117 protein-coding genes, 1 tRNA gene and 9 pseudogenes (1 of these 127 only partly in view) are annotated in these 112,239 nt (G+C 64.2%); 67 read left to right on the forward strand and 60 right to left on the reverse strand.

Annotated elements, in window-relative coordinates; genetic code table 11:
* Positions 1 to 68 precede the first annotated feature (68 nt).
* The 3 genes from phoU to JOF57_RS11410 all read right to left on the reverse strand — a co-directional run bounded on the left by phoU (position 69) and on the right by JOF57_RS11410 (position 1,831).
* A complete protein-coding gene (gene phoU, locus JOF57_RS11400; protein WP_209916517.1) occupies positions 69 to 713 on the reverse strand; it encodes a phosphate signaling complex protein PhoU in 645 nt (214 codons plus the stop codon).
* A 101-nt stretch (positions 714 to 814) separates the two neighbouring features.
* Entirely contained in the window at positions 815 to 1,213 is a 399-nt protein-coding gene (locus tag JOF57_RS11405) for a response regulator (RefSeq protein WP_307870003.1), read from the reverse strand.
* Between the two features lie 198 nt (positions 1,214 to 1,411).
* Positions 1,412 to 1,831, reverse strand: a complete 420-nt coding sequence (locus tag JOF57_RS11410) for a DUF5313 domain-containing protein (protein WP_209916522.1) — start codon at positions 1,829 to 1,831, stop codon at positions 1,412 to 1,414.
* Between the two features lie 73 nt (positions 1,832 to 1,904).
* Here JOF57_RS11410 and JOF57_RS11415 point away from each other — a divergent pair, with 73 nt between their 5' ends.
* The 13 genes and pseudogenes from JOF57_RS11415 to istB all read left to right on the forward strand — a co-directional run bounded on the left by JOF57_RS11415 (position 1,905) and on the right by istB (position 15,608).
* Positions 1,905 to 2,282, forward strand: coding sequence for an ArsR/SmtB family transcription factor (locus tag JOF57_RS11415; protein WP_209916524.1), 378 nt, complete (start codon positions 1,905 to 1,907; stop codon positions 2,280 to 2,282).
* Positions 2,279 to 3,940, forward strand: a complete 1,662-nt coding sequence (locus JOF57_RS11420) for a SulP family inorganic anion transporter (RefSeq protein WP_209916526.1) — start codon at positions 2,279 to 2,281, stop codon at positions 3,938 to 3,940. The genes JOF57_RS11415 and JOF57_RS11420 overlap by 4 nt, the downstream gene beginning before the upstream one ends.
* Before the next feature lie 64 nt (positions 3,941 to 4,004).
* Positions 4,005 to 4,445: an FHA domain-containing protein gene (locus tag JOF57_RS11425; RefSeq protein WP_209916528.1), complete on the forward strand. Its 441-nt coding sequence runs from the start codon at positions 4,005 to 4,007 to the stop codon at positions 4,443 to 4,445.
* Positions 4,446 to 5,272: 827 nt separating this feature from the next.
* Positions 5,273 to 6,424 carry an acetyl-CoA C-acetyltransferase gene (locus JOF57_RS11430; RefSeq protein ID WP_209923264.1) on the forward strand — a complete coding sequence of 384 codons (1,152 nt, stop codon included), beginning with the start codon at positions 5,273 to 5,275 and terminating at the stop codon, positions 6,422 to 6,424.
* A 68-nt stretch (positions 6,425 to 6,492) separates the two neighbouring features.
* Positions 6,493 to 6,615: pseudogene (locus JOF57_RS30910) on the forward strand (steroid 3-ketoacyl-CoA thiolase); the annotation flags it as partial.
* Between the two features lie 320 nt (positions 6,616 to 6,935).
* A pseudogene (locus JOF57_RS11435) lies at positions 6,936 to 7,351 on the forward strand (zinc ribbon domain-containing protein); the annotation flags it as partial.
* Positions 7,352 to 7,490: 139 nt separating this feature from the next.
* Positions 7,491 to 7,772, forward strand: a complete 282-nt coding sequence (locus JOF57_RS11440; protein WP_209916530.1) for an Rv0250c family protein — start codon at positions 7,491 to 7,493, stop codon at positions 7,770 to 7,772.
* 150 nt (positions 7,773 to 7,922) lie between these two features.
* Complete coding sequence (locus JOF57_RS11445) at positions 7,923 to 9,083, forward strand: thiolase family protein (protein WP_209916532.1); 1,161 nt, start codon at positions 7,923 to 7,925, stop codon at positions 9,081 to 9,083.
* Between the two features lie 608 nt (positions 9,084 to 9,691).
* The gene (locus JOF57_RS11450) at positions 9,692 to 10,303 is read left to right on the forward strand and encodes a hypothetical protein (protein WP_209916534.1); all 612 of its coding nucleotides are present in this window, start codon (positions 9,692 to 9,694) and stop codon (positions 10,301 to 10,303) included.
* 676 nt (positions 10,304 to 10,979) lie between these two features.
* On the forward strand, positions 10,980 to 11,582 hold the full coding sequence (locus tag JOF57_RS11455; protein WP_234938105.1) for an aminotransferase class III-fold pyridoxal phosphate-dependent enzyme: 603 nt from the start codon (positions 10,980 to 10,982) through the stop codon (positions 11,580 to 11,582).
* A gap of 44 nt (positions 11,583 to 11,626) precedes the next feature.
* A protein-coding gene (locus JOF57_RS11460) for an IS3 family transposase (RefSeq protein WP_209916535.1) occupies positions 11,627 to 12,786 on the forward strand; the annotation gives its coding sequence in 2 pieces (ribosomal slippage) (positions 11,627 to 11,918 and positions 11,918 to 12,786; 1,161 coding nt in all).
* Positions 12,787 to 13,183: 397 nt separating this feature from the next.
* Entirely contained in the window at positions 13,184 to 14,809 is a 1,626-nt protein-coding gene (gene istA / locus JOF57_RS11465; protein ID WP_209916536.1) for an IS21 family transposase, read from the forward strand.
* Between the two features lies 1 nt (position 14,810).
* Entirely contained in the window at positions 14,811 to 15,608 is a 798-nt protein-coding gene (istB, locus tag JOF57_RS11470) for an IS21-like element helper ATPase IstB (RefSeq protein WP_209916537.1), read from the forward strand.
* A 601-nt stretch (positions 15,609 to 16,209) separates the two neighbouring features.
* Here istB and JOF57_RS11475 read toward each other — a convergent pair.
* Positions 16,210 to 17,430, reverse strand: coding sequence for an NADP-dependent isocitrate dehydrogenase (locus JOF57_RS11475; RefSeq protein ID WP_209916538.1), 1,221 nt, complete (start codon positions 17,428 to 17,430; stop codon positions 16,210 to 16,212).
* A gap of 200 nt (positions 17,431 to 17,630) precedes the next feature.
* Positions 17,631 to 18,794 carry a steroid 3-ketoacyl-CoA thiolase gene (locus JOF57_RS11480; protein ID WP_209916539.1) on the reverse strand — a complete coding sequence of 388 codons (1,164 nt, stop codon included), beginning with the start codon at positions 18,792 to 18,794 and terminating at the stop codon, positions 17,631 to 17,633.
* A 320-nt stretch (positions 18,795 to 19,114) separates the two neighbouring features.
* Here JOF57_RS11480 and JOF57_RS11485 point away from each other — a divergent pair, with 320 nt between their 5' ends.
* From JOF57_RS11485 to JOF57_RS11530, 10 genes are all read left to right on the forward strand, one after another.
* On the forward strand, positions 19,115 to 19,585 hold the full coding sequence (locus JOF57_RS11485) for an NADH-quinone oxidoreductase subunit B family protein (RefSeq protein ID WP_407666629.1): 471 nt from the start codon (positions 19,115 to 19,117) through the stop codon (positions 19,583 to 19,585).
* Between the two features lie 23 nt (positions 19,586 to 19,608).
* Positions 19,609 to 21,558, forward strand: a complete 1,950-nt coding sequence (locus tag JOF57_RS11490) for a proton-conducting transporter transmembrane domain-containing protein (protein WP_209923267.1) — start codon at positions 19,609 to 19,611, stop codon at positions 21,556 to 21,558.
* 5 nt (positions 21,559 to 21,563) lie between these two features.
* Positions 21,564 to 22,508 carry a respiratory chain complex I subunit 1 family protein gene (locus tag JOF57_RS11495; protein ID WP_209923269.1) on the forward strand — a complete coding sequence of 315 codons (945 nt, stop codon included), beginning with the start codon at positions 21,564 to 21,566 and terminating at the stop codon, positions 22,506 to 22,508.
* 12 nt (positions 22,509 to 22,520) lie between these two features.
* Positions 22,521 to 23,183 (forward strand): hypothetical protein, encoded by a 663-nt coding sequence (locus JOF57_RS11500; RefSeq protein WP_209916542.1) that lies wholly within the window; start codon positions 22,521 to 22,523, stop codon positions 23,181 to 23,183.
* Positions 23,183 to 24,652, forward strand: coding sequence for a proton-conducting transporter transmembrane domain-containing protein (locus tag JOF57_RS11505; RefSeq protein WP_209916544.1), 1,470 nt, complete (start codon positions 23,183 to 23,185; stop codon positions 24,650 to 24,652). Before JOF57_RS11500 ends, JOF57_RS11505 begins: the two co-directional genes overlap by 1 nt.
* Positions 24,649 to 26,124: a hydrogenase large subunit gene (locus JOF57_RS11510; protein WP_209916546.1), complete on the forward strand. Its 1,476-nt coding sequence runs from the start codon at positions 24,649 to 24,651 to the stop codon at positions 26,122 to 26,124. Before JOF57_RS11505 ends, JOF57_RS11510 begins: the two co-directional genes overlap by 4 nt.
* 102 nt (positions 26,125 to 26,226) lie before the next feature.
* Entirely contained in the window at positions 26,227 to 26,541 is a 315-nt protein-coding gene (locus JOF57_RS11515) for an ArsR/SmtB family transcription factor (RefSeq protein WP_205868021.1), read from the forward strand.
* A gap of 94 nt (positions 26,542 to 26,635) precedes the next feature.
* Positions 26,636 to 27,478, forward strand: a complete 843-nt coding sequence (locus JOF57_RS11520; protein ID WP_209916548.1) for a hypothetical protein — start codon at positions 26,636 to 26,638, stop codon at positions 27,476 to 27,478.
* A gap of 59 nt (positions 27,479 to 27,537) precedes the next feature.
* Positions 27,538 to 29,364 carry a phosphoenolpyruvate carboxykinase (GTP) gene (locus JOF57_RS11525; RefSeq protein WP_209916550.1) on the forward strand — a complete coding sequence of 609 codons (1,827 nt, stop codon included), beginning with the start codon at positions 27,538 to 27,540 and terminating at the stop codon, positions 29,362 to 29,364.
* Positions 29,365 to 29,464: 100 nt separating this feature from the next.
* A complete protein-coding gene (locus JOF57_RS11530) occupies positions 29,465 to 30,082 on the forward strand; it encodes a PAS and ANTAR domain-containing protein (protein ID WP_307870004.1) in 618 nt (205 codons plus the stop codon).
* Positions 30,083 to 30,476: 394 nt separating this feature from the next.
* On the opposite strand, the gene JOF57_RS11535 is transcribed toward JOF57_RS11530, so the two are convergent.
* A complete protein-coding gene (locus tag JOF57_RS11535; RefSeq protein WP_209916554.1) occupies positions 30,477 to 30,725 on the reverse strand; it encodes a hypothetical protein in 249 nt (82 codons plus the stop codon).
* A gap of 1,087 nt (positions 30,726 to 31,812) precedes the next feature.
* Positions 31,813 to 32,529 carry a hypothetical protein gene (locus JOF57_RS11540; protein ID WP_209916556.1) on the reverse strand — a complete coding sequence of 239 codons (717 nt, stop codon included), beginning with the start codon at positions 32,527 to 32,529 and terminating at the stop codon, positions 31,813 to 31,815.
* 134 nt (positions 32,530 to 32,663) lie between these two features.
* Here JOF57_RS11540 and JOF57_RS11545 point away from each other — a divergent pair.
* The 6 genes and pseudogenes from JOF57_RS11545 to JOF57_RS11575 all read left to right on the forward strand — a co-directional run.
* Positions 32,664 to 33,541: pseudogene (locus tag JOF57_RS11545) on the forward strand (IS3 family transposase); the annotation flags it as partial.
* A 54-nt stretch (positions 33,542 to 33,595) separates the two neighbouring features.
* A pseudogene (locus JOF57_RS30915) lies at positions 33,596 to 34,548 on the forward strand (IS3 family transposase); the annotation flags it as partial.
* 122 nt (positions 34,549 to 34,670) lie between these two features.
* Complete coding sequence (locus JOF57_RS11560; protein WP_234713714.1) at positions 34,671 to 36,020, forward strand: IS30 family transposase; 1,350 nt, start codon at positions 34,671 to 34,673, stop codon at positions 36,018 to 36,020.
* A 4-nt stretch (positions 36,021 to 36,024) separates the two neighbouring features.
* Positions 36,025 to 36,348, forward strand: a pseudogene (locus tag JOF57_RS11565) (integrase core domain-containing protein); the annotation flags it as partial.
* A 24-nt stretch (positions 36,349 to 36,372) separates the two neighbouring features.
* A pseudogene (locus JOF57_RS11570) lies at positions 36,373 to 36,642 on the forward strand (integrase core domain-containing protein); the annotation flags it as partial.
* 316 nt (positions 36,643 to 36,958) lie between these two features.
* Positions 36,959 to 37,312: a hypothetical protein gene (locus JOF57_RS11575; RefSeq protein ID WP_209916558.1), complete on the forward strand. Its 354-nt coding sequence runs from the start codon at positions 36,959 to 36,961 to the stop codon at positions 37,310 to 37,312.
* Here JOF57_RS11575 and JOF57_RS11580 read toward each other — a convergent pair.
* From JOF57_RS11580 to JOF57_RS30920, 3 genes and pseudogenes are all read right to left on the reverse strand, one after another.
* Positions 37,275 to 37,598: pseudogene (locus JOF57_RS11580) on the reverse strand (integrase core domain-containing protein); the annotation flags it as partial. The gene JOF57_RS11575 and the pseudogene JOF57_RS11580 overlap by 38 nt on opposite strands.
* Positions 37,599 to 37,602: 4 nt before the next feature.
* Positions 37,603 to 38,952 carry an IS30 family transposase gene (locus tag JOF57_RS11585; protein WP_234713714.1) on the reverse strand — a complete coding sequence of 450 codons (1,350 nt, stop codon included), beginning with the start codon at positions 38,950 to 38,952 and terminating at the stop codon, positions 37,603 to 37,605.
* Between the two features lie 122 nt (positions 38,953 to 39,074).
* Positions 39,075 to 40,027, reverse strand: a pseudogene (locus JOF57_RS30920) (IS3 family transposase); the annotation flags it as partial.
* Positions 40,028 to 40,428: 401 nt separating this feature from the next.
* On the opposite strand from JOF57_RS30920, the gene JOF57_RS11600 reads away from it, so the two are divergent.
* The 6 genes from JOF57_RS11600 (at position 40,429) to JOF57_RS11625 (ending at position 46,145) form a co-directional block, all read left to right on the forward strand.
* Positions 40,429 to 41,175 carry an alpha/beta fold hydrolase gene (locus tag JOF57_RS11600; protein ID WP_209916560.1) on the forward strand — a complete coding sequence of 249 codons (747 nt, stop codon included), beginning with the start codon at positions 40,429 to 40,431 and terminating at the stop codon, positions 41,173 to 41,175.
* Positions 41,176 to 41,248: 73 nt separating this feature from the next.
* On the forward strand, positions 41,249 to 43,096 hold the full coding sequence (locus JOF57_RS11605; RefSeq protein ID WP_209916562.1) for a serine/threonine-protein kinase: 1,848 nt from the start codon (positions 41,249 to 41,251) through the stop codon (positions 43,094 to 43,096).
* Positions 43,097 to 43,629: 533 nt separating this feature from the next.
* The gene (locus tag JOF57_RS11610; RefSeq protein WP_209916564.1) at positions 43,630 to 43,809 is read left to right on the forward strand and encodes a DUF6131 family protein; all 180 of its coding nucleotides are present in this window, start codon (positions 43,630 to 43,632) and stop codon (positions 43,807 to 43,809) included.
* A gap of 151 nt (positions 43,810 to 43,960) precedes the next feature.
* A complete protein-coding gene (locus JOF57_RS11615) occupies positions 43,961 to 44,245 on the forward strand; it encodes a hypothetical protein (RefSeq protein ID WP_209916566.1) in 285 nt (94 codons plus the stop codon).
* A gap of 116 nt (positions 44,246 to 44,361) precedes the next feature.
* Entirely contained in the window at positions 44,362 to 45,483 is a 1,122-nt protein-coding gene (locus JOF57_RS11620; protein WP_209916568.1) for a carboxylate-amine ligase, read from the forward strand.
* Between the two features lie 104 nt (positions 45,484 to 45,587).
* A complete protein-coding gene (locus JOF57_RS11625) occupies positions 45,588 to 46,145 on the forward strand; it encodes a DUF5994 family protein (RefSeq protein WP_234938106.1) in 558 nt (185 codons plus the stop codon).
* A gap of 5 nt (positions 46,146 to 46,150) precedes the next feature.
* On the opposite strand, the gene JOF57_RS11630 is transcribed toward JOF57_RS11625, so the two are convergent.
* The 3 genes and pseudogenes from JOF57_RS11630 to JOF57_RS11635 form a co-directional block, all read right to left on the reverse strand.
* Positions 46,151 to 46,354, reverse strand: a complete 204-nt coding sequence (locus JOF57_RS11630) for a hypothetical protein (RefSeq protein ID WP_209916570.1) — start codon at positions 46,352 to 46,354, stop codon at positions 46,151 to 46,153.
* Between the two features lie 42 nt (positions 46,355 to 46,396).
* A complete protein-coding gene (locus JOF57_RS30925; RefSeq protein ID WP_234938107.1) occupies positions 46,397 to 46,948 on the reverse strand; it encodes a DUF5994 family protein in 552 nt (183 codons plus the stop codon).
* A 281-nt stretch (positions 46,949 to 47,229) separates the two neighbouring features.
* Positions 47,230 to 48,081: pseudogene (locus JOF57_RS11635) on the reverse strand (phytanoyl-CoA dioxygenase family protein); the annotation flags it as partial.
* A gap of 47 nt (positions 48,082 to 48,128) precedes the next feature.
* Between JOF57_RS11635 and JOF57_RS11640 the strand changes: the two are divergent.
* On the forward strand, positions 48,129 to 48,704 hold the full coding sequence (locus JOF57_RS11640) for a TetR/AcrR family transcriptional regulator (RefSeq protein WP_209916572.1): 576 nt from the start codon (positions 48,129 to 48,131) through the stop codon (positions 48,702 to 48,704).
* Positions 48,705 to 48,712: 8 nt separating this feature from the next.
* On the opposite strand, the gene JOF57_RS11645 is transcribed toward JOF57_RS11640, so the two are convergent.
* Entirely contained in the window at positions 48,713 to 49,099 is a 387-nt protein-coding gene (locus JOF57_RS11645; RefSeq protein ID WP_209916573.1) for a hypothetical protein, read from the reverse strand.
* Between the two features lie 74 nt (positions 49,100 to 49,173).
* Here JOF57_RS11645 and JOF57_RS11650 point away from each other — a divergent pair, with 74 nt between their 5' ends.
* Positions 49,174 to 50,256 carry an SDR family oxidoreductase gene (locus tag JOF57_RS11650; protein WP_209916574.1) on the forward strand — a complete coding sequence of 361 codons (1,083 nt, stop codon included), beginning with the start codon at positions 49,174 to 49,176 and terminating at the stop codon, positions 50,254 to 50,256.
* Here JOF57_RS11650 and JOF57_RS30930 read toward each other — a convergent pair.
* Positions 50,253 to 50,933 (reverse strand): TetR family transcriptional regulator, encoded by a 681-nt coding sequence (locus tag JOF57_RS30930; RefSeq protein WP_209916575.1) that lies wholly within the window; start codon positions 50,931 to 50,933, stop codon positions 50,253 to 50,255. The two genes, JOF57_RS11650 and JOF57_RS30930, sit on opposite strands and share 4 nt — an antisense overlap.
* A 104-nt stretch (positions 50,934 to 51,037) precedes the next feature.
* Between JOF57_RS30930 and JOF57_RS11660 the strand changes: the two genes are divergently transcribed.
* Together JOF57_RS11660 and JOF57_RS11665 are read left to right on the forward strand one after the other, a co-directional pair.
* A complete protein-coding gene (locus JOF57_RS11660; protein ID WP_209916576.1) occupies positions 51,038 to 52,063 on the forward strand; it encodes an NADP-dependent oxidoreductase in 1,026 nt (341 codons plus the stop codon).
* 4 nt (positions 52,064 to 52,067) lie between these two features.
* Complete coding sequence (locus JOF57_RS11665) at positions 52,068 to 53,186, forward strand: Rv3169 family protein (RefSeq protein ID WP_209916577.1); 1,119 nt, start codon at positions 52,068 to 52,070, stop codon at positions 53,184 to 53,186.
* Between the two features lie 15 nt (positions 53,187 to 53,201).
* Here the strand turns inward: JOF57_RS11665 and JOF57_RS11670 are convergent, their stop codons facing one another.
* Positions 53,202 to 53,795 carry a hypothetical protein gene (locus JOF57_RS11670; protein WP_209916578.1) on the reverse strand — a complete coding sequence of 198 codons (594 nt, stop codon included), beginning with the start codon at positions 53,793 to 53,795 and terminating at the stop codon, positions 53,202 to 53,204.
* Between the two features lie 176 nt (positions 53,796 to 53,971).
* Here JOF57_RS11670 and JOF57_RS11675 point away from each other — a divergent pair, with 176 nt between their 5' ends.
* Positions 53,972 to 54,421, forward strand: a complete 450-nt coding sequence (locus JOF57_RS11675; protein WP_234938108.1) for a hypothetical protein — start codon at positions 53,972 to 53,974, stop codon at positions 54,419 to 54,421.
* 25 nt (positions 54,422 to 54,446) lie between these two features.
* Here the strand turns inward: JOF57_RS11675 and JOF57_RS11680 are convergent, their stop codons facing one another.
* The 3 genes from JOF57_RS11680 to JOF57_RS11690 all read right to left on the reverse strand — a co-directional run bounded on the left by JOF57_RS11680 (position 54,447) and on the right by JOF57_RS11690 (position 58,152).
* Positions 54,447 to 55,982: a multicopper oxidase family protein gene (locus JOF57_RS11680; RefSeq protein WP_209916579.1), complete on the reverse strand. Its 1,536-nt coding sequence runs from the start codon at positions 55,980 to 55,982 to the stop codon at positions 54,447 to 54,449.
* 360 nt (positions 55,983 to 56,342) lie between these two features.
* Entirely contained in the window at positions 56,343 to 56,660 is a 318-nt protein-coding gene (locus tag JOF57_RS11685; RefSeq protein WP_209916580.1) for a hypothetical protein, read from the reverse strand.
* Positions 56,661 to 56,850: 190 nt separating this feature from the next.
* Positions 56,851 to 58,152, reverse strand: a complete 1,302-nt coding sequence (locus JOF57_RS11690; RefSeq protein ID WP_209916581.1) for a TrpB-like pyridoxal phosphate-dependent enzyme — start codon at positions 58,150 to 58,152, stop codon at positions 56,851 to 56,853.
* Positions 58,153 to 58,254: 102 nt separating this feature from the next.
* Between JOF57_RS11690 and JOF57_RS11695 the strand changes: the two genes are divergently transcribed.
* From JOF57_RS11695 to JOF57_RS11705, 3 genes are all read left to right on the forward strand, one after another.
* Positions 58,255 to 59,100, forward strand: coding sequence for an alpha/beta fold hydrolase (locus tag JOF57_RS11695; RefSeq protein WP_209916583.1), 846 nt, complete (start codon positions 58,255 to 58,257; stop codon positions 59,098 to 59,100).
* A 172-nt stretch (positions 59,101 to 59,272) separates the two neighbouring features.
* Positions 59,273 to 59,794: a nuclear transport factor 2-like protein gene (locus JOF57_RS11700; protein ID WP_209916585.1), complete on the forward strand. Its 522-nt coding sequence runs from the start codon at positions 59,273 to 59,275 to the stop codon at positions 59,792 to 59,794.
* Positions 59,795 to 59,984: 190 nt separating this feature from the next.
* On the forward strand, positions 59,985 to 60,287 hold the full coding sequence (locus JOF57_RS11705) for a hypothetical protein (protein WP_209916587.1): 303 nt from the start codon (positions 59,985 to 59,987) through the stop codon (positions 60,285 to 60,287).
* A 63-nt stretch (positions 60,288 to 60,350) separates the two neighbouring features.
* On the opposite strand, the gene JOF57_RS11710 is transcribed toward JOF57_RS11705, so the two are convergent.
* Positions 60,351 to 61,217 carry an ESX-1 system-associated protein gene (locus JOF57_RS11710; protein WP_209916588.1) on the reverse strand — a complete coding sequence of 289 codons (867 nt, stop codon included), beginning with the start codon at positions 61,215 to 61,217 and terminating at the stop codon, positions 60,351 to 60,353.
* A 428-nt stretch (positions 61,218 to 61,645) separates the two neighbouring features.
* Here JOF57_RS11710 and JOF57_RS11715 point away from each other — a divergent pair, with 428 nt between their 5' ends.
* The 8 genes from JOF57_RS11715 to JOF57_RS11750 all read left to right on the forward strand — a co-directional run bounded on the left by JOF57_RS11715 (position 61,646) and on the right by JOF57_RS11750 (position 70,589).
* A complete protein-coding gene (locus tag JOF57_RS11715; RefSeq protein ID WP_209916590.1) occupies positions 61,646 to 62,668 on the forward strand; it encodes a hypothetical protein in 1,023 nt (340 codons plus the stop codon).
* A 43-nt stretch (positions 62,669 to 62,711) separates the two neighbouring features.
* Positions 62,712 to 63,569, forward strand: a complete 858-nt coding sequence (locus JOF57_RS11720; RefSeq protein WP_209916592.1) for an alpha/beta fold hydrolase — start codon at positions 62,712 to 62,714, stop codon at positions 63,567 to 63,569.
* 15 nt (positions 63,570 to 63,584) lie between these two features.
* Complete coding sequence (locus tag JOF57_RS11725) at positions 63,585 to 64,646, forward strand: isocitrate/isopropylmalate dehydrogenase family protein (protein WP_209916594.1); 1,062 nt, start codon at positions 63,585 to 63,587, stop codon at positions 64,644 to 64,646.
* A gap of 76 nt (positions 64,647 to 64,722) precedes the next feature.
* Positions 64,723 to 66,189 carry an MFS transporter gene (locus JOF57_RS11730; protein WP_209916596.1) on the forward strand — a complete coding sequence of 489 codons (1,467 nt, stop codon included), beginning with the start codon at positions 64,723 to 64,725 and terminating at the stop codon, positions 66,187 to 66,189.
* Between the two features lie 284 nt (positions 66,190 to 66,473).
* Entirely contained in the window at positions 66,474 to 67,607 is a 1,134-nt protein-coding gene (locus JOF57_RS11735; protein ID WP_209923275.1) for an ABC transporter ATP-binding protein, read from the forward strand.
* Between the two features lie 62 nt (positions 67,608 to 67,669).
* A complete protein-coding gene (locus JOF57_RS11740) occupies positions 67,670 to 68,866 on the forward strand; it encodes a polyamine ABC transporter substrate-binding protein (RefSeq protein ID WP_209916598.1) in 1,197 nt (398 codons plus the stop codon).
* A gap of 5 nt (positions 68,867 to 68,871) precedes the next feature.
* Positions 68,872 to 69,747: an ABC transporter permease gene (locus JOF57_RS11745; protein ID WP_209916600.1), complete on the forward strand. Its 876-nt coding sequence runs from the start codon at positions 68,872 to 68,874 to the stop codon at positions 69,745 to 69,747.
* A complete protein-coding gene (locus tag JOF57_RS11750) occupies positions 69,744 to 70,589 on the forward strand; it encodes an ABC transporter permease (RefSeq protein ID WP_209916602.1) in 846 nt (281 codons plus the stop codon). The genes JOF57_RS11745 and JOF57_RS11750 overlap by 4 nt, the downstream gene beginning before the upstream one ends.
* Before the next feature lie 2 nt (positions 70,590 to 70,591).
* On the opposite strand, the gene JOF57_RS11755 is transcribed toward JOF57_RS11750, so the two are convergent.
* Together JOF57_RS11755 and JOF57_RS11760 are read right to left on the reverse strand one after the other, a co-directional pair.
* On the reverse strand, positions 70,592 to 70,948 hold the full coding sequence (locus JOF57_RS11755; protein WP_209916604.1) for a nitroreductase/quinone reductase family protein: 357 nt from the start codon (positions 70,946 to 70,948) through the stop codon (positions 70,592 to 70,594).
* A gap of 45 nt (positions 70,949 to 70,993) precedes the next feature.
* Entirely contained in the window at positions 70,994 to 71,611 is a 618-nt protein-coding gene (locus JOF57_RS11760; RefSeq protein ID WP_209916606.1) for a TetR/AcrR family transcriptional regulator, read from the reverse strand.
* A 210-nt stretch (positions 71,612 to 71,821) separates the two neighbouring features.
* On the opposite strand from JOF57_RS11760, the gene JOF57_RS11765 reads away from it, so the two are divergent.
* Both JOF57_RS11765 and JOF57_RS11770 read left to right on the forward strand, forming a co-directional pair.
* Complete coding sequence (locus JOF57_RS11765; RefSeq protein WP_209916608.1) at positions 71,822 to 73,174, forward strand: aromatic ring-hydroxylating oxygenase subunit alpha; 1,353 nt, start codon at positions 71,822 to 71,824, stop codon at positions 73,172 to 73,174.
* Positions 73,175 to 73,202: 28 nt separating this feature from the next.
* Entirely contained in the window at positions 73,203 to 73,667 is a 465-nt protein-coding gene (locus tag JOF57_RS11770; protein ID WP_209916610.1) for a hypothetical protein, read from the forward strand.
* Positions 73,668 to 73,705: 38 nt separating this feature from the next.
* On the opposite strand, the gene JOF57_RS11775 is transcribed toward JOF57_RS11770, so the two are convergent.
* On the reverse strand, positions 73,706 to 74,524 hold the full coding sequence (locus tag JOF57_RS11775; RefSeq protein ID WP_209916612.1) for an acyl-CoA thioesterase domain-containing protein: 819 nt from the start codon (positions 74,522 to 74,524) through the stop codon (positions 73,706 to 73,708).
* A gap of 44 nt (positions 74,525 to 74,568) precedes the next feature.
* Positions 74,569 to 75,267 (reverse strand): MBL fold metallo-hydrolase, encoded by a 699-nt coding sequence (locus JOF57_RS11780; protein WP_209916614.1) that lies wholly within the window; start codon positions 75,265 to 75,267, stop codon positions 74,569 to 74,571.
* Positions 75,268 to 75,406: 139 nt separating this feature from the next.
* Here JOF57_RS11780 and JOF57_RS11785 point away from each other — a divergent pair, with 139 nt between their 5' ends.
* Both JOF57_RS11785 and JOF57_RS11790 read left to right on the forward strand, forming a co-directional pair.
* Positions 75,407 to 76,183: a DoxX family membrane protein gene (locus JOF57_RS11785; protein WP_209916615.1), complete on the forward strand. Its 777-nt coding sequence runs from the start codon at positions 75,407 to 75,409 to the stop codon at positions 76,181 to 76,183.
* 9 nt (positions 76,184 to 76,192) lie between these two features.
* Complete coding sequence (locus JOF57_RS11790) at positions 76,193 to 76,687, forward strand: RDD family protein (protein WP_209916617.1); 495 nt, start codon at positions 76,193 to 76,195, stop codon at positions 76,685 to 76,687.
* Between the two features lie 15 nt (positions 76,688 to 76,702).
* Here the strand turns inward: JOF57_RS11790 and JOF57_RS11795 are convergent, their stop codons facing one another.
* Positions 76,703 to 78,115: a GntP family permease gene (locus JOF57_RS11795; protein ID WP_209916619.1), complete on the reverse strand. Its 1,413-nt coding sequence runs from the start codon at positions 78,113 to 78,115 to the stop codon at positions 76,703 to 76,705.
* On the reverse strand, positions 78,112 to 78,627 hold the full coding sequence (locus JOF57_RS11800; protein WP_209916621.1) for a gluconokinase: 516 nt from the start codon (positions 78,625 to 78,627) through the stop codon (positions 78,112 to 78,114). The genes JOF57_RS11795 and JOF57_RS11800 overlap by 4 nt, the downstream gene beginning before the upstream one ends.
* A gap of 122 nt (positions 78,628 to 78,749) precedes the next feature.
* Here JOF57_RS11800 and JOF57_RS11805 point away from each other — a divergent pair, with 122 nt between their 5' ends.
* Together JOF57_RS11805 and JOF57_RS11810 are read left to right on the forward strand one after the other, a co-directional pair.
* Positions 78,750 to 79,466, forward strand: coding sequence for a FadR/GntR family transcriptional regulator (locus JOF57_RS11805; RefSeq protein WP_307870005.1), 717 nt, complete (start codon positions 78,750 to 78,752; stop codon positions 79,464 to 79,466).
* Between the two features lie 8 nt (positions 79,467 to 79,474).
* Positions 79,475 to 80,362 carry an SCO6745 family protein gene (locus JOF57_RS11810; protein ID WP_209916623.1) on the forward strand — a complete coding sequence of 296 codons (888 nt, stop codon included), beginning with the start codon at positions 79,475 to 79,477 and terminating at the stop codon, positions 80,360 to 80,362.
* Between the two features lie 5 nt (positions 80,363 to 80,367).
* On the opposite strand, the gene JOF57_RS11815 is transcribed toward JOF57_RS11810, so the two are convergent.
* From JOF57_RS11815 to JOF57_RS11845, 7 genes are all read right to left on the reverse strand, one after another.
* The gene (locus JOF57_RS11815) at positions 80,368 to 80,694 is read right to left on the reverse strand and encodes a YnfA family protein (protein ID WP_209923279.1); all 327 of its coding nucleotides are present in this window, start codon (positions 80,692 to 80,694) and stop codon (positions 80,368 to 80,370) included.
* A gap of 87 nt (positions 80,695 to 80,781) precedes the next feature.
* Positions 80,782 to 81,528, reverse strand: coding sequence for an ABC transporter ATP-binding protein (locus JOF57_RS11820; protein WP_209916625.1), 747 nt, complete (start codon positions 81,526 to 81,528; stop codon positions 80,782 to 80,784).
* Positions 81,512 to 82,366 carry an ABC transporter ATP-binding protein gene (locus tag JOF57_RS11825; protein WP_209916627.1) on the reverse strand — a complete coding sequence of 285 codons (855 nt, stop codon included), beginning with the start codon at positions 82,364 to 82,366 and terminating at the stop codon, positions 81,512 to 81,514. The genes JOF57_RS11820 and JOF57_RS11825 overlap by 17 nt, the downstream gene beginning before the upstream one ends.
* Complete coding sequence (locus JOF57_RS11830) at positions 82,363 to 83,556, reverse strand: branched-chain amino acid ABC transporter permease (RefSeq protein WP_209916629.1); 1,194 nt, start codon at positions 83,554 to 83,556, stop codon at positions 82,363 to 82,365. Before JOF57_RS11830 ends, JOF57_RS11825 begins: the two co-directional genes overlap by 4 nt.
* Positions 83,553 to 84,590: a branched-chain amino acid ABC transporter permease gene (locus JOF57_RS11835; RefSeq protein ID WP_209916631.1), complete on the reverse strand. Its 1,038-nt coding sequence runs from the start codon at positions 84,588 to 84,590 to the stop codon at positions 83,553 to 83,555. Before JOF57_RS11835 ends, JOF57_RS11830 begins: the two co-directional genes overlap by 4 nt.
* An 83-nt stretch (positions 84,591 to 84,673) precedes the next feature.
* The gene (locus JOF57_RS11840; protein WP_209916633.1) at positions 84,674 to 85,885 is read right to left on the reverse strand and encodes a branched-chain amino acid ABC transporter substrate-binding protein; all 1,212 of its coding nucleotides are present in this window, start codon (positions 85,883 to 85,885) and stop codon (positions 84,674 to 84,676) included.
* A gap of 195 nt (positions 85,886 to 86,080) precedes the next feature.
* Entirely contained in the window at positions 86,081 to 86,707 is a 627-nt protein-coding gene (locus tag JOF57_RS11845) for a two-component system response regulator PdtaR (protein ID WP_209916635.1), read from the reverse strand.
* Positions 86,708 to 86,790: 83 nt separating this feature from the next.
* Between JOF57_RS11845 and JOF57_RS11850 the strand changes: the two genes are divergently transcribed.
* From JOF57_RS11850 to JOF57_RS11870, 5 genes are all read left to right on the forward strand, one after another.
* Positions 86,791 to 86,864, forward strand: a tRNA-Leu gene (locus JOF57_RS11850).
* 178 nt (positions 86,865 to 87,042) lie between these two features.
* Positions 87,043 to 87,360, forward strand: coding sequence for a hypothetical protein (locus JOF57_RS11855; protein ID WP_209916637.1), 318 nt, complete (start codon positions 87,043 to 87,045; stop codon positions 87,358 to 87,360).
* Positions 87,357 to 87,716: a hypothetical protein gene (locus tag JOF57_RS11860; protein WP_209916639.1), complete on the forward strand. Its 360-nt coding sequence runs from the start codon at positions 87,357 to 87,359 to the stop codon at positions 87,714 to 87,716. Before JOF57_RS11855 ends, JOF57_RS11860 begins: the two co-directional genes overlap by 4 nt.
* The gene (locus JOF57_RS11865; protein ID WP_209916641.1) at positions 87,713 to 87,946 is read left to right on the forward strand and encodes a hypothetical protein; all 234 of its coding nucleotides are present in this window, start codon (positions 87,713 to 87,715) and stop codon (positions 87,944 to 87,946) included. Before JOF57_RS11860 ends, JOF57_RS11865 begins: the two co-directional genes overlap by 4 nt.
* A 58-nt stretch (positions 87,947 to 88,004) precedes the next feature.
* Complete coding sequence (locus JOF57_RS11870) at positions 88,005 to 89,753, forward strand: DNA methyltransferase (protein WP_209916643.1); 1,749 nt, start codon at positions 88,005 to 88,007, stop codon at positions 89,751 to 89,753.
* 6 nt (positions 89,754 to 89,759) lie between these two features.
* On the opposite strand, the gene JOF57_RS11875 is transcribed toward JOF57_RS11870, so the two are convergent.
* From JOF57_RS11875 to JOF57_RS11920, 11 genes are all read right to left on the reverse strand, one after another.
* Positions 89,760 to 90,476, reverse strand: a complete 717-nt coding sequence (locus JOF57_RS11875; protein WP_234938111.1) for a neutral zinc metallopeptidase — start codon at positions 90,474 to 90,476, stop codon at positions 89,760 to 89,762.
* On the reverse strand, positions 90,473 to 90,841 hold the full coding sequence (locus tag JOF57_RS30935) for a hypothetical protein (RefSeq protein WP_234938112.1): 369 nt from the start codon (positions 90,839 to 90,841) through the stop codon (positions 90,473 to 90,475). The genes JOF57_RS11875 and JOF57_RS30935 overlap by 4 nt, the downstream gene beginning before the upstream one ends.
* The gene (locus tag JOF57_RS11880; protein ID WP_209916646.1) at positions 90,838 to 92,076 is read right to left on the reverse strand and encodes a hypothetical protein; all 1,239 of its coding nucleotides are present in this window, start codon (positions 92,074 to 92,076) and stop codon (positions 90,838 to 90,840) included. The genes JOF57_RS30935 and JOF57_RS11880 overlap by 4 nt, the downstream gene beginning before the upstream one ends.
* Positions 92,073 to 92,267, reverse strand: a complete 195-nt coding sequence (locus JOF57_RS11885; RefSeq protein ID WP_209916648.1) for a hypothetical protein — start codon at positions 92,265 to 92,267, stop codon at positions 92,073 to 92,075. The genes JOF57_RS11880 and JOF57_RS11885 overlap by 4 nt, the downstream gene beginning before the upstream one ends.
* Positions 92,264 to 92,566 carry a hypothetical protein gene (locus tag JOF57_RS11890; RefSeq protein ID WP_209916650.1) on the reverse strand — a complete coding sequence of 101 codons (303 nt, stop codon included), beginning with the start codon at positions 92,564 to 92,566 and terminating at the stop codon, positions 92,264 to 92,266. The genes JOF57_RS11885 and JOF57_RS11890 overlap by 4 nt, the downstream gene beginning before the upstream one ends.
* A gap of 94 nt (positions 92,567 to 92,660) precedes the next feature.
* Positions 92,661 to 93,878, reverse strand: coding sequence for a neutral zinc metallopeptidase (locus JOF57_RS11895; protein ID WP_209916651.1), 1,218 nt, complete (start codon positions 93,876 to 93,878; stop codon positions 92,661 to 92,663).
* Complete coding sequence (locus JOF57_RS11900; RefSeq protein WP_209916653.1) at positions 93,875 to 94,141, reverse strand: hypothetical protein; 267 nt, start codon at positions 94,139 to 94,141, stop codon at positions 93,875 to 93,877. The genes JOF57_RS11895 and JOF57_RS11900 overlap by 4 nt, the downstream gene beginning before the upstream one ends.
* Positions 94,138 to 94,974: a hypothetical protein gene (locus JOF57_RS11905; RefSeq protein ID WP_209916655.1), complete on the reverse strand. Its 837-nt coding sequence runs from the start codon at positions 94,972 to 94,974 to the stop codon at positions 94,138 to 94,140. The genes JOF57_RS11900 and JOF57_RS11905 overlap by 4 nt, the downstream gene beginning before the upstream one ends.
* Positions 94,974 to 97,190 carry an FtsK/SpoIIIE domain-containing protein gene (locus JOF57_RS11910; protein ID WP_209916657.1) on the reverse strand — a complete coding sequence of 739 codons (2,217 nt, stop codon included), beginning with the start codon at positions 97,188 to 97,190 and terminating at the stop codon, positions 94,974 to 94,976. Before JOF57_RS11910 ends, JOF57_RS11905 begins: the two co-directional genes overlap by 1 nt.
* Entirely contained in the window at positions 97,190 to 97,546 is a 357-nt protein-coding gene (locus JOF57_RS11915) for a hypothetical protein (RefSeq protein ID WP_209916659.1), read from the reverse strand. Before JOF57_RS11915 ends, JOF57_RS11910 begins: the two co-directional genes overlap by 1 nt.
* A 2-nt stretch (positions 97,547 to 97,548) precedes the next feature.
* The gene (locus tag JOF57_RS11920; protein ID WP_209916661.1) at positions 97,549 to 97,923 is read right to left on the reverse strand and encodes a hypothetical protein; all 375 of its coding nucleotides are present in this window, start codon (positions 97,921 to 97,923) and stop codon (positions 97,549 to 97,551) included.
* A gap of 22 nt (positions 97,924 to 97,945) precedes the next feature.
* Here JOF57_RS11920 and JOF57_RS11925 point away from each other — a divergent pair, with 22 nt between their 5' ends.
* Positions 97,946 to 98,131: a hypothetical protein gene (locus JOF57_RS11925; RefSeq protein WP_209916662.1), complete on the forward strand. Its 186-nt coding sequence runs from the start codon at positions 97,946 to 97,948 to the stop codon at positions 98,129 to 98,131.
* Here the strand turns inward: JOF57_RS11925 and JOF57_RS11930 are convergent.
* From JOF57_RS11930 to JOF57_RS11970, 9 genes are all read right to left on the reverse strand, one after another.
* Positions 98,112 to 98,459, reverse strand: coding sequence for a hypothetical protein (locus JOF57_RS11930; RefSeq protein ID WP_209916664.1), 348 nt, complete (start codon positions 98,457 to 98,459; stop codon positions 98,112 to 98,114). The genes JOF57_RS11925 and JOF57_RS11930 overlap by 20 nt on opposite strands.
* A 26-nt stretch (positions 98,460 to 98,485) precedes the next feature.
* Positions 98,486 to 99,202, reverse strand: a complete 717-nt coding sequence (locus JOF57_RS11935; RefSeq protein ID WP_209916666.1) for a hypothetical protein — start codon at positions 99,200 to 99,202, stop codon at positions 98,486 to 98,488.
* Positions 99,203 to 99,205: 3 nt separating this feature from the next.
* Complete coding sequence (locus JOF57_RS11940) at positions 99,206 to 99,655, reverse strand: hypothetical protein (protein WP_209916668.1); 450 nt, start codon at positions 99,653 to 99,655, stop codon at positions 99,206 to 99,208.
* A 539-nt stretch (positions 99,656 to 100,194) separates the two neighbouring features.
* Complete coding sequence (locus JOF57_RS11945; RefSeq protein ID WP_209916670.1) at positions 100,195 to 101,103, reverse strand: hypothetical protein; 909 nt, start codon at positions 101,101 to 101,103, stop codon at positions 100,195 to 100,197.
* A gap of 36 nt (positions 101,104 to 101,139) precedes the next feature.
* Positions 101,140 to 102,543, reverse strand: a complete 1,404-nt coding sequence (locus tag JOF57_RS11950) for a hypothetical protein (RefSeq protein WP_209923845.1) — start codon at positions 102,541 to 102,543, stop codon at positions 101,140 to 101,142.
* The gene (locus tag JOF57_RS11955; protein ID WP_209916672.1) at positions 102,540 to 102,845 is read right to left on the reverse strand and encodes a hypothetical protein; all 306 of its coding nucleotides are present in this window, start codon (positions 102,843 to 102,845) and stop codon (positions 102,540 to 102,542) included. The genes JOF57_RS11950 and JOF57_RS11955 overlap by 4 nt, the downstream gene beginning before the upstream one ends.
* The gene (locus JOF57_RS11960) at positions 102,842 to 103,396 is read right to left on the reverse strand and encodes an HAD family hydrolase (RefSeq protein ID WP_209916674.1); all 555 of its coding nucleotides are present in this window, start codon (positions 103,394 to 103,396) and stop codon (positions 102,842 to 102,844) included. The genes JOF57_RS11955 and JOF57_RS11960 overlap by 4 nt, the downstream gene beginning before the upstream one ends.
* A gap of 1 nt (position 103,397) precedes the next feature.
* Positions 103,398 to 104,936 (reverse strand): hypothetical protein, encoded by a 1,539-nt coding sequence (locus JOF57_RS11965; RefSeq protein WP_209916676.1) that lies wholly within the window; start codon positions 104,934 to 104,936, stop codon positions 103,398 to 103,400.
* Positions 104,937 to 105,098: 162 nt separating this feature from the next.
* Positions 105,099 to 105,425, reverse strand: a complete 327-nt coding sequence (locus JOF57_RS11970; RefSeq protein ID WP_209916678.1) for a helix-turn-helix domain-containing protein — start codon at positions 105,423 to 105,425, stop codon at positions 105,099 to 105,101.
* 1,290 nt (positions 105,426 to 106,715) lie between these two features.
* On the opposite strand from JOF57_RS11970, the gene JOF57_RS11975 reads away from it, so the two are divergent.
* Positions 106,716 to 107,126, forward strand: a complete 411-nt coding sequence (locus tag JOF57_RS11975; RefSeq protein ID WP_209916680.1) for a hypothetical protein — start codon at positions 106,716 to 106,718, stop codon at positions 107,124 to 107,126.
* A gap of 440 nt (positions 107,127 to 107,566) precedes the next feature.
* Here the strand turns inward: JOF57_RS11975 and JOF57_RS11980 are convergent, their stop codons facing one another.
* The 7 genes from JOF57_RS11980 to JOF57_RS12010 all read right to left on the reverse strand — a co-directional run bounded on the left by JOF57_RS11980 (position 107,567) and on the right by JOF57_RS12010 (position 109,923).
* Positions 107,567 to 107,707 (reverse strand): hypothetical protein, encoded by a 141-nt coding sequence (locus JOF57_RS11980; protein ID WP_209916682.1) that lies wholly within the window; start codon positions 107,705 to 107,707, stop codon positions 107,567 to 107,569.
* Entirely contained in the window at positions 107,704 to 107,916 is a 213-nt protein-coding gene (locus JOF57_RS11985) for a hypothetical protein (protein ID WP_209916684.1), read from the reverse strand. Before JOF57_RS11985 ends, JOF57_RS11980 begins: the two co-directional genes overlap by 4 nt.
* A gap of 67 nt (positions 107,917 to 107,983) precedes the next feature.
* Positions 107,984 to 108,184 carry a helix-turn-helix transcriptional regulator gene (locus tag JOF57_RS11990; RefSeq protein ID WP_209916686.1) on the reverse strand — a complete coding sequence of 67 codons (201 nt, stop codon included), beginning with the start codon at positions 108,182 to 108,184 and terminating at the stop codon, positions 107,984 to 107,986.
* A gap of 66 nt (positions 108,185 to 108,250) precedes the next feature.
* Positions 108,251 to 108,484, reverse strand: coding sequence for a hypothetical protein (locus tag JOF57_RS11995; protein ID WP_209916688.1), 234 nt, complete (start codon positions 108,482 to 108,484; stop codon positions 108,251 to 108,253).
* A 278-nt stretch (positions 108,485 to 108,762) separates the two neighbouring features.
* Positions 108,763 to 109,167, reverse strand: coding sequence for a hypothetical protein (locus JOF57_RS12000; RefSeq protein WP_209916691.1), 405 nt, complete (start codon positions 109,165 to 109,167; stop codon positions 108,763 to 108,765).
* A gap of 22 nt (positions 109,168 to 109,189) precedes the next feature.
* A complete protein-coding gene (locus tag JOF57_RS12005; RefSeq protein WP_209916693.1) occupies positions 109,190 to 109,669 on the reverse strand; it encodes a hypothetical protein in 480 nt (159 codons plus the stop codon).
* A complete protein-coding gene (locus tag JOF57_RS12010) occupies positions 109,666 to 109,923 on the reverse strand; it encodes a hypothetical protein (protein ID WP_234938113.1) in 258 nt (85 codons plus the stop codon). The genes JOF57_RS12005 and JOF57_RS12010 overlap by 4 nt, the downstream gene beginning before the upstream one ends.
* Before the next feature lie 92 nt (positions 109,924 to 110,015).
* Here JOF57_RS12010 and JOF57_RS12015 point away from each other — a divergent pair, with 92 nt between their 5' ends.
* The 3 genes from JOF57_RS12015 to JOF57_RS12025 form a co-directional block, all read left to right on the forward strand.
* Positions 110,016 to 110,456, forward strand: a complete 441-nt coding sequence (locus JOF57_RS12015) for a helix-turn-helix domain-containing protein (RefSeq protein ID WP_234938114.1) — start codon at positions 110,016 to 110,018, stop codon at positions 110,454 to 110,456.
* Between the two features lie 3 nt (positions 110,457 to 110,459).
* Positions 110,460 to 111,680: a site-specific integrase gene (locus tag JOF57_RS12020; RefSeq protein WP_209916695.1), complete on the forward strand. Its 1,221-nt coding sequence runs from the start codon at positions 110,460 to 110,462 to the stop codon at positions 111,678 to 111,680.
* A gap of 126 nt (positions 111,681 to 111,806) precedes the next feature.
* A protein-coding gene (locus tag JOF57_RS12025) for a tyrosine-type recombinase/integrase (RefSeq protein ID WP_209916697.1) crosses the window boundary here: on the forward strand, positions 111,807 to 112,239 show its beginning. The gene runs 899 nt beyond the window's last position; 433 of the gene's 1,332 nt are visible here — the first part of the coding sequence; the start codon lies at positions 111,807 to 111,809; its stop codon lies beyond the right edge, outside the window.

Raw genomic sequence — 112,239 nt, forward strand, 5'->3', positions numbered from 1 at the left:
GTTGATTTGATCGACAATGTTGACTGTTCCATCAATGTGCGCCGACACTCACCTCATTCGTGATCGAGTCAGGGCTGGCGTGTTCCGGTGGTTTGGTAGATGACGCGGTTGGCGACGTCGACGGCGTGGTCGGCGAACCGCTCGTAGTAGCGACTGAGCAGAGTGACGTCGACAGCGGCCGTGGTGCCGTGCGTCCATCGGTGGTCCAGGACTTTTGTGAACAGGTGCCGGTGCAGGTCGTCCATCGCTTCGTCGTCGGTGGCAAGTTGTGCGGCCCTGTCGGGATCACGTGAGAGCACAACGGTTTTCGTGTCCTGACTGATGCGTACGGCGAGGCGACCCATCTCTGTGAAGTATCCGGCAACCTCACTGGGTGCCGCGACCTCAGGGTGACGGCGGCGACTGATGCGGGCAACGTGGGTGGCCAGCGCTCCCATACGGGCAATATCGGCGACGTCGTTGAGGGAACTCACCACCGCCCGTAGATCACCAGCGACTGGGGCTTGGCGGGCCAGGATGGTGAACGCGTCGGTTTCCAGCCGGGTGCACTCACAGGTGATATCGCTGTAGTCGGCGATCACGGCTTCGGCGATCTGCAGGTCGGGTGCAAGTAATGCATCGGTGGCGCGGGCCATGGCCTCGCCAGTGCGGTCGCACAGCTCGGCCATGCGGGCGTTGAGATCGTCGAGCTGCCGGTGAAACACAGTGCGCATAGGCATTGAGAGTAAGGGGCGGCCCCGCAAGCCTCCAGAGGCCCCACGGCAAGTAGCAGGTAAACGCGCAGCGCCGCAACGCTGGACTTGGCTCGTATGTATCACGTCGGCCGGTGGTGGCGGGTCCAGGCACTAGACCCCTCAGCGCACAGCGACACCGCCTCGACGATCTCGGCGCGGGAGGCCTGTGTCGATAACCATTGGGCCACACCGTCATCGACCACCCCGTCGGTCAACGGACGGCGAGGATTCGCCGATACCACCAGGACCCGTGTCGGCAGGCCCTCGTCATGCACCGCCGTGGCGATCGCCGCACCCCGCAGACCGGGCAACTGCTCACCGACAAGTGCCACCTGAGGACGACGCGCCCGAATCAGCTCAAGCGCGGCCACCCCATCAGCAGTCTCTCCCAGCAGCCGCATCCCGCTGCCGCGCAGGATCTCGGACCACACCGCCCGCAATGGTGAATCATCACCTACCACAACCCGAATCAGGCCCACCGGCCACCGCCCTTACCGCTCATCGTCACAGCTGCGCGTTTGCCTGCGCAGTCAGTGCAAATGCCACAATGCTTTCGACCACAGGGTGCCCACCTGTTCCCTGCTCAGTGCAACTAATCCAGACTGGAAACGATCCATTAGCGGCGGTTCGTCGGCATGGTTGGCAGCGAGACGCAATTGAGGTGCACTGATCCGAGGTCAGATGTGACCGCTGCTGCTCGGGCCGGTGCGGGGGCCGTAGCGTTCGGCGTAGGCCTGGTGGATGTGCGCATTCTTCTTGCGTGACAGTTCGTCGATGAGCGCCGGGTTCAAACCGTGTTTGACGAGCATGTGACGGCGCCACACCTTGTTCAGTGCGTGGGAGAAATACACGAACGGAATGAAGATGGGCACGGTCATGCTGGCGTGCAGATAGAGCGACATCGGGATGAACCAGATCGGCGCCAGGACGAGGACCGCCGGAATCGCGACGCGAACCATCATCCGGACCGTGGCTCCGGGGCCCGCCAGGTCGTTGGCCACCCAGTCGCGCATCGAGTTGGGCAGCCGTTTGCCGTAGCAATACCCGATGTACTGCAGCGGACGTGGCTTCGTGCGTGGGGTTTGACCGGTGGGCATTGCTGTAGGGTAACCCGCACAAGCATGGATTGCTAATCTCCTCAATCCGTCAAACGCCAAAAGGGGTTCCGCGATGGTCGGCAATGTCTTAGACGGTCCCGAGAGGCCGCTGTATGAGGTCAAGGCCAACCTCTTCAAAGCGCTCGCGCATCCAGCGCGGATCCGGGTGCTCGAGATCCTGTCCGTCAACGATGAGCCGACCCCGGTCAGCGAGATCCTGGCCGCCAGCGAAATCGAACCGACCCTGCTCTCGCAGCACCTCGCGGTCCTCAAACGCCACCACGTGGTCAGCGGGCACCGCGTCGGTAACGCGGTGTACTACACGATCGCGCACCCCAAGGTCGCCGAGCTGCTGCTCATCGCCCGAACGTTCCTGGCCGACACCCTCACAGCCCAGCGAGATCAGCTCGATGTCATGAGCTCGCTGCCGCCGATTGGTATGGGTCGATGATTGGTGTTGCCCGTGACAGTGTTACCCGCCTGCTGCCGAAACGCGCGGATTACACCGACCTGAAGCGGTCGTGGCGGCGCGACGTGCTGGCCGGCCTGACGGTCGGGGTGGTGGCGTTGCCTTTGGCGCTGGCATTCGGGATCAGTTCGGGGGTGGGAGCTGCCGCCGGGCTGGTTACCGCCGTCGTGGCAGGGGTAGTGGCCGCGGTGTTCGGCGGCTCGCACGTGCAGGTCTCCGGGCCGACAGGCGCGATGGCCGTGGTGCTGGCACCCATCGTCACCCACTACGGGCTGGGCAGCGTGGCGCTAGTCACCGTGTTGGCAGGGGTCTTCGTCATCCTCGCCGGAATCACTGGTCTGGGACGGGCGGTAACCTTCATCCCTTGGCCGGTGATCGAAGGATTCACACTCGGCATCGCGATCATCATTTTTCTGCAGCAATTGCCGGCGGCGCTTGGGCAGACGGTCCCTGCCGGCCAAGCCCCACTCGCCGCCGCGGTCACCGTCGTTTCGCACGCCAACTGGGTCGCGGCGTGGCCCGCGCTGGCGGTGGTGGTCCTGGTGGTCGCGCTCATGATCGCGCTGCCGCGGCTACATCCCGCGGTGCCGGCATCCCTGCTGGCCGTTGTGGCAGCCACCGTCATGGTGGTGGGCCTGCGGGTGCCGGCGACCCGCATCGGTGCATTGCCCTCGCAGCTGCCCGTGCCGGTGTGGCCGCAGGCCGACCTGGAGGTGCTGCAAACCCTGGCCGGTGCGGCCTTGGCCATCGCCGCCTTGGCCGCGATCGAATCGCTGCTGTCGGCGCGCGTGGCCGCGACCATGTCCCCGTCCGGACCCTATGACCCCAACCGTGAACTGGTCGGTCAGGGCTTGGCGTCGGTGGCCTCCGGAGTGTTCGGCGGGATGCCGGCCACCGGGGCGATCGCACGCACCGCAGTCAATGTGCGGTCCGGAGCGCGGACTCGCGTGGCGGCGATCACCCACTCGGTGCTGCTGCTCGCAGTCGTATATCTGGTTAGCGGCCCGGTCGGGGCGATCCCGCTCGCGGCCCTGTCGGCGGTGCTGATGGTGACCGCGTGCCGGATGATCTCGGGCCACACGATGATGCGGATCCTGCGCTCCACTCGCTCGGCCGCGGTGACCTTTGTGCTCACCGCAGCGGTCACGGTGTGTTTCGATCTGATCCAGGCTGTCGAAATCGGCATCATCGCGACCGCGCTATTCGCATTGCGTACCCTGGCCCGGCGCAGCAGCGTCACCCGCGAGGAACTGCCCAGGCCGGCGGTACCTGGCGATGAGAAAATCGCGCTGCTGCGGCTTGACGGAGCAATGTTTTTCGGTGCCGCCGAACGGATCTCGTCGGCTATCATCGATGACCATCATCCCGATACGACGGTGGTGATTATCCGGCTGTCCCAGCTCGGCATGCTCGATGCAACCGGGGCCAACACTTTGGCCGAGATCGCTGAAGACCTCGAATCACGCGGAATCACCGTCATCATCAAAGGCGTCCAACCCGAGCACCGAAACCTGCTGACCAATATCGGCATTATCGACTCATTGCGGCACGAGAACCATCTCATTGATGCCCTCGATGAGGCCATTGCCCATGCCCGCAGCCACACAACACCAAGGCTCGCAGCACACCCACACCCGTAAGGCTGTCGAGCAGCTCCACATGACAGCCATTCCTGACAGCGCCAGGACAAAAAGGACCCCTTCAATGAATTCAACCGATCCCCACGTCGCAGAAGAAGCGAGCCTGCACACCGCAGCCGTACACCGCGCTCCCAACTCCGCCAGCGCCGCGCCAGTACCGCATTTACCGTTGGGAGGGCCGGGAACCATCGCGGGCTCAGGTGTGCTGGTGATCACCCGCGGACCGTCGGTGGGTGGGCGATTCCTGCTCACCAATCCGGTCACCTCCGCCGGTCGCCACCCCGACAGCCCGGTGTTTCTCGACGACATCACCGTCAGCCGCCGCCATGCCGAATTCCGCTGGCTCGACGACGAATACTGGATCATCGACTCCGGCAGCCTCAACGGCATTTACGTCAACCAAGTGCCAGTGCAGTCTCTGCCCTTGTCTAGCGGCGATGAAATCCAGATCGGCAAATTCCGGCTCACCTTCACCTGCCGACCGGAAACGGAACCACACCCGTAATATTGTGCTGCCCACAGTATTCGCCATACGCACTTCAACTTCGCTCAGCCGCTTCGGATCTGGCCGGATCTGGTCGAGCGAACTCGGGGCTGGCATTTACGGAGCATGGCGGCTCCGGCGCCCGTCAAACACCGCACATCCCAACCACATTCCCGGTCGCGCACTCAATCCTGAAAGCCGCCCGTCAGCCGCTCCACGCTATGGGTGCCGTGGCGTAACACAGGGCACCCAATCACGCAGTCGAGGGGCAGGCGGAACCGGTTGCGGGACCCTGACGAACGCCAGGCTGAAGCACCCGACTCACCTGATCCAGAACTGCCGTTCGGGATCGGGCACATCTTCGAGCGGCTGAGCAACTAGATGCCGAGAGTGACTTCTACGCAATGGAACTGGCGATGGATTGAACGAGTTAACGAAGCAACCCACGCACCTTCGCCGCATTGGGCACGCGCCCACATCCGCCGGGCCCGGACAGGCTAGGCTTGCCGGGGCGGCGTCGGGGCTGAACCATCGAATTGTCCTTGAGGCCCCGACGCCGCTCACCTTGGCGCGCCTGGCCCCAGAACCCGTATGGAAAGTTCGGTCTGAACTATTCGATAGCGGCCGACGACCACCCATCTGGCCCGCACCTGACAACAACCAACATGTCAGGTCACGAACCCAGATTGTTTGGCCTTGCCGAATTTCCGTGTAAGCCAAGTAAGATGGCGTGCGCGCAGCGCGAACCTTGTGGTGCTGGTCCGGATCATTTCGCCGGCTTAGCGGCCTTCTCCTGGCCGAAGACTCGGGCTCCCCAACCAAGCGATTGCTTGGTAGTATGGGCCCTCATGTCAGATGCATACATCGTGGACGCCGTACGGACACCAGTTGGTAAGCGGGGCGGAGGCTTGTCGCACGTCCATCCAGCGGATCTCGGAGCGTCGGCGTTGGACGCCTTAATGCGCCGTGCGGACCTCGACCCAGGCGCCGTCGAGGATGTCATCTTCGGCTGCGTCGATACGGTCGGCCCACAATCGGGTGATATTGCGCGCACCTGCTGGCTTGCTGCCGGTTTGCCCGATCACGTGCCTGGGACGACGGTGGATCGCCAGTGCGGTTCATCGCAACAGGCAGTGCATTTCGCCGCGCAGGCCGTCATGAGCGGCACCATGGACATCGTCGTGGCAGGCGGTGTGCAGAATATGAGCGCCGTACCGATCTCGTATGCGATGACCGCCGGGCAGTCGCTGGGATTCGACGATCCGTTCAGCGGGTCGACCGGGTGGCGTGCTCGGTATGGCACACAGGAAGTCTCGCAGTTTCGCGCGGCGGAGTTGATCGCGGAGAAGTGGGGATGCACCCGAGCTTCAATGGAAGCCTTCGCGGTCGGCAGCCACGAACGGGCGTTGGCTGCCCGTTCAGAAGGACGTTTCGATCGCGAGATCGCACCTGCATTTGGACTTGACACCGATGAAGGTCCCCGTCAACCAGACTGGCAGAAAATCCACTCGCTACCGACGCTGGTGGAGGGCGGGCAACACACCGCTGCCTGTGCCAGCCAGATCTCGGATGCCGCTGCGGCGCTGTTGATCTCCAATGAACGCGGCCTGAACACCCATAATCTCGTGGCGCGCGCCCGGATTCACCATCTGTCGGTCCGGGCCGCCGACCCGGTATGGATGCTCACCGCCCCGATACCCGCCACGGCGCACGCCCTGGCGAAAACCGGAATGTCTATTGACGACATAGACCTGTTCGAGGTGAATGAAGCCTTCGCGTCAGTGGTGCTGGCATGGCTGGCCGAAACGGGCGCCGATCCCGCGCGACTCAACGTCAACGGCGGCGGGATCGCGCTCGGCCATCCATTGGGCGCCACCGGCGCACGCGTCATGACCACACTTCTTCACGAACTGGAACGCACCGGTGGACGGTTCGGGATGCAGGTCATGTGTGAAGGCGGCGGGCAAGCCAACGTCACCATCATCGAACGTCTCGGATAACCATGAACCACGGTCTCTCATCGCCGCGATTGAAACGTGTTCTAACCTGACTTCTTGGTAACCCAGCCATCGTCGAAGCCACCGGCAGCCCCATCGGAAAGCGCAACAGCTGGTCGTCCGGCCCAGGCGCTGCCGAACTTCTCGGAGGCGTCCAGAAGGCCCTCATCGAGAAGGCCGGAAGCCGCCCCGGCAGCTTCCTTGTGATCGTGATCGCTTCATAGCAGGAGCCATTCGTCATCGATGGTCTGTTGGCCCCAAGTTCTGGGAGCACACGATGCGCCCCGGGCATACGTCCAGTCCCGTTGCATTCTGCTGCGATCCAAGCTGGACCGGTGAACTAAGCTGCCTGATACACGGTCGGACTTGTCGCGGGGTGCAGTGGCGAGCCCGACCGTGTCGACATGTTGTAGGCACAAGTATCCGGTACCGAAAAGGCCCGCCCCCTTCCCTCGGCCGCCCTCGCGGTGATCGCGAAGCGCATCTGCACCTACACCTGCGGCGGCGCAGTGGGGCGAGAACGCTGCGGCAAAAGGGCCCGTCCGGGGCGCGCGCCAGACGGCGCGGACTGTCCGACGCGGCACTGGGCACCCCGCGCCGGCATGTCCTACAAGACTGGCTGGTGCGGATGGAGTCTGGTAGTGGCCGACCGCTGGTTTTGCCTCGTTGAAAACCTGCCACGCCTGCCGGCATGTCCAAGACATCGACTGGGCCGAGTACTGGGCCTGTGATGCCACCGCTGGTGGTTGCGGTACCGTCCACCAGCGCGACGATTGCGCCGCCATCAACCTCGCACGCTACGACGAAACACCTAGTGTCGTCGGCCCAGTTGGGGCCGCCGTCAAGCGTGGAGCCGACCGTGAGACCTGGCCAAGCCGGGCAGGTGGCTGTGAAGCGCGGAAGGGACGGAGCCGCAACGCTGCCGAATAACCCCGAGACCGGGCGCGAGTCGCGTGACCACTAAAGATCGCTCACGTGCAACGGCTGTATCCCCTAACCACCCGCTCCCACGGCTACAGCCGAGTACGGTGATCTGCATCACCACTCAGCCTCCGAGGGAGGTCGACCATTGCCCACGACCCGTGAACTTCATGATCTCATCGGTGGACTCCAACGCTGCGTGGGTGCGCTAGCCGCCCGCTACGGCGAGAGCGCTGCGATGCGACGCGTTGAAAATGACGCCGAATGCCTACTGACCGACGTCGACCGTCTCGACATCGACTCCGACGAAATGGAATCGGGGCGCAAGCGCGCGGACCAACCCCAAGAAAAGATCGTCATCGCCGACACTGCCTACGACCCCACCTTCTGGCGTGGTGTCGACGATGAAGGACTCGGCGGCGCCCGCTAGCGCCAGCACCAGTTCGCTCTGTCTGGACTAGCGACCCGGTAATCCAGCGCGGCCGCGGCAAAGTTGACCTAGTTAACCAACTGCTTTATGTTCAGTCACATTGCCCTCCGTTCGGGGCGGCAACTGCCTCCCCATCCCGAAGGAGAAGTCATGGCTGAAGCCGTCATCGTCGAGGCTGTCCGCTCACCGATCGGAAAGCGCAACGGCGACCTGTGCGGTGTGCATCCGTCGGAGCTGTCGGCCCAGGTGCTCAACGGTCTGGTGCAGCGCGCCGGAATTGATCCCGCCCTCGTCGACGACGTCATCTGGGGCTGCGTCATGCAGGCCGGTGAGCAGGCCCTCGACATCGCCCGCACCGCCCTGCTGACCGCGGGTTGGCCCGAGACTGTCCCCGGTGTCACTGTCGACCGCCAGTGCGGTTCCAGCCAGCAGTCCCTGCACTTCGCCGTAGCCGGCGTCATCGCCGGGCACTACGACGTCGTCGTCGCCGGTGGCGTCGAGTCGATGTCACGCACCCCGATGGGATCCTCACTGGCCAGCGGCGGACACCCCTACCCGGAGGCGTTCCGGGAGCGCTACGACCACAAGACCCCCAACCAGGGGGTCGGCGCCGAGATGATCGCCGAGCAGTGGGGCCTGTCGCGCACCCAGCTCGACGAGTTCTCCCTGCGGTCGCATGAAAAGGCCGCAGCCGCACAGGATGCCGGTGCCTTCAAGGATCAGATCGTGGGGATCAAGGTAAAGGACGCCGACGGCAACGACAGCACAGTCTTGGAGGATGGCGGCATCCGCCGCGGCGGCACGGTCGAGTCCATGGCCGCCATCAAGCCGGCCTTCACCGAGGACGGCGTGATCCACGCCGGTAACTCCAGCCAGATCTGCGACGGTTCGGCCGCGCTGCTGGTGATGTCCGCGGAGAAGGCAAAAGACCTGGGGCTCAAGCCACTTGCCAAGGTGCACACCGCGGTGCTCGCCGGCGCCGACCCGGTCATCATGCTGACCGCGCCGATCCCGGCCACCCAGAAGGCGCTGGCCAAGTCCGGCCTGAGTGTCGACCAGATCGGTGCGTTCGAGGTCAACGAGGCGTTCGCCCCGGTGCCGATGGCCTGGCTCAAGGACATCGGCGCCGATGAGGAGCGGTTGAACCCCAACGGCGGTGCGATCGCGCTGGGCCACCCGCTCGGCGGCTCCGGCGCCCGTATCCTGACTACCCTGCTGTACCACATGCGGGACAACAACATTCAATACGGCCTGCAGACCATGTGCGAGGGTGGCGGCCAGGCCAACGCGACCATCCTGGAGCTTCTTTAGCCTCCACGCATCTTCCGGCCAGGCTGCCGCACGCGGGTGGTACGGCCTACCCCGAGTGTGACTCGCTGGCGCTATTGCTGTTGTGCCATTGGGGTCACCGTCGCTGTTGACGATGGCGCCAACGCGCTAGAGCCTGCGTAGCATTGTTGCGCAGGCTCTAGCCGCAGTAGACCAAGTCCATCTGGCTTTGATCGCATTGTTCCGCTCGATTACCGGGACGCTGAGATTTGAGGGCCTTCGATGACTGCAGATCGACGTGAGACGAGGGCGACCCCGCATCCGGTAGTTGCAGAGTTTCTAATATGCGTATCCTGTAAGGATACGATCGCGGAAACGAGATAACGATGGCGCACAACAGTCCCGGCGGCGCAGGTGGTACGACCGTCGAAACCGATCCCGATGACGACGGCATCGACATTGGCATCCTGGGTTCAGATAGATGTCGTAAGCCCACCGGCGCAACAGTTTTGGATCGCTCCGCGTGGGTGGCGATGGAAAACTATGCCGCTCTAGTGCGTGAACGGACTGCGATCCGCGCCGGGTGTCTACCCTTGGTTCAAGGTAGCGTCGACGCCATTGCGACGCGAATCGCAGGACTATCTGACTGCGTGTCGGCCGTCTTCGTCGTTGGGTTGGATCCGTCTGACTCGGCGTGCGTGCAACTCAAGGCGGCGAGCCTGCGAGGCCCGCTCGTCGTCAGTGAATCAGATCTGGTTGCCGCAGCATTGAGTGCTGCGGTAATCACCACACTGCGCCGTCACGGTATCGCGCGGCGATCCGAGCGGGTCGTGGTGACCAACCCTGAGACCCTGCCCCGGTTGTCGCGGCTATTGCGTAGCGCGGGGGTGGCGAAGCTGACGACCTGGAATGAGCCCGACTCAGCGGACCTACGGGCTCTCGTCGCCCAGCATGACGTCCTCGTCGACTTGGCCGGAACTGCGGCCGATACCACTGCGCCTGGGCGGACCCTGCGCCTGCCACGTGACCTGTTCGACTACGGCGGCCTTGTGCTGCCCGGGTTGCTAAGTGCCCTGCGCGATCACCCGGTTAAGAGCGTCACGATGGATGTACTGGCCGCCTGTGCGCAGGCGCTGACGGCGGTCACCCCGCTCGATCGCATACTTCCTGCGCTGACCGAACCACTACTGGTGCCTACCATCGGCACGGAAGTGGCCCGAACACTCGGACAGGGCTCGCAAACTGGACGCGACTCGTGCTAAAGGCCCTTCGGAGGCGGCCGCCGGCCCACACCCAGGCTGGGCCGATTGCTTAGAAAAACCGGTCCCCGGACGGTGCGTCCCGTTCTACCTCTCCCCCACCGAAATCGGGTACTTCAGCTGAGGCTGAAGGAAGTCTTCACCCGCCGCCGACACATCACCTCAACCAGCTCGTTGATGTCCGCTGACGGCAACTACGGACGCCGCGAAAGGTCTGGGTTCGTCGTGGTGCTACGCCGATATCGACGTCTTCGAGGGGCCCAACGCGGTCAGTTGTTGAACTCGTACCAAACCTGAACCAGGCGCGACCAAATACCGCGAACCAATTAGGTCGCTGCCAGCCCGCAACCCCCAAGCTGGTGAATGGGCGGCGCCGTCGCGGATGAATTGACATGCGACAATGCGGCGCAACCGGTTTGTTGAGGCCCTCTTGACGCGTGACCGGAGAGTGGTACGGTCATCTCAACCATTAATAACCAATTGGGTGTTAAATGGTTTCTGCACGTGTGGTTGGCCGATGACTGGGCTGGCGGCCCAACGCAACTCCAGGTTTGAAGGAGGTCCTCACAAATGATCGCGCCGCTTGACAGCATCAGCTGGGTGGAGTGTCGGCCCATGGGGCCCGACTTCTGACAGCTGCACGCTCATCTGAGGTGTCGTTCGCGCTCGTAACCGACATATGAACCCCAGCCACCAAGTCTGCGGAAGGAATTTCCGGATGCCCACACATCGCATCGACCAGCCTCAAAATCCAGTTGAAGTTATTGCGCTGAACTCGTTCTCATCCAAGGATCAGGTCGCTCTGGATGCGCAGACACGCAGCCTCATCGAGCGGAGACAACGGGTCATGGGACCCGCGTACCGGCTGTTCTACACAGTGCCGCTGCAGCCGGCCCGAGCGCAGGGCACCAAGATCGTCGATGTGTACGGCGACGAGTATTTGGATGCGTACAACAACGTCGCCAGCGTCGGGCACAATCATCCCCGGGTGGTCGAGGCTGTCGCTCGTCAGTTGCGGCTCATCAACACCAATACCCGGTATTTGCAACGGGACATCATCGAATATGCCGAGAGTTTGGTCTCGGCGCACGACGCGGATTTGGCCAACGTGATGTTCACCTGCACCGGCTCGGAGGCCAATGACCTAGCTGTGCGGATGGCCCGCCAGGTCACCGGCGGGACCGGCATCATTGTCACCGAATATGCCTACCACGGATGTACTCGCGACGTCGCCTCGTGGTCGCCCGCTTCCGGTGTAGGGGACTGCCCCCGGTTTGGTTGACTCCTGACCTGTGAGGATTCGTCCTTGCTGGAAGGATCAATCTCGTGCCGAAACCGTTCCCTGCTGAGTTCCGTGCTGACGTGATCGCCGTGGCCCGCAAGGGTGAGGCGCCGATGCGCCAGATCGCGAAGGACTTCGGGATCTCGGAGGCCTGCTTGCACCGCTGGCTCAAGATTGCTGATCGTGAGGACTGTGTCGACCGGCCCGCGTCTGCGGCAACCCCTGATGACGTAGCCGCCCAACTGCGTGAAGCGCACAAGCGAATCAAGCTCCTCGAGCAGGAAGCCGAAGTGATGCGCCGCGCGGTGGGCTACCTCTCCCGGGATGCCAACCCAAAATGATGTACCCGCTGGTCCTCGACCTTGCCGATGACGGTGTGCCCGTCACGGTGACCTGCCGGGTCCTTGGCTTCTCCACCCAGGCGTTCTACAAGTGGCGTAAAGCACCTCTGTCCCAGCGAGATTGGGATGACGCGCACCTGATCAACGCCGCGCGCGATATCCACGCCGATGACCCCGCCTTCGGGTACCGGTTCATCGCCGACGAACTGCCCGGTCGCGGGATTACCGCCGGCGAAAACCGGGTTGCACGGCTGTGCTCCCAGGAGCGCATCTGGTCAGTCTTCGCCAAGAAACGTGGACTGAACCGTCGATCCGGCCCGCCAGTTCATGACGACCTCGTAGAGCGTCTGTTCAGCGCCGAGGCCGCCAACCAGGTGTGGCTGACCGACATCACCGAGCACCACACCGATGAAGGCAAGCTCTACCTCTGCGCCATCAAAGACGTCTATTCCAACCGGATTGTGGGCTACTCGATCGACTCACGGATGAAGTCCTCCCTGGCGGTGGCAGCCCTGGAACATGCGGTGGCGCTGCGCTCACCTGTTGCGACGATCGTTCATTCCGACAGGGGCAGTCAATTCAGGTCACGAAAATTCGTTCAAGCGCTGTCGCATAACGGATTACATGGATCGATGGGCCGCGTCGGTGCATGCGGGGACAACGCCGCCATGGAGTCGTTTTTCGCCCTTCTGCAGCGCAACGTTCTTGACCGGCGACGCTGGGCTACCCGAGCCGAACTGCGCCTGGCGATCGTGGCTTGGATCGAGCGGACCTACCACCGACGCCGCCGCCAACGGGCCCTCGGCAGGCTCACCCCGATAGAGTTCGAACTGCTCCACACACCAGTCGCAACCGCGGCCTGAAATTCACACCCCCCGAGTCAACTGAACTCGAGGCAGTCCCAAATGCCTGATCCGCATACCGCGCAGATCTTCGTCAACAACCTGCGAGGGCGTAAAGTCATCACGAGCATGGCCGGTCAGTTTGGAAATGTTATCAAAGTCAGACCACCCCTGACTTTCGATCAATCTGACGTCGATCGATTTCTGACTGAATTCGATTACGTTGCACGCCAACTCGCTGCAGGCGACCGAGTCGGTGTGTCGCCTGCCAGGAGCATGGGACCAGCGTGAGCTGATTTTGCCAGGGTGATGGGACCACCTGGATTGCCAGTTATGGGACCACCGGCGCGTCGCGTCGGTGGTCTCTTCATCTGTTCGTTTGATCGCCGTGACGGTCCAAGTCACGGAGGCGGCGGGCATGGCTTTTCGGGAGGTCAGTGTGAACGAGATCAGGGAAGTGCTGCGGGTGTGGCTGGGGGTCGCCGGGTTACCGGCACCGGGTTACCGCACGATCGCCGCGCATTGCGGCGTGGACCGCAAAACGGTGCGTCGCTACGTCGAGGCCGCGCAAGCGGCTGGTTTGCGTCGTAGCGACAGCGTCGAGGGTGTCGATGACGGGTTGATCGGGGTGGTCGCCGACGCGGTGCGCCCAGTGCGACCGGATGGCCACGGCGCGGCGTGGGAACAGTTGGCGGGGTTCGAGGAGCAGATCACCGCGTGGGTGGCCGGCGACGGTGATCAGCGGCCGTTGACGATCACCAAGATCCACACCCTGCTGGCCCGCCAAGGCGTCATGGTTCCGTATCGGACGTTGAACCGATTCGCCGGTGAGCGTTGTGGTTTCGGCCGCAAGGACACCACGGTACGGGTCAGCGATGGGGATCCTGGGGTGGAATGCCAGATCGATTTCGGCTACCTCGGGATGCTCACCGATGCCGCCGATGGGCGGCGCCGCAAGGTGCACGCGTTGATCTTCACCGCCGTCTACTCCCGGCACGTGTTCGTGTGGTTGTCCTATTCGCAGACCTTAGCGGCGGTGATCGCCGGATGTCAGGCAGCGTGGGAGTTCTTCGGCGGCGTGTTCGCGGTGCTGATCCCGGACAACTTGACACCGGTGATCACCGCCGCGGATGCCATCAATCCTCGGTTCTCCCAGGGGTGGCTCGACTACGCCAGCCATGTCGGATTCCTCACCGACCCGGCCCGGGTGCGATCCCCCAAGGACAAACCGCGGGTGGAACGGGCGGTGCAGTACGTGCGCGGAAACTTCTGGGACGGTGAAACATTCACCAGCCTCGATCAGGCGCAGCAGGCCGCGACCGCATGGTGTGCGGGTACTGCCGGTACCCGCATTCACGGCAGCACCTGTGCACGTCCCCTGGAGGTGTTCACCTCCGCCGAGCAGGCCCTGCTGCTGCCGGTACCGGGTGCCTACGACGTGCCGGTGTTCAAGGCGGTCAAGGTGCACCGCGACTTCCACGCCGAAGTCGGCAAAGCGCTGTACTCGTTGCCCGAGCAATGGATCGGCATCACGTTGGACGTTCGTGCCGACAGTGAGCTGGTGAAGTTCTATCACCGCGGCAAGCTGGTGAAAGTCCATCCCCGCCAGCCGCCGGGCGGCCGCAGCACCGACCGAAATGACCTGCCCGAACACAAAGCCGTCTACGCGTTGCGGGACCTCGAGGCGTTGATCGCCACCTGCTCCGCACACGGCCCCAACATTGGGATCTACGCCGAACGCATCCTCGATGATCCGCTGCCCTGGACCCGGATGCGCACCGTCTACCGACTCCAAGGCCTCGTGCGCCGCTACGGCGCCGAGCGCGTCGAGCAAGCATGTTCGCTCTCGTTGGACCTCGATGTCGTCTCGGTCAACAAGATCGCCTCCATGCTGGAGCGCGGCACCGACGCCACCACCCCGGAACTGCCGCGAGCAGTCGGACACGATGCCACTCGGTTCACCCGCAGTCCAATCGAATTCAGAACCATCACAACATCATTGACCGTCGTCATCGACGAGCCGACAACCCCGGAGACCTGCTGACATGACCAACCATCGTGCACCTGCCGACCCCGTCGGCGCGGACCTGACCCGACTGCTCAAAGCGCTCAAGCTCGGCGCCCTTGCCGACACCCTGCCCGAACGGGCCGCGTTGGCCCGCCAGCACAAACTGAGCCACATCGGGTTCCTCGAAACACTGCTCGCCGACGAGGTGTCCCGACGCGAATCCCGTTCAGCCGGATTGCGATCATCCAAGGCCGGACTCGATCCGACGATGCGGTTCGACTCCTGGACTGCACAGGACGACCTACGCTATGACCGCACCCTGCTCGGCGACCTGACCTCGCTACGATTCCTTGACGCCGGACAGTCCGCGATCATCCTCGGGCCCGTCGGCGTGGGCAAGACACATCTAGCAACAGCACTGGGGCACATGGCGATTCGTCGCCGCCATAGCGTTCTGTTCGCCCGATCCGACAAACTGTTCACCCGGCTGCGCGCCGCCCGCCTGGACAACACCGTCGACGCCGAGATCCGCCGGCTGGCCACCATCGACGTCCTCATCATCGACGACTTCGCGCTGCGGCCCCTCGGCGCCACCGAAACCAGCGACTTCTACGAAATCGTCGTCGAACGCCACCGCGCCAAGACGACCATCGTGACTTCCAACCGTGAACCCTCCGAATGGCTGACCATGACCGCCGACACGCTGCTGGCCCAATCAGCGATCGACCGACTCACCGCCACCGCTCACACCCTCGTCATCGAAGGACCGTCCTACCGCCAACGCAACCGCCCCGGCCCGCTTGACCCAGACCAAGGTGACGAGCATCCTCAATGACGCGCCACGGTGGTCCCATCCTCCTGGCAATCAGGTGGCCCCATCACCCTGGCAAGCGACATCGGTGCAAGCTCAGCGCGGCGCGCGCCGGCCGTTGCATCGGCGATTCCTTCCACCCACGGTTATCAGCGCGAAGATCTGCGACGGATGGTCAAAGAGGAGCTGCGACAAGTGATCGAGAGCGGCAACCAGAACTGATCGGCACCATTCCGCTGCGGCTGCCCCGACTAATTTCGGTATCGTCACTGCCGACTGTAGGAGGGTACGCAGAGTTGAGGGTGGGTGCGCAACGCACCAGAGCAGGAAAACGGTGGCCGCGGCCCCCGCAGAAGGTGTTGGGATCTACGAGACCTTGCCTGCTGGTACCCGGATGATCTAACCGCCATTGCGCAGCGTGTCTGGTGCTGCCGTGAGCTAAACGGCTGGGCAAGTGCGCCGATTTGCGTTTAGCCGTACACCGATCAAAAGCACCCAACCCTGTATGCGCCCGTCCGGATTCTCAGGCCATCACCATGTGGTCGTTCGTGGCTAGATGGGTCTCTGTGCGCACCTACTTCGACCCCCCGATGTGGTGCTAGGTCGGCCGGGGCACGGCAACGAGTTAGCTCGCGAGCTTCTTTTTGAGGTTGTCGGCGATCGCAGTAAGAAACTGATCGCTGGTCAGCCACGGTGTATCGGGTCCGATCAATACCGCTAGATCCTTTGTCATTTGGCCAGTTTCGACGGTACTGATGACCGCCCCCTCCAGCGTTTCGGCGAACGCGATGACCTCCGGGGTGTTGTCGAGCTTTCCGCGATGCTGCAGGCCTCGGGTCCACGCGAAGATCGATGCGATTGGATTGGTAGAGACCTGTTTGCCCTGCTGATACTGGCGGTAGTGGCGGGTTACGGTGCCATGGGCGGCTTCGGCCTCCATGGTCTTGCCGTCTGGTGTCATCAATACAGACGTCATCAGGCCCAGCGAGCCATAGCCCTGGGCCACCGTGTCCGATTGGACGTCGCCGTCGTAGTTTTTGCATGCCCACACGTAGCCGCCCTCCCATTTCAGGCAGGAAGCCACCATGTCGTCGATCAGCCGGTGCTCATAGGTGAGCCCTTTGGCGTCGAACTGTTCGCGGTACTCGTCGGTGAAGATGCGCTCGAACTCGTCCTTGAACATCCCGTCGTAGCCTTTGAGGATGGTGTTCTTTGTCGACAGGAACACCGGATAGTTCTGCTGCAGAGCGTAGTTGAACGAGGAGCGCGCAAAGTCCTGGATGGACTTGCGGAAGTTGTACATGCCCATGATGACGCCGCCGTCTTCGGGGATCTTGACGACGTCGTGCACCTGCGGCTCGCTGCCGTCATCTGGAGTGAAGGTGACCGTGAAGGTGCCGGGCTTGTCGACCTTGGTGTTGAAGGCACGATACTGGTCGCCGAAGGCGTGGCGGCCGATGATGATCGGTTTGGTCCACCCGGGAACCAGTCGTGGCACATTATCGATCACAATGGGAGCACGGAAAATGGTGCCGCCCAGAATGTTTCGGATCGTGCCGTTGGGTGACAGCCACATCTGTTTGAGGTTGAACTCTTTGACGCGGGCCTCGTCGGGGGTGATGGTCGCGCACTTCACGCCGACCCCGTGGTGCTTGATGGCTTCGGCGGCGTCGATGGTGACTTGATCGTCGGTGGCGTCGCGGTGCTCGATGCCCAAGTCGTAGTAGTCCAGGTCGATGTCGAGATTCGGCAGGATCAGCTGCTCTTTGATCATCTTCCAGATGATTCGGGTCATCTCGTCGCCATCGAGCTCGGCGACCTTACCTACGACTTTGATCTTGGGCATGCGGGTGTGGATCCTCCTTGCAGTGAATGCCGTTTCCGGCGGGGCCGGCGGGCACCGGTTGGGCGTGTTGAGGACCTGACGGATTGACCACCTCATCGGGGCCGCCGCGGTCCGTGCGATCATCGCCCTCCTCGTCCGAGCAGGACGTGACATGGGGATGATCGGTAGCCCTCAGTCCAGTTGGGGGAGGTCGTCATTGGTTATACGCGCTCGATGATGGTGGCGGTGGCCAGGGCACCTCCGGCGCACATGGTGATCAGCGCAGTCGCGCTGTCGCGGCGTTCCAGTTCGTGAAGTGCGGTAGCGATGAGCCGGGAACCGGTGCTGCCCACCGGATGCCCCAGCGCGAGGCCCCCGCCGTTGACGTTGACCTTGTCCATGTCGGGTTGATGGACCTGGGCCCACGACAGGACAACCGAGGCGAAGGCCTCGTTGATTTCGAACAAGTCGAGGTCGCCGATTTTCATACCGGCCTTCTCCAGGACTTTCGTAGTCGCTTGAACAGGCCCGTCGAGATGAAATTCAGGTTCGGCACCCACGAGTACCTGCGAGACGATTCGGGCGCGCGGATACAGGCCCAGTGCGCGTGCCCGGTCGGCATCGGCGATCAGCACAGCTGCAGCACCGTCGGAGATCTGGGAAGCCGTCGCAGCGGTGTGGATGCCGCCCTCGACGATGGGCGCCAACGTGGCCAAAGTCTCTGCAGTGGTGTCGCGCAGGCCCTGATCGCGGCTGACCACCTTCGTTTGGCCGGTCACATCGCCCTGCTCGTCGACCACGGGCACCGAAATGGGCAGCACCTCACGGTGAAACCGTCCCTCGTCCCAGGCCTGCTTGGCCAGTGTCTGCGACCGGACACCGAGCACTTCGATATCGGCGCGAGAAAGGCCGCGACGCGCCGCGATACGTTCGGCGGCGTCGAACTGATTGGGCAGATCCACCGTCCACGACGCCGGTCGGCGCGCCCCCGCCTCGGTGCCCACGTTGGCGCCCAGCGGAACCTGGCTCATCGCCTCGACACCGCACGCCATGCCGATGTCGAGGGATCCGGCGGCGATGAGCGCCGCGATGAGATGATTGGCCTGCTGAGCTGAGCCACATTGGCAATCAATGGTCGTCGCCCCCACCTGCCACGGCAGACCCGCATGCAGCCACGCCGTGCGGGTGACGTTATTCGATTGGGCGCCCGCCTGGGTGACGCACCCCCCCACGACCTGCTCGACCAGCATCGGATCGATACCGGCCCGGTCGACCAATCCGGATTGGACCGACCCCAGCAGTTCGGCCGCGTGCAGACCCGACAGCCATCCGCCCCGCTTACCGATCGGACTGCGCACCGCTTCCACGATCACCGGATCACCCATGACGCCCTGCCTTCCTGTTCGACCATCAGCTGTTCGTCGTCGCAGGTCGACACCAGAGGAACACCCCGCACCACCTGGAACTTGGAACTTGGAACTTGCTAATATTAGCAAGTGCGTATCTCCAGTCTTGTTGGGTCCTGCACGGACGGACGTCACGTCCGCCCCGGGAAGATGGAGTGCGTGACAGACGCGTGGCGCGATCCATCCCGTTACCGCTCGCAGGACTGGTTGGGAGACAACGTGTTTGACCGACGCGAGCGCTGCCGGAGCTGGCAGGGCGGCGTGTTGAGTACGCGGAGGTAGGCCAAGTGTGGGGATGGATTCGCAAGGCGGTGCGCACGGGCCGGGTGGTGGAGCCCGCGGGTGGCGCACCGGGAGCGGTGATCGAATCACCAGCCGGGGTAGCCGGGTCGTTGCAGATTCGCCACATCGACGCGGGATCGTGTAACGGCTGTGAGGTGGAGATCTCCGGTGCATTCGGGCCGGTGTATGACGCCGAACGGTTCGGGGCGCGGCTGGTGGCCTCACCGCGGCACGCCGATGCACTGCTGGTGACGGGAGTGGTGACACGCAACATGGAAGAGCCGTTGCTCAACACCGTGGCCGCGACCCCCCAGCCGCGGGTCGTGATCGCTTGTGGTGACTGCGCATTGAATCGCGGCGTGTTCGCCGAGGCTTACGGTGTGCGCGGCGCGGTGAACGAGGTGGTGCCGGTCGACATCGGGATTCCGGGGTGCCCGCCCACACCGAGCGACATCATCGCGGCGCTGCGCTCGGTGACCGGCACGTGAACGCCGCACCCCCGGCGGCCATCATCGACCCGCCCGACAGGCAACGACGGTCTGCGGCCGGTGCGGCGGTAGGCGGGATTGCCACCTCGTGTCTGGGTGTGGTCGGGGTCATCGCTGGCGGGGCGGCAATATTCACAGCGGTGCCGTCAGTTCATGTCGGCTGGCTGCTGCCACTATCGGGGGTCTATCTAGAGCTGGACCGGCTCGCGGGATTCTTCATCGCCCTGGTGGGCGCCGTGACCATCCCCGTGGGGGTATATGCAATCGGCTATGCCCGCCGCGAACGGCTGGGCGCGGTCACCATGGCCGCACTGCCCGTGTTTGCGGCCGCGATGCTGCTGGTACCCGCAGCGGGGTCGGTGACCACGTTCCTGTTCGCGTGGGAACTGATGGCGGCGACCTCGCTGGTGTTGGTACTCGCCGAACACACCCGACCCCAGGTCCGGTCTGCTGCCCTGATGTATGCGGCAATGACGCAGCTGGGGTTCGGCGCCATCCTGGTCGGGTTGTTGGTGTTGTCGGCTGCCGCCGGCGGTGACCGGTTCGCCATGTTGTCGCAGGCTCCCGAAGGTGTCCGGTCGGCGGTATTTGTGTTGACGGTGGTCGGGTTCGGATCCAAGTCCGGTCTGCTGCCGCTGCATGCCTGGCTCGCCCGCGCACACCCGGAGGCCCCCAGCCCGGTGTCGGCCCTGATGAGCGCGGCGATGGTCAACCTCGGCATATACGGCATCGTGCGGTTCGATCTTCAGCTGCTGGGCCCCGGCCCACGGTGGTGGGGTGTGGTGCTACTGGTGCTCGGCGCCTGCTCGGCGGTCTATGGAGTGCTGCAGGCCACCGTGGCCACCGATCTCAAACGGCTGCTGGCCTTCTCAACCACCGAGAACATGGGGTTGATCGCGGTCGCACTGGGCAGCGCGACCTTATTCGCCGCCGCCGGGGCACAGGAGCCGGCGACGGTGGCAATGGCCGCAGCACTACTGCATCTCACCGCGCACTCGGCGTTCAAGGCCCTGGCATTTATGGGAGCCGGGTCAGTGCTCGCCGCCACCGGGCTGCGTGATCTGGACCGCCTCGGCGGACTGGCCCGAGTGATGCCGGGCACCACACTGTTGTTCGGGCTGGCCGCCCTCGGTGCGGCCGGGTTGCCGCTGGGCGCGGGGTTTGTCAGTGAGTGGCTGCTCATCCAGTCGTTGATACATGCCGGGTCCGGGCACGACACACTGCTGGCGTTGGCGGGGCCTCTGGCCGTGGGCGCGGTGGCACTCACCACCGGGCTGGGTGTGGCCGCCATGGTCAAGGCATTCGGCATCGGGTTTCTGGCGCGGCCGCGATCACCGGGTGCGCGGGCCGCGCGAGAAGCGCCGCCCAGCATGCTGGTGGGGATGACCGTCGCCGCCGCGGCATGCCTGGTGCTGGCTTTCGCCCCGTTCGTGACCGCACCGGTACTGGCGCGGGTTCTCGATGAGCTGCCGGCCGCCGCGGCCGTGGGATTCACCGATTTCGGCGCGGTGGTGCGGTTGCCCGGCCTGGGCAGCTCGGTCGCGCCCGGGATGATCGCCGCGGCGTTGGTGATTGCGGTGGCCTCCGCGGTCGGAGTGTCAGGATGGCGCTCACAGCGACGCCCAGCCCCGGCGGTGCTGCCGCTGTGGGCGTGCGGCGCCGAGGCGCTCACCGCCCGAATGCAGTACACGGCAACCTCGTTCGCCGAGCCGCTGCAGCGCGTCTTCGACAATGTGCTGCGCCCCGATACTGACGTCGAAGTCACCCATGCCACCGAATCGCGCTACATGGTCGAGGCCGTCACGTATCGGGCGCGGATCACCGACGCCATCGAAACCCGGCTCTACACTCCGGTGATCGCAGTGGTGCGGGCACTGGCCGAGGTGGTGCGCCGTGCGCATACCGGCAGCGTGCACCTCTACCTTGCTTTGGGCGCTCTCGGCGTACTGGTCGTTGTGGTGGTGGCGCGATGACAGCGATGGCCTTCGTCGCCGGCGCCGCGCAATTGGTGACCGTCATGGCGGGCGCTCCCCTACTGGTCGGGGTGATGCGTCAGGTCCGCGCCGCGTGGGAGGGCCGTGCCGGTGCAGGTGTCGGACAGCCGTGGCGCGATCTACGCAAACAACTTGGCAAGCAACAGATCACACCGCAAGGCACCACCGTCGTGTTCGCCGCCGCACCGGCCGTCCTGGCCGGCACAACGCTGCTTATCGCTGCGGTCATTCCGATCGTAGCCACCGGATCCCCGCTGGACCCGGCTGCGGATCTGTTCGCCGTGGTCGGCCTATTGTTTGTCGGCACGGTCGCATTGAGTCTCGCCGGTATCGATACCGGCACCGCGTTCGGCGGGATGGGCGCCAGCCGCGAGATCACCATCGCAGCGCTGGTTGAACCAACCATTCTGCTCGCAGTGTTCGCCCTGTCGATTCCTGCAGGGTCGGCGAATCTAGGTGCGCTGGTGGCCAATACACTGCAGCACCCTGGTCAGGTCGCGTCGCTGACCGGTCTGCTGGCGTTCGTGGCATTGGCGGTGGTGATTCTCGCCGAGACCGGCCGGTTGCCGGTGGACAACCCGGCGACCCATTTGGAGCTGACCATGGTGCACGAGGCGATGGTGCTCGAATACTCCGGGCCACGGCTGGCGTTGATCGAATGGGCCTCGGCGATGCGGTTGACGGTGCTGCTGGCCCTGGTGGCGAATCTGTTTGTGCCGTGGGGCATCGCCGAGGCAAACCCCACCGCGGTGGAGTTGCTGCTCGGAATCGGGGCCATTGCGGCCAAGGTGGTGGTGCTGGCGGTGACGCTGGCCACGATGGAGGTGTTTATCGCCAAGTTACGGCTGTTTCGGGTGCCCGAACTGTTGGCCGGGTCGTTTCTGTTGGCCCTGCTGGCGGTCACGTCGGCCAATTTCTTCACCGTGTAAGGGGCCACATCCATGACTGACGCGATGTTTATGACCCTGATCGATCTGGCCGCCGGCGCGTTGATGTTGACGGCGGTGCTGATCGTGTGGCGTCGCGACCTGCGCGCCATCGTCGGGCTACTGGCCGCACAAGGGGCGGCGCTGGCCACCATCGCGGCGGTGGCGGCCATCCACCACGGCGATCCGGTGCTGCTTGCCGTCGCGGTGGTGGTGGCGGGGCTGCGCGCAATCGGTCTGCCGTGGCTGCTGGCCCGTACGCTGGCCGCCGAAAATCCCGGACAGCGTGAGGCCACCCCGCTGGTCAACACCTCCAGCTCCCTGCTGATTGCCGCCGGACTCAGTGTGGCCGCATTCTCCCTTACACGTCCGGTCGTCACGCTCGACCCCACACCCATGACCCAGGCCGCACCGGCCGCGTTCGCCGTGGTGTTCATCGCACTGTTCGTGATGGCTACCCGCCGCCACGCCGTATCTCAGGCAGCCGGCTTTCTGATGCTGGACAACGGAATTGCCGCCACAGCGTTCCTGCTGACCCTCAGTGTGCCGTTGATCGTCGAACTCGGAGCCTCGCTGGACGTGCTGTTCGCCGTCATCGTCATCGGGGTCCTGACAGGTCAGTTGCGCCGCGCGTTCGGCGGCGCCGATCTCGACCAACTACAGGAGCTGCGCGACTGATGACTGTTCTGCTCCTGGCCGCCATCCTTGCACCCGCTGCCGCCTCCCTGATCGCCGTGGTGGTGGGGTGGCACCGCGCCACCGCGGCGCTCACCGTGGCCGCCGCGGCCACAGTGTTGACCTGCGGGGCGGTATTGGGCTGCCGCGTCGGCACGGGTGCGCATCTGGCAGTCAGCGGGCTGCTGCGCGCCGACGCGCTGACGGCCACCATGCTGATCGTCATCGGCATCGTGGGCACCTTGGCCACCGCCGCCAGCATCGGCTACATCGACACCGAACTCGACCACGGTCACACCGACGCCGCCGGGGCGCGGCTGTACGGGGTGCTCACTCCGGCATTTCTGGCCGCGATGGTGACTGCGGTGTGCGCCAACAACATCGGCATCATCTGGGTGGCCATCGAAGCCACCACCATCATCACTGCGTTCCTGGTTGGGCATCGGCGCACCCGCACCGCGTTGGAAGCCACCTGGAAATACGTCATTTTGTGCTCGGTAGGGATCGCGGTGGCATTTTTGGGCACGGTGCTGCTCTACTACGCGGCCCAACACGCCGGGGCGCCCGCGGCGCACGCACTCAACCTCGACGTGCTGGGCGCCTACGCCGCCACACTGGATCCGGACGTGACCCGGCTGGCTGGCGGGCTGCTGCTCATCGGCTACGGCGCCAAGGCCGGACTGTTCCCCTTTCACACCTGGTTGGCCGACGCCCATAGTCAGGCCCCGGCACCAGTCAGCGCCCTGATGAGCGGGGTGCTGCTGTCGGTGGCATTCTCGGTCCTGATCCGGCTCAAACCCGTCATCGACCTCAGCGTAGGTCCGGGCTATCTGCGTAAAGGCCTGCTGCTGGTGGGCCTGGCCACCCTGCTCATCGCAGCGCTGATGCTGACGGTGACCGGTGACCTCAAACGGATGCTGGCCTATTCGTCGATGGAAAACATGGGGCTGATCGCCATCGCGGCCGCCGCCGGCACCGGTCTGGCGATCGCGGCGCTGCTGTTGCACGTGTTGGCCCACGGTCTCGGCAAGACCGTACTGTTTCTGTCCGCCGGCCAACTGCAGGCCGCCCACGACGGCACCGCGATCGCCGACATCACCGCGGTCGTGCGACGATCGCGGCTGATCGGGGTGTCCTTTGTGGTCGGCACGATCGTGCTGCTCGGGCTGCCGCCGTTTGCGATGTTCGCCAGCGAACTGGCCATCGCCCGCGCACTGGCCGATGCCCGGCTGGCCTGGGTTCTCGGTGCGGCGATGATCGCGATCGCGATCGCCTTCACCGCCCTGGCCCGCAACACCGGCCAGATGATGCTGGGGCTACCCGACCCTGACTCACCGCCAATCACCGCGCCGGCCTCGGTGACCGCAGCACTGCTGGTCGGTGTCGGCGGCTGTGTGGCACTGGGCGTGACCGCCGGCCCGCTCACCGACCTGTTCACCACCGCCGCCACCTATCTGGGAGCCCTACGATGACACCGGACTGGATGCGCGAAAGGGTCAGCGGCGACGCGCTGGCCGAGCGGACCGAAGAACTATTGACCGCCGGATTCCGGCTGGCGCTGGTCGCCGCACACGACGACCGCGACACCCTGCGCATCGTCTACCTGTTCCTGGCAGGCTGGCCCGACCGGCGCGTCGAGCTGGAATACGTAGTACCCGCCGCGGATCCGGTACTGCCCTCGCTGGCCTACCTGTCGTTCCCGGCTAGCCGGTTCGAACGCGAAATGGCCGACTTGTACGGCATCCGGCCACTGGGCCATCCCCGGCCGCGCCGCCTCGTGCGCCACGCGCACTGGCCCGACGACTGGCACCCCATGCGGGCGAACGCCACATCCGCACCGCACTTCGGGCGCGCCGCAGGCTTCCCGTTCGTCACCGTCGAAGGCAGCGGCGTCTATGAGATCCCGGTCGGCCCCATCCATGCAGGGCTGATCGAACCCGGCCACTTCCGGTTCTCGGTAGTCGGCGAGACGGTGCTGCGGCTCAAAGCCCGGCTGTGGTTTGTGCACCGCGGCATCGAGAAACTCTTCGAGAGCCGCCCCGCCACCGGCGCGACCGACCTGGCCGAACGCATCAGCGGCGACACCTCGGCCGCCCACACCCTGGCCCACAGCCTGGCCATCGAAGATGCGCTCGGCATCGAACTACCCGACGAAGCACACCGGCTACGAGCCATGGTCGTGGAACTGGAACGGCTCTACAACCACGCCACCGATCTGGGTGCGCTGGCCAACGACGTCGGCTTCGGGATCGCCAATGCCCACGCCCAGCGCATCCGCGAACAGCTGCTGCGCATCAACGCCGCCGTCACCGGCCACCGATTGCTGCGCGGGGCCATCGCACCAGGCACAGTGACCCTGCGGCAGCTGCCCGACCCTGCCCAACTGCGCGATATCGCCGCCGACCTGGCCGAAACCGCCGCCCTCAGCCTGGGCACCAGCATGGTCTACGAACGCTTCGCCGGCACCGCCGTCCTCGACCGCGACGACGCCCGCGGCATCGGCTGCCTGGGATATATCGCCCGGGCCAGCGGCCTGCGCACCGACGCCCGCCTTGAACACCCCACCACCGCGCTGCCCATCACCGAGATCAGCGCGACCACCGGCGACGTGCTGGCCCGCTACACGGTGCGCCGCGACGAATTCGCCGCATCAGCGGCCTTGACCGGTTACCTCATCGACGCCCACACCGGCCCCCTGCACCACAACGCCGCCCCCTCTCCCCACGGGGCAAGCAGCGGCATCGGCATCACCGAGGGATGGCGCGGCACCATCGTGCACCGCGTCGAACTCGGCCCCGACAACACCATCACCCGCGCCAAAATCGTTGACCCATCCTGGTTTAACTGGCCCGCGCTGCCCACCGCCATGGCCGACACCATCGTCCCCGACTTCCCCCTGGCCAACAAAAGCTTCAACCAGTCCTATGCCGGCAACGACCTATAACCCCACCTCAACAGTTCCGGTAACCTCATTAAGTTGCTAAGATTAGAAATTAACCGTATTAGGAGGCCCGTCGTGGCAGGCGCGCACCAACCGCTCTACCGGATGAAAGCCGAGTTCTTCAAGACGCTCGGCCATCCCGCTCGCATCCGGGTACTCGAGCTGCTCAGCGTGCGCGAGCACACCGTGGCCGAGATGCTGCCCGAAGTTGGCATCGAACCGGCCAACCTGTCGCAGCAACTGTCCATTCTGCGGCGCGCGGGTCTGGTGACCGCGCGCCGGGAGGGATTGACCGTGACCTACGCACTGGCCTCACCGCGGGTCACCGAACTGCTCGTCGTCGCTCGCGCCATCCTCACCGGTGTCTTGACCGGCCAGGCGCAACTGCTCGACGACGAACTCGGCGCGCCCGCCGGCTGAGTCGCCACCATCCGCGGCAACGCCGACGCACGCCAACTACTTGCTAACTTTCTTAATTACACAGTTCCGATAAACCTCTTGGTGGGTGATCTCCATGACGAACAACGCAGCAACCCGCATCCCGACCCCCGATGTGACCGCCAGTAACAAACCGACAGTGGGGGTGGCCGCGGTGCGCTCACCGATCCCGCCCATGCCCCAGCGGGACTGCTGGACGGCGATGGAGGACTACGCCGGGCTTGTCAGCGACCGCACCAACATGCGTGCAGTGCCCCTGCCGCTGATCAGTTCCGAGGCCGCCGCGGTGGCCGCGCGACTATCCCAGCTTCCGGTCTGCCTGGACGCGGTGCTGCTCATCGGCCTGGACGCCACGACGGCCGGGCAGGTGCAGACCGCTGTCGGCGCCGCCGGCGGCCCACCGGTGATCACCGAGCTCGACGCGACCACTGTCGCTGTGGCCGCGGCGGCTTGCGCAGTGCTCCGTGACCGAGGCGTCACGTCGCGTCGCGGCGAAATTGTCGTGACCGGCCCGGAAAACGCGCCGCGACTCGGGCCGCTGCTCGCCGCGCTCGGCATTGCAGCGATGACCACCTGGCGCCGCTACGACGCCGAGGACTATCCCCTGAGACGGCTGATGGCCCACAACGACGTGCTCATCGACCTCGCTGGAATCGGCGACGAGCGCGCCGCACCTGGGCGCACCCTGCGCATGCCTGCTGACCCCTACGATTTCGGCGCGCTGGTCGTGCCCGGATTGCTGGCCGGATTGTGCGGGCAGGGGCGCAGCCCCGTAACGATCGAGCTGTTCACCGCCTGCGCTCGAGCATTGACACTGCTCACCCCGACCAATCAGGTGCTGCCCGACCTCAATGAGCGGCTCCTGGTGCCCGCCATCACCTCCCGAATCCACCGCACACTCGCCACTACCCCGGCCTAGCCTCACCAACCCATCAGCGCCGACCCGTCCACGTCGACAGTCACCCACGGAGGACCACCATGACCATCACCGCGATCACCGGTTCCGACCAGGCGCCGACCACCCGCCTGGCAATCACCGACTGGGTCGCCACCGTCGCCGCACTCACCACGCCCGATCACGTGGTGTGGTGTGACGGCAGCGACGACGAATGGCAACGCCTGACCACCCACCTGGTCGACAAGGGCACTTTCGTCCGGTTGACGCGCAAGCCGAACTCATTTTGGTGCACCTCCGACCCCGAGGACGTGGCACGGGTGGAGGACCGCACCTTCATCTGCTCTCAACGGTCAGAAGACGCCGGACCCACCAACAACTGGATGGACCCGGTCGACATGAAAACCGTGATGACAGAGGAATATCGGGGTGCGATGGCCGGACGCACCATGTATGTGATCGCATTTTGCATGGGACCCCTCGACGCCGCAGAACCCAAATTCGGTGTGCAGATCACCGACTCCGAATACGTCGCAGTATCCATGCAGATCATGACCCGCTCCGGCACACCAGTGTGGGAGAAGCTTGACGCCGGCGCTGACTACGTCCGCTGCCTGCACTCCGTCGGCGCCCCCCTTCAGCACGGGCACGCCGACGTGCCCTGGCCGTGCGATCACACCAAATACATCTCGCACTTCCCCGAAGAACGCGCCATCTGGAGCTACGGATCGGGCTACGGCGGCAACGCCCTGCTCGGCAAGAAATGCTATGCGCTACGCATCGCGTCGAAGATGGCCCACGACGAGGGCTGGCTCGCCGAGCACATGCTCATCCTCAAACTCACCTCGCCCGAGCAGCAGGTGCACTACATTGCCGCTGCCTTCCCCTCCTCATGCGGCAAGACCAACATGGCCATGTTGTCCCCGACACTGCCTGGCTGGACCGCCCAGACCATCGGCGATGACATCGCCTGGATGCGCTTCGGCGCCGACGGGCGGCTCTACGCAGTGAACCCAGAGGCCGGCTTTTTCGGTGTGGCCCCCGGCACCGGCTCCCACACCAACCCCCACGCCATGGCCACCATCGAACGCGGCAATTCCATCTTCACCAACGTCGCTCTCACCGACGACGGCGACATCTGGTGGGAAGGCATGGCGACCGACACACCCGCACACCTCACCGACTGGAAACGCCGGGACTGGACACCTCAGTCGAACACGCCTGCCGCCCACCCGAATTCGCGCTATTGCACCCCGATCGCGCAATGCCCCACCGCAGCACCGGAATGGAACGACCCTGCCGGGGTGCCCATCTCGGCCATCTTCTTCGGAGGACGACGTGCCACCACCGTGCCGCTCATCACCCAATCCCTGAACTGGCAGCACGGGGTATTCCTGGCCTCCACCCTGTCCTCCGAAACCACCGCCGCCGCCACCGGCACGGTCGGCCTCGTACGCCGCGACCCCATGGCAATGCTGCCGTTCTTGGGATTCCACGTCGGCGACTACTTCCAACACTGGCTCGACATCGCCACCAAAACAGACCCCGCAAAGCTGCCGAAGATCTTCTACGTCAACTGGTTCCGCCGCGACGACAACGGCAAATTCCTGTGGCCCGGCTTCGGCGACAACATCCGTGTCCTCAAATGGGCGCTGCAGCGCATCGACGGCAGCGCAGACGCAGTCCGTACTCCGATCGGTGACATACCGACCGTCGGCAGCCTCGACCTCACCGGACTCGGTGCAGACCACACGCTGAAACAGGTCGCGGCCGCACTCAACGTCAGCCCCCTGGACTGGTCGACCGAACTACAGTCGATCAAACAGTGGTACGCCGACATCGGCGACAAACTGCCCCAGGCTCTGCGGCACGAACTCGCCGCCCTCAAGAACCGTATCGGGACGGACTGACGGCATCGAAACGGTTCCTCCACCATCCCCACCACGGCGCACTAGATTGGCAAGCATGTCCGAGACGCATTTCGACGAGGACGCCGAGCTCGTCGATCGCGTGATCGGCCCCGGCCAACCTCAACGCGTCGGCAGTTTTCGCTATTACCTCTCCGAGCAACGGTGGGAGTGGGCGGACGCCGTAGCCCAAATGCATGGTTACTCGCCTGGCACCATGCCCCCGACCACAGAGCTACTCCTCAAACACAAACACCCCGACGACCGTGAACGCGTTACCCGCGCATTCGACAAGATTCTGCGCGGAGAACCGTTCAGCAGCCGCCACCGAATCATCGATACCCACGGTCGCACACACTGGGTCGTCGTTGTTGGCGACCGGCTGTTAGCCGACGACGGAGGACTGCTCGGCGCCAGCGGGTTTTACATCGATGTCAGCGACGCAATGCAATCGGACCTCACCGAAGCCGTCGCCGAAATCGCGGCGTCACGCGCCGAAATCGAACAGGCCAAAGGCATCCTCATGATGTCGTACCGCATTGATGCCGACCGAGCCTTCGAACTTCTCGTGTGGCGATCGCAGGAAACCAACACGAAAGTCCGCGACATTGCGCTCCAATTCATGCAGGCGGTGACGGGCATCGAGTTCAGCGCAGACACCACGCAACAGATCGATCGGATACTAATCAACCTCCCTGTAGCCAGTCCCCAACAACCCTGAGCACCAGCAGGACTCGACCTGAGACCATCGCAACGGCCGCACAAAACCAGACCTTATATTGCTACCGGAACTTACGCAGGCCCCTAGACCAATAGCTCGAATAGGCGCGCCTAGGGCAGCACATTTCGCTCCCCGCTACAAGGCACACGCGACCTTGTGGCGGTCGGTCGAGCGTCGTTCTTGGCCGGAAACTGTTCCAGCACTGGTGTTTTCAGCTAATTCCTGCTATTCTTAGCCTGCCCTTCCAGGGTTATTCCTCGAAGTAGTCCTCCCAAATTGAGGAATAGGAGTCGGCCAACCTTGCATTCCCTTGCGGTCGATTCCCTGTCAGGCTGCCGGACTTGCCGCAGGCTGTTGCGGTCGAGTCCGGCAGTCTGACTGGACCGGCGAACGTCTAACCAGAGGTGAATCTAGACTTGGTCTGACACACCGAGCTTGAATCGCCCAGCCGAGCATCTACCGGCTGGAAAACGTCGCGTGTGCCGGCGTGATACGAATTGTTGGAGTCCACGATCGAGATGACTACCGCGCGATGCTCCACGTCCTCGTTGACCAGGTGCCGCTTTTCGGCCGTGCCGAGCCACATGCGTACGCCCGGGCGACTGACGACCTCCATGGCAAGGCCGACCACCGAAATCGACACGGTGGCAAAATGATTGGCCGGTGGGCTCTGCTCAAGATCATCTCACTCGACTCCAAAGGACACCCCACCGTTGGACACTGGCCAGTCGCGTTGGACGACTTCAACGAGGTAGACACCGACGCGCTCGTCTTCGGCAACCAGCCTGCGGTTGCTCTTCGGTGGCTGAGGTTTAGTTCGGCCCGCCTTCCTCTTGCGACCACGGTCCTATCTCCTCAAGTACGAGACGTGCGGATTGCCGTTTGGTCCAGGGCTGTTCGGGGCGGGCGTTCGTCACGACCGACTGGTGCGGCAGCTGAGCGTCGCTGCCGGAACGCCAGGGAACGTCCGGCGCTCTCAGGCCCTTCCGGATTCCGTCCGAGACTCTCATACCATTGCGGATAGACCTGCCCATAGTCATCCGCAACTACTTGAGAGCGGGTACGCATCGATGAATACGTCACAGTGACGATTTGTCCATTGGTGCCTTGTGTGTCATATTCGATTGCTGTGCAGGAACTTTGGGCTCCCACCCAATGAGGTGGGAGTCGGCGGCATCTTCAAGTGCGCGCCCGGTGATAGCGTCATCAGTGACCGCAAGGGGCTGACGGATGGTTGTTGGGGTGAGACGGAGTCGGTGGCGAGTTGCACTGCTCCTGCCTCCGATGGCCGCGGCGACTCTCGCCGCCGGATGCTCTGGCGATCCAGGCCGATCGATCGCATCGGACGATCCAGTGACAACGCTGCCTGTTCCGGCCAACATGCCACCGTTCCCATTTCCCAGCGATGTTCCACCGGTGCCGCTGCCTAGCGCCGTGCCCACTGTCCAGCTGCCGAGCGACATCCCGCGGGCTCAACTTCCGGCCGATGTACCCCAAATCGAGTTGCCCGCTGCGATTCCCCGGATCCAATTACCCTCCGCGGTCCCGCCTATCCCCTTTCCGTGAACCCCGGCCTCTAGGGGCAAGTTTCATCACTGTGACGGATTGTGTTTCGGCAGAGCCACAATCCTGCACCGTGAACGCAGGTGGCAGGGTACCGGTTATTCGTGATGAGCGGGTCCCGCGGATCGATGATGTGCAGGTGAGAGTCGAACCGCAACAACATCCCGCTAGAGCACCTCTGGCACGGCGACATCGCCCTGCTGGTGGATTATCAGCTCCTCGGCCAAGTCATACGACATATAGAAGCGGCCGTTGCCGTTGCCGAACCCGGGTGGGTGCTGGCCCCAGCTCTGCTCAAAGCCAAGCAGTTTCTTGGATGGGATGATCTCGGTGGCGAGGTACTCGTGCCCGCCGGATTCACCGGATACGGCGCTGTGGACGATGCCGTCCGGTCCGGTGGACGACATGTCGTCGTACCAGGCGGTCCCACACAGGACCGGTTGGCGGGACAGGGCGCCCAGGAAATCATCGAATGTGAATGTCCAGGAGTAACTGGAGATCACCCCGACCGCTTTCCACCATTTCATCAACCCGATCGCGCTCGAACCTTCGTCGTCGGGTGGATACTGGCCGACGTACGGGTTACGCAAGGTGGATTCATGATAGTTGCGGATGCCGTCGTCGTTTCCGAGGTAACTCGTCCCTGCTTTGCCGATCGGAGCCACGGCGTTGAACTTGCGGCGGCTGCTAATCGCGTAGGCGGTGTTGAGCATGTTCGTCCCACTGAACCCGACACAGCCCGACAGAAAGTACTGGTCGACGTGCGGGGCGTTCATTGCGTGCCGGACGTGCCGAGTCGGCAATCCCGCGGCTCTGATGAAGGCGTGGTCTCGCGACTTGGGGTCGTGATGAACGATGCGGCCAAGATTCCCTGATGCGCTCATTGGAAGCCTCCATGGTGGTCATGATCGCGTGCCGGCATTGATGTGTCGGACACGTTGAGGTGGGCCCCTCGTAGTGGTCCAGTCGTTGTGCGACTCTGTTGCCCAGGTTTTGGGCAGGAAGAATCGACGACGACATGGCAGCGAACAAGCGCCGGCGGCATACGCCGGATCAGATCATCCGCAAGCTCGCCGAGGGCAACAAGCTCCTCGGGACCGGGCAGGAGCTGGCCGAGGTGTGCCGGCACCTGGAGGTCACCGAGTCGACCTGGCATCGCTGGGTTGCCCAGTACGGCGGCATGAAGGCCAACGAGGCTAAACGGCTCAAGGAACTCGAAGCCGAGAACGCCCGGCTCAAGAAGCTGGTCGCCAACCAGGCCCTCGACATCGACATGCTCAAGGAAATCTCGTCGGGAAACTTCTGACCCCGAACCGCAAACGCAGCGCCGTGACGGTGCTGCGTGAGCGGTTCGGGGTATCTGAGCGTCGAGCCTGCACGGTGGTCGGCATTCACCGCTCCACGATGCGTCTGCAACCAGCACCGATCACCGCTGAGGAAGCCGAGCTGCGGGCCTGGCTGCAGAAATTCTCCACCGACCGGCCCCGCTGGGGCTGGCGACGAGCGGCGATTGCAGCACGAAGAGCGGGCTGGGTCGTCAACAACAAGCGTGTCCGCCGGCTGTGGCGCGAGGAGGGCCTGCGAGTCCCGCAGCGCCGCAAGAAGAAACGCCTGACCGGCATCGGGACCGTGGTCGGGGCGATGTGCCCGATCTGTCCGAACGTGATCTGGGCGATGGACTTTCAGTTCGACACCACCGCCGACGGGCGCACCATCAAGATGCTCAACATCATCGACGAGTTCACCCGCGAGGCCCTGGCGATCCACGTCGATCGCGCCATCAACGCCGACGGCGTCGTCGACATCCTCGACCAACTGGTCGACCAACATGGGGCGCCGCACTACGTGCGCTTAGACAACGGACCTGAGTTCGTCGCCCACGCTGTCAACGACTGGTGAATCACCCCGGGTTTGATGCACACCTTCTTTCGAGGGAAGGTAGTTCGCATCATGCCGAAGAGATACGACGAGGAGTTCAAGGCCCGAGCGGTCCGGTTGGTCACTGACCATCTCGAGGAGTACGACACCCGCACCGCCTGCATCACCGCGGTCGCCAAGCGGTTGGGAGTGTCCTACGAAACGCTGCGGCGGTGGATCAACCAAACTGAGGTCGATACCGGGGTCCGCGACGGGGTATCCACCGACATCTCGCGCGAGAACCGGGAACTCAAGCGTAAGAATCGTGAGCTTGAGGAAACGATCGAAATCCTCAAGGCGGCAACAAGTTTCTTCGCGCGGGAGAGCGACCCGCGACGCCGTTGATCTGTGCGTTCATCGCCGAGCATCGTGCTCGGTTCGGGGTCGCTCCGATCTGCCGCGTGCTCACTGAGCACGGCTGCAAGATCGCTCCGAGAACCTTCTACGCCTGGCTGTCGCGGCCCCCGTCAGCGCGGGCCTTGTGGGACACCGTCATCACCGAGGTGATGGCCGGCTACTACGAGCCCGACGAGGCGGGCCGCCGCAAGCCGGAGTCGTTGTACGGCGCGGTCAAGATGTGGGCTCACCTGCAACGCCAGGGCATCACGGTGGCCCGCTGCACCGTGGAACGCCTCATGCGGGCCAACGGATGGCAGGGGGTGACCCGGCGCAAAAAGGTCCGCACCACGATCGCTGACCCGGCCGCAGCCCGCGCTGCGGATCTGGTCAAACGCCGGTTCCGGGTGCCCGCCCCCAACATGCTGCTCGTCGCCGATTTCACCTACGTGCGACTCGCCTCTGGGGTGTTCGTCTACACCGCGTTCGCCATCGATGCCTACGCGGGGCGGATCGTGGGCTGGACGTGCTCGGCCAGCAAGGAGGATCGGTTCGTACGCCAAGCCATCCGGCACGCCGCGCTACTCAGAATGAGTCAGGGCAATCCGTTGCTGGGCAACACTATTCATCATAGTGATGCGGGGTCGCAGGGCGGATTCAACTGGTCGTCGCAACACCTTGATCACGGAGGTGTGGTGTGGCCAAGCGTAAGGACGCGGAATCGGTTGGTAGGCGACGGCAGTGGGCGGCTGACCGTGCGTTGCGGCCTGCGATGCGCTCACCAGGGCGCCCGGACCCGTCGCGGTCGGTGCAGCGTCAGTTTTGGCGGCTGATCGCCCAGGGTGTCTCCACCGACGACGCAGCCGCAGAGGTCGGCGTGTCGACACCGGTGGCGACCAGGTGGTTCCACCACGCTGGCGGCATGACGCCGATCAGTCTGGATGAGCCCACGGGCCGGTATCTGTCGTTCGCCGAGCGGGAGGAGATCGCACTGCTACGCGCCCAGGGCGCCGGGGTGCGTGAGATCGCCCGCGAGATCAAGCGTGACCCCTCGACAGTTTCGCGGGAACTGCGGCGCAACGCAGCCACCCGCAGCGGCACGCAGGTGTACCGCGCAGGGGTGGCGCAGTGGAAGGCCCAGCAAGCAGCAAAGCGCCCGAAACCCGCGAAACTGGCAGTCAACCCGCAGCTGCGTGAGTACGTGCAGCAGCGGCTCGATGGCAGTGTCCGCGGACCCGACGGCACCGCCGTCGCAGGTCCGCAGACCAAGGCCTGGAACGGCCGCAACAAGCCGCACCGACAAGACCGACGGTGGTCGACAGCATGGAGCCCGGAACAGATTGCCCACCGCTTACCGCTGGATTTCCCCGATGATGAGTCCATGCGCATCAGCCATGAGGCGATCTATCAGTCCTTGTTCATCGAGGGGCGTGGGGCGCTCAAACGGGAATTGGTCGCGTGCCTGCGGACCGGTCGTGCGCTGCGGGTCCCGCGGGCCAGGACACAGAACAAACCGCAGGGACATGTCACCGCGGACGTCGTGATCAGCAAACGCCCTGCCGAAGCCGCCGATCGCGCAGTTCCTGGGCATTGGGAGGGTGATTTGATCATCGGTGCGGGCCGGTCGGCGATTGCCACCGTGGTGGAACGCAAGAGCCGCTCGGTGATGCTGGTTCACCTTCCCCGCCTCGAGGGGTGGGGTCTGGCGCCGCCGGTGAAGAACGGGCCGGCGCTCAGCGGCTACGGCGCCGAGGCGATGAACGCTGCCCTGATCGCCTCACTGGCACAGCTACCCAAGCAGCTGCGTCAGACGTTGACATGGGACCGCGGCAAAGAGTTGGCCGCGCACGCCCAGTTCACCTTCGACACCGGAACGAAGGTGTTTTTCGCCGACCCGCACTCGCCATGGCAGCGGCCTACCAACGAGAACACCAATGGCGTTCTGCGTCAGTACTTTCCGAAAGGCACCGACTTATCTCGATGGTCGGCTCAAGACCTCGAAGCGGTCGCACTGACGCTCAACAACCGACCCCGAAAGGTCCTCGGCTGGAAGACTCCCGCCGAAGTCTTTGCCCAACAGCTACACTCACTCCAACAACCCGGTGTTGCAACGACCGATTGAACCCGCCCAGTACACCTCGGTGCGGTTCGGAGAAACCCTGTCCCTGTCGGGGCTGATCCCGTCAATCGGAACGGTCGGGGACGCCTTCGACAACGCCCTGGCCGAAACGACCATAGGGCTGTACAAAACCGAAGCCATCCGCGACGACTCGCCATTCCGACGGGGCCCGCTGCAACGGCTGGCCGACGTCGAGATGCTCACCGCCGACTGGGTGCACTGGTACAACACCGATCGGCTCATGCACCGCCTGGGCCGCATCCCACCGACCGAATACGAGGCCATCTACTACGCTACAAACACAGCCCAACCAGAGGCTGCACACCCATAACCACGTGTGCATCAAACCCGGGGCGATTCATGGTGCCGGTTCAACGGCACCGGCTCACTGTTCATCGACCCCGGATCCCCTTGGCAGAACGCCTGGATCGAGTCGTTCAACGGCCGACTGCGCGATGAGCTGCTCAATTCCTGGCGCTTCGACTCACTGCTGGAAGCCCGGGTGATCATCGAAGACTGGAGGATCGACTACAACGCCAACCGCCCCCACTCCGCCCACGGCGAACTCACCCCAGCCGAGTTCGCCCTACAGTGGACCACGACCCACCAACCCCAAGCCGCATAGCGACTGGACCACCGAATGGGTCCCCCTCAACGTCTGTCCCGGATCTGGCGCGACTGGGAAAACCATACGACTGGGGCAAACGCCATGAGTGAGTAGTCGACTACTCGAATTTGTATGCCCGACAACGCCTCACATCGACGCCTGCGTCCGTATGGATAGCGGCTTCTCCGGCCGTCATAGGGCGCCCGGTTCCTGACGGTAGCGCCGCTGCAGGTTTAGGACGTGGCGAAATTGAGTAGTGCGTTACGTATGCCATACGGGACATGCTGCGCGACAGTAACTTGATACGACGGTGTAGAAGCGGAGGTATGAGTTCGTGACCCAAGCCAATTTCACAGTCCGTGTGGCGCTCGTCGGCTACACCGGGTTGCTTGGCGACATCGTCCGGCAGGCCATCAAAGAGGCACCCGACCTCGTCCTGGTCGAGCAGCTGACAACACCTGGTCCGGATCTGGATCTGTTACCGGTCGACGCTGACTTCATTCTGTGGAATGAGGCCGACGAAACCCGAATCGCCGAGTGGCTCAAAGGATTGACGCACCGCCACTCCCCTCGTGTGCTGGCTACCCTCAGCGATGGTCAGCAAGCCGCGCTGTGGGAGCTGAATCGCCCCGGGTTTGATGCACACGTGGTTATGGGTGTGCAGCCTCTGGTTGGGCTGTGTTTGTAGCGTAGTAGATGGCCTCGTATTCGGTCGGTGGGATGCGGCCCAGGCGGTGCATGAGCCGATCGGTGTTGTACCAGTGCACCCAGTCGGCGGTGAGCATCTCGACGTCGGCCAGCCGTTGCAGCGGGCCCCGTCGGAATGGCGAGTCGTCGCGGATGGCTTCGGTTTTGTACAGCCCTATGGTCGTTTCGGCCAGGGCGTTGTCGAAGGCGTCCCCGACCGTTCCGATTGACGGGATCAGCCCCGACAGGGACAGGGTTTCTCCGAACCGCACCGAGGTGTACTGGGCGGGTTCAATCGGTCGTTGCAACACCGGGTTGTTGGAGTGAGTGTAGCTGTTGGGCAAAGACTTCGGCGGGAGTCTTCCAGCCGAGGACCTTTCGGGGTCGGTTGTTGAGCGTCAGTGCGACCGCTTCGAGGTCTTGAGCCGACCATCGAGATAAGTCGGTGCCTTTCGGAAAGTACTGACGCAGAACGCCATTGGTGTTCTCGTTGGTAGGCCGCTGCCATGGCGAGTGCGGGTCGGCGAAAAACACCTTCGTTCCGGTGTCGAAGGTGAACTGGGCGTGCGCGGCCAACTCTTTGCCGCGGTCCCATGTCAACGTCTGACGCAGCTGCTTGGGTAGCTGTGCCAGTGAGGCGATCAGGGCAGCGTTCATCGCCTCGGCGCCGTAGCCGCTGAGCGCCGGCCCGTTCTTCACCGGCGGCGCCAGACCCCACCCCTCGAGGCGGGGAAGGTGAACCAGCATCACCGAGCGGCTCTTGCGTTCCACCACGGTGGCAATCGCCGACCGGCCCGCACCGATGATCAAATCACCCTCCCAATGCCCAGGAACTGCGCGATCGGCGGCTTCGGCAGGGCGTTTGCTGATCACGACGTCCGCGGTGACATGTCCCTGCGGTTTGTTCTGTGTCCTGGCCCGCGGGACCCGCAGCGCACGACCGGTCCGCAGGCACGCGACCAATTCCCGTTTGAGCGCCCCACGCCCCTCGATGAACAAGGACTGATAGATCGCCTCATGGCTGATGCGCATGGACTCATCATCGGGGAAATCCAGCGGTAAGCGGTGGGCAATCTGTTCCGGGCTCCATGCTGTCGACCACCGTCGGTCTTGTCGGTGCGGCTTGTTGCGGCCGTTCCAGGCCTTGGTCTGCGGACCTGCGACGGCGGTGCCGTCGGGTCCGCGGACACTGCCATCGAGCCGCTGCTGCACGTACTCACGCAGCTGCGGGTTGACTGCCAGTTTCGCGGGTTTCGGGCGCTTTGCTGCTTGCTGGGCCTTCCACTGCGCCACCCCTGCGCGGTACACCTGCGTGCCGCTGCGGGTGGCTGCGTTGCGCCGCAGTTCCCGCGAAACTGTCGAGGGGTCACGCTTGATCTCGCGGGCGATCTCACGCACCCCGGCGCCCTGGGCGCGTAGCAGTGCGATCTCCTCCCGCTCGGCGAACGACAGATACCGGCCCGTGGGCTCATCCAGACTGATCGGCGTCATGCCGCCAGCGTGGTGGAACCACCTGGTCGCCACCGGTGTCGACACGCCGACCTCTGCGGCTGCGTCGTCGGTGGAGACACCCTGGGCGATCAGCCGCCAAAACTGACGCTGCACCGACCGCGACGGGTCCGGGCGCCCTGGTGAGCGCATCGCAGGCCGCAACGCACGGTCAGCCGCCCACTGCCGTCGCCTACCAACCGATTCCGCGTCCTTACGCTTGGCCACACCACACCTCCGTGATCAAGGTGTTGCGACGACCAGTTGAATCCGCCCTGCGACCCCGCATCACTATGATGAATAGTGTTGCCCAGCAACGGATTGCCCTGACTCATTCTGAGTAGCGCGGCGTGCCGGATGGCTTGGCGTACGAACCGATCCTCCTTGCTGGCCGAGCACGTCCAGCCCACGATCCGCCCCGCGTAGGCATCGATGGCGAACGCGGTGTAGACGAACACCCCAGAGGCGAGTCGCACGTAGGTGAAATCGGCGACGAGCAGCATGTTGGGGGCGGGCACCCGGAACCGGCGTTTGACCAGATCCGCAGCGCGGGCTGCGGCCGGGTCAGCGATCGTGGTGCGGACCTTTTTGCGCCGGGTCACCCCCTGCCATCCGTTGGCCCGCATGAGGCGTTCCACGGTGCAGCGGGCCACCGTGATGCCCTGGCGTTGCAGGTGAGCCCACATCTTGACCGCGCCGTACAACGACTCCGGCTTGCGGCGGCCCGCCTCGTCGGGCTCGTAGTAGCCGGCCATCACCTCGGTGATGACGGTGTCCCACAAGGCCCGCGCTGACGGGGGCCGCGACAGCCAGGCGTAGAAGGTTCTCGGAGCGATCTTGCAGCCGTGCTCAGTGAGCACGCGGCAGATCGGAGCGACCCCGAACCGAGCACGATGCTCGGCGATGAACGCACAGATCAACGGCGTCGCGGGTCGCTCTCCCGCGCGAAGAAACTTGTTGCCGCCTTGAGGATTTCGATCGTTTCCTCAAGCTCACGATTCTTACGCTTGAGTTCCCGGTTCTCGCGCGAGATGTCGGTGGATACCCCGTCGCGGACCCCGGTATCGACCTCAGTTTGGTTGATCCACCGCCGCAGCGTTTCGTAGGACACTCCCAACCGCTTGGCGACCGCGGTGATGCAGGCGGTGCGGGTGTCGTACTCCTCGAGATGGTCAGTGACCAACCGGACCGCTCGGGCCTTGAACTCCTCGTCGTATCTCTTCGGCATGATGCGAACTACCTTCCCTCGAAAGAAGGTGTGCATCAAACCCGGGGTGATTCAAGCTCACTCCACATCGGATCGAGCTCGGCGCCCTCTCCCCGGCCACTCTCGTAGACACAATCCGCGGCAGCTGGGCAGACGGGCCATGATCACTGCGGTCGGGCCGGAGGTCAGTTGACCCATGTACCAGGCACTCCGGGCGACGAGCGAAACGCTCAAACAGTTCCTGGACAATCAGCTCGCATTGCGGGGCCCCGCACAACGACGAATTGGTCCGGATGGAGGGAATACCGGCGATGTTTTCCTTCACCGACCCCGACGGCAACGGCTTGGTCTATCTCGAGGACACCTGACCACAGGTGCCAAACGGGTGCCCCCAGCACGAGGGCGATGGAAGGATGACCTCCATGACTGTGGTTCTGGTGCATGGCAATCCGGAGACTGACGCGATCTGGGGGCCGCTTGTCGAGGCGCTCGGTCGCGATGATGTGGTGCGGCTGTCGCCGCCAGGGTTCGGTGCGCCACTCCCCGACGGCTTTCCGGCGACCTTCCTTGCCTACCGGGACTGGCTCGAAGACGAGCTGGAGAACATCGACGGACCCCTCGATGTCGTCGGGCATGACTGGGGCGGCGGCCATGTGATGAGCGTCGTGATGCATCGGCCCGAACTGGTGCGCAGCTGGGCCACCGATGTCATCGGTGTCCTGGACCCCGACTATGTGTGGCACGACATGGCCCAGGTCTGGCAGACGCCCGGAGAGGGTGAGCAACTCGTCGACGCCATGCTCGGTGGAACCGTCGAGGACCGCGCCGCCCAAATGGCCGCGCTGGGCATACCGATCGACATCGCGACTTCGGTCGCCGCCGACCAAGGCCCAGAGATGGGGCGCGCGATCCTCTCGCTGTACCGCTCGGCCCGCCAACCCGCGATGGCGGAGGCCGGGCGAGCGCTGGAGAACGCTCGGGCCCGGCCGGGCCTTTCCCTGCTCGCCACCGATGATCCCTACATCGGCTCCGACGAAATTCGACAGCGTGCTGCGACGCGGGCCGCTGCACGCACGGAGGTGCTCGACGGGCTCGGTCATTGGTGGATGGTGCAGGACCCGGCTCGTGGCGCGGCCGCCCTCACCCGGTTCTGGGACGGGCTCGGCTAAATCTGTTCAAGGCATCGCCGGCCCGACGAACACCTGTTCGCGCCCGATTTGCCGTGCTTTGTAGGCTTCGAATATGCCGTTCAATGCCGGTGACGTCTTTGCCGGGTACACCATTGTGCGGCTTTTGGGCGCCGGTGGCATGGGTGAGGTCTACCTGGCCCAGCATCCGCGACTGCCTCGTCTGGATGCACTCAAGATCCTTTCGGTGAACACCACGCGCGATGAGGAGTTCCGCGCCCGGTTCACCCGAGAGGCAGAGTTGGCCGCAACGTTGTGGCATCCGCACATCATCGGGGTGCACGATCGTGGCGAGTTCGACGGCCGGCTGTGGATCTCGATGGACTACGTCGAAGGCACTGACGCCAAGCACTTGATCGAGCAGCACCCGTCTGGAATGCCCTTGCCGGACGTGGTGGAGATCGTGACGGCAGTCGCCGAAGCCCTCGACGTCGCGCACGAACGGAACCTGCTGCACCGCGACGTCAAACCGGCGAACATCCTGGTCACTCCTCCGTCGGGGAGTGCCCGGCGACGCATACTGCTCACCGATTTCGGCATCGCCCGTGAGGCCGACGACGTCAGTGGCCTCACGGAGACCGATGTGGCCATCGGTACCGTCGCGTATGTAGCGCCCGAGCAGCTCACCGGAAAGACGCTCGATGGCCGAGCAGACCAGTACGCCCTGGCGGCGACCGCCTTCCATCTGTTGACCGGAACGCCTCTCTTCGACGACGCCAATCGCATCATCGTGGCCGGCAACCACCTCTATGCACCTCCGCCCCGGCTGTCCGAGCGTCGTCGCGACCTCGCCCATCTCGACGCCGTGATGGCGAAGGCGCTGGCGAAGCAACCCGGTGAGCGCTACGCGCGGTGCCTGGACTTCGCCCGGGCGCTGGGCGGGAGCACGGAGGTGTCGACCGCGCCCCAGCCGGTGCCGGTGCGGGATTCCGAGCCGACGCCCCCTGATACGGGTGGGCACACCGCCCCGCTCGAGATCTCCGACGTCCGTGAGCGGAGCAGCTCACCGGAGACGATGCGGTTGGCCATGCTCACATTCCTGGGCACCGCCCGCGACGTTCAGAAGAGACCATCCGGACCTGACGGCGAAGAGGAGGTCTGGACCTTCCGCGTGGAGCGATACGAATCGACCGGTGAAGCGCACACCGTCGTGCCGGTCGAGCTACGTGGCAACTCCATTACGGGTGAACTTTCCGACGGGGATGTGGTGGAGGTCAGCGGCCCCTGGGATGACCGAACGCTGTTCGCCGACTCGGTGGTCAATCATTCGGCCGGGACCCGCGGACGCCGCCGGCGCAACTCGGTCGAAGTGAAGCCAGGTAGTCGCCGCCGGGCTTTGACGTCCCGTCCGGTGCGCATCGTCCTGATTCTGGCCGTGGTCGCGATGATCGTTGCCACGTCCATCTTTCTCATCCGCGGTGGGGGCTCGTCCGGGTACAGCGCCCCGCCGCCGATCGTGACGCCCGAGAGTGCGACGGTGTTCTCCCCCGGCGGCTCACCGGACCATCCGGATCAGGCGGGTCTGGCCGTCGACGGCGACCCGGATACGTCGTGGTCCACCGATATCTACCAGGATGCCGCGCCGTTCCCGGCCTTCAAAGAAGGCGTCGGCCTGATCCTTCAGCTCCCCTCGCCGACCGCGTTGAGCGAGGTGACGATCGACGTGCCCAGCACCGGAACAGAAGTCCAGGTTCGTGCGGCCGACAGTGCCCACCCGAACAGCCTGTCCGACACCACCGAGCTGACGCCGTACGTGGCGTTACAGCCGGGAGAAAACACCATCACCGTCGACAATCCGACGGAAACCTCCAACGTGCTGGTGTGGATTTCGAAGTTGGGCACCACCGATGGGCAGAGCCGCACGAGCATCTCAGAGATCATGCTGCGGGCCACAGGCGATTGATCGGTGGCTGCGTGGCTGCGTGGCTCCGTTGGCCGACGCCGCCCAGTGGCCGAATGTAATCGGCTGAATAGCGTTAAGCCTGCGGCGGCGGATGATCCCGGCCGGGCGATCCGCCGTATGTGGCGAAGTGATGGTGCCTCAATCGGTTGGCGGGGGCGTGAAACGGGTATTACTCAACCACGGAGTTGTGTGCTGCCGGCGGCCCAGAACGCTGAGGTTCCGGTGGTTCAGAACGCAGCTGCCGGGACCGACCTCATCCTGCCTCCACGTTGTGTGCAGTGGCAACGCCCCGCAGGTTCTGCGCTCCCGCCCCGCGGCAACCTCCCTGAGTTCGTCGTACCGGCTCGCCGCCGCTTAGCGATCGGAGTAACAGAGGATCTCCCGCGTGCGCGGGCCATGAACACCGAGAACCAAGGAGTCCGCATGAGCGCCGGTGAAAGATCGCCCATTAGGTAGAGGCACCAGGGACGCCTTCGAACACTGACCCGGGCAAACCCGCCCACAAACATCTACACCGAAACTAGGTAAACGCCATGATCGTCCTCGGAATCGTCATGATCGTTCTGGGGCTACTCCTCCCCAGTCTCGTCCCCACATTCGCCTTCGCCCATGTCGTACTTGTCATCGGGGTCATCCTGCTGGTCGTCGGCCTGCTCATGATGCTGATGGGGCGGACGGGTCACGCCGTCGGCGGTCGACGCCACTACTACTGACCGACCCACGGTCATAGCCGACGACACGGTGCCGACGGCTGCAATCAGCTCCGTGCCTGTCCCCGCTGAGCCGCAGATGGTACGACAACGCCCTGGGGCGCAACCGATTTCACAGTCGACCTCGCGTTCCCACAAGTCCGAAGGAGCCGAGATGGCTACCAGCAGTAACGTTTTCATCGTCTTCGTGGTGTTCGCGGTGGCAATGCTCATCGCGGTCTTCGCGTGGGTGGCGGGCAACAAACGCAGTCAGAAGCCGACATCTGTGCGGCCCCAGCCTGGGGTCTGCCGCAGCCGGGCGACGTCCACCGCAACGCGGCGCCGACCTCCCCTGAGCAGTTCAACGACCCAGTGGGACCACGCGGACACGATGGATACAGACCCACAGCCACCCCAGACGTGCACCCCTCCTGACGGCAAGGACCGCCAGAACAATTGACTAGCCGGCGGAAGGCCACATGCCCACGGACGCATACGGCCCGGCGTGGGTTTCATCGTGGCGAGCGACGGCTACCCAGCTGGTCGTCAGCAGCATTTTCACTGACTGGAGGATAGATGCCCCGGACGGTCGGCATTGAGGAAGAGTTCCACCTTGTCGACCTCACGACCAGGCGGTTGGCAGCGCGCGCACCAGAGCTGCTGCAACTGCTGTCTGACAGTTATGTGGCCGAATTGCAGGGCTGCGTCGTGGAGACGAACGGCGGCGTGGTCAGTACGCTTACGGAACTGCGGGCTGATCTGACAGCGAGACGCCGAGTCCTCGTCGATACGGCGTCTACTCTCGGGTTGGGCGTGGTTGCCGCAGGCGCTGTTCCTTTGTCGGTGCCCAGTGAGATGCGCGTGACCCAGACTTCCCGCTATCAGCAGATGCTTGCCGACTATCAGCTGTTGGCGCGCGAGCAACTGATCTGCGGTACCCAGATTCACGTGGGAATCGACGACCGCGACGAGTCGGTCCTGGTGGCCGGCCGAGTCGCGGCATATGTTCCGACTCTGCTCGCATTGAGTGCGAGTTCACCATTCTGGTCCGACGGATCTGACACCGGCTATAGCAGTGTCCGCACACTGGTTTGGCAACGATGGCCCACCACCGGTTTGGCTCCCCCGGCCACGTCAGCCGCGGAGTACGACACGTTGATCTCCAATCTGGTTGCGACCGGGGTGATTAGCGACGCAGGGATGTCATACTTTGACGTTCGCCCGGCCCTGCGAACGCCCACGTTGGAGCTGCGCGTGTGCGACAGCTGCCCGCGGGCCGACACCATCGTCCTGATCGCGGCCCTGTTCCGCGCGCTCGTAGAACGCGAAGTCGAGGGCCTACGCGCCGGGGTGCCTGCCGCCATAGTGGTCCCTCCGCTCGGCCGCGCCGCGTTGTGGCGGGCTGCCCGATCTGGATTGGAAGCCGATCTAGTGGACTTGATAGATCCGGCGAGTCGCCCCGCGGGCGATGTGGTCACCGACTTGGTCCAGATGCTCCGCCCACAGCTGCAGGCGTCCGGAGATTGGCAGGCCGTTGAGGAATTGGCGCAGCAGGCGCTGGCAGACGGTAGTTCTGCGGCCCGGCAGCGTCGCGCCATGCGCGTGCGCAACAGCCTGCTCGACGTCGTGGACCACCTCGTCGCCGAGACCGCAGGCGTCGGGTCCGATGCGCACTGTAGTCAAGCTGGATCGGCGTAGGATCACAACTATCGGCGGTACTTCGTACACGCAACCATTTCGAGTGTGTCATCGCTGATTTGAAGGATAGGACCGCTTCACGCAGTCCGGGCAGGAGCGTCATCATGACGCCACAGCAGACACGCAAAAATGATCAGAACTCCACCGTGCCGGCGCGTACGCCACGCCTGCGGTTGAAACCCAAGGCACCCCAAAGCGGCTATGTTGACGGGGCTTGGTGGCCGCACAGCGACGACCTCAGTGCCGAGCTACCAGACCTGTTGGCCGTGCTCTCGGTACGTCTGGGCCGCATCGAACGGGTGATGTATCACCTGAAGGCATGGGCCAACGCACCACGAAAGCTCATCACCGGAGGGCGCGCGGTGCGCTTGGATGGCTATCGGCGTCAACCGATCAACACCATTGAAGTTCTCGGGCTCGACGGTGACCGGCTCACCCTACTGGTGATTCCGCCGCATGCCGACGCCGACGACGCTCACCGCACCATGATGACCGCAGCGCAACCCCACAACGCCGCGACCGTCGACGGATTGCTCATGATCAGCCAGCGAGAACGTGACAGCCGCACGCAGGCATCCAATGCTCAAGAGCGCTGGGAGTCAGAAGGCGGAATGACGCGGCGAGTGAATCTCGAACGTGACTCGATGCTCACTCGGCACTAGCCGCGCTATGTGCGGTGATGAAATAGCCCGTGAGGCTTGCGCTTCTCGTCTCCGGCCACCTCAGCCCAGCTGTCCGCCGGATAGGTCGCGGGCTGCATCGTTCCGGCTCGGACAACCTCCAGTGACCCGTCGGCGTGTTTGACGTAGCGATCGCCGAAGCGGGCAAACTCATCAGTGATGCCGTCGTTGCGCGTTACTTGTACAGTCATGGTCAAATCCGATCCCTGACGACATCGCCAGCGTTGTGGTCTTCAGAATGCGGTCACCGGATGCGTATTCGGGGACGCGCTGTATGGTTTGGGTATTTCTGATTCCCAGCGCTGCTGGGCAGCGCTGGCTCGGTCCAAGCTGATCCGGACGCGCGGGTCGATTCCGAGAAGGCGATCCACCCGGGTCTCGTCGCAGGGATGTGCGGCCCTCATCATCGTCGTGTGCGCGTCGGAGGCTTCCGCATGCACAGCCAAGACCAGCAAATCGAGTCGACGGAATCCAGGTCCTAGCAGGCTGATGGTTGAGATCGGTTGGCGCTCATACCCGTCCAGCTTGACTGGACCGCTGCCAACGTAGAGTTTTCGCGGCGCGGGCCGCCAGTCAGACAATCGGTAGAGCACCCGTTCAACTTGCCCCAGCCTGACCGGCAGCCCTACTAGAAGGTCGGGAAGTTCAGCACAGAGATCATCACCGCGAGGCCACCATGCCCCATCGACGAACCCACTGCGTGGCGCCGTCGGTTTCAACCGCAACCTCGAAATACGCGACAAGCCTTGCGGCCGTTGCCCATTCTCAACCACTTGTAGCGTCATGTGGACGCCCCCATCTATGGCCGATCGAATCGGCTTTATTGAATTGATGCTCTCAAACCCGAATGGGCAATCTGCAATGACGGAGCACCAACACGTTTAACGGTACTCGCAGTCACATGAAAAAGCGAGAGTCGAGACTGCATTGGGCCAGGCTCACAAACATCTGTCGAGCCGGCGATGAAAGGCGACGGGAGTGTCAATCCTCAACTGAACAAGCATTATTGACGGCGATCATCACGAATCGTGTTGCATGGAGGGCAATTTTGCACAGCAATGCGCCAGACTGGCTGCGCACCCGGTTCGAGCAGACGCTTGGGGTGCATGCCGTCGACCTGGCCGATGAACGGCGGATGGATGCTGTAGCCGAGCATGCGTCGGATGTCCTCGGAGACCGCGCGCACGGTGTCGCGGGTCATCGACAACGTGAACGCTTCCTGCGGCCGCAGCCACGGTTCGCAGTACTGCGCCGTCAGCGCCAGGCGAGCGTTCGAGGATCGGTTGGCGCCTCCCCCGTGCCACAGCGTCCCGGGAAAGAACACGCACGACCCAGCGCTCATCACCACCGGTTCACGTTCGTCAGGCTCGGGCAATCGATCGCCCCACTCATGGCTGCCCGCGACGATGTCGGTGGCGCCGTTGTCGGCGGTGAAGTCATCGATCGCCCAGATTGTGGCTGCGCCCAAGGCTTTTCGTGGCCTGGGCAACGGGTAGAAGCCGTCGTCAGTGTGCAGCATCTGCGCCTGCTCCCCCGGCAGGATCTTGATCACCTGCAACATCGACAACAGGTAGTTCGGCATGAACAACCGATCCAGCAGCGCCAGCACGCGCGGATGGTCGGCGATCCGGTCGCAGCTGCGGGTCTTGTTCAGCACGCTGTACACCCGCTGGGTGGCGTGTCCTTCAAACCCGTTGCGGCCCGGCAGATCCAACAGTGGACCCACAGATTCCCGAATCTCGTCGAGCTCGGCCGCAGTGAGCAGATCAGGCAGGATCACGTATCCGTCGCGCAGCACCGCCGCCAGGTCTGCGTCTGCTACCGCAGGGTCCACCTGCTCGCCACTACTGCGGGTCCGCCGGTAGGTACCGGCCAGGTCGCCGGCCAACTCCGTCAACGAGGTCACTTCAGTGCTCATGGGTCACCCTCACCGAAACATAACTGACTTCTGTTATGGTTCGGACTATGGCACGCGCGCCGGTCGGACGTCAACAACTTCTCGACGCGGCCCGCGAGGAACTCGTCGCCGGAAACGGTGCCTTCGAACTCAGCGGGCTGACCCGCCGCGCCGGGTTGAGCACCGGCGCGCTCTACCACCACTTCGGATCAAAGAGTGGTCTGCTGACGGCGATCTATGAGGGCTTCTACGACGGGCTGCGACACGCGATCGCCGATGCTCACCTGCCCAACGGCGACTGGGCTACTCGGGAACGCGACCGCACCCACCGTTTCGTCGCCTATCACCTCGCCGACCCGCTGGCGCCGATCCTGCTCAACCGCACGGCCAGCGACCCGCAGCTCACCGAGCTCGAGGCTGCCTACGTTCATGACCTCATGGACAACGCCGCCGTCAACATCCGCCACGGCCAGCAACTGGGTGAACTCCCAACGGACCTGGACCCCGACAGCGCGGGCGCTTACGTCATCGGCGGCCTGCGCCACGGCATCGCACAACAGCTCCGGGTCACCCCGACGCCGAGTTCCGATCAAGCCACACAAACGCTGTGGCGCTTCACCGCTGCCGTCCTCGGCATCACCTAGACCGAGAGTCAGCTTCGGTCGTCTTGACCGCGGCCGGCGATCCGGCTCAGGGTGGAGATGCCCGGGAGGTTCGTCAAGGTCCGGAAGACGTCGTTGCCCGTGTTGATCAGCGATTCGAGCTGTGGCAGGAGACGGTCCAGGGTGCGGAACATCGGGTCGGCCATGGCCATGTACCGTTCGGTCCGGTCGATCGTCATGTTGAGGCGTTCGGTCGCGACCGCAAGATTCTCGAGGAGATCGGGTAATTGGGCGGCAAGTTGAGCTGACGCCGGCGGAATGCGCATGGCGCCGCTCGCCACCGCCTGTGCAGCACCGACCGCGGACTGGGCCGTCTCGACCGCCGCCTGAGCGGCCGACCTAAGGTCGCTGGGTTTAGGTACCTTCTGGCTACTCATACCGTTAACTGTCCCCCCACATGGGTCACGTCATCACCAATATGCTCGAGCTGACCCGCACGAGAGGAACTCGCATGAGCACATCCCCGACACCGATCGACCCGGACGCACCGGTGCTGGTGACGGGCGCCAGCGGCTACATCGGCAGCTGGATCGTCCGGTCCCTCCTCGAAGCCGGTCACACCGTGCACGGCACGGTTCGCAACCCGCAGAAGGCCTCCGGGTTGGAGCATCTGCACACGCTGTCGGCCGACCATCCCGGCCGGTTGACACTGTTCAAGGCGGACCTGCTCGAGCCCGGCAGCTTCGACGAGGCCATGGCCGGGTGCGAGCTTGTCATGCACACTGCCTCGCCATTCCTGCTTTCGGGCTTCAAGGATGCGCAGGAGGCGCTGATCCGCCCGGCGCTGGAGGGCACCCGCAACGTGCTGGATGCCGTCAACCGCACCGAGAGTGTCAAACGCGTGGTGCTGACCAGCAGCGTGGTGGCGATCTACGGCGACGCCCGCGAGTCACGGGATATCCCCGGCGGCGTCTTCACCGATGAGCATTGGAACACCACCAGCAGTGCTGACCACCAGCCGTACCCCTACTCCAAGACGGTGGCCGAACAGGAGGCCTGGCGGTATCAAAAAGCCCAAGAGCGCTGGGACATGGTCACCATCCACCCGGGCCTGGTGCTCGGTCCTTCCCTGACCAGTGCCAGCGACTCGGCGAGCTTGAGCACCATGAAGCAGTTCACCGACGGCAGCCTGCTGGCCGGAGCGCCCGCGTTGACCCTTGGCGTGGTGGACGTTCGTGACGTCGCCGATGCGCACCTACGGGCCGGGTTCACCCCCGAGGCCCACGGCCGCTACATCGTCAACGCCGAATCGCTGACCCTCCTGGACATGGGCAAGATGCTGCGCCGCCGATTCGGCCCGTTCTACCCGTTCCCGAGGATGACCGCGCCGAAGGCGGTCGTGAAAGTCATCGCTCCGGTGGCCGGGTTGACCCGAAAGTTCGTCGACCGCAACATCGGTTACCCGTTGGTGTTCGACAACAGCCGCAGCCGCAACGAACTCGGACTGGCCTACCGGCCGACCGCACAGACCGTCACCGAGCACTTCCAGCAGATGCTCGACGACGGGCTGGTCCGCAGGATGCCGGGCAGCTAGCCCGAGGGTTCGGGTCGCAATCCGTATTGCACCGCAATACCGTTGAGCAACAGGGTCATTCGCTGTTGGAAACTGTCGTCGCCAAATGGGTCGTAGCCGGACTGCGCTATCGCACGCAGCGTCGGGTAATCGGTGGCGGGATGTTTGGCGAGCAGGGTGAAGATCCGGGCTAGCCATGGCTGTCCACTTTCGGCGTGGAGGTGCTCACGGTGCGCCTCGGTGACACTGCCGATTGCCATCGCGCTCACCGCAGCCCAGACGGCCATCGCGTCGTCGGGCGCGAGACCGTGCTCAGCCAGCGCCTCGACCGCAGCGCCGTTGCACTCCATCTCCATTTCGTCGCGCACCCCGCCCGAGACGAACTTCTCCACCAGCGCCGGCTGCGATGCCAGTACGGTCCGGATGTATGACGCGTAGCTACGCATCCACGTCGCCCAGTGCTCGCCCGCGTACCGGGGTGGCGGCGACATGACCAACGCGCTCTCGGCGGCCAGTCGCAATAATTCGTCCTGGTTCTTCACGTGGTGATAGAGACCGGGCACGCTGATGCCGAGATGCTCGGCGACCAAGCGCATGGTGACGTTCTCGCTCCCGATCGCCACCACAGCCGCGGCGATAGCGTGCTTGTCGATGCGGGGCGGCCGACCGCGCCGCGGCGCTACGTCGTTGGAGGTCACGGATTCCTCCTACCAGGCGGGACATTCTCGGTCTGAGGGTTGACGCTATTCGATATTAGTTCTGATAATCAATATGGAAAATAGGCTGACTACAGGAGACGTGAATGACTGACGCCGCACATCGCCAGAACCGCCAGATCCTGTTGCGCCGCCGCCCGGATGGGCTGGTCTCCCCCGATGACACGGAGATGGTGACCACATCCGCACCGGTTCCCGCCGACGGTGAGGCACTGCTGCGGACGACGTATGTGGGTATCGATGCTGCCGCGCGCACCTGGCTGGACGGCGAACCCGGCTACCTTCCGGCCCTCGAATTGGGCGAGGTCGTCCGGGTGGCCGGTATCGGCGAAGTTGTCGAATCACGGTGTGATGCCTACAAAGTCGGCGACATGGTCACCACCCTGACCGGATTGCAGGACTACGCGATCATCCGCGACGACCTGTTCAGCACGCCGGTGGTCGGTTACACCGATCCGCTCGCGGTGATGTCGATCTACGGACCGACGGGCGCCACCGCCTACTTCGGCATGAAGGGCGTCGGCAAACCGCAACCCGGTGAGACCGTCGTCGTATCGGCGGCCGCCGGTGCCACCGGATCGGTCGCCGGTCAGATCGCCAAGATCGCCGGTGCCCGGGTGGTCGGTATCGCCGGTGGCCCGGACAAGTGCCGTGTCGTGGTCGAGGATTTCGGCTTCGACGCGTGTGTCGACTACAAAGCCGGCGACTTGACCGCTGCACTCAAAGAAGTGTGCCCGGGCGGCATCAACGTCTATTTTGACAACGTCGGCGGCGACATTCTCAATGCGGTGCTGGCCAACCTCGCCCACAAGGCGCGCGTGGTGATGTGCGGCATCATTTCCAGCTATCTCCACGGCGATCACCCCGGCCCGTCCAACTACGTCAACCTGCTCGCCACCGCCTCGACGATGCAGGGCTTCATCGCACTCGAAGAGTGGGCGCACTTCGATGAGGCCTTCGCCGCCCTGAGCGAATGGGAGCAACAAGGTCTGCTCGTCCATCGCGAAACCGTCTACGAGGGACTCGAATCCAGCATCGACGCGCTCAACGGACTGTTCAACGGTGCCAACATCGGCAAGATGCTGGTGAAGATCAACGAGTCGGGCAGCTGACGCCGTGCTGACGCCGTTCGACGACTACCCGATTCACGGCTCGGCTGACCCGGTCGCCACGCCGTTCAGCGCCGATCCCAACCACTATGACCGCTACTGGTTCAACGGTCATCAGCGTGACGGCGAGTTCTACTTCGGTACGGCGATGGGCCACTACCCGGTGCGTGGGATCATCGACGCCGCCTTCAGCGTCGTCAAGGACGGAGTGGAGCATTCGGTGTTCGCTTCGGGGGCCATGCCTCTGGACCGATCGGCCAACATCGGCCCGTTCCGCATCGAGGTCGTCGAACCGCTGCGCACCATCCGCTACATCGTCGATTCCAACGAGCACGGCATCTCCTGCGATCTGACCTTCCGCGCCACCACCGTCGCCATCGAGGAACCTCGCCAACAGCGGCGTACTGCCGAAGGCATCGTGCTGACCGATCACACCCGGCTCACCCAGTGGGGATCCTGGGAGGGAACCATCTGTGTCGACGGTGAAGATCTGAAGGTCGAGGCCGGTGCGGTACCCGGAACACGCGACCGATCCTGGGGAATCCGGCCCATCGGTGAGCAGGTGCCTGTGCTCCGGCAACCGATGCCGTTTCAGGTGTTCTGGCTTTGGGCACCTCTGCATTTCGGCGATCGATTCACGCACTACGCCTTCCATGAGCACGAGGATGGCCGCCGGTGGCTGGAGACGGCCCAGATTCTCGACCCGATACCGGCGGGCGCCTCGCCGTGCAGTCGGGTGGGTGTGCGCGAATGTTACGACCTCGGTTATGAACTCGAGTGGGAGCCGGGGCGACGGGAGATCCGGCGCGCCCACCTGTGGTTCACCGATCCTATCGAAGGCGAGACCCATATCGAGGTGGAGAAGCTGTTCACCTTCCGGATGCGCGGTCTCGGCTACTGGCATCCGCGATGGGGGCACGGCACCAATCACGGACAATTCGAGATCGGCCGGGAGTCAATGAATCTCGACGACTTCGACCCGACCGACTTCGCCTCGATCCACCTGCAAAACGTCGTCAAGGCCACCATGGGTGAGCGCACCGGGATCGGTGTCGTGGAGCAGATCGCGATCGGACCACATGCACCATCGGGGCTCACCGGATTTATCGACGGCTACCAACCCTGAGGTCGCTGGTCCCGGCTACCCGAGTCGCGGATCGGTCGCCTCGTCGACCAGTTCGTTGGTCGCAGGGTCGAGGCGCTGTAGGCGTGCGACATGCTCAGCGTCTGTCGTCACTTTCATGATCAGTTCGGTCGGGTTCAGTCCGCGCGATATCATTGTCGCTGTTGCGGTCTCGATCGCTTCCTGTTCGCTGATGTCACGCCCGCCGGGATAGACCTTGGTTGTATGGGTGAACGCCGTCGTTCCGTTCGGGCGGTGAAACGAAACCCTCCGGACCCGGACGGCCTCCTGCGGAGGGCCGCTGAAGGTGCCGGTCGTGTCGAACTCATTGACGACGGACACCGATGCGCCGTTGTCTGTGATGAGCTCGAAATGCAACTCGGTGACGCCGGACGCGACAAGGGACGGTCCGTTGAGGGTGATCGTCGATCCATCGACCACGGCGGTACGAAAGAACCCGAAGCTGCGAAAGATCGGCTTGGGCGGAAGGTTCACGTTGAACTCCATGTGCAACGCCAGGGTTGATTGAGCGACGACGGAGCGCGGAGCGTGCGAGTAATGGACAGTGGCCGAGTGTCCCCAGGTTTTCACGGTATCCGTCAAGACGATCATCACAGCAAGCCCTTCTGCAACCTGATGCCCATCAGCGTATGGAGCGGTGGCGCAGGTGCCGTGAGTACTGCACTACCTGTTTCTATCCGGGATGACGTCGGATGGCCGTTGCATCATCGAGTATTGAATGAGATCGCAGCCGCGATTGTTTTAGACCGGACCGTGAAGGTGTGGAGATGCGCAACCAACCGTCGTCGAACAAGCCGCGAGTCCGACTCTGGGTACTGGCCTGTGCGTTCGTTCTGGGCGTCGTCGCGGTGGTCGCCGTGAAAACACACGCCTTCGGCTTCACGAATCCAGCTGAACGCACAGCGGCCCGTACGGCTCAGGAGCGCTGCGAAACCGATGTCCGCAGCAAGCTGGTATCCCCGGCGACCGCGCAGCTCTCCGACGTGAAGTCGGAGCTGAGCGACCTCGACCCTGATAGTCGGGACTTGTTCCCGTTGACCACCGACCAGGCTCTCAAGGGTATCGAGCATTCGCGGATCACCGTATGGAACGTCTCGGGAATCGTTGACGCACAGACCGAAACCGCCAGCACGATTCAGGATCCCTTCACCTGCCGGGCATATTTCGTCGACGGCAACTTCGCCGACACGCTCGTGGTGTTCGAACGCGAGCACTGACCTCAGCGACAGGGCAGGCCTAGGTTCAGCCGGCGTAGTCAAGACGGGTCATCATCCCGGCATCCTGGTGATATGTGTTGTGACAGTGAAGCATCCATGCACCTGGATTGTCAGCGTCGAATACCACGCGCACCCGGTGCATCGGCAACACGATCAGCGTGTCCTTGCGGGCACCGGGTCGCCCGTCGTCACCCATGACCTGAAAGGTATGGCCGTGCAGGTGCATCGGGTGCCACATCATCGATGAGTTCCGGAATGTCATTGCGACGCGTTGCCCTTCGTGCACTGTCAACGGCTGTGCATCGGCGAACGTGCGGCCATTGATCGTCCACTCGTAGTTCGCCATCGAGCCGCCGAGCTCGATGGGCAGTTCCGCGTCTGCGGGTGCGGAGTCCAAGGTGACTTCCGGAGTTGCGGTGAACGCACCCACCGTGCCGAGTCGCCCCTGCAACTCCGGAGGCGCATAGTCGGGCGGCGGGGTCGAGCCCTCAGCGGTGACCAGCAGGGCCCGCGTCGACGCATTCTTGCCCTCGGCCGCTGCGACGAGCGGGAAGACCCCGTCCTGTGCGGTGACCACCACGTCATAGCGTTCGCCCATCCCGAGCAGCACCGCATCCACCTCGGTGGGGACGACGGGGAAACCGTCGGTGTGGGTGACGGTCATCCGGTGCTCCGCCAAGGAGACCCGGAACGCGGTATCGGAACCGGCGTTGATCAACCGGATCCGCACCCGTTGGCCGGGGCGGACCCGGAAGCTGTTGGGGTTCTGAGCGTTACGACCGTTGGCGACGTACATCGGATAATCGATGTCGCCGGCGTCGCCCCCGAGTGCCGAACTTCCCCGACCACCCGTCGGACCCACAGCGTCGTGGCCGCTCATGCCAGGCATGCCACCCATGCCTGGCATGTTGTGTCCTGCGCCCGACGGCTTGCGTAACCGGTCGTAGATCTGGGCCGGGCTCTCACCGACGCCATCCGTCCAATCGTCGAGCATCACCACCCATTCCGCGTCATATCGGCCGGCGTCATCGGGGTCGTCGATGATCACCGGGAAGTACATGCCGGTGTCCGCATCCAGACCGGTGTGTGGGTGGGCCCAATAGGTCCCGGGATGAGGTGCTGAGAATCGGTACGTGAAATCACGACCGTCGGGGATGTCAGGGGTGGCGGGCGCTGCCCCGTCCATGTCATTGCGAAGGGCCAGGCCGTGCCAATGCGCCGAGGTCGCACGGCCGAGCCTGTTGCGTACCGTGACCTCCAGCTCATCGCCGACCGACGCCCGCAACAGGGGCCCCGGCACGATGTCGTTGTAGGCGATCGTCTCGGCGATCCTGCCACCGAGATCGACTTGTGTGCGCTGTGCGGTCAAAGTGGTCGACACGGTACGGCCACTGTGCGGGCGGCGGGCTTCGGCCGCGGCGATGGCATCCGGGGAAGTCGCGCTGGTAGAGATGGCGCCGGTTTCCCGCTGGCACGCCGCGATCCCCGTCGCGCCCAAGACGGCCGTGGCCACGAGGAATCCACGGCGGCTGAGACGCGGCAGGCTGGCGGTGTTGGGCATGGTGGGCTCTCCAGGGGTCTTACGTGACAGGTCGAGGTGCACGGTGCTTCGCCTCCACCTGACCACCGGAGAACAGTGAATCGGTATGGATTGTGTGAAGGTTTGTTGAAGAACTCCGCCTCCGCGATGGCACACCAGGTCGGCACCGTGGTCACCATGGACTCGTCAACGTACGGCGTCCCTCATGAACGCCCAGTGGTTCTTCGACCACTTCGGCAGTGGCCAGATCGGATCACGGTGTCGGCGTCGAGTGCCGGCACCGTGAATTGTGACCACTTTGCCTTTCTGCGGCAGTGAATTATTGCTGCGAATGATCCGAATTGAAATCCAGATAATTGATTGTCAACGGTATGCAGGCGCTCAGCGATTACACATGAGGTCTACGTATGCGGTGGTGTAGCGCACGAGGTTGTTCACGTTGCCCGCAGGACCCCGCTGCACCCACGAATGCTTGACGTCAGTGCCCTGCCGAATCGCCGTCACGGTGCATTGATCCAAATGTGAATTGCCGAATTTGTTGAGTATCACGCGAAATCCCTGCGCTTCGAGGTCGCTGATGGTCGCCTGGGCGGACTTCTGACCGCTGGGTGCAGCACTTGCCGGCGCAGATGCGGCAAACCCGAGTCCCATTGCAACCGAGGCAACGGCGACGGTCTTCACGAGCAGATTATTCGTCATCCAATTCCCTTTCCGGCCTGTCGATATACCAACCTCGTTTTCCTGAGGTATCTACATCGAGAGTACTTGCGAATGTGAATCCAGGGAAAAACTCATATGCGACGCATAATTAGCCGCATAGGAGTTTCTTGGCAAATTCAGATCGAATTCACATATGAGGGCCGGCGTCGTGGAACCCGGTGCGTCAGCGTCAGAAATTCCCGTCCAAGAACTCGGCGTACGCCGGCAGGTCGAGTTGGCCGTGACCCGACAGGCCGATCACGACCACCTGTTCGGCCGGGTCGTCGGCGACGTGCCGGGCTGCGGCCGCGATCGCGTGGGTGGATTCGGGTGCTGGGACGATGCCCTGGGTCCGCGCGAACAGAACTCCCGCCGAGAACGCGTCGTGTTGCCCGATGGCGAGGCCCTCGACCAGGCCCAGCTCGACGGTGTGGCTGAGTGCGGGCGCCATCCCGTGGTAGCGCAGTCCACCGGCATGGATTGGGTCAGGCACGAAATCCATGCCGAGCGTGTGCATCTTGAGCAGCGGAGTCAGGCCGGCCACATCACCGTGGTCGTAGCGGTACTCCCCCTGCGTGATCGACGGGCACGCGACCGGTTCGGCGGCCACGACCTTGGGATTCGATCGTCCATGGATCTTCTCACGCAGGAACGGGAATGCCAGCCCGGCAAGGTTGGATCCGCCACCGGCACAGCCGAACACGATGTCGGCACCATTCGGCTCGACGGCGACGAGCTGCGCCACCGCCTCCTGGCCGATCACGCTCTGATGCAACACCACATGGTTCAGCACGCTGCCCAGCGCGTAGCGAATGTCGGGATCGCCGGCCGCGACTTCAACCGCCTCACTCACCGCCATCCCGAGACTGCCGGGAGTATCCGGGGTCGCGGCCAGGATCGCGCGCCCCGACGCGGTGAGATTCGACGGGCTTGAGTGCACGGTGCCGCCGTACGTCCGGATCAGATGACCGCGGTACGGCTTCGACTCGTAGGACGCCCGGACCTGCCAGACCTCGATCTCGAGGCCGAACTGGGCCCCGGCGAAAGCCAGTGCGCTGCCCCACTGCCCGGCACCGGTCTCGGTGGTCAGCTTCCGAACCCCGTCGATGCTGTTGTAATAGGCCTGTGCCACAGCGGAATTGGTCTTGTGGCTGCCAACTGGGCTGACACCTTCGTATTTGACGTAAATGTGAGCACCGGTATTGAGCGCCTGCTCGAACCGCCGGGCCCGGATCAACGGGGAGGGTCGCCACATCGAGTAGATCTCCCGCACTGCATCCGGGATCGCGATGTAGGGCTCCGTGGACACTTCCTGCGCAATCAACCCGCTCGGGAACAGCGCCGCGAGGTCGTCCGGGCCGACCGGCTCCTTGGTACCCGGGTGCAGATGCGGCGGGATCGGCTGATCGAGTTCGGCCGGCAGGTTGTACCAGTGCGTCGGCACCTCGACCGTGACCAGATCGGGATGGGCAGCGTCGGCGTGCAGCGTCATGCGGACACTGTAGTCAGATGCCGACCGGCGATCTCGCAGGTCGTGTTCCATCGGATGGGACTGCCGACCGACGGGCCGACCGCCGCCCGTAGCTTTGTCGGCATGACCGAGCTGGAACTGAAGCAGATCGAGACATCCGCCGGAGTACTGCGGTATTACGACACTGGCGAGGGGCCGGCGGTGCTGTTCCTGCACGGCTCGGGCCCGGGGGTTACCGGCTGGCGCAACTTCCAGGGAATCCTGCCCACCTTCGCCGAGCACTTCCGTTGTCTCATCCTGGAATTTCCGGGCTTCGGGGTCACCGATGACATCGGCGGCCACCCCATGGTTGCGGCACAGGGTGTGGTCGGACCGTTCGTGGATGCCCTCGGTATCGACCGGGTCCACATCGTCGGCAACTCGATGGGCGGTGGTGTCGGGATCAACTTCGCGATCCGCCAACCGGACCGCATCGGCAAGCTCGTCACCATCGGTGGAATCGGAACCAACCTGTTCAGCCCGGGCCCCAGCGAGGGCATCCGGCTACTGCAGGAATTCACCGAAGACCCGACCCGCCAACGCCTGATCGACTGGCTGAATTCGATGGTCTACGACCCAGCGCTGGTGACTGACGAGTTGATCGAACAGCGCTGGGAGCTGGCGACCGATCCCAAGACGCTTGCCGCTGCCAAGCGGATGTACGGCAAGGCGGCCTTCGCGGGAATGATGGCCGCCATGCGGTCCTCTGACGCCCCGATGCCGTGGGCGCAGATGCACAAGGTGGCGGCCCCGACGTTGCTGACCTGGGGTCGAGATGATCGGGTCAGCCCCCTCGACATGGCGCTGATTCCCATGCGGACGATCCCGAACGCCGAATTGCATGTGTTCCCCAACTGTGGGCACTGGGCGATGATCGAGGCGAAAGAGGCCTTCGAGCAGACCGTGCTGGGATTCTTGACCCGCGGCTAGTCGATGTAGTCGGCAATCCCATTCTCCCAGCGCCCACACCAAATTCCTGGGGCGTCTCGTTCGCCTGAAATCCATCGTTGAATCTACGATACAGAGCTGTATATTTGTTGTGTGCGCCACGCCACATGGGCCACTGGCTGCCCTACCGCTCCCCCGATGGAAAAGGACCGCAATGGATCTGGTCGATCGAATCGCCAAACACCGCCGGATGGCCGAGAGCTACCGGGACAAATATGTCCTACGGAAGGTCCAGGAAGGCGAGTCCTATGACGAGTGGGAGTTCACCGACGACGCGGTCTACACCTCCCCCTATTTCGTGGCTGGGCAGGAACTCGTCCTCAAAGACGTAGCGACTTCGTTCGACGTCGCGGCCACCGTCGAGGCCAAGGCCTACTCGGTGGCCTTCCCGGACTGGAAACCCGTCGACCACAAGTTCTGGCCGGCAGAAAACGGCCTGGTCATGCGCTACCGCTGGGAAGGCACGACCACCGACGGCGAGACGATGGGCTTCTACTCGATCAGCTTCATCGATACGAATGAGGATGGCCAGATCACCCACTGGTCGACCTACGTCAATGACGAGGAATACGGGCCTTTCCTGGAGAAGGCGATCGGCGCTCGCGGGCCGTTCCACGGCGACGAGTACATGGAGGCACTCGCCCGACACTTTGAAAAACACAACCTGACCTGGTGAGCCCGGGCTGCGGCCCCGAAGGTGAGAATCTGCTGCCAGTGATCAATCAGATTGACACTGTGCGGATTTCAATCCGTTACCGACCGCACAGCCTGTCCCCACAAGCATCACAGGGCAAACACATCGGCTCGAAATAGCGTTGCTCTCCGTGCGGCACCGTCGTCGCACCGGTCAGAAACGGAGTAAAGCAATGCGTTTCAAGAAATCCGTTGGCATTTCAGCGATGGCGGCAGGCATCGGCGTAGCCGGGCTGTTGGGCCTCGGCATAGGTACGGCGAGTGCCGATCCGGGCTGCGACCGCCCGGGTGCACCGTCGTGTGGGCATCATGACGACCGCGGGGCTCGGCCCGATGACTGGCGCGGCCGCAATATCGACGCGGCGCGTCGCGATCATCAACCCTTCGAGTGGAATGGCCAGCAGGTGCGACCGATGCCTTCCGGCGATGGCCGCGGCTGGGGCTTCTGGTTCCTTGATCGCTGGATTCCGATGTAGCCGAACCGATTCTGTTGGGGCACTCATCCCCTAGTGCCCCAACAGAATTCGGAATTGGTGCGGTCAACGCGGCGTGGAGCACGCCGCCTTTACCGCACCGTCCATCGCGATGGCTGCAGTCCAGTTCGCATGATCTGCGGGCTCGAACTTCGGCAGCTTGGTGGCATAGTTGTCCACGTACCGGGACTGTGCGCGCAGGAGACCGGTCAGCAGCGGATCCGTGGCCTTGTCTGCCAACCGGCGCAGTTCGTCAGCCTCCTGACGCATGATCGGGATGACCGACATCGTCACCGCCCGTTGTTTGCGCGACCAACGCGCGGCTGCGACGCGATGATCGCCCTTGGCCCAAGTCTGCTGCTTGCCGTCGTACCCGGCGCTGGCCCGCTGCCACTGAGCGCAGACCGGATCCGGCTTCTGTGCGGCAAATGCCTGAGCAGATTTGCTACCCGGATCCCCCGTTGCCGTCGACGTAATCACTTCGGCAGGAACGGGTTTCGCGCTCGACGACGCCGTCCCGGCCGCGGGCTGATCGTCGTGGCGTCCCGTCGTCGTAACCGCAACCACGCCGCCGACGAGCAAGGCGGCCGCGGTGGTCACGCCTACTGTCTTCCACACCCGTGCGCCGGTCAACTTGACACCCAGCGGCCGGCGACCGGTACCACCAGCGCCGAGCGCCACGTTGAACGCCGCGTCCGGGCGGGCCCGCAACTCGGCTACGGCCACTTCGACCGCTGCGGTCGGCGTCCCGAGATCGGTGAGCGCCTTGACGAATCGCGCTACCGACACCAGATCGCGGCCGTACAGATTCTCCTGCGGCGGAACGGCAGGCAGGAACCGCTCAACCAGATCCTCGCGCAGCTCCGATGCCCGCGCGACTTCGGCTGCGGTCAGCCAGTGCCCTGGAACATCTTCCCCCACAAACCCGGTCATCAGGTCGTCCTTCCCATGTGCACAGATGATTGGTACAACATCCCGCGCATACGCTGCAACCGGGAAAGCGCCTGACGTCGCCACGTTGCCATCACAAGTTGGACACCGAGAGGTTACGGCCTCTTTTGCCGGTCGTGCGGTGGGATCTCCTGGCAAACAACCACTCTCGACTGCCGCGGTGTGGTCGCGACGAAAAAGTACACCGCCCGATGCGAGTACGAGGCGGCTGAGGTAGTCGCCCGCGGCAGCATCGGCCCGACCATCCCGCAAAGGTCTCCGCGTCGACAATCGCGTGGTGTTCGACGGCGTCGGATTTGAGGTAGCGCACTACGCGTGCCCATTCCCACCAACCCGGCGCATGCTGCGAATTGCTCGACCTGTCAGTTCAGATACCGGACGGTGATGACGATGACGTATGGGATGCGGACATGACCGCGCTGACCTCTCAGCACACCCCGGCAGTCGACCGGCCGACGCTCACGCTCGCCGGCGCCGAGGCATCTTCGCCGGGCGTGACGCGCACCGGCGCCTCGTTTCGAGGCGCGTTGCACCGCCGGCCGTTGTCGGTGTGGCGCGAGGTTGCTCGGGGTCGGCTCGCCGATCTCCATGTCGATCTCGACGGTCTCCCGGTCGATTGCCGGGATGATCCGCGCTACCTCGATGCGCGACGCAGGCTCACGGAGGCGACCGAGATGGTCGATGAGCGGTGCAGCCTCCGCGGCGTGCTCAACGGGGCCGCGGTGGAAGCCGCCTGGCTTCGGATTCACGCCGTGGACGTCACGGTCATCCGGCTCGCGACACCCGGGGTGGTACGGGCCCGGCTGCCCGAAATCGTCTCCACCGGAAAGGAATTGCTCGGTGACAGCCATGAGTCGGTCGTGGCGCTCCGCGAAATTCTGGGGCACCCGAAGTGGACGGAATACGACCGTGAAACCCTGGCGCGCAGCGTCAAGGCTGTACATGCCGCCTCCGACAGCGAGAGTATGCGGCTGCGCAGCTTCCGCAACATCCTGCTCGGTGCCACCGCCATGTTGGCGCTGTTGGCGATCTGTTTCGGCGTCGTCGGCGCTTGTCGTCCCGACACGTTCGGTCTCACCGCCGCCGGAGCCTCGATGTCCCGCGCGGACATCGCGATCGCCGAGCTCCTGGGCCTGGTGAGCGCCAGCCTTGTGGGCGCGGTGGCCATCCGCCGGATGAAGGGAACCTCCACGGCCTACGCGGTGCCGATGGCCTCGCTGTTGCTGAAACTGCCCACCGGCGCATTGACCGCTGTCGCAGGACTGCTGATGGTCAAGGCCGGGATCGCCGGGGACGGGGTCAGCGTCACCACCAACGCCCACGTAGTCGGCTACTCGTTGTTGTTCGGAGCGTCGCAGCAGGGCCTCACCGGGATGGTGGACCGCCAGGCTCAAAGCCTGCTCAACAACATCTCATCCAAGGACAATGCGTGATTGAACGGCCTGATCGGCGGGCCCGGTTGGCATGATGCTGAATATGGATGAATACCGCCGCGGGGAACTCGCGTTCGACGTCATCGACAGCGGACCTGCTGACGGGCCGGTGGTGGTGCTGCTGCACGGCTTTCCCCAGCAGAACAGCAGTTGGGAGCAGATCATCCCGCTGCTCACCGCCAACGGCTTCCGATGTCTGGCCCCCAACCAGCGCGGGTACTCGCCCGGCGCCCGGCCAACTCGGCGCCGCGACTACCGCACGACGGAATTGGTGAAGGACGTCCTCGCGCTGATCGACGCCAGCGGTGCCGACCGGGTGCATCTGGTCGGTCACGACTGGGGCGCAGCGGTGGCGTGGGGTGTGGCCGGCAGCGCGCCCGAGAGGTTGGCCTCGCTGTCAGCCCTGTCGGTGCCCCATCCGATGGCCTTCATGCGGTCCATGCTGACCAGCCGACAGGGGCTGGCGTCCTGGTACATGTACGTCAACCAACTGCCCTGGGTGGCTGAGCGCTTCATGCTCGGGCGCGACGGCAAGGGTAAGGCCATGGCCAAGGTCCTGATCCGTAGCGGCTTGCCGCCGGAAGCGGCGGCAAGGGATGCTCGGCACATGGCCGAACCCGGGGCGCTCACGGCCGCGCTGAACTGGTACCGAGCGATGCCGATGGACTTCTCCGGTCTGGGCGCGGGCTTGAAGACCAAGAAGATCACTGTGCCCACGCTCTATGTCTGGAGCGACCGCGACATCGCTCTGACCGCCAAACCTGCGCGCGAAACCGCCAACTACGTGAGTGGCCCCTACCGCTTCGAAACGCTCGCCGGAGCGTCGCATTGGCTCCCGGAGGAGAAGCCGGCCGAGGTCGCGGAGATGTTGTTGCAGTGGTTCGCAGCCCATCCCGGATAGGTGGAAGGTGACACTGTGCTGACCCTGGGAGTGCTTCTCGGCGACGGGATCGGACCGGAGATCGTGGACTCGGCCACTCGGGTCGTCGAACGGGCCCTGGCAGGTGTGTCGGTCGAGGTGCGCTGGCGCGAACTGCCCTTCGGACTCGAGGCGATCGGCGAGTTCGGAACTCCGCTGCCAGAACCGACTCTGGCCGAACTGGACGGGCTGCCCGGATGGATCCTCGGTCCGCACGACAACGCGCGATACCCGGATCGATTCCGGGGCACGCTGTCGCCCGGCGGGGCAATCCGCAAGCGCTTCAACTTGTTCGCCAACATCCGGCCCGCGCGGGCCCTGAGTACCGCCGTCCCGGCGGTATGCCCCGATCTCGACGTGGTCATCGTCCGGGAGAACACCGAAGGGTTTTACGCTGACCGCAACATGTACGACGGCGCAGGCGAATTCATGCCGACGCCGGATGTCGCGTTGGCGGTCGCCGTCTTCACCCGTCCGGCCTGTGAACGGATCGCCCATCAGGCATTCCAGTTGGCCACCGCCCGCCGCAAGTCGGTCACCATTGCTCACAAGACCAATGTCCTGGCCAAAACCACCGGCTTGTTCCGCGATGCGTGCCTGGAAGTCGCCGGGCACTACCCCGATGTCGAAGTCCGTGGCGAGCACATCGACGCACTCGCGGCTCGGCTGGTGAGTCATCCCCGCGATTTCGATGTGATCGTGGCGGAGAACATGTTCGGTGACATCCTGTCCGATCTGGCCGGCCAGTTGAGCGGCTCGCTCGGGATAGCGCCGTCGATCAACGCCTCGCACACCCACGCGATGGCGCAGGCAGCACACGGCTCGGCGCCCGACATCGCCGGACGTGACATCGCCAACCCGGTGGCGATGATCCTGTCCAGCGCGATGTTGTTGCGTTGGCTCGCCGGCCGCGATGGCGGCACACGCGCACTCGGCGCGGCCGCCGACCGCATCGAGGACGCCATCGGACGCGTCCTGGATGCGGGTGTCGGGACGCCTGACGTCGGCGGCAGCGCGTCGACGTCGTCCTTCACCGAGCACGTGCTCGCCGCACTGTAGTGCCCGGTGTGCAGGCAGGTGCCGGACCAAGGACATAATCGACAAACACCAAGATGAGCTAAGGATCGGAGCGGAAGTGGCCAGGACCGAAGCTGACCGGTCCGTCTCCCCCGCTCTCCCCGCACCGCGCCCCGCGGGAGTCCTCATCGCCGGCCTGAGCCTGGTGGCCCTCACCGTCGCTGTCCTGCAGACCGCGGTGGTTCCGATCCTCGGCATCATCGCCAAGCAACTGAACACCTCGTCGGTGGCGGTCAGCTGGGCCGTCACCGCCAACCTGCTGGCCGCAGCGGCCACGACCCCACTCATCGGGCGCCTCGCCGATCTCTACAGCAAGAAGCGTGTCCTGCTGGGTGTACTGGTGGTCGTGCTGGCGGGTTCCGTGCTGGCCGCGGTCACCGCGTCGGTACCGCTGCTGATCGCGGCACGCATTCTGCAGGGCGCCTCCTATGCGCTCTATCCGATCAGCATTGCGATCCTGCGCGAGGAGCTCCCCGAGGATCGATTGGTCAGCGCGATGTCGGTGCTGTCCGGAACCCTGGGATTCGGCGGCGGCGTCGGCCTCGTCGTCACCGGCGTACTGATGTCGGGCGACGCCGGGTACCACCGGGTGTTCTGGCTGACCACCGCCTTCACCGCCATCGTCATCGTGGTGGCGATCGTGATCGTGCCCAACCGCAGGCCCGAGGCGGGAGGGGCGATCGACTGGCTCGGTGCCGCCGGCCTGGCGATCGGGCTGTCGTCGTTGCTGCTGGCGATCACCCAGGGCAACTCGTGGGGATGGAGTCATCCGGGTACGGTCGGCTTCCTGCTCACCGGGGTGGGCGTGCTGACCGGCTGGTGGTGGTGGGAGCGACGGGCGGCCGATCCCCTGGTGTCGACCACGATGCTGGCCCGCAGACCCATTCTGCTCACCAATTTGGCCACGATCCTGGTCGGAATGGGCCTGTACTTCGCCTTTCTCGGTCTCACCCAGTTCGTGCAGATGTCGCGTGAGATCGCCGGCTACGGATTCGGCGCCACCGTGTTGAAGGCGAGCGTCTACTTCCTCCTTCCTGGAGCTCTCACCGGTTTCCTCGTGGCGTTGGTCAGTGGCCGCTACATCGACCGGTATGGCGCGCGCCGGGTGCTGGTGGTGGCCGCCGTGGCCGGCATTGCCGGATTCGTCATGCTGGCCGTCGCGCACGACCGTCCGTGGCAGGTCGTCCTGGCCGGTGTACTGACCAACGCCTACATCAGCCTCGGATACGGCGCATTGCCCGCGCTCGTGGTCAGTGAGGTGGACGCCAGTGAGACGGGCATCGCCACGAGCATGAACGCCATTGCACGAACCATCGGCAGTTCGGTGGCGGCAGCGGTGGTGGCGGTGCTGCTCGGGCATCGGCTGGTGCCCTCGGAAATCAGCTTCGTGACGATCTTCGTCGCGGGTGCGGTCACCGCGGCACTGGCGATGGCCCTGATCGCGGTATCCCGGGCGCCGGACCGCCACGGTGACTCCGTGCAGACCCTGTCCGAATCCCGTGCGATGAACCACGAGTGGGGCTGATTCGCTCAGTCGCCGGTTTCCTGTCGTGACACCCGCTGAGCTGCGAGACTTGAGATCAGCCCGTCGCTGTAGCCATCACGCAATGGGATTGCGCCGTCGAAGCCCGTCTAGACGAAGGATTCCATTGTCGAAATGTTAAATCGTTGCGGAATCACTTGCGAAGGTCGCAGTTATCCGCGATCGTTTACCGACAGCTAGCGCGGCTGTACTGGAGGAGGATTCCGCTGACCGGCCCAGACATCACCACCGTCGACACGTCGACGCGACCCGACGGCTCGCCACGCATCGGCGCGCCTGTCATCGAGATCGACCACGTCACGAAACGGTTCGGCGACTACACCGCAGTGTCCGAGGCAGACTTCTCCATCGCGTCGGGTGAGTTCTTCTCGATGCTCGGGCCCTCGGGGTGCGGGAAGACCACCACGCTGCGCATGATCGCCGGATTCGAAAGCCCGACCGAGGGCGCCATCCGACTCGAAGGTGTCGACGTCTCCCGCGTGCCACCGCACAAGCGCAACGTCAACACGGTCTTCCAGCACTATGCGCTGTTTCCGCACATGACGGTGTGGGACAACGTTGCCTACGGGCCGCGCAGCATGAAGAAGGACAAAACCGAGATCAAACGCAGCGTCGACGAGCTGCTGGACATAGTTCGGCTCACCGACTTCGCCAAGCGCAAGCCCAGCCAGCTCTCGGGCGGTCAGCAACAACGGGTGGCGCTGGCCCGTGCCCTGGTCAACTACCCGAGCGCACTCCTGCTCGATGAGCCGCTCGGCGCCCTGGATCTCAAGCTGCGGCATGCGATGCAATTCGAACTCAAGCGGATCCAGCGCGAGGTCGGCATCACGTTCATCTACGTCACTCACGATCAGGAAGAGGCGCTCACGATGAGCGACCGGATCGCGGTGATGAACAACGGAAACGTCGAGCAGATCGGCAGCCCCACCGAGATATACGACCGCCCGGCGACGGTGTTCGTCGCCAGCTTCATCGGGCAGGCCAACCTGTGGCCCGGCCGCCAGACCGGGCGGGCCAACCGCGACTTCGTCGAGGTGGAAGTGCTCGGCTCCACGCTCAAGGCCAAGCCCGGCGACACCACCATCGAACCCGGCGGTCACGCGACACTGATGGTCCGCCCGGAGCGGGTCCGCGTCTCGATGGAGGTTCCCGCCGGGGAGGTGGCCACCGTGCCCGCCACCGTCAAGGACCTGACCTTCCAGGGTCCGGTGCTGCGGCTGTCTCTTGCCGCACCTGATGATTCGACGATCATCGCCCACGTCGGGCCCGAGCAGGAGCTCCCCCTGCTCCGTCCTGGCGATCAGGTCCACGCGAGTTGGGCACCGAACGCATCACGGGTGCTCCCGGCCGCGGACATTCCCACCACCGAAGATCTCGAAGAGATGCTCGACGACACGTAGGTGTGGGCAGCAGTCGCCAGCCCCTTCATCGACGAAAGCGCCCGAACTCAGAAAGGTCGCCCATGCCCGCTCAATTCGATCCCCAACTTCTCGCCCGGCTCAACGCGAACCGCACGTCGCGGCGTCGCTTCCTCGGTGGCGGCGCCGCGGCCGCCGCCGCGCTCGCGCTGGGCCCGTCCGTGCTGGCTGCGTGCGGGTCCGGTGGTGGCGGTGGTTCGACGGCATCGTCGTCGGCCGCCCCTGACGACGGCTCGCCGGCCAGCGGCGAAGTCCGTATCTCGAACTGGCCGCTGTACATGGCCGACGGTTTCGTCGCAGCGTTCCAGACCAGGACGGGTCTGACGGTGGACTACAAAGAGGATTTCAACGACAACGAGCAGTGGTTCGCCAAGGTCAAGGAACCGTTGTCCCGCAAGCAGGATATCGGCGCCGACCTCGTCGTGCCCACCGAGTTCATGGCGGTCCGGCTCGCCGGACTCAAGTGGCTCAACGAGATTCGTGACTCTCGCGTCCCCAACAAGAAGAACCTGCGAGAGGACCTTCTCCAGTCGAAGGCCGATCCGGGCCGCAAGTACACCGCGCCGTACATGACCGGCATGGTCGGCCTGGCCTACAACAAGGCCGTAACCGGACGCGACATCACCAAGATCGATGATCTGTGGGATCCCGCATTCAAGGGCAAGGTCAGCTTGTTGTCCGATGTCCAGGACGGGCTCGGCATGATCATGCAGTGGCAGGGAAACTCCGTGGAGGATCCGACCACCGAATCCATCACCAAGGCCGTCGATGCCATCCGTGAACAGAAGGACAAGGGGCAGATCCGCCGGTTCACCGGCAATGACTACGCCGATGACCTGGCGGCTGGTAATATCGCTGTCGCCCAGGCATATTCGGGTGACGTGGTGCAGCTGCAGGCAGATAATCCGGACCTTCAGTTCATCGTGCCGGAGTCCGGCGGCGACTGGTTCATCGACACCATGGTGCTCCCCTACACGACGCAGAATCAGAAGGCCGCCGAAGCGTGGATCGACTACGTCTACGACCGAGCGAACTATGCCAAGCTCATCGCGTTCACCCAGTTCGTGCCGGTGCTCTCGGACATGACCGACGAACTCGCCAAGATCGATCCCAAGTTGGCCGGGAACCCGCTGATCAACCCGCCTGCCGATATTCTCGCCCAGCTCAAGTCCTGGCCGGCCCTGACCGACGAGCAGACTCAGGAGTTCAACAGTCTCTACGCCGCAGTGACCGGAGGCTGACGCCGATGGCGGGTGCAGCCACCAGTAACCGGCAGCGGAGCAAGGTCGCCCCGTACCTGATGATCCTGCCTGCCTTGGTGTATCTCGGGATCTTCTTCGTGGTGCCGTTCATCTCGCTGTCACGTACCTCGTTGTCCACGTCGGGCGGGTCGGTGTACCTTCCGACACTCGAGTTCGACTGGAACTTCGGCAACTACGCTCATGCGTTCACGACATATCAGGACCAGATCCTGCGGACCTTCGGCTACGCACTGGTAGCGACCGTCGTGTGCGCGGCGCTGGCATTCCCGCTGGCGTACGTCATCGCGTTCAAGGCCGGCCGGTACAAGAATCTGATCCTCGGCCTGGTCATCCTGCCGTTCTTCGTGACGTTCCTGATCCGCACCATCGCCTGGAAGACGATCCTGGCCGACGATGGGTTGGTGGTGAGTGCGCTCGGATCCATCGGGTTGCTGCCGAGTGAAGGCCGGCTGCTGTCGACGAGCTGGGCTGTGATCGGGGGCCTCACCTACAACTGGATCATCTTCATGATCCTGCCGCTGTACGTGAGCCTGGAGAAGATCGATCCCCGCCTGATCGAGGCCTCCAAGGATCTCTACTCGTCGAACACCCGTAGTTTCACCAAAGTCATTCTGCCGCTGTCGATGCCGGGTGTGCTGGCGGGAAGCATGCTGGTGTTCATTCCCGCCGCCGGTGATTTCATCAACGCCGATTATCTCGGGAGCACTCAGACCACCATGATCGGCAATGTGATCCAGAAGCAGTTCCTGGTGGTCAAGGACTATCCGGCCGCGGCCGCACTCAGCATGGTGCTGATGGCGATCATCCTGGTCGGAGTGCTGCTCTACACGCGGGCGCTGGGCACGGAGGATCTGGTATGACGTCGACCGCGTTGGCGGACGCCACCAGCCCGGCCGCTTCGAAGGTGGTCAAGGGCTCACCGCGTTGGGGCGACTGGTCCCTGCGGATCGTTGCCGGTCTGGTTCTGGTGTACCTGTTCGTGCCGATCTTCGTGATCGTGTTGTTCTCGTTCAACAAGCCCGCGGGCAAGTTCAACTACACCTGGCAGGGATTCACCCTCGACAACTGGGCGGATCCGTTCAAGTACCCGGCACTGACCGACGCCCTCAAGCTGAGCCTGAACGTCGCGGCGGTATCCACCGCAGTCGCCCTGGTGCTCGGCACGCTGGTCGCCATCGCGCTTGTGCGCCAGCGCTTCCGGGGCCAGAAGGCGGTCGACACGTTCCTGGTGCTACCGCTGACCGCGCCCGAGGTGGTGATGGGTGCCTCACTGTTGACACTGTTCCTCGACCTCGGCTGGGCGGCCGGCTACACCACGATTCTCATCGCCCACATCGCGTTCGAGGTGAGCTTCATCGCCATGACGGTCCGGGCCCGGGTGCGTGGGTTCGACTGGACGCTCGAGGACGCGTCGATGGATCTCGGGGCCGGCCCGACCCGAACGTTCTTCAAAGTGACGCTGCCGCTGATCGTTCCGGGGATCGTGGCCGCGGCGATGTTGTCGTTCGCCTTGTCATTGGACGACTTCATCATCACCTACTTCGTCAGCGGCTCGACCGTTACCTATCCCCTCTATGTCAATGCGGCGGTCAAGGCTGCCGTGCCACCGCAGATCAACGTGCTGGCCACGGTGATCCTGGTGGTCAGCCTGCTGTTACTCGTGGTCGGAACGCTGTACCGGCGCAAGCGCACCGACGTCTGAGCTCAGGGCGCGTCGAGCTGCACCGTAACGGTCACCCTGCCCTGCCCGTCGCGGTGGGCGATCGCGCGCCCCGTATGGTCCCTGCCGTCCAGGTTCACCAATGTGAGCGGGCGGCCCTCACCGAGGAAGTTTCGCCACCAATTCTTGTTGTCCGGCGCCATCACGTTGATGGTCACCTGCTCGCCCTCGCGCTTCACTGAAACCGGGGTCTCGAACGGTTGACCCGAGCGGCGGCCGGTGTAACGGATGACCACCACACCGCGGCCGATCCACCGTCCGAGCACCGGAACATGGGTGAGGCCTACGGCTGTCGCGTTGAACCAGCGGACCACTGGGGAATTGAAGATTCCACGTGCCATTGGCGCCAGCGTAGCCCGATCAGCCGACCTCGGGTCGGACCTCGGTCACGGGTTGTGAACCTTGGGGACCACGATATTGGCAAGCACCATGCGAAGGAACGGCCGATAGACCGCCTGCTCGTCCAGCAGGCTGTTGAGGGTGACGCCGTCGTTGGCGGCCAGAATGACCCGGGCGAGATCCACCGCCGGGATGCTCAAATGGCCGCCCAGCCGGGCAGCACCTTTGGAGATGTAGTCGGCAAGGGCACGCACCGTCTCCTCCCGCTGCGCGGCCACGCGCTCGCGCGCTTCGGGATTGCGCAGCAGGAACAGCGTGTACTCGGATCCGAGGACAGCCCGGTCCGGCCCCTCGGCGGCGACCAGGTCCCGCCAGCGGTCACCGAGGTCGTCGGCGTCGAGGTCCTCGAGCCGGTGGAACATCGCGATGACGTCGGCGAAGCCGTCGAGGAATTGTTGACGCTGCCGTTCGACCACGGCCAGGAACAACTCGGCCTTGCTGCCGAAGTGGGAATATATGGCGCCGCGGGTGTAGCCCGCGACCTCGGCGATGTCTTCGAGCGCGGCCCCGTCAAACCCCTTGCGCGCAAACACCTCCTCGGCAGCGTCCAGCAGGACGTTGCGGGTGTGCTCCAAGCGACGTTGTTTGGTCCAGCGTTCGGCCATGGCCCCATCCTGTCAAACGTCAGCCAGTCGGCGCGGCGGTGTACCTCCACGTTTGTTGCTGTTCGGACAATCCTTATTCATCATTGTATTGAATATACGTCGATGTATAGTAGTGATCGCAGTCACAACCACTCATTGGTGCCGACGGTCGGGCGTGCCCGGACGTCAGCGGCACCTCACCGCCCACACATCGATTGAGGAGGCCCGCCCGTGCCGACAGCACGCCCCGGAAACTGGGTCGAGAACGCCACCCGCCTGGACGACATCGAGCCCGATGCTTATCGGATGCAGATCCCCACCAGTCGCTATGTGGCACCGGAGTTCGTTGCCCAGGAACGTGATTCGATCTGGAAGAAGGTCTGGCAGGTGGTCGGCCGGGTGGATGAGTTGACCAAGGCCGGCGACTGGAAGCAGTACCAGATCTTCGATCAGTCCTACCTCGTTGTGCGCGGCAAGGACGACACCATTCGCGGTTTCGTGAATGCCTGCCGACATCGTGGCAACGTGCTGTGCCGCGAGGCCAGCGGGAACGCCAAGCGTGGGTTCCTGTGCCAGTACCACCTGTGGTCATACGACCTGGACGGTCGGCTCAAGGGGATGCTGCGGGAGGCGCTGGCCGGACCGATCGACAAGGACACCCACGGGCTGATCGAGGTCTCGGTGGGTACATTTGCCGGGTTCATCTTCCTCAACCCGGATCCAGACGCTGAACCGTTGGCCGACTTCATCGGCACGGAGGTCGCAACCTTGCTCGAGCCGTACCACCTCGAAGAGATGGTCACGGTGATGGATGTGACCGAGGCGATCGACTGCAACTGGAAGGTCGTCCTCGATGCCTTCCAGGAGGGCTACCACATCGACGGTATCCACCCCCAGCTCCTGCGGGTGATCAATATCGATCCCGCCACGAGCCGCTACCGGTTCTTCGATCGGCACAGCGTGTCGATGGCACCGTTCGACGTCGTCGGCGCCACCGGCGAGCAGCAGGTCGACGGCATCATGGACCTGCCCGAGACCTTCCCTTCGACGGTCGCGGTACTCCCCCGGTTCCAGGAACTGGTCGCCGAATACCGCAGCGGGGACGGGTCATTGGACTTTCCCGACGGGATCACGGCGCGCACCCTCCTGCAGAAGGCGACGCGAGACACGTTGACGGGCATGGGCCTTGATGTCAGTGGGCTCACCGACGAGCAGATGAGCGACAACCACGGCTGGGTGTGGTTTCCGAATTTTTTCATGACCATTCGCGCCGGGGAAGCCACGATCATCATGTCGCTGCCCCACCCCGACGGTGATCCCAATCGGTGCATCTGGCATGTCGCCAGCTACATGTGGCTGCCCGACGAGATGAAAGCCGCGTTCACCGCCGAACCGATCGTGGTCGACGAGCCGGGCAGCTACAAGTATTTCGAAGCGCTCCAACAAGATTACGAGCAGATGCCGCGTCAACAGATCGGTCTGCGCAACACGGCGCTCGAGCACATGGCCCTGGTCAAGGAAGAAGTCGTCATCGCGCATTTCCACTCGGTTGTCGACAAGTACCTGCAGACCACGAACGCCTGAATCGCCTGAGGAAAGAGGACTTTTACCGATGAAAGCTGTCAGTGATGTGGTCGGTGAGTACAGCGGCCGACCCAGGGTGGCGCTGGAGTACGCGGTGCGCACCAAGCGCATCGTCGACAGTGCCAAGCAGTCCGGTTTCGGCCAGGAAAGCTGGGCTCCGCTGGCCGAATTGTTGGCCCTCGACGAGTTCGAGCGGATTGGCAATTTCAAAGAGGTGATGGACTGGCCGCAGTATGTCGAGTTCCTGACCAACTGGGCGGTCTCGGCGGAGTGGGACGGGCTGTTCAAACGGGTCAGCGAGGTCGACGGGGTGGTCTTCCTCGAACTCGAAGAGCGTTCGCGGATGGGTGATTTCGAGTCCGTGGTCAACTCGGTGTCGGTATACGAATTCACCGCCGACGACAAGGTCCGCCATATCGACGTCTACCTTCAGATGGCGCTGCCCGGCATGGACATGCTGACCAGCTTTGAAGGAGTTGAGATCTCGGAGTGAGTTGCGGTGGGTTGCCCGGTGACCCAGCTGCGAAGCCGCTACCGCGGTGCGGTCCTGTTCGGAAACGGGTCGTTGGAGAAATCGATCTGCACCGCTGGATTGCTGATCGCCGTGATGAGGCCGGTGCCGAATGCCCCGGCACTGTCGTACAGCGTGGAAGCGCCGACGGCGACGCCATCGGCGGCCCAATGCGAATCGGCCTGGACGCCGATCCACTCGTCGCCGGGCAACCGAGACAGGGCGACGGTCAGGTCACCGTTGATGTAGCCGACGCCGGCGGTGCCCAGATTGGTGACCAGGCTGGTGCCCTCGGCAGCCATCGCCGCCCGCACGAACGGTGAGTTCTGCTGCCCCTGAACGACGGTGATGGTGCGGTTCATGAACCGCTTCCTCGACGCGTTCTGATGCTCGGCGATGGCGCGACTCCAACCGCCTGCGTCACTGCCCATATATGTCTTGCCCTCCCCGTCGAGGGCGGCAGGCGGTTCGAAGTCCGTTGCGGTGGTCCATTCCTCACCCGCAGGCGGCGCACTCAACCGGTATTGCACCAGCGTCGCACGTGCCACGGTCACGCCGTCCTGGACCAGCTCACACTCCGAGTTGCGGACCCGCCTGCCGTCACGGATCAACGCCACCTTTGTCGTCGTCGGCAGCCCGCGCGCGGCCTTGAACAGGTCGACCGTCAACCGGGCCGGCAGAAACTCGGGAAGCCCGAAGGCCGACTCCAACGCCCGTGCCGCCAGGCCGACCAGTGCCGGCCCGTTGAGATGGTCCTCACCCCAGTGGCTCTGCGCAAAGCGGGTCGGCTGGAATCTGTCCTGCTCGGACTGCACGAAATGGGCGTCAACCTCGGTCATCGGCGAATCGTCGCATATGGGCTAACTAAATCTGTCAGCGGGGATCAGGTATCGCGCCGGGCGCTCAGCCAGCGTTGTTGGAGCCGGACGAAATGGGCGTCGACGACGGCGCCGTGCCCCGGAACGAACACCCCGTGCTCACCGCCCGCGGCCAGCACCGCCTCGAGCGTGGCCGGCCAAGCCTCCACGTCGGAATCGGCGTCGATGACCGGATCACCGGACTGTTCGACAAGATCACCGCAGAACACCACCGGGCGTTCGTTCGGCACCGTCACGATCAGGTCATGGGTGGTGTGGCCGGCACCGGGTCGGCAGATATTCACGGTCCGGCCGCCGACATCGATATCGCCTCCGGCCACTTGGTGCCTGGGAACCGGCAGCGCCGCGATCGCCCGGTCGACCTCGTCGGCATCGGCGCCGTGGCGGATCGCATCCGCCCTCAAGTGCGCCCGGCCGCCATCCATGGCGACTGCAACCTCTGGTGCACAATAGATTTCGGCCCGATCGAACCAGGAGCAACCCAGGACATGGTCAAAATGGTTGTGCGTCAGGATGATACGCGTGACATCCTGCCGCGTCAGTGCCGTGACATCGGCCTCGATACCGCGGGCCTCGGCCAATGTAGTACCGGCATCGACCAAAAGAGCGTGGGTGCTGCCGCTGACCAGACCGACCGTGACATCGAGAAACGGAAGGCGGGTGCGCCAAACACCCGCACCCAGCTGTTCCCAGTCGTAGTTCACGGCCTCGCGCCGGCCAGGGGATCCACCCCTGCGAAGCTACCCCTGGCGTCGTCTGGCCGCAGTGACCTGGCCTGAGAGGTTTGTGTTGGAGATCTGTGGGAACTCCTAGCTCATGTTGATCAGACGAATTGCCCGGCCCATGCTGTCTGCGACCTTCATCGCCAGGGGCGTCGACACCCTGCGCGACCCGAGTACCGCCGCCGAGACGACACGCAGAACACTCGGTGCGTTGGGTGCCCTTCCAGGCCCGGTCGGCGCCGGGGTTCCGCGCAACGCCGACACGGTTGCGCGGGTCAACGCGGCGGTTCAGGTGGGGGGTGGGCTCCTCCTGGCGCTCGGCCGGGCGCCGCGGCTTACCGCGGCGGCACTGGCCGTCACGATGATTCCGAGGGGCGTGGGCTCACAGGCCTTTCTGAAGGATTCCGACCCGCAACACGCCGCGGCTCAGCGCCGGGAGTTTCTGACCGACGTGAGTCTGCTGGGCGGCCTGATCATCGCGGCGGCCGATACGGCGGGCAAACCATCGCTGGCGTGGCGCGGACGCCGTGCCGCGCGGCAGGTCTCGGCCAGTGTCGCCGCCGCGGTTCCTGGTGTGGCGGCGGGCGGGCTCAACAACAATTCCCTCGCCGACAGTGCGATCGTCGAGAAGGTCGGACACAACCTGGCCGTCGGTGCCGAACGGGGCCGCGAACTGGCCGACGTGGCGGTGGAGCGGACGACCGAATTGGCTGCCGAGTTGGCTCAATTAGCGCGTGAACACGGACCCGAGGTAGCCGAAGCGGCCCGTGAACGCGCCACCGAGTTCGCGCACATCGCGCGTGAGCGTGCACCCGAACTTGCTGAGGCCGCCCGCGAACGCTCTGCTGCGCTGGCCGACATCGCCCGATCCCAACTCGACCAGCGCCGCGATCGGTAGCTTTGAGGGATGAGTACGGGCGACTATCCACCGGAATTCGGGCAGTACGGACAACCGGGCGGTTATCCCCCGCCGTATGGAACGCAGGCCCCCGGCGGCTTGGGCCGACGTTGGTTCGCCAGGGTGATCGACGGCTTGATCGTCGGGACGGTGGCATTCTTCCTGGGCTTCTACACCGACCAGCTCTCCAATTATTGGGTGACAGGCCTGTTCACCGGACTGCTGGTGTTTGTCTACTTCGTGTTGTTCGAAGTGGGAATGGGTTCGACACCCGGCAAGAAGCTGCTCGGACTCGAAGTACACGGGCCGGGCGGCGCACCGAAGCCGACTGCCAAACAGTCGGCCATCCGTAATGCCTTCACCCTGCTGACGATCATCCCGTGGGTCGGTTGGCTCCTGGCACCCATCGCCATGATCATCATCGCGATGACCATCAGCTCGAGCCCCACCAAGCAGGGTAAGCACGACGAACTTGCCGGTGGCACCCAGGTAACCCGGGGCTGAAAGCCGTCTACCGGTTCAGATCACCAGTCCCAGCAGGAGAACGAAAACCAGGCCGGACACCGACAGCACGGTCTCCATCAACGACCAGGATTTGATGGTCTGCCCCACCGTCATTCCGAAGTACTCCTTCACGAGCCAGAATCCGGCGTCGTTCACGTGTGAGAAGAACAACGAGCCGGCGCCGACGGCGAGCACCACCAGGGACACCTCCCCGGTACTCATCCCCTCGACCAGTCCGAGCATCAGTGATGAGGCGGTAATCGTGGCCACGGTGGCCGACCCGGTGGCCAACCGGATCAGTACGGCCAACACCCACGCCAGCAGTACCACCGACAGGTTGGCGCCCTTGGCCCATTCGGCAAGCAGGGTGCCGATCCCGGTGTCGACCAGGACCTGTTTGAATCCGCCACCGGCCGCGACGATCAGGATGATCCCGGCCACCGGCGGAAGCGACGACTCGATGGTTTTCGCGATCTGGTCGCGGCTCATCTTGGCGCCGCCACCGAGAGTGAACATGCCGACCACCACCGCGATCAGCAACGCCATCAAGGGCTGACCGAGGATGTCGAATGTCTGTCGCAGCAGGTGGGACTTGTCGTCGACAAAGATGTCGACCAGCGCCTTGCCCATCATCAGGGCCACCGGCAGCAGCACGCTGAACATCGTGATGGCGAAGGTCGGTCGCGCTTTCGTCGCGGTCGTCGTGGTCACGCCGCCCGTAGAGTCCGCCGCGTCGAACCGGTCCGGAACATCCAGGACCACCCAGCGACCGGCCAGCTTGCCGAACAACGGACCTGCCACCACGATCGTCGGGATTGCCACCAGCACACCCAACGCCAGCGTGACGCCGAGATCGGCGTTGAGCAGTGAGATCGCGGCGACCGGTCCCGGATGGGGCGGTACGAATCCGTGCATGGCCGACAGGCCGGCCAGAGCCGGGATGCCGACGGTGATCAGCGAAAGTTGCGAACGTCGGGCCACCAGGTAGATCACCGGCATCAACAGCACCAGGCCGATCTCGAAGAACATCGGCAGACCGATGATCGCGCCCACCAACGCCATTGCCCACGGCAGCGCCCGCGGTGACGCATGCCCGACGATGGTGTCCACGATTTCGTCGGCTCCCCCGGAGTCGGCCAACAGCTTGGCGAACATCGCGCCGAGAGCGATCAATATCCCAACGCTCGCAGCGGTAGAGCCGAAGCCGCTGGAGAACGAGGCGAGCACGTCGCTGACGTTTTCACCCGCAGCCATGCCCACGGTCAGTGCACCGAAGATCAGAGCCAGGAACGGATGCAACTTGACGATCGTGATGAGCACGACGATCAGGGCGATGCCGGCCAGCGCGGCCAGGACCAACTGCGCGCCGCCCGCCACCGGCTCGATCAGGTCAGACCCGGCCGCGAGATGAGTGAGGGCCGAAGTCATCGGTTCTCCTGTTCTGTTGTCGCCGTGTCGCATTGGGCCACATATTCATCGACTATGGCGTCGATGCTCTGATCCACGTCGATGGCGACACCGGCCTCATCGGGGCGGAGCGGCTCCAGCGTCGCGAATTGGGAGTCCAGCAGCGCAGCCGGCATGAAATGCCCCGGTCGGCTGGCCTGACGCCGGCGGATCACCTCGTGCGATCCGCTCAGATACAGAAACGCAACATCGGGGCAGTGCCGCCGCAGTTGGTCGCGGTATGTGTGTTTGAGGGCCGAGCAGCTCATCACGCCGCCGTCGTGGTGCTCGGCGAGCCACTCACCGATCGACTCCAGCCACGGATAGCGGTCCTCGTCATCGAGGGCGTGGCCCGCGGACATCTTGGCGATGTTGGCGGCGGGGTGAAAGTCATCGGCGTCGGCGAACGGCACCCGCATCCGCTGCGCCAGCGCGGCACCGACCGTCGACTTTCCCGACCCCGATACGCCCATGACCACGACTGGTGAACCCATACTCCGCCTCACGATGTGTGTCTACCGTCACACAGCCTGCCGTAAAGGTCATACGATTGCAAGACTGTCACGATTAAATCTGCTTATTCAGCAGGCAGTCTGCAATATGACAGGATGTAAACGTGTCCTCGCCATCAAATGTCGGCGCGTTGCATGCCAACCTGTTGACCGCGCTCGGTACCGGCATCGTCTCCGGCGAGTTGGCGGCCGCGCAGGTGCTGACCCTGGACCGGCTCAGCGCCGAGCATGAGGTGTCCCGCAGCGTGGCACGCGAGGTGATCCGGGTGCTGGAGTCGATGGGCATGGTGGAGTCGCGACGCCGGGTCGGGATCACGGTGCAGCCGTCACGCAAGTGGAATGTGTTCGACCCCAGACTGATTCGCTGGCGCCTGCATGCCGGGGACCGGGCGGCGCTCCTTGCATCGCTGTCGGAGCTCCGCCGAGGTTTCGAACCGGCCGCCGCGGCACTCGCCGCACGGCGGGCCGACCCTGATCAATGCCGGATCCTGGCCGCCGCCGTTTCCGACATGGTGGTGCACGGACGGTCCGGCAACCTCGCCGCATACCTGCTGGCGGACAAGGTATTCCATCAAACACTGCTGGAAGCCAGCGGCAACGAGATGTTCCGCGCGCTCAACGACGTGGTGGCCGAGGTCCTCGCCGGGCGTACCGAGCACGGCCTGATGCCGGACTCTCCCAACCCGGCGGCCATCGAGTTACACGACCAGGTGGCCCGGGCGATCCGACTGCGCGACGAGGATGCCGCCGAACGGGCGATGCGGGCCATCATCGACGAGGCCGCCACCGCGGTGAGCGACGGCGACGGCCCCGATGCTTAACTAGCCTTATGGGTCGCACTCCCGCATTGGCGCGTCGCTTCTTCGATCGGCTGGAACCGGTGCACGCGGTCACCTACTTCACCGCAGAGTCTCGCGCGGCGCTCGAGTCCTTGGGCTACCCCGGCTTCTGGATGGGCTACTTCGCAGCCCGCTCAGCCCCGCTGGGCATCGTGCCGGCCGAGGTGGTCGCCGCCGCGTTCTACAACTTCACCACCGCGCGGGTGGCGAAGGCCCTGCCCGCTGCGTGGGAAAAGGCAAGTCCAGCAACACTTTTGCAGCTGCGTTCAGATTCGGCTGTCGCGGCACTGCGTCGCTCGGGAGTGGCCGACTCGGAGTCGACCCGCCTCGCCGCCGATCTCGCCGCCAAAGCTGCCAGCACGGCACCCTTGGATGGGCGGCCGCTCTACGCGGCCAACCAGGCGCTGCCTTGGCCGGAGGACCCGATCGCCAAACTCTGGCACGCGGTCACCCTGCTGCGCGAGCAACGCGGAGACACCCATATCGCTGTACTGGTCGCCGAGGGAATCAGCGGACGTGAATGCAACGTACTGCACGCCGCAGCCGGCCGCGTGCCGCGCGAGATGATCATGCGGAGTCGCGACTATGACGACGACCAGTGGGCAGGCTACGTCGAGCAGTTGCGCTCGCGCGGCTGGCTGGACGGCCAGGGCGACCTCACCGACACCGGGCGGGCCGTCAAGCAAGGCATCGAGGACCGCACCGATGCCTTGGCCCTGCGCGCACTGGACGCGTTGACCGACGACGAGATCACCACCCTCTTCCGGGTGCTGACGCCGATCACCCGGCAGGTGGTGGCCGCCGGGGACGTTCCCGCCGCCACGCCGATGGGCCTGAACCGCGACAATCTCGACGACGACAGCGCCCATCTGGGCTGACAACCTCAGCGCGGCGCGTACATGATCAGCCCGACGCCGACGAGCGCGACGAGTGCGCCGGCGACATCCCACCGGTCGGGTCGGAAACCGTCGGCGGCCATGCCCCACAACAACGATCCGGCGATGAATACCCCGCCGTAGGCGGCCAGGACCCGGCCGAAGTGGGCGTCGGGCTGAAACGCCGCGACGAAGCCATAGGCGCCGAGCGCGATCACCCCGGCGCCCATCCACATCCAGCCACGATGCTCGCGCACGCCTTGCCACACCAGCCAGGCCCCGCCGATCTCGAGCACCGCAGCGAGGACGAACAGCGCGATCGATTTACCTACCATCACCACCCCAGGGTGCCGTGAACATGCACAAATGTCGGCTTTAGCGCGGCGTGTCGTCGGCAGACACGCATGCCGTGGGGCCAGGGGTCAGGCGACGCCGAGGTAGGCGGCACGAATACTGTCATCCGCCAACAGCTCCCGCGCGGCACCGCTTCGCGTGACATTGCCGGTCTCCAGGATGTAGGCCCGGTCCGAACGGCTCAGCGCCTGTTGGGCGTTCTGCTCGACCAGCAATACGGTGGTGCCCTGGGCGTTGATCTCGGAGATGATCTTGAAGATCTGCGAGATCACCATCGGCGCCAACCCCATCGACGGCTCGTCGAGCAACAGCACCCTGGGTCGGGCCATCAGCGCGCGACCGATGGCCAACATCTGCTGTTCCCCGCCGGAGAGGGTGCCGCCCACCTGGGAACGCCGCTCGGCCAGCCTCGGGAACGTCTCGAACACCCAGTCCAATCGCTCGTCATGCTCGTGGCGGGAGGCGAATTTGCGCCCATAGCAACCCATCTCCAGGTTCTCCACCACCGTCATGCCGGGAAAGACCCCGCGTCCCTCCGGGGCCTGGATCAGCCCGTCGATGACGCGCTGATGGGCTTTCACCCGCGAGATGTCGCGGCCTTCGAACCACACCGAGCCCGAGGTCAGGGGCCGCAGGCCCGAGATCGCGCGCATCATCGTGCTTTTGCCGGCCCCGTTGGAGCCCAACAGCGTGACCAACTCCCCCTCGTGCACCACGAGCGAAACCCCGTGCAACGCCTTGATGCGGCCATAGTGCACCACCACGTCGCGTACCTCGAGCAGTACCCGAGGACTGGTCTCAGCCGAGTTCATCATCGGGCACCCCCAGATACGCGGCGATGACCTTCGGGTCCTCGCGGATGTCGTGTGGCAATCCGTCGGCGATCTTGCGACCGAATTCCAGCACCACGATGCGGTCGGTCACCCCCATCACCAGGCGCATGTCGTGCTCGATCAACAGCACGGTGTAGCCGTCGTCGCGGATCTTTCGGATCAACTCGATCAGCGATGCCTTCTCGGCCGGGTTGAACCCGGCGGCCGGTTCATCCAGGCACAGCAGTTTGGGCTCGGTGGCCAGCGCGCGGGCGATCTCCAGACGCCGCTGATCGCCATAGGGAAGGTTCTTGGCCTTCTCCTCCCCGCGATGCGCGATCCCCACAAAATGCAGCAACGCCACGGCGCGTTCGATCGCCGACCGCTCTTCGCGGCGGTGCCGCGAGGAGCGCACCAGGGCACCCGGCACCGAGGTCTTGTGCCGCGCATCGGTTCCCACCATGACGTTCTCCAGTGCGGTCATCTCACCGAACAGGCGGATGTTCTGGAAGGTACGGGCGATGCCACGACGCGTGATCTGGTGACGCTTGATCCGGCCCAGTGGGGCGCCGTCGAAAACGACCGATCCCGAGCTGGGTCGGTACACGCCGGTGATCGCGTTGAAGCACGTGGTCTTGCCCGCACCGTTGGGGCCGATCAGGCCGAGGATCTCCCCGCGACGGATGTTGAAACTGACCGAGTCCAGGGCCACCAGGCCACCGAACTCGACGGTGAGATCCCGTGTCTCCAGCAGGACCTCACCCTCGGCGGCCTGGATGTCCCGGTGTACCCCGGCCAACTCCTCGACGCTCTCGCTGACGCCGGGCATGGGCTCGCTCATCCCACCGGCTCCTTGTCCGTGGTGCGGCGCAACAACTGTCGGGCCGACCTGCCGTAGGTCAACAGATGTTGGCGCACCGGGAAGAGCCCCTGCGGCCGGAAGATCATCAGCACCACCAGCGCCAGACCGAAGAACAGGTACTTCAGGTCACCGAGGTTGATCCCGAGGAACTCGACCCCCAGCAGCCGGTTGGGCAGATACACGACGATGAACGCGCCGAAGATCACGCCGAGTTTGTTGCCCTGCCCGCCGAGCACCACCGCGCACAGGAAGAGCATCGAGTTGATGATGTTGAACGTCGGCGGTGCCACGTACTGAACCTGGCCGGCGTAGAGCGCACCGGAGAGCCCACCGATCGCGGCGCCGATCACGAAGGCCCACAGCTTGAACCGGAAGGTGTTGACCCCCATCACCTCTGCGGCGTCCTCATCCTCGCGGATGGCCACCCACGCGCGCCCGACCCGGCTCCGCTCCAGGTTGCCGACCAACAGCAGGATGCCGATCATCAGAATCAGGCCGAGCCAGAACCACCAGGTGCCGTAGTTGGCGTCACCGACCGAGTTGCCGCTGGAGAACACGCCGTTGGGCAGCTTCTCGCTCTCCCCCACCCGCGGATACGCGACCTGATTGAGCCCGCGAGAGCCGTTGGTGACGTCGGACAGATTGTCGGCCAGCAGCCGGATGATCTCACCGAAACCGAGGGTGACGATGGCCAGATAGTCGCCCCGCAACCGAAGCGTCGGCGTTCCCAGGATCAACCCGGCCAGTGCGGTGACGGCCATGGCCAACGGCACACAGGACAGCCAGGCCCAGTCCTTGCTGAAGAAGCCGTTCGGGCCCACCTGATTCCACGGGCTGTCAGGGCTGGTCAACAGGGCGACGGTATAGGCGCCGACGGCATAGAAGCCGACGTAGCCGAGGTCGAGGAGGCCGGCCTGACCGACGACGACGTTGAGGCCGACAGCGATGATGGCGACCATCACGAACTGGGCCATGGTGCCGCCGAAACTGATGCCGGGGGTGTCGAGGAAGCTCGGGGTGAACAACGGCAGCAGCGCCAGCAACCCGAAACCCGCCACGCCGACAACCCATTTGGCCGCCCGCGGCAAGGTGGACCAGGATTCGCGGAGGGCGTCGCCGGGCGCCAGCAGCGTCTTGGTCACCGAACTGGCGGATTCTGGCTCGCTCATACCCGTGCCTTCCCGAGGCTCTCACCGAGTATTCCGGTCGGCCGGAACAACAGGACCAGCACCAGCAGCACGAAAGCCACGACGTCACGCCATTGCGTTCCGAACACCGCCTGCCCGTAGTTCTCCATCACGCCCAACAGCAGACCGCCCAGCAGGGCTCCACGGAGATTGCCGATCCCACCGAGTACCGCCGCCGAGAACGCCTTGATGCCCAGGAGGAATCCGCCCGAGTAGATGATGCCCTGTGGCACCTTCAGCGTGTAGAGCAGCGCCGCCGCCCCGGCCAGCAGACCACCGATGAGGAAGGTCCGCATGATGATGCGCTCGCGGGACACGCCCATCAGCGTGGCGGTGGTCGGATCCTGTGCCACCGCACGGATCCCGCGTCCGAACTTCGTTCGGTTGATCGCGATGTCGGTGAGGAGCGCCAAGACCAGCGACGCACCCACGACCACCAACGTCACGTTCGACACCGTCGCGCCGAAGATCGTGAACTGGACTTTCGGCTGGACCAAGACGATGGGTTGCTGTGCGTTGCTCCCGCCGTATCCCTTCATCAGCTTGGGCAACACGAAGTGCACGAACTCCTGCAGCACGAAGGACATACCGATGGCCGTGATGAGGAAGGTCAGCGCGCGGGCATTGCGTTTCCGCAGCGGTCGATAGGCGACGAGTTCCAGACCGACCGCCGCGGACCCCGAGACCAGCATCGCGAACAACAAGGCGATACCGAGATACAACACGGTCAACCCGACGCCCTTGTTATAGGCGTTACCGCTCGCGGTGAAACCGAGAATCACATCCAGACAGAAGTACGCGCCGAACATCCCCAGCATGAAGATCTCGGAGTGGGCGAAGTTGATCAGACGCAGCACGCCGAAGACCAGCGTGTAACCCACCGCCACCAGTGCATAGATCGCGCCCCAGGACAGGCCGTCGATCGTCAACTGCCAGAACCCGTCTCGCAGGCCATCCAGGTTGAAACTGATGTTGGCTGCCAGGCAGGCGGACTGCTCGACGCACTGGTGAATCATCCGGCGGCGGCTCCTGACTTCGTGATGTGAAACGAAACGCGTCCGAGTCCTGGGGACGGTCTCGGACGCGTTTCGTGTGACGGTTACTTGACTTCGTACATCCAGATCAAATTGGTGGTCAGTTCACCCTTGTCGGTCCACTGGTACTTGCGCGCCACGCCTTGGCCCTCGTACTTGCGGACGTAGTCCAATAGCGCCGGCCGGGTGATGGCGCCGGAGTCGATGCCCTTGAGCAGGATGGTGCCCAGGTCATAGCCTTCGGTGCTGTACGTGCCGGGCGCCTGCCCGAACTTCTTCGTGTACTCATCGGCGAACGCCCCGGTGGCCGGACCACACGGGCAGGACAGCAACGCGCCCTTCGATGATTCACCGGCCTGATCGACGAACTGCTGGTCCTTGGTGCCGTCGGCGCTGACGAAGGTCGCCGTCACACCACCGTCCTTGAGTTGCTGCACGAACGGGGCGGCCTCGGAGTAATAGCCGCTGTAGAACACCGAGTCCGGGGCGGCGCTCTTGATCTGGGTGACCGCGGCCGAGAACTCCTTGTCCCCCTTCTTCACCGAGATGTTGCACGACGAATCGGCAACCGGGCCAAGGGTTTCACGCACGGCCTCGGCCAGACCGAGACCGTAGTCGGTGCTGTCGTCGACAACGCACACCTTCTTGTTGCCGAGCGTGTTCTTGAGGTAGTTGGCCACCGAGGGACCCTGCACGCCGTCGTTGGCCAGGCCGCGGAAGAACGTCCGCCACCCGTTCTCGCTCAACGTGACGTTGGTGGCCGACGCGGTGGCGGCGACCAGGCCGGCCTGATTGAACACGTCACCGGTGGCCTTGGTCTCGCCGGAGAACGCCGGCCCGATCAGACCGATGATGAACGCCTCGTCGACGATCTGCGGTGCCACGCCGGTCGCCTTCTGCGGATCACCCTCGGTGTCGAAGCTCTTGAGTTGCACCTGGCAGCCGGCGTTGGCGGCGTTGTGCTTGTCGATCGCCAGCTGCACACCGTTCTTGATGTTGATGCCCAGGGCGGCATCCGGGCCGTTGAGTGCACCCATCATGCCGATCATCACCGGCGGGCAGGTGGCCTTGCCGTCGCCGGCCGGATCAGCGGGTGTGACGTCCTGCGCGGCCTTGACCTCAGCACCGTTCTCGTCGATCTGAACCTTCTCGACGATCGTCAAATTGCTCTGCGATGCCTCATCTCCTGGTGAGGATTGGTTGCAGCCGGCAATCGCCAGGGCAACCACACCCGCACTTCCGAGAGCAAATGCTTTCCGTGCCATGCGACCGCGCACGCTTCACCTCCGGGTCAGAGTTGTCAGCGGTACCGGCGCCCTGACCCGGTGAGGGCGGGGCGCCGGAGCTTCGGGTAGAACATAGCCAACCACCGGCCCGAGCGCGGGATGTTGAGTGAGGCTTCTTGCGTGTGTGCTGGCTGAACGTGGAGTTTCGGGCCGGCAGAAACCCACAATTAACAACCGCCCGGTCGGTCAGCTCTCCGGCGCGGGCGCTTCCTCGGACTCGTCCAGGGTTTCCAGCACCACCTCGGCCACCCGTTTCATGGTGGTTCGGCGGTCCATCGCGGCCCGCTGAATCCACTTGAAGGCCTCGGGCTCGGTCATCTGGTGTTTGCTCTGCAGCAAACTCTTGGCCCGCTCGACCAGCTTGCGGGTCTCCAACCGGTCCCCCAAGTTCGCCACTTCGCTTTCCAGGGCGGCGATCTCGCTGAACCGGCTGACCGCCACCTCGATCGCAGGGACCAGGTCGGTGATGCTGAAGGGCTTGACCAGATAGGCCATCGCCCCGGCATCGCGGGCGCGTTCCACCAGCTCCCGCTGGCTGAACGCGGTGAGGATGACGATCGGGGCAATGCGCTTGCCGGCGATCTCCGACGCGGCATCGATACCGTCGCGGCGTGGCATCTTCACGTCCATGATCACCAGATCTGGATGCAAAGCCTCGGCCAGCTCAACGGCCTCCTGACCATCGCCGGCCTCGCCGACGACCTCATAGCCCTCTTCACGGAGCATCTCGGCCAGGTCGAGGCGGATCAGCGCCTCATCCTCGGCGATGAGCACACGGCGGGGGCTGTCAGCGTCGTTCGGTGACCCGGTCATGGAGAACATTGTGTCGTGGAGGCCTCCGTTCGGCGACCGGGGGGCCATCCTCTATGGTGATAGGCCGCAGCACCGATCGGGACGCCCTCGTATCCCAACTGGCAGAGGAAACGGATTCAAAACCCGTACAGTGTGAGTTCGAATCTCACCGAGGGCACGCAATATACATGCAGGTCAGAGGCGGTTTAACACCTCCCCCACACCTGAAAATGCAGCAGAAATGCAGCGATAATTCTCGGACTGTCGCATAGCCGCTGGAAACTGTCAGCCGTGGGCTTACGTCACGTCCCCCGCGCCGCCTGCCCATTGTCACCCTGCAACGGGACAATGGACACATGAGCAACGCCTACGATCTGACCCCGTTCATCGACCCCGACCACGGCGGCGTGTGGTGCCGCGTGACGTTGACCCCGCCGCGTGGGGCACCCCTGACGGTGGTGGGCGACCATCTGCACCGTGACGACGTTGCCGACACCCCACATCTCATGTGCGGGATATACGACATTGCCGAAGCCTTGGGATTTCCCGACCCCGAAGACGAACACGCCCTAGAAATTTCAGCCCTGGTGGATCGTCAACTGGCGTTGCGACCGTGGGCGGAGTTGGTGTGTGCTGAGGGGCACTTGAGGATTGACCTGGTGGTGCCCCGATGACCACCCCCGACCCGTTGGCTGCCGTTAGATCCCGGCGTTCTGACACCTGCACAGGCATCGACGTGCCGCCTGGCTGGGTGCCGCTGATGACCGAGCTGGACGCCGCGCTGGTGACCGTGACACCCGACATTCGGTACGAGCAAATCAAGGCGAAGTACGCTGAGCTGCGGGTCTACGTCAGTGGTAGGAACGACGCGGCGCGTGACCTGATCGCCGCTGCCGAGATTGCATCGCGCAACATCTGTGAATCATGCGGGGCTGCGGGGACCACGTACCAATCCCCGCACGGTTGGTACAGGGCTCTGTGCGCCGATCACGCTGCGGCGGATGGGTACACGGTGGTTGCGAATCCGTGACCGACCCGCTGGACTCTTTACTGGCGACCATCACCGAGCTAGAAGATGATGATGAGCCTGACACGTTCCCGTGGTGCGATTCGGCGCGGTGGTCACCTACAGCCGTTGCGTGGGACGACCCCTACGGCGACCCGCTGCCCGCGTTCGATGACGATGGCTGCGTGATGGTGGTTGACCCTGCGCGTCCGTGGGTGGTGCTGGAATACCAACCGCCGTGGTGGGCTGAGTAGGTGGGCGCGCGGCGTCAATATCCCCCACTCGGAAGTGGTGTCCCCATATGCTCGCGAAATGTCCAAAAACCGTCTCTTCTACGGCGACAACCTAAAGGTGCTCAAGGAACGAGTTGCCACGGATTCGGTGGACCTCATCTACCTGGACCCGCCGTTCAACTCCGAGGCGGTCTACAACGTCACCTTTGCCGACGCCGGTGATGCATCAGCGCAAATCCACGCATTCGATGACACCTGGAAGTGGAGTGTCGAAACTGGGCAGCAGTACGACTATCTGGTCAGCAGTGGACTGCCCGAAAAACCTGCCGAAACGTTGCGGGCAATCCGCGCGCTCGTTCACGAGACTCCGCTGACCGCCTACATGACTAACATGGCACCACGGTTAGTGGAGCTTCACCGTGTGCTTAAGGGCACAGGCAGCCTGTATCTACATTGCGATCCCACCGCGTCGCACTATCTGAAAGTGATGCTAGATGCGATTTTTGGTCCCAGATGCTTTCGCAGCGAGATCATTTGGCGACGCACTGGGGCTCACGGCAAGGCGCGGCGGTTCACACCTGTCCATGACGTGATTCTTTTCTACACGAAGTCCGACGGGGACAGGTACACCTGGAACCGCCCCACGCTGCCCTACATGAAGGGGCACGTTGCGGACTACTTTGTCCAGGACGGCGACGCGTGGCGCACCGACTACTACGGCAATGTGCTGACTGGTAGCGGAACTCGCAACGGTGAATCGGGGATGCCATGGAAGGGCTTCAATCCGACCGCCAAGGGACGCCATTGGGCGGTACCCGGCAAGCTGGTGGAGGACAGCGGCGAGGACTTCACGGGCATGACTCAGCACCAGAAGATGGACCGCCTCTACGAACTCGGCTACATCACCATCGCGGAAGGTGAAACGTGGCCCATTTACCAGCACACCATCAAGCCCTCAGACGGTGTGACCGCTCCCGATATTTGGGCGTATCAGCCATACACGGTCGGTACCGTGTTCGACTTGGAAGGCGAGAACTACACGTCTAAGAATGGTATCGACGCAGACGTGCGCTGGCTGTCGCCGAAAGACCGCGAACGTCTTGGCTATCCGACCCAGAAGCCGGTCGGCTTGTTGGAGCGAATCCTCAAAGCGAGTTCCAACGAGGGTGACCTCGTGATGGATCCGTTCTGTGGCTGCGGCACCACAATGGACGCCGCGATTCGCCTGAAACGCCGATGGATCGGCATCGACATCACCTATATCGCTGTGGACCTGATTCGGAACCGCTTGCGCACAACGCATGGTCCGCTGATTGATGAGACGTACGAAGTCCTCGGACTGCCCGAAGATTTGGCAGCGGCACATGATCTTTTCGAGCGTGACGCACTGGAGTTCGAGCGCTGGGCAGTGTCACTGGTCCGAGGGACACCGAACACCAAACAGGTTGGTGATCGTGGACGTGATGGAATCATTCGGTACTACCGAGGCAAGAAAGAAAAGGCTGGACGCCTCGTCGTCAGCGTCAAAGGTGGAAAACAGCTCAACCCGCAGATGGTTCGTGACCTCGCAGGTGTTATCGCCTCCGACGACACCATTGACGGCGGAGTTCTCATCACCCGATACACGCCAACGCGCGGGATGGTTCAAGCCGCCGCCGATGCAGGGAGCTACACGGATGTCGCTGGCAACGCGTATGCCAGGGTGCAACTATTCACTGTCGAGGAGCTGCTAGAGGGCGTGAAACCGAGTACCCCGCCGATTATCCGTCCGTACACCGAAGCACGTCCCGTAGAGGAAGTGGTGGAACAGCTCGACTTCGGCTTCTGACGCCCCTCAGCCCTGATACGCCAGGCAATGCTCCAGCTTGTCGGGCACCTCGGCGAACCCCTCCTTGAACGCCTTCTCTCTTGCGGGCTTCTGCCCGATGGGTGAGGTTGGCAAGGCGCGGCGCACCAGGTCGTCCAGCGACCCGTACTTGTCCAGGTTCGCCGACATGTACACGCCCGACAAACAATCCGCCTGCACCTCCACGAAGCGGTTGCCGTGGAAGCGCCCCATGAAGTCCTGCACCGCGTGACCATATTCGTGTGCCAGAGTCACAGCCATCGCCATATCCCCACCGCGCGCTTCCTTGTCGGCGAACGCGGCGCGATCCCACATCAGCATGTCCTTGTCTCCCTGCTCGCAATATCCCGCAACGTCATACCGCGTTACGCCGCATATCGGCACTTCCTCGGTTCGCGAGTCGAACTCGGCAACACTGAACGTGACGCTGTTGCTGCCCAGCCCCATTCCGCCCTCCCAGAAACGGTCGATGTCCGTCAGGATTCGCTTCACGCTGCGGGATAACGGGTCTGACGGCTCACGCTGCGTTGTCGTCGGTATCGGCTTGCTCCGTGTCGGCACAGCGACAGGGGTTGTGCGCTGCGTTGTCGTTGTCACGGTGGACGTTTCCGCGTCCCGTGTCATGATCGACGCCGCTCCACACCCGGACAAGGCGACGGCTGCCACCAGCGCCGCGCATCCGACCAGCCCCGTTACGCGGCTCATATGCTGTACCCGTTCGTCGGTGCGATTCCCTCGGTGTCGATGCTGTGCACGTCCCCCGCACCCTCGCCCTCGATGATGTCGGTGACCGTCACACGATGCGTCGTCAGGTTCACCTGTGCCCGCATCGTCACCCCGATAGTGGTGAGGCTTCCTGCTATCGCGCGCATTCCTTCGGTCAGCTTTTCGGCGACCGGGGTGTAGGAATCCAACGCTTCCCACTCCGCCTTCCACGCGGTGGTGGAAGGGGACACCTCTCCAGCCGCCGCGTTCACCGATGACACCGTTTCGGCGATGCTGTCCGCCAACGCGTTAAGCCGTGCCTGTTCCGCCGCCAGGTCGGCGGGGTCCACTTCAATCTCGCTCATGACTTCGTTCCTGCCTTGTCGGTGTCCAGCTCAGCAAGTAGACGGTCCAATTCCGCTTCACGCGCTGCGTACTCTTCGGGGGTCTCGGCGCGGTGCACCACAGGCGGCGTCACCGTGTTTCCGCTGCCCATTGGACGCGCCCCGCCCATCGGACCGCCGCCTGCACCACCCGCACCCGCACCGTTGTTCGCGGCTCCGGTGTTGGCGGTGGCACCTCCAGGCTGCGGGGTGCCACCCTGTGCCCCTGCGTTGCTCGTCGGCGCGGTGCTCGGTGCGTTCGTGGGTGCGTGCGGCGCGGTCGGGCTACCTGTTGCGCCCACTGCTCCCACCACGGGGGCTACCGCGTCCGAACCTGTTGGTGGGGCGGGCTTGTCGTCATCGCCGCGCTTGGACGGTTGCTGCCCACCGCGTGCCTGCTGTGGCTGCTGCCCGAGCTGACCAGCCGCGCCGCCTGTGGGTCCGTAGCCTGCGTTGGGAGGCATGTTCGTACCTGTGATCGGCTGTCCACCAGGTGTGGGCTGCGGCTGCGTTGCACCTGACAGTGTTCCAGTGCCCGTGCCTGTAGACGCTGATGCCATTGTGTCGCTGCTCGTTTCGGTGCTCACGGCACTGTCGGATACGGGCGCTGCGCTCGGGGTTGTGGTTGGGGTGTCGCTGCTTCCACTTCCCGATGACGCACTCGGGGCTGCGGTGTGGCTGCCGTCATCGCTGCGGTCGCCGCTCTCTTCCCCTCCTTCGGTGGCGTCGTCCTCCCCGCCCTCACCCGCCAGAGTTCCACCGCTGTTGCTCGGCGCATTCGGGTCGCCGCCTATGGTGGCTTTGGTGGGGGTGCACTTGGGCGCGGCGGGTTGGTCGCCCCACTCGGTGCCCGATGTGTCGTCGTCGTGATGTTCCTGCGCGGCTTTCTTCTCCCGCATCGCGTCCTTGAGCGCGTCCACCACCTCGGGGGCGTTCCCTGACTCGAAACACGCCTGCCGCCGCGCCAGGATCTCCTCCGGTGACGGTGCCGACTCCAGCCCCTTGTCGTAGCTCACCTGCGTAGACGCTGTGCCAGAAGCGGTTTGGAGCCATTCCGCCAGCCTGCCCAGGTGTTGCGCCATAGCGGCGCGTTCGGCGTTCGCCGCGTCCACCGTCGCCCCCTTGCCGGGGAACGGCACGTTCACCGCGTCGATGTGTCCGTTCACCTGTTCCGCCAGGTCCGCCAGCTTCGCGCTGAGGTCGTTGTACGGGCTCATCGTGTTTCCTTCTCGGTCTTCAAGCTCTCGAAGGCTGCGGCATATTCGCCTGCCAGCTCTACAAGTGACGGGGACGTGACACTCACATCTTCACGCGGCACAGTGACACCCCCGTGCACCAAAACCCCAACACCCGACAGGGCGGTGAGCGCCGCCAGAGCGGCGGCTGCCAGCTTCACTCGGGTCTTCATCGGGCACCTGCCTTCAGGGTTGCGGGCTGCACAGGCGCGGGTGCGGGCGGCGCATGGGCGGCGGGGGTGGACATACGCTGCACCAGCGCGCGGCTGATGATTCCTTGCACAGCCGCCACGGAACCACCCATCGCCGCCGCGATGAGGCGGTACTGCACACCAGCGTCCCTGAGTCGAAGAACGGTAGCGCCGCGTTCGGCTCCGATCTTGTGAGTGTTCGCTAGCGCGGCGTGCACTTCGTCGGTCTGCCGCCGCAACAGGAGCAAATCCGCTCGGACATCGGGGCTGATAGTGGTCATAATTGCTATGGTACATGGTCCCTATACGAAAGCCCTTGTGAAACGCGTATAGGAGTGGTGTACAAAGTTAGCTGTTGCGCCGACATAACACCCTCTACGCGCAGCGCTCCAGCCCGCCAGCCAACCCCGACAGGAAGCCGCGCACTCTCTCGAAACCCGAACCCGACAACCCCACATACTCGCCGGGCGGCGCGGTGAGTGCGGCTAGTGCCGCTTCGTCCAGATCGGACACGGTGAGGCTGAACGCCCCGCCATGTGCCATGCCGCGAAGCACCGACCCCACCGCACATGTGCTCACGCGGGGACTAGAAACCTGCTGTTCAGCCACCCACGGCTGCACCAACTGCGCGATCAGCACCGTGAGCCCGCTGCCGTCGCCGCGTACACCAGGCACAGGCTCGGCACCGACCGCGTTGACCGCTGCGATGTCCACCTGTGACGTGTCCACGGGTACGCCCGTCACATCCGCCACGGCTGCGGCGACGGACTCCACCAGTTCGGGCGTGAAGATCGTCGTGCTGTCACCGGGGATCAGCGGCAAGGCGTCGCGGCTGTCGGTGATGTCGATGGCGGCGCACACATCGGGTCCGCGCATGAAGCCTTCGGTGAACGCTGACAGCCGCGCCACCGACGATCCGTGGTCGCCGCCTTCGGGCGCGTCCGCCACGATGGGAAGAACTTCCAGCACCAGGTCCAGCCCGTCACTGCTCACCGTGAAACGCGGCGATTCACCAGCCGCCACCCACGCGAAATAGCTTCCGGCGTAGCAGTCGGCACGCTGCTCACGGACGATGGTCGGGGGTTTGTCGCGGCGTGCCTGCGCGTCCACGTAGTGCCCGATCTCGTGCGCCAGGATCAGCGCCGCCGCCATCTCACCTGTGTTCTGCACCAGCACATCCATGAGCCCGCCGCGATCCCAGCCGATGCTGTTCTCGGGCGGGCAAAACGCTGCGTTCACCGTCACGTCGATTCCGCACACCGTCACCCCGCCGCCCGTTCGGGCATCCCAGGACGTGACGGACTCAAGGGGTCGATACTCGCTGCCACCCGGCAATGTGGTGTGCGACCAGAACGCCTGCACATCTTCGACTGCCATCGCGCCCAGGCGGTCGATGGCACCACCGTCCGTTCCGCGCACCTGCACCACCGGCGCGGGCGCATCGGGCCGCGTGCCACTGTCCACTGCTGCGATGACCACACCACCGATACGTGCATGGTCGGACAGCGGGGACGACGGCACCCCGCCCACGGGCGAAGCGCATGAGGTGAGGGTGAGCGTTGCTGCCAATACGGCTGCGGTTGCGGTCTTCATGCTCGGAACTTCAAGCTCGGGTCCAGCGGCGGTAACCCCGCCTGTTGCCACCGCTGCCACAGCTCGACATGTCCGCCACCCACAGCGTTCACGTGAGCATCGACATACGTCTGTTCAGCGTCGGTCAGGTCGGGATCGTTGCCCAGCGGGTAGATCCCGCCGCGTCCCTGTGCGATCACCAAACGGCACCACCACACCACCACTTGAAGCGCCCGAAGTGCTTCGGCTTCGTCGGCGGTGACGGGGAACGGGGTAACGGTCACAGGTCACCCCCGCCCATCATCTGCCGCTCCAATTCCGCTTCTTCGTCGCCGCCCAGCCGCGCCTCCAACGCCTTCCGCAGCTGTGAATTGCGTGGGACGTGCCACGTCTCCAGCTCGGACACCGGAAGTGTCGCGATCAGCGTCAAGCGTTCTTGCACATACGCATCCGGCTGCAACCTCGAAGACCGCTTGACATACGCGGCGCTCGTCTCGGGCAAGCGGGCGCTCGGGGGAAGGTTGAACCCGCTGCGTAGCCCCGTCAGCACGGTGTCGGTGGCGGGAAGCTGCGGTACCGGGAAGCCCACCGCCATCGCACCCGCCGCCGCCATCGCAACCGTCGTCGCACGAAAACGTGCATCCGCCTTGCCGTCTTCGCGGGTCGGGGCGGCGTACCCCTCCCACTGCTGCGCCACCCACTCCGCCAAGGCGGTCGTGCCTTTGGTGCCCCACTCGCCGCGTCCGATACACGCCTTCTGCACCGACAAGATGGACAGTTCACCCACGGGGATTCCCGCCGCCGCGAACAGGCGAACCAGCTCCCAGTGCACGCCCAAGCGTCGGTGCCCGCTTGGGTCTTTCGCCAAGCTACCAAGGTGTGGCTTCACCAGCACCACCAACTCGGGGCTGCCGTGACGGCTCTCCACCACCGCTTTCACCACCGCTTCTGCCAGTTCGGTGTGCCGCGACGCTTCCCGTGCCGGGTAATGGATTTTCTCCACGGGGTCGGCGTGGACGTAGCCGACGTACGGTGTCGTATCGCCCTCGATCAGACGGGCGATGCTCGCGTAAAACACGGTCGAATCCACGGCAACAACGCTGCGTTTGGTTGTCATCAGATGTCACCTCCGCCGCGCTTGGATGCGGGCTTGCGTGATGTGGTCTTCTTCGGTGCGGGCGGCGTCGGCGTCTCCTCGTCGGCGGGGATCAGACCCATGCGCGCGGCGTGAGCCCGCATCCACGCTGCCTTCTCTTCGGGGGTCATGTTCGCTACCTGTGCGGGGCTCGGGCTGTCGGCGCTTGGCGGTGTCGGCACTTGGTCACGGTCGTCAACCCCGTCACCATCCACGTCGATGAAATCCGACGCTGCGCGCCGCTTTCGTCCACCCGTTGCCGCTGCGCCGTTCCAGTCCGGGCGCAACGGGTCGTAGCCTTCGCGCCCCGCCAACAGAGCGCCGGTGCGGTCGGTCAAAGCAACGGTCGGGGTGTCTGCCAGCTCGTCCAATGTGCCGTCGCGCCATGACGGATCTTCGGTCTTGATACCAACGCGGGGGTACAGCCACGGCACCGCTGCGGCTGCTTTCTCCGACACTGCCCATGCCGCACGCACCTCGGGGGTCGGGGCGGCGGTCAGGGGTGTCGTGCCAGGTGAGTAGCCGTAGAAACTCTGCACTTCGCGCACGGCGAAGGCGGCGCGGTCTACGTACAGGCTGCGTCCCGGCGTGTCGCGTGAGATGCGGTCACCGATGCGTTGCGCATCGTCGCGAAGCGCTTCGGGTATCGCCCCACCCGCCAAGGTGCGGGGGCTCGGGGCACCCAGCGACACGAACAGGGGGAGGTTGTCCTGCCATGCTTGCGGGATGTTTTCCACGTAAATATCCTGCGAACTCAGCACCACGTGGCACCGCGCCTCGCGCCCAACCCTCAACAACGCGGCGATCATGCCGATGACGCCCTCGTCACTTCCGCGTGTCTTCTTCGCGTGGGTCCTCCACTCATCACGCACCGTCGCGAACTCGTCAATCACCAGCACGCAAGGGGCGTACTTTTCGTACGGTTTCTCCACCCCCGCCGCTTTCGCTTTCGCCGCCGCCGCGCGCCGCGCTTGAAGTTCCTCGAACACTTCGCTCACCGCCACCACGTGCGCGGCGGGCTCGGTGGTGACCATCCGCACGCCGGGTAGGTCCGCCAAAGCGATGTAGTCGCTTTGCTTCCCATCTACCAGCCAGATTTGCGCGGCTTGCACTCTGAGAGCCTCCACGGCGCTGCGAATCCATACACTTTTCCCGCCGCCAGTCGAACCCGCCACCAGGACGTGTGGAAACTTTTCCAACTTCGGCGTGATGACATTTCCGCGTGCATCCACGCCCAGTTGCCACGTCATGCCGGGGTACGCCTTGGCTGAATCTTCCTTGGTCGTCACGACCGCCACGGCGGGCGGGGCAACCGCTGCGGGGAAGTGCGAAGGCGCATCACGGAACGACAAGATCAACTCTCCGTCGTCGCCATCGTGAGCCACCAGGTTCTTCGCGTTGTGCACACCGCCCGCGTTGAACGCCGACCGAAGACGGTCCAGGGTCGCGCCGCCGATGTCTCCGGCGCGGCGTGTGTCGTCGTGGGCGAAGGTTAATTCCAGACCCTCGGGCGTGATGTCAACGGCGGTGAGCACGGGGACGTGCACCACCGTGCGGGGGCGGCTGTAGGTGGTGCCGTACGCGCCGCGCTCTTCCAGTGCCGACTTCTCGTCACGGTTCACGCCGGTCGCCGAAAGCATCCGCGCGAACACAGCGTCATCGCGAATGTCAGCCAGGATCGGGTATCGCTGCTCCATCTCCGCCAGCACTTCGCTGACTTCGCCCGCCCACGCCGCGAACTCACTGCGCCCGCCCAACTTCGTGCTCAGCATCATGGGGATGATGTCCTCGGTGGCGATGCCTCCACCCGGTTGCAACGCCAGAACGGGACCAGCGTCAGTACGTTTCACACCCTCCACGGAGATGTTAATGGCGGCGGGCATCGGCACGCGCCAATGCCACACGACGATGGGATCGGGGTTGCCATGCGCGCCACCTGAATACTGCGTAACGGGGGTCGTCAACAAGCGCTTCTCTTCGGTTTCCGCGCTCTTGCGAATGCCCGCAACAGTGGCTTGCGCTTGCTTCTTTACCTTCTCTTTTTCCTTCTCCACCAGCGCGGGTATGCCGTCCAAAATCTTGCGCGCCGCGTCATGTTGACTGTCGGCGCGCTTCCGCTGATAGTCGTACTCTTTTTGCTGACGCATGTAGCGGTCACGCTCGGACGGCACGTAGCCACCACCCGTGAAGAAGCCCATCAGAGCCACGCCCCTTCCAGTGCCTTCGTCCGCTGCTGCGCCCGTGCAATTGCGGTGCGTGCCTTCGCGGTTTCCTGTTGCTTGAGTTGGTGGATTGCTTGCTGACCGTTCCGCTGCACGGCGTAAATCGCGTCGTCGCGCTCGCGGGTCGCGGCGTACAGCGGATCACCCCCGCCACCGCCACCGCCACGGAATCCACGCCCGACGCGCCCGAACAAGTACAGTGCGCCGCCCACCACCATGAACAGCACACCGGACACCAACATTGGGGTGTCACCCGTCAGCCCGCCCAGGGCGCACAGCACACCTAGACCTGCCAGCGCGATGCCGAACCACCTAGCGATTCCACCCAACATGGTCAGTCCCCGAACGTGACGCCGCGACCCCAGCCGGAACGGGGACGGTCGTCGGTCGGCGGCTCGGGATCGGGCTGCGGGGCTGTGAACTCGTCGGTGAACTCGTCGGCGAAGTCGTCCACGGGGTAGTCGATGACTTCGCCGTCGATGTAGCCCGCACCAGCGCCAGCGGCTCCGTGACCCCGTTCGTCGGCGCGGGCTTCGCGGTTCGCGGCGGCTTGCTGATGCCGTTCACGGGCTGCATGTGCTGCCTGTGCGGCGGCATCGGCACCACGCGCCAGCGGCATCGACAGCATGCGGTCAGCGGGTCGCATCGCCGCAGCGATTCCCCATGCCATCGCCGCGATTACCGCGACGATAAAGAGCCCGCCAGCCACGTACGCGATTGCTTGCCCGGTCGTGACCGACGAATCGCACGAACGCACGGTGTACGGCGTGCTGCCATTTACCACCGTTTTATTGCGGCACGGCGCGGCGATCCCGCCCGCCGCCAACGACGCCAAAGTGAAGAGGGCTACCCCTGCCAACGATGCAAGCGTGACCCATTTCATGACCGTCGTGAACATCATCGCCGCCCGCCCGTGAGTCGGGCGCGGTCCACGGTTGCCTTGACTGCCAGTACAAGGGCGACGGTGCCGAAGAGACCAATCAGCCCGCTGAGCACGTACAAGATCACGGTCACGGGTGATGCCACGTCGGGCGGGGTGTACATCATCCCTCCGCCGTAATCACGTGTCGGCGGGGCGGTTTTGGTGGCGGGTGCGATGGCACCGACCACCAAGCCGATCACCACCAAGCCTGCCCATGCCATCCACCATCCCTGCATCTTGCGCTTCGCAAGGAACAACGTTTCGGGCGCGGCGTAGGTCGGATGCCCGACTCGTGGGTCGTTATAGGGGTTGTATTGGCTCATGGTCATCTCTTCTCTCTCTTTGCTGGTTAGCGGTGATCGTCGGTGTAATCGGTGTTGAAATCGGTCGGGCTCGACAGGTCGTCCATGTCGAAGTCGGTGTCGTAGCTGCTCGGTCCCGCGCCCGCGTGCGTGGGGCGATAGCCCGCACCACGGCGACGGACCACCACCACGGTGATGGTGCCCAGGACCACGGCGACAAGCCCGCCGCCGATGACCACGGGAGGAACGCCAGCAAACCCCGATGCGTCGTCAGCGTCGGTGGTGGCGGGTGTCCATGGCGGGGTCGGGCGGCGAACTTCTAGCGACGTGGTGGTGCTGTAGGAGGTGATCGGGCGCGGCGTTGAGTACACCGTCGAAAACTGCCCGACCTTGCTTGCTTCCTCGCGCGCCCGCACGTTGTACGCCACATCCGCGAAGTCAGAATCGACCTTGTTCGCGCACGCGCCGCGCTTCCCAGCGTCCAGGAAACGCTGATCACAGTGCGCCCGTAATTCCGCCCACGCGGCGTAACGCACAGCCAGCCGCGCGTTGTACGGCACGGGACGACGGACGGGAACGGGCGGCAGGGACACCACTTTTGGCACGCGCGATGTGTGCGTGATGGTGGACGGCGCGGCGGCGGGCGGGGTGTAGGTAGGGGTGGTGGTTGGTGACCCGCAGCCCACCAGGACCACAGCCGCCAACACCGACGCCAGCACCGACGCCAGGGCGGCAGCGGGGAGGGTCACGCGGCGGGTGGTCATGGGTCAGCGGTCCGTGTTCACGGGGGCGGGTGGCAAGTCGGTGTCGTCGTCGGCGTCGGCAGGGATGAAGGTCACCATGTCGGCGGGCGGCGGGGGCACAGGTTCCGTGCCATCAGTCACGGGGGTGAACGTGAACGGGTCATCGTCGGGGTAGTCCACGACATCGACACCAACGTGGGTCGGGCGGCGGCGACGGCGAACCAGCACGGCGACGACAGCGACGACCATCACGATGGCGGCGATGGCGACCAGCCCGACCCATACCCACGTCAGCGACGGGGACGTGACAGGCGCGGGTAGAAGCGAATCCAGGTCGGCGGACGGCGAGTTTCGAATGGCGTCGAAGTTCCGCGAAAGCTGCTCCCGCGTGAGCCCCGGCGCGCGAATGATCCCGTCCACATCCCAATAGGGCACAGATGGTGCGGGCGGTGTGGGGGCGGTGGTGGGGCTCATGTTTCCTGCTTTCGACATAAAATGCCCGTTCGCGGCTAGTTAGAGGGTAGCACATTGTGGCAAATTGGAGCTATATCTCGGCGTGTCGCCACCAATGTGCATATCCCCAGTTCATAGCAGCTATCGGCGGGGTGCGTGGGTGTTAATGTCGGAGTAACAGCTAACCCGTTAGTGGGGCGAATTGGCTGTTAATGTCGGAGTAACAGATGGCACGGTAATAGGGCTAGTAACAAGCGGCGTGAGAGCGTCAGGAATGGCACGGAATTGTTGGAAAACCCGTTCCAACATTTATCCACGTAACGCGGTCCGTAACGCTGTCCGTAACGCGCGCGGCGGGGTCTCGCAAAGGGGTATAAAACCCACAGGTCAAGCTAGTGTTTTTGAAGAACACACACCGCTTTTGAGGTGGTGCGAATGAATGTTGGATATGTACGTGCATCCGCATCCAACAATGACGCGGCTTTGAGGGTGGTGTGGACATAGAGAAGCCCCTCACGGGGAGAGCGTGACGGGGCTTCAGTCAGGGGGTCGGGCGGGGGCTATCCAGCGGCGGTGAGTGCCAGTGCAGGCTCGGGCTCGGATGCTGACAGCTCCTTGGCGGCGGTCACCACCCGCCCCGCTGTGGTCGGGCTGACACCCGACAGTGCGCTCGCGATCTTCCGCTGACTCTCACCCGTCGCCGCGCGTTTGAGGATCGCGGCGACAGTCCGAACGGGAAGGCTGATCGTCGTTTCGGACACGATCCGCGCCGCCAGGGTGTCGATGTCGGCAGCGGCAATAACCCCCTCGGGGCGCTTCACAGGTGCGTCACGCGGGGGCACGATGCGGGGCGCGGGGTGCGTCACGGGTGCGTCATCAGGTGCATCACCATGGTGCGGTTCACGCTCCACAGGTGCGTCATCGGGTGCGTCATGGTGCGCCACAGGGTGCTCCACGGGTGCTTCGTGAACCACCGTTTCTTGCTCCACGGGTGCGTCATGGTCCACCACGGGGTGCTCCACGGGTGCTTCACGGGGTGCGTCATGGTGCGTCACGGGGTGCACCTTGCGGCGCGCGCGAAGGCTTAGCAGTGCGGTCGCAGCGCACAACATCACCACATCGGGGATCGCCGACATGCCCCGCACAGCCCACGTCGGGAGCGTCGGGAACCAGGCTTCCGCCACGGGGAGAATGCCCATATACGACACCGCCAGGACGACAGCGAAACACGCCAGCAGACCCGCCAAGATGACCCGCTTCGCTGCGCGGTGCATCCCTGACAAGTAGACGATTTCACCGAACGCGCCGACCACCAGGACGACGAACGGGACTACGGCGTGGGCGGTGACGTGCCCACCTTCGATGCCCGCGCCACGTGCGTTCAGGAAAGACGACAACACCGTGAACGCCAGTGTCACCACCCACGCGGCGTGCCCTGTTGGTCTATCCCACTTGGTCTCGTAGCTCATTACCAATCCCTCTCTCCAGGGGTCTAGCAAACAGTTTTACTTACCAGCACTGACAGCGCGCGTGGCTCGGGCTGACACTTTCGCGGCGGCGGCATTCAGCTCCGACCAGCTGACGCCGATGCGGGTCGGGTCAGCCACCGTGTACGTCGCGCCGTGCACCACCCCTGTCCGGGTGAGTGCCCCTGTGGTGACGCCGTAGTCCAGCGCAGCGGGCAAAAGCGCCCGATCTTCGGGTTTGCTGAACGCGCCAGCGCTCAGAGCGCGGCGGTTCATCGGACCCTTCGCTTGTGTCACGGTCATCACACGCAGCAGCACCACGTGAAGCCGATTCGCGCCAGCCAATGCTTCCCGCGCGGCGGCTTGGGGCATCGCCAGAACTTGACCAAGGTTCCGCACGCCTTGGTCGATGCTGACCAACAGTGCGGTGTCACGGGCAGCGGGCACAGCCTTGGCGACGGGGGCAGGTGTTGGGGTGGACGCGGCGGGCTTGACGGGTTCGGGCACGGTGACGGGTGCAGGTTCGGGCTTGACGGCAGCCTTGGCGACAGGTGCGGGTTCCGTGGTCCGCGTGGCCAGTTCCGGTGCGGGTTTCGGTTCGGGTTCGGGCTTCGGTGCGGGCGCAGCGACAGGTGCCGCCTTCGGGGCGTCGATGTCGCCGATGTCCAACAGCGACAGCGATGGCACAGCGGCAGGTGCAGTCGCAGGCTTGGCAGGTGCAGGTGCAGGCTTGGCAGGTGCAGCGGGATTGGTGACGGGCGCGCGCAACTTGCCGTCGATGAGGGTCGCGCGACCCTCGGCAACTCGCAGATAGACGGCGTGCGACCGTGCGACGTTATTCACATTCGCCCGCAGGCGAAGGTACGCATCGTGATCCTGAGCCAGTTCCGCATCCACGAGCGCCAGGGCGTCCTTGCTTGCCCAACGGTCGGTCGCGGGGGTGTCATCGCGTAGTCCGAAGTCGGGGCGGGGCGTCGTCGCGGGGAACGGGTCGATGCCCGCCGTGCTGTCTTTGACGTACCACTTGCCGTTTCGGTCGTCGGTGATCGTCACAAGCCCGACGCTTTGCAGGTACTTCAGCGCGGTATGAACGGGTTTACTCGCTACGCCAAGTTCACCCATTAAATCGCCAACCAGGTGGTCCCGCGCCGCAGCGCCATTGTTCGCTTCCAGGTACCTGAGGGCGTAGGAGGCAGCGGTGTAACGGTTCGCGGCGGCTACAGGATCGCCGCCGTCTACGGCGTCGAAGCGAAGCGCCAACTTCGCCACGTTGCCCTCCACCGTGGCGAAGTTGGCGTTGGACAGGTGGCGCGCAGCGGTTGCGTATTCCGGGGTGCGGGGCACCGTCACGGTGTGGGCGATAACCAATTCGTGAACCAGCGCAAGCCGTGCGTCGGCGACAGCGGTCGTGGTGTGGGGCAGGTCCAGTGCCATGGTGGTCACGCGGTCCTCGTCGGCGCGCCCAGCAGCATGCCGTATAGCTCTTCCATGCTGTCCAATCCCAGCTCGCCGAGGAGGTATCGGAGGGCGATGGCGTCCTCCCGCGCAGCGGCGTCCAGCGCGCTCATCACGTCATGGGCTCGGCGCGTCTCCGCGCCCGCCGCCAGGACCACCCACCGCGACACCTCACCGCGCGCATGGGCGGCGATGACCACGTTCAGGCGGGCGTCGGCGGCTTCCATGTCACGGCGAGCAAGCGCCGAGGCGGGAGTGTGGGTCGGGGAAACGGCAGGGGTGTCGGTCATTTCTCGGTGCTCACTTTTCTTTTGGGCTTGAACTTCTTTGTGATGTCGGTAGGTAACGGGCGGGCATAGGCGAGCAGGCTGCGCAGTCCGGCAACGGTGTCCGGCACCTTGTCCGCGCACACGGCGGCGATGCCTTTGGCGCGCAGCTCGACGCACACGGCGGGATCAGCGTCGATGACGACCACCGGGCGCGTGTGCCGTACCTTCGCGCTTGCGCGCACCGCGTGACGCAGACGTACCTCGGCGGGTGACAGGTACGGGTTGGTGCGCATGTAGAGGTCGAAATGGGGGAAGCCAACGCCTTCCAGCCATGCCCACGCATCGCGGCGGTAAGCCGCGTCCCACCGGGACGTGTAGACGACGAACGCGCCTTCGGACTTGGCGAAGTCGATGAGGTCACGCACGCCGTTGTCACGCGGCTTGGCGTCGGGGATGTGTGAGAAGAACTCCGTCCAGCGCTTGCCCTTCGCCAGCTCCTGCCACGGGTCCATGTCGGCAAGGGTGTCGGTGTCGATGAGCACGATGGGTGGGCGCTGCGGGGTGTCGGTCATGTCAGCTCCCCGAAAACAGTTCGGCTTGCTCGGCGGGTGTCAGATCGCCACCGTCATAAACCTGACCACGGTGAGGGATCGTGAACCGCCCCCTGTGTGGTCCGCTTTCGATCACACCGATAGCCCCGTCATCCACCATGAAATCCAGGACTTCGCGCAGCTCTTCGCGCTTCTTCTTGGACAGTCCACGGTCGAAGTCCGACTTGCGCTGCGGCGTTCCCTCCGCGATCAGCGAGTCCATGACGTACTTGCGCAAATCCGCCTTGCGCTGTTGGGCTTTCCGATCCATCGCAGTCTCGGTCGCGTCCAGCTCATCGGCGCGGCTGACACCGCGCTTCTGCGCTTCTGCGATCTGCGCACTTTCCGCCACCGTGTGGCAAGCGACCAACATCCCCAGCGAGACCCGCGCCAGCACCTGCGCCACGAAGAAATCGTCGTCGTCCGGTTGCCAGTGCCCGAAGAGCACACCGAAGATCACCATGTTCTTCAACGTCGCCAGAAGCGCGTGGCCCGTCATCTTCTCGGCGCGACGGGCGTTGCGCTGCTCCATCGTCATGTTGGCGTACTCGGCGGGCGTCATACCGCGCGACCTGCGGTACGCAACTTCGTAAGCGATGCTCGCCTTTGCGGTGGGAGGCTTGACGAACCAGTACAGATCGGCGTCGTCAGGGCTGCACGCAAAGCGGGGGAAGTCCTCCTTGCGGTCAATAGACTGCTTGACGTACCCGAGGGCAACGGCGGGGTTAGTCGATGGGTGCGCCTTGTTCCAGGACTCCCTCGGGCACATCAGCCGCTTTGCGGGTGTGATCGAAAGCGGGTCATGCTCGAACTGCGCGCTCGGCAACCAGTTGGCGCGGTGCGGGGCACCGAGGTCAACCTGATAGTCCGTGAACAGGTCGCTCACGTGCCCGTACTGCCCAAGCATCGCCAGCGCCAGGCGGGCGCTGTGTTTCGGGAGCTTCGTGCGTGAGTCAGCCGATCCCGTGTTCGATCCCGTGGAAACGCCAGACCACACACTTGTGATGAAGCCCGCCGCCTTCGACCCCTGTCGTGTCAATTCGGCGACGTACGCGGACACTTCGTCAATCGTGACGACAGCGGTGTCCGAGTGCTGCACCATTCCTTTGACGGGCTTGTCATCGTCACCGGGCAGCGTTCCCTGCGACACGAAGTGCTTCATCAGACCTTCACCCGTGCCCGCCACCAATGCATCCGGCTCAGGGTCGCCTTGCATCCCGGTCGCCGACCCCTTGACGTTCGGCGGCATCAGCATGTCGCCCAGCGACACAGCCACGGACTTTCCGTCGTTGGATTCACCCATGATGTGGAACAGCACATTCAACGAGGCGGCGTCACCGAGCCCCATCATGTGCTCGTCCTTGTCAGCCAGTACGAAGTGCGGCGGGAGCCAGGACACCACGTTGCGCAGCACCACGCCGAGCACAGCCCACCGCTCAACGCCGCGCGAATCCGCAGCGTTTGCGATCAGAGCCAGCTCAGGCTTCAAGTTCCAGAAGTCGGTTTGCCGTTCGATCTCCAATAGCTCGGCACCAAGCGGTTTGACACCGAATATCGAGTCGCGGTCAGGTGCCCACGGGTCAAGGGGCAGCCCGGTGAGCGGATGAAGTGTTACGCTTGAGTCAGTCATTTCGTTTCCTTTGACTTTTACAAATCCCCGTTACAGGCGGGGATTTGTTGTTTGTCAGGCGTCCTCTCCCGTGTTGGCGGCGTTTTCCGCCACCACATTTGCAAGGCGTCTGGACCCCCAGATCAGCGCCGCTTCGCGGGTTGACACACCCTTCACCAGCCCGCGCACGGGATGCGGAAGCCAGAACGGCGTGATCCCTCCCGAGCGCAGCTTCAGCCGCACGGTGCCCGCTTGGACCCCGAAGAACTCAGCAGCTTCGGAAACCGTCATCAGCGCGGGTGTGCCTTCCGGCAGCACGGCGGCGATGGGATCAGCCGACGCAGCACGCGCCGCATCAGCGGAAGCGATACGCGCTATGTCGGCAGCAACAGCGGTGCTCATCTCATCTCTCCCTTTCAGTTAGTCGTTTGCTATCTATACGACAGAATACTAGCGCCACGAACGCATAATCCCCTCGAAAATCGAACGGGAAAGGTGAACTGTGCACACATGTCACGTCCCTGACCAGGGGAAACGTTGTTAACGTCGGAATAACACCTGTGCATGTATTAGCAGCTAGGACACCTATTCACGCGGCGCTATTCGTGTTTGCTGTTACTCCGACATTAACACCCTCGGACATATTCGAGTGACGCAATTCACACCGTGCGGTGGGCGGGAACTTGGTGGGGTCGCAGCGTTGGACTCAAGGGCAGCCTTGGACGGTGAATAGGTGGTGACGGGTCGCAGCCGTTGGAGGGTCAGGCGCGGCGGGTAACGCGTCACCCTCGCGCAGCAAACACGCGGTAGACGCGGCGTCTACCGCTCTTTCCAGCACCAAAAGAGCGAAAAGAGCGATTTTGTTTTCGCTCCTCAATCGCCCCGAAATGCTCTGACCAGTACAAAGAGCGAAAAGAGCGAAAAGAGCGCTCTTTTTGAGAGTGCCCGATTCGCCCTCCCGTAGACCGCCGCCTTCGGGGGGTATATCCCCATGTAGATGTATGTATGTAGCTAATCTAATTAAATATATTCTCTAGTAAAGGACAAGGGGGGTAAGGGGCACTCATGAAAAGAGCGCTCTTTTCGCTCTTTTCGCTCTTTTGAGCAAGCCAGCTAACGGGAGCTGCGACAAACACCTACAGAAAGCCGCGACAAGGCACACCAAGCCGCGACTGACACCTCTACCCGCCCCAATTCCCCACCGTGACGTGTTACCCGCTCAGAAGCCCGTACAGGGCTCAGAACGCCGCGACCATCACTACCCCCGTCCCACCGTGACGCGTTACCCGCTCAGAACGCCTACAGGGCACAGGACGCCGCGACCCGTCCACCTAGCCCACCGTGGACGCGACACCCGCTCACAGCCGCCTACAGAGCCCACCGTGACGCCGCGACTGACACGTACACCGCCGCGTGCCTGCGATCCCAGGAGAAGCCAGCGACAGCCACCGCCCCACCAGCGACAGCCACCGCCCCACCAGTTTGCGCAATCCCGTCACCCCTTCTTTTCGCCTTCCCACAAAGTCCCCGTGACACCCGCCCACAGCCCCAGCCCCACAGCCCCAGTCCCACAGCATTCCCGCAGGTCACGAATTTACGAAATAAATATGCCCAGGTCAGCGCCATTCCCACCCACAGGTACGGGGACGCGTTAAACGTGCAGGTCACGAATTTATCGGATACAATTCAGGTATGTGCAGAAGTGCCGCTGAAGGTGGGCGTCGGTGTGCGTGCGCCGCGCCCACCCCGCTACCCCGCAACAGGCAGGACCGCCGCGATGCCCTTGCCGCCCGTGCCGCGAAAACAGCCAAACGACGTGCCGCCACCGCCGCCAGGGTCACACGTCACAACGCCGCGAAGTCACTTCCCGCTGCGCCCCGCGTGAACCCGTTCGCGGAACTTGCCAAGCGTGAGCGTGAAGCGCAGGCTGAAGCGGAACTTGCCGAATGGGCGCGGGTCGTAGCCAGCAGCTCAACCGTGAACCCCTTCGCCGAACTCGCCAAAGCCGAACGTGCCGAACGTGAGGCAGCAGCCGCCACATCATCAGCGTCACCATGGGACGTGCTCCGTGATCAGCGCGACATCGCCGAACGCCGCCCGTGAACTGTGGCCCGTTGGGCCACAGTTCACCGACGAACGCGGCGGTTGAAGCCGTACCCCGTTTGACCTGGAGCGGGGACCAGCGATGCCGCCGCGAACCATAGGCAGGATGCCCATGGTTAACCGTGACGGCTACCTGTTTGACGACGGCGAACACGTTTTCGGTGTCCCCAAGCCTGTGCCAACGCCGCGCGTGAACCATAGGCATCATGCCCATGATTAACCAGACGGTTAACCTCGCCCCGCCATCGCGGTATGGGATCAGCGCGCGCCGCGAACCTATCCCACCAGCACACGGGTACCGTGATTGCTGTCTAGTTCGGGTGCAGTACCAACAGAACCCCGCACCACCATGGTGCGGGGTTCTGTTGCAGGTAGCGATCTATTTGTCGGCAGCAGCAGCTTGTTGGCAGCACCATTTTACCGGCGTCAGTAAAAGGGTGCTACCCGTCACCCTCTCGGTACACGAACATCGGCACATCGGTGCTCATCAGCGCATCGAACACGCTGACCCGTTCATATTCGATCCCCGCCGCGTCCAGCGCACCCAGCAGCGCGACGGTCTCGGGGCAGGTGTCGCTCATGCCGCCACCGTCGCGCTCATGGTGGTCAGGTACGCCGCGATATGTGCCTCGTTCCACGCGATCTCGGCTTCGGCAATGGACACCGCGCGGGTGAAACTGTCTCCCGCGAACAGGTCGTCAGCAGCTTCTAACCAGGCTTCAATTTCAACGATGCGGGCTCGATGCGCCGCGATTTCAGTGGCGGGATCGGGGGTGTCGATGAAGGACATGTTATTCTCTCCGTATCTGTTTGGTGTTACCTGAAGACCCTCGGCTGCAACCGGGGGTCTTCGTCTTTTAGCGGGTCTTGTCCCGCCAATTGCGCGCGTCATCCCGCAGCTTGATGAACGCGGCTACGTCAGCCCGCTTGTACACCACCGTTCGGTGCCCGGTGCGGGTGAAGCGCGGGCTCGTTCCACGGTATCGGTACGTCGCCAGGGTCGATGGTGAAATTCCCAGCAGCGCGGCGGTTTCGGCGCTCGTAAGGGTGTCGGTCATGTGGATGGTCTCCTGTGGGTGTTGGTGGGGCGGGGAAGCTCTGTGACGCTTCCCCGCCCCGATGGTCTACGCGGCGAACGCGACGAACGGGTTGTGCGCGATGATGGTTTCGCGCACACCGGGCAGGCTGTACACGTCCACGTCCACGTCATCGTCGTAGTCGATGTGGTCGGACAGGTCGATCTCGTACCCCAGCAGCGCCTCTACGGCGGTGGCGATTTCGTTCCCGTGCGCCGCGCGGATGTCTTCGGTGACGCGCTCGATGTAGTCCTCGATAGCGTCCCCGCCATGGGTTGCCATGTAGCGGCTGTGGGCGCGTGATGAGTAGGACATGTGTTGTGTTCCAATCTGTTTGGTGTTGCCTCGGGGCTGCAACCCCGTCGTTCTCTTACAACACCAACATTACCAATCATAGACACCCGTGTCTATGAATCACTGTGTGTTCTCCGTCACATTCACGGTGTGTATCCTTGTGTTACAACGTGATTGGTGCTAATGCGACGTTAACACCCCACTCTCACCCGCACGCCAAAACCGCCCCCGTCCACATGGGACAGGGGCGGCTCGGCTCGGTGGAGCTAGACCGTCGCAGCGTCCACCACGGACACCGCCATGTTGTCCCGCACCGACACCGGAACGTCCCGCTCCGTCGCCGCTGTCAGCACGGTGGTGACCTTCGCTTGCCGCCCGGTTTGCACCACGCAGCGCATGTCGCCCCAATCACTCGGGACGGCGGTGTCAACGATGATGGTGATAGGTGTCGCGGTGTCGAAGGCGCGGCGGGCGTAACGGTCGGTGATGACGGCACGCGCCACGGCGACTACCCCAGCCGGATCGGTGGACACGGTGACGCCGTGTACACCAGCCCACGCGGCGATGTCACGGGTTGCGACAATCACGATCTCGCCGCGATCCACCGCCTCGCGGGCAAGTTCCTTGGCGCGGTGTGTTGTGCCGCTACCGATGATGAGTGTGTGTGCCATGTTGTTTCTCTCTTTCCGTGGACTACAGCCAGTCCGTCTCGTCGTCGTTGAGGTTGAGCACGCACATGCACTCGGGACACCGATGATCGAACCGCCCGCCACGGGGCACATGAGTCCCGCAGAAGATGCAATCGAACGGCAGCCTGTCGATGTCCAGCGTCTCGGCAACATAGTTGCGCGCCAGTGTGTTCCACACGATGCGTAGCTCGCTCAGCGCCGCGTCACGAACGGCAGGCGCGATGACGGTAAGCGGTCCACCCGCACGGTTCCAGTCGGTGTCGAACCTCGCGTGGATGACCTCGGCAGCGTCCACGCACTTCGCCCACTGAGATTGCAAACGGGCGAAGTGCTCGGGGAAGGTGTCCCCACCACATTGGTTGGCGTCAAGGGTCAGATCCACGGTGTCGTCCACGAACGCCGCCATCCGGTCGGTGAGATAGTTCCGTGCTCGGTAGGCGGGGGTGTACCCCGCGTCCCATGCTTCGGGGTTGGTGGTGCTCACGCCGACACCGCGCGGCTACGCGGGCGTGAATCTCCGGGTTCCACCAGCCCGCTCATCAGCCAGTCGTACACATCGCCCGCGCGGTAGGCGATGAGGTGTCCCTGTCGGATGTAACGGGGTCCACGCTTTTGATGCCGAAGCTGTGCCAGGTGGTTTGCGGTGATCGGAAAATGCTTCTCCACGTCCTTCGGGCGCAGGAAGGCGTCAGCGTCAGGCGCTACACTCACCCGATTACGCATGTCACTGTCAGTCATAGCCTGACAGTACCAGATGGGAGGGGCTTATGGCGCTTACACGTCAGTCTGTACCTGTCGAAATGCAGGGGCTACGGCTTATGTGCCTTAATATGGCTGACATGGCACCAAGCAAGCGCGCGGCGGAAACCTCTCACGCGGTGGCGGGCAACCTGTTGCTACTACGCAACGGCGCGGGCATGTCTCTTCGGCAGCTCAGCGGCGAACTCGCCGAACACGGCGTGACGATCAGCGCCCAGTCCTTGAGTGCCATCGAACGCGGCGACACCGCCGTCACCGTGGACCTGTTGACCGCCCTCGCAGCGGTGTTTTCGGTGTCCCCTATCCGCTTGCTCATGCCGAACACCGACGACGGGTTCGACCCCGCTGTGGCGCTCACCGGGACCGAATCCACTTACCCGATTTCCCTGTACGAGTGGCTGGCTGGCGTTGCACCCCTTGGTATTTCCGTGAACACCTCCGATATAGACCCGCGTGTCGTCGCGGCGTTCCGTGATCGGAGCCAGCCTCCGTGGTTGCGAGAGAAGGGCTGACCCATGGGTTTCACTGACGACTATGCACTCACGTCGGGCGCGCGACGCTGGCGCGCCTTCTACCGCAACCCTGAAGGGGCGCAAAAGTCCAAGTCCGGGTTCAAGACGAAACGCGACGCTGAGGCGTTCATCGCCAAGACCGAAGTGTCCAAGCTGGATCAGACGTACATCGCACCGGACAAGGGCAAGGTCACCGTGGGCGAGTTCGGCGCGCGGTGGATGAAGTCGCACCTCATCAAACCGTCAGGTAAGCGCAGCTACGACAGTGCTTGGCGCGTCCACGTGGAGCCGCGTTGGGGACGCACACCCCTGTCCCGCGTCGAACGCCAAGACGTGGTGGACTGGGTAGCCGAACTGAACGAAAAGCTCGGTGCGAAATCGGTGCAGCGGTGCCACGGCGTTCTACACGGCGTTCTACAGGCAGCCGTGGACAACGGCATGATTGTCCGTAATGTCGCGTCGAAAGTGCGCCTCCCCCAACCGTCCGACGATGACCCTGTGTTCCTCACACATGGGCAGCTTGAAGCGCTGATCATCGAAGCGGGCAACGGGAAGCGCACCCGCGCCGATGCGCCCGCCATCATTGCGGTGCTGGGGTATTGCGGTCTCCGTTGGGGTGAGCTGGCGGCGCTCACACCGGACCACTTCATGGGCAACAAGATCACTGTGCGTGAGAACGCGGTAGCTGTGGGATCAACCATCCATCGCGGCACACCCAAGGGCGGCGACCGACGCCGCGTACCGATCCCCAACCGTGTGCTGGCATTGGTGGCTCCCATCGTGAACACCACCAAGTCACGTACTCCGGTGTTCCCGGACAAGGACGGCAAGGAGATGAAGCCGCCCGGTGTCAACACCTGGTTCTCCCGTGCGGTCGCACGGTGTCAAGACAACGACCCGACGTTCCCCGACCTCACCGCCCACAAGTTGCGGCACACGGCGGTGTCCCTGGCGATCTACACGGGGTGCTCTATCAAAACGGTGCAGGCGGTGGCGGGGCACAAGGACGCCACGATGACGCTCAACAAGTACGGACACCTGATGAGTGAGGAACTGGACGAACTGGCGGACGCGCTGGACGTTGCCGCCGCGAAGGTCACAGGTATCGACTGGGCATCGAAATGCAGCGAGAATGCAGCGGGCGTGGTTAATCTCAATAATTCGCGTAAGTCAACGCCTGACAATGTGACAGCCATTCGACCCGCCGCGTCAGGCGACCACTGACGCTCGGTGAGTTCGAATCTCACCGAGGGCACCAGAAACACCAGGCCAGAGCAGGTTTTCACACCGGCCAGTCAGCCCGCAGGCAACATCAGCCCGCAGCCAGCCCGCAGGATCTAGAATGCGCGCATGGCGATCCGACGTGGAGCACGCGCAGGAGTAGAGGACCGGTGGCACCGGCCAGCCCGCAATAACGAGGCCGTCCTATATCCCACCGATGCCGTTCCGGGCGCACCGGGTTGGTGCACCGACTCCAAGCACGGCACCCCGGGCACATTGGTGTGCACGGGCCGTCACGGCCAGGGCCAGCGCTGGCAAGCCCGGTGGGTGGCTGACGGTGCCGAGCGGTCCAAGAGCTTCAGCAAGAAGGCCGACGCCGACCGGCATTTGCGCGGTGTCGTCGCCGACGTCGAGACCGGCACCTATGCCGACCCCCAGCGGTCCGCCGTCACGTTCGGCACCATCGCCGAGTCCTGGCTGAAGACCAAGCAAGCGGCCAACCGAGCCCCCAAGACCATCGCCGGATATAGAGGTCTCCTCGACGTCGTGATCCTGCCCAAGT

The sequence above is a fragment of the Mycolicibacterium lutetiense genome (genome assembly GCF_017876775.1).
GTDB classification, from domain to species: domain Bacteria; phylum Actinomycetota; class Actinomycetes; order Mycobacteriales; family Mycobacteriaceae; genus Mycobacterium; species Mycobacterium lutetiense.

Coding starts and splice junctions, on each gene's coding strand:
- phoU (WP_209916517.1), bottom strand. CDS start 713: ATGCGCACTGTGTTTCACCGGCAGCTCGACGATCTCAACGCCCGCATG.
- JOF57_RS11410 (WP_209916522.1), bottom strand. CDS start 1,831: ATGCCCACCGGTCAAACCCCACGCACGAAGCCACGTCCGCTGCAGTAC.
- JOF57_RS11415 (WP_209916524.1), top strand. CDS start 1,905: ATGGTCGGCAATGTCTTAGACGGTCCCGAGAGGCCGCTGTATGAGGTC.
- JOF57_RS11420 (WP_209916526.1), top strand. CDS start 2,279: ATGATTGGTGTTGCCCGTGACAGTGTTACCCGCCTGCTGCCGAAACGC.
- JOF57_RS11425 (WP_209916528.1), top strand. CDS start 4,005: ATGAATTCAACCGATCCCCACGTCGCAGAAGAAGCGAGCCTGCACACC.
- JOF57_RS11430 (WP_209923264.1), top strand. CDS start 5,273: ATGTCAGATGCATACATCGTGGACGCCGTACGGACACCAGTTGGTAAG.
- JOF57_RS11445 (WP_209916532.1), top strand. CDS start 7,923: ATGGCTGAAGCCGTCATCGTCGAGGCTGTCCGCTCACCGATCGGAAAG.
- JOF57_RS11455 (WP_234938105.1), top strand. CDS start 10,980: ATGAACCCCAGCCACCAAGTCTGCGGAAGGAATTTCCGGATGCCCACA.
- istA (WP_209916536.1), top strand. CDS start 13,184: ATGGCTTTTCGGGAGGTCAGTGTGAACGAGATCAGGGAAGTGCTGCGG.
- istB (WP_209916537.1), top strand. CDS start 14,811: ATGACCAACCATCGTGCACCTGCCGACCCCGTCGGCGCGGACCTGACC.
- JOF57_RS11475 (WP_209916538.1), bottom strand. CDS start 17,430: ATGCCCAAGATCAAAGTCGTAGGTAAGGTCGCCGAGCTCGATGGCGAC.
- JOF57_RS11480 (WP_209916539.1), bottom strand. CDS start 18,794: ATGGGTGATCCGGTGATCGTGGAAGCGGTGCGCAGTCCGATCGGTAAG.
- JOF57_RS11495 (WP_209923269.1), top strand. CDS start 21,564: ATGGCCTTCGTCGCCGGCGCCGCGCAATTGGTGACCGTCATGGCGGGC.
- JOF57_RS11500 (WP_209916542.1), top strand. CDS start 22,521: ATGACTGACGCGATGTTTATGACCCTGATCGATCTGGCCGCCGGCGCG.
- JOF57_RS11505 (WP_209916544.1), top strand. CDS start 23,183: ATGACTGTTCTGCTCCTGGCCGCCATCCTTGCACCCGCTGCCGCCTCC.
- JOF57_RS11510 (WP_209916546.1), top strand. CDS start 24,649: ATGACACCGGACTGGATGCGCGAAAGGGTCAGCGGCGACGCGCTGGCC.
- JOF57_RS11515 (WP_205868021.1), top strand. CDS start 26,227: ATGAAAGCCGAGTTCTTCAAGACGCTCGGCCATCCCGCTCGCATCCGG.
- JOF57_RS11520 (WP_209916548.1), top strand. CDS start 26,636: ATGACGAACAACGCAGCAACCCGCATCCCGACCCCCGATGTGACCGCC.
- JOF57_RS11525 (WP_209916550.1), top strand. CDS start 27,538: ATGACCATCACCGCGATCACCGGTTCCGACCAGGCGCCGACCACCCGC.
- JOF57_RS11540 (WP_209916556.1), bottom strand. CDS start 32,529: ATGAGCGCATCAGGGAATCTTGGCCGCATCGTTCATCACGACCCCAAG.
- JOF57_RS11560 (WP_234713714.1), top strand. CDS start 34,671: ATGCGCTCACCAGGGCGCCCGGACCCGTCGCGGTCGGTGCAGCGTCAG.
- JOF57_RS11585 (WP_234713714.1), bottom strand. CDS start 38,952: ATGCGCTCACCAGGGCGCCCGGACCCGTCGCGGTCGGTGCAGCGTCAG.
- JOF57_RS11600 (WP_209916560.1), top strand. CDS start 40,429: ATGACTGTGGTTCTGGTGCATGGCAATCCGGAGACTGACGCGATCTGG.
- JOF57_RS11605 (WP_209916562.1), top strand. CDS start 41,249: ATGCCGTTCAATGCCGGTGACGTCTTTGCCGGGTACACCATTGTGCGG.
- JOF57_RS11610 (WP_209916564.1), top strand. CDS start 43,630: ATGATCGTCCTCGGAATCGTCATGATCGTTCTGGGGCTACTCCTCCCC.
- JOF57_RS11615 (WP_209916566.1), top strand. CDS start 43,961: ATGGCTACCAGCAGTAACGTTTTCATCGTCTTCGTGGTGTTCGCGGTG.
- JOF57_RS11620 (WP_209916568.1), top strand. CDS start 44,362: ATGCCCCGGACGGTCGGCATTGAGGAAGAGTTCCACCTTGTCGACCTC.
- JOF57_RS11625 (WP_234938106.1), top strand. CDS start 45,588: ATGACGCCACAGCAGACACGCAAAAATGATCAGAACTCCACCGTGCCG.
- JOF57_RS11630 (WP_209916570.1), bottom strand. CDS start 46,354: ATGACTGTACAAGTAACGCGCAACGACGGCATCACTGATGAGTTTGCC.
- JOF57_RS30925 (WP_234938107.1), bottom strand. CDS start 46,948: ATGACGCTACAAGTGGTTGAGAATGGGCAACGGCCGCAAGGCTTGTCG.
- JOF57_RS11640 (WP_209916572.1), top strand. CDS start 48,129: ATGGCACGCGCGCCGGTCGGACGTCAACAACTTCTCGACGCGGCCCGC.
- JOF57_RS11645 (WP_209916573.1), bottom strand. CDS start 49,099: ATGAGTAGCCAGAAGGTACCTAAACCCAGCGACCTTAGGTCGGCCGCT.
- JOF57_RS11650 (WP_209916574.1), top strand. CDS start 49,174: ATGAGCACATCCCCGACACCGATCGACCCGGACGCACCGGTGCTGGTG.
- JOF57_RS11660 (WP_209916576.1), top strand. CDS start 51,038: ATGACTGACGCCGCACATCGCCAGAACCGCCAGATCCTGTTGCGCCGC.
- JOF57_RS11670 (WP_209916578.1), bottom strand. CDS start 53,795: ATGATCGTCTTGACGGATACCGTGAAAACCTGGGGACACTCGGCCACT.
- JOF57_RS11675 (WP_234938108.1), top strand. CDS start 53,972: ATGCGCAACCAACCGTCGTCGAACAAGCCGCGAGTCCGACTCTGGGTA.
- JOF57_RS11680 (WP_209916579.1), bottom strand. CDS start 55,982: ATGCCCAACACCGCCAGCCTGCCGCGTCTCAGCCGCCGTGGATTCCTC.
- JOF57_RS11685 (WP_209916580.1), bottom strand. CDS start 56,660: ATGACGAATAATCTGCTCGTGAAGACCGTCGCCGTTGCCTCGGTTGCA.
- JOF57_RS11690 (WP_209916581.1), bottom strand. CDS start 58,152: ATGACGCTGCACGCCGACGCTGCCCATCCCGATCTGGTCACGGTCGAG.
- JOF57_RS11695 (WP_209916583.1), top strand. CDS start 58,255: ATGACCGAGCTGGAACTGAAGCAGATCGAGACATCCGCCGGAGTACTG.
- JOF57_RS11700 (WP_209916585.1), top strand. CDS start 59,273: ATGGATCTGGTCGATCGAATCGCCAAACACCGCCGGATGGCCGAGAGC.
- JOF57_RS11705 (WP_209916587.1), top strand. CDS start 59,985: ATGCGTTTCAAGAAATCCGTTGGCATTTCAGCGATGGCGGCAGGCATC.
- JOF57_RS11710 (WP_209916588.1), bottom strand. CDS start 61,217: ATGACCGGGTTTGTGGGGGAAGATGTTCCAGGGCACTGGCTGACCGCA.
- JOF57_RS11715 (WP_209916590.1), top strand. CDS start 61,646: ATGACCGCGCTGACCTCTCAGCACACCCCGGCAGTCGACCGGCCGACG.
- JOF57_RS11720 (WP_209916592.1), top strand. CDS start 62,712: ATGGATGAATACCGCCGCGGGGAACTCGCGTTCGACGTCATCGACAGC.
- JOF57_RS11740 (WP_209916598.1), top strand. CDS start 67,670: ATGCCCGCTCAATTCGATCCCCAACTTCTCGCCCGGCTCAACGCGAAC.
- JOF57_RS11745 (WP_209916600.1), top strand. CDS start 68,872: ATGGCGGGTGCAGCCACCAGTAACCGGCAGCGGAGCAAGGTCGCCCCG.
- JOF57_RS11750 (WP_209916602.1), top strand. CDS start 69,744: ATGACGTCGACCGCGTTGGCGGACGCCACCAGCCCGGCCGCTTCGAAG.
- JOF57_RS11755 (WP_209916604.1), bottom strand. CDS start 70,948: ATGGCACGTGGAATCTTCAATTCCCCAGTGGTCCGCTGGTTCAACGCG.
- JOF57_RS11760 (WP_209916606.1), bottom strand. CDS start 71,611: ATGGCCGAACGCTGGACCAAACAACGTCGCTTGGAGCACACCCGCAAC.
- JOF57_RS11770 (WP_209916610.1), top strand. CDS start 73,203: ATGAAAGCTGTCAGTGATGTGGTCGGTGAGTACAGCGGCCGACCCAGG.
- JOF57_RS11775 (WP_209916612.1), bottom strand. CDS start 74,524: ATGACCGAGGTTGACGCCCATTTCGTGCAGTCCGAGCAGGACAGATTC.
- JOF57_RS11785 (WP_209916615.1), top strand. CDS start 75,407: ATGCTGTCTGCGACCTTCATCGCCAGGGGCGTCGACACCCTGCGCGAC.
- JOF57_RS11790 (WP_209916617.1), top strand. CDS start 76,193: ATGAGTACGGGCGACTATCCACCGGAATTCGGGCAGTACGGACAACCG.
- JOF57_RS11795 (WP_209916619.1), bottom strand. CDS start 78,115: ATGACTTCGGCCCTCACTCATCTCGCGGCCGGGTCTGACCTGATCGAG.
- JOF57_RS11800 (WP_209916621.1), bottom strand. CDS start 78,627: ATGGGTTCACCAGTCGTGGTCATGGGCGTATCGGGGTCGGGAAAGTCG.
- JOF57_RS11810 (WP_209916623.1), top strand. CDS start 79,475: ATGGGTCGCACTCCCGCATTGGCGCGTCGCTTCTTCGATCGGCTGGAA.
- JOF57_RS11815 (WP_209923279.1), bottom strand. CDS start 80,694: ATGGTAGGTAAATCGATCGCGCTGTTCGTCCTCGCTGCGGTGCTCGAG.
- JOF57_RS11820 (WP_209916625.1), bottom strand. CDS start 81,528: ATGATGAACTCGGCTGAGACCAGTCCTCGGGTACTGCTCGAGGTACGC.
- JOF57_RS11825 (WP_209916627.1), bottom strand. CDS start 82,366: ATGAGCGAGCCCATGCCCGGCGTCAGCGAGAGCGTCGAGGAGTTGGCC.
- JOF57_RS11830 (WP_209916629.1), bottom strand. CDS start 83,556: ATGAGCGAGCCAGAATCCGCCAGTTCGGTGACCAAGACGCTGCTGGCG.
- JOF57_RS11835 (WP_209916631.1), bottom strand. CDS start 84,590: ATGATTCACCAGTGCGTCGAGCAGTCCGCCTGCCTGGCAGCCAACATC.
- JOF57_RS11845 (WP_209916635.1), bottom strand. CDS start 86,707: ATGACCGGGTCACCGAACGACGCTGACAGCCCCCGCCGTGTGCTCATC.
- JOF57_RS11855 (WP_209916637.1), top strand. CDS start 87,043: ATGAGCAACGCCTACGATCTGACCCCGTTCATCGACCCCGACCACGGC.
- JOF57_RS11860 (WP_209916639.1), top strand. CDS start 87,357: ATGACCACCCCCGACCCGTTGGCTGCCGTTAGATCCCGGCGTTCTGAC.
- JOF57_RS11870 (WP_209916643.1), top strand. CDS start 88,005: ATGTCCAAAAACCGTCTCTTCTACGGCGACAACCTAAAGGTGCTCAAG.
- JOF57_RS11875 (WP_234938111.1), bottom strand. CDS start 90,476: ATGAGCCGCGTAACGGGGCTGGTCGGATGCGCGGCGCTGGTGGCAGCC.
- JOF57_RS30935 (WP_234938112.1), bottom strand. CDS start 90,841: ATGAGCGAGATTGAAGTGGACCCCGCCGACCTGGCGGCGGAACAGGCA.
- JOF57_RS11880 (WP_209916646.1), bottom strand. CDS start 92,076: ATGAGCCCGTACAACGACCTCAGCGCGAAGCTGGCGGACCTGGCGGAA.
- JOF57_RS11885 (WP_209916648.1), bottom strand. CDS start 92,267: ATGAAGACCCGAGTGAAGCTGGCAGCCGCCGCTCTGGCGGCGCTCACC.
- JOF57_RS11890 (WP_209916650.1), bottom strand. CDS start 92,566: ATGACCACTATCAGCCCCGATGTCCGAGCGGATTTGCTCCTGTTGCGG.
- JOF57_RS11895 (WP_209916651.1), bottom strand. CDS start 93,878: ATGAAGACCGCAACCGCAGCCGTATTGGCAGCAACGCTCACCCTCACC.
- JOF57_RS11905 (WP_209916655.1), bottom strand. CDS start 94,974: ATGACAACCAAACGCAGCGTTGTTGCCGTGGATTCGACCGTGTTTTAC.
- JOF57_RS11910 (WP_209916657.1), bottom strand. CDS start 97,190: ATGGGCTTCTTCACGGGTGGTGGCTACGTGCCGTCCGAGCGTGACCGC.
- JOF57_RS11915 (WP_209916659.1), bottom strand. CDS start 97,546: ATGTTGGGTGGAATCGCTAGGTGGTTCGGCATCGCGCTGGCAGGTCTA.
- JOF57_RS11930 (WP_209916664.1), bottom strand. CDS start 98,459: ATGAGCCAATACAACCCCTATAACGACCCACGAGTCGGGCATCCGACC.
- JOF57_RS11935 (WP_209916666.1), bottom strand. CDS start 99,202: ATGACCACCCGCCGCGTGACCCTCCCCGCTGCCGCCCTGGCGTCGGTG.
- JOF57_RS11940 (WP_209916668.1), bottom strand. CDS start 99,655: ATGAGCCCCACCACCGCCCCCACACCGCCCGCACCATCTGTGCCCTAT.
- JOF57_RS11945 (WP_209916670.1), bottom strand. CDS start 101,103: ATGAGCTACGAGACCAAGTGGGATAGACCAACAGGGCACGCCGCGTGG.
- JOF57_RS11955 (WP_209916672.1), bottom strand. CDS start 102,845: ATGACCGACACCCCTGCCGTTTCCCCGACCCACACTCCCGCCTCGGCG.
- JOF57_RS11960 (WP_209916674.1), bottom strand. CDS start 103,396: ATGACCGACACCCCGCAGCGCCCACCCATCGTGCTCATCGACACCGAC.
- JOF57_RS11970 (WP_209916678.1), bottom strand. CDS start 105,425: ATGAGCACCGCTGTTGCTGCCGACATAGCGCGTATCGCTTCCGCTGAT.
- JOF57_RS11975 (WP_209916680.1), top strand. CDS start 106,716: ATGTGCAGAAGTGCCGCTGAAGGTGGGCGTCGGTGTGCGTGCGCCGCG.
- JOF57_RS11980 (WP_209916682.1), bottom strand. CDS start 107,707: ATGAGCGACACCTGCCCCGAGACCGTCGCGCTGCTGGGTGCGCTGGAC.
- JOF57_RS11985 (WP_209916684.1), bottom strand. CDS start 107,916: ATGTCCTTCATCGACACCCCCGATCCCGCCACTGAAATCGCGGCGCAT.
- JOF57_RS11990 (WP_209916686.1), bottom strand. CDS start 108,184: ATGACCGACACCCTTACGAGCGCCGAAACCGCCGCGCTGCTGGGAATT.
- JOF57_RS11995 (WP_209916688.1), bottom strand. CDS start 108,484: ATGGCAACCCATGGCGGGGACGCTATCGAGGACTACATCGAGCGCGTC.
- JOF57_RS12000 (WP_209916691.1), bottom strand. CDS start 109,167: ATGGCACACACACTCATCATCGGTAGCGGCACAACACACCGCGCCAAG.
- JOF57_RS12010 (WP_234938113.1), bottom strand. CDS start 109,923: ATGACTGACAGTGACATGCGTAATCGGGTGAGTGTAGCGCCTGACGCT.
- JOF57_RS12015 (WP_234938114.1), top strand. CDS start 110,016: ATGGCTGACATGGCACCAAGCAAGCGCGCGGCGGAAACCTCTCACGCG.
- JOF57_RS12020 (WP_209916695.1), top strand. CDS start 110,460: ATGGGTTTCACTGACGACTATGCACTCACGTCGGGCGCGCGACGCTGG.